94 protein-coding genes and 3 pseudogenes (1 of these 97 running past the window's edge) are annotated in these 115,343 nt (G+C 70.8%); 44 read left to right on the top strand and 53 right to left on the bottom strand.

What is annotated here, in order from left to right; all coding sequences use genetic code 11:
• The 3 genes from M8I34_RS23800 to M8I34_RS23790 form a co-directional block, all read right to left on the bottom strand.
• Positions 1-582 carry the 5' portion of a PAS domain-containing protein gene (locus M8I34_RS23800; protein WP_308372588.1) on the bottom strand. Its footprint begins 168 nt before the window's first position, so the window shows 582 of its 750 coding nt (coding positions 1-582); the start codon lies at positions 580-582; its stop codon lies beyond the left edge, outside the window.
• A gap of 141 nt (positions 583-723) precedes the next feature.
• Positions 724-3,276 carry an MFS transporter gene (locus M8I34_RS23795; RefSeq protein ID WP_374210975.1) on the bottom strand — a complete coding sequence of 851 codons (2,553 nt, stop codon included), beginning with the start codon at positions 3,274-3,276 and terminating at the stop codon, positions 724-726.
• Positions 3,277-3,528: 252 nt separating this feature from the next.
• Positions 3,529-3,972: an SRPBCC family protein gene (locus M8I34_RS23790; RefSeq protein WP_030984033.1), complete on the bottom strand. Its 444-nt coding sequence runs from the start codon at positions 3,970-3,972 to the stop codon at positions 3,529-3,531.
• A gap of 156 nt (positions 3,973-4,128) precedes the next feature.
• Between M8I34_RS23790 and M8I34_RS23785 the strand changes: the two genes are divergently transcribed.
• Positions 4,129-5,193 (top strand): Rv2578c family radical SAM protein, encoded by a 1,065-nt coding sequence (locus tag M8I34_RS23785; protein ID WP_250052177.1) that lies wholly within the window; start codon positions 4,129-4,131, stop codon positions 5,191-5,193.
• A gap of 38 nt (positions 5,194-5,231) precedes the next feature.
• Here the strand turns inward: M8I34_RS23785 and M8I34_RS23780 are convergent.
• Together M8I34_RS23780 and M8I34_RS23775 are read right to left on the bottom strand one after the other, a co-directional pair.
• Positions 5,232-5,628, bottom strand: a pseudogene (locus M8I34_RS23780) (MerR family DNA-binding transcriptional regulator).
• 91 nt (positions 5,629-5,719) lie between these two features.
• Positions 5,720-6,511 carry an SDR family NAD(P)-dependent oxidoreductase gene (locus M8I34_RS23775; protein ID WP_250052167.1) on the bottom strand — a complete coding sequence of 264 codons (792 nt, stop codon included), beginning with the start codon at positions 6,509-6,511 and terminating at the stop codon, positions 5,720-5,722.
• A gap of 170 nt (positions 6,512-6,681) precedes the next feature.
• Between M8I34_RS23775 and M8I34_RS23770 the strand changes: the two genes are divergently transcribed.
• Positions 6,682-7,266, top strand: coding sequence for a GNAT family N-acetyltransferase (locus tag M8I34_RS23770; protein WP_250052203.1), 585 nt, complete (start codon positions 6,682-6,684; stop codon positions 7,264-7,266).
• On the opposite strand, the gene M8I34_RS23765 is transcribed toward M8I34_RS23770, so the two are convergent.
• Entirely contained in the window at positions 7,188-7,973 is a 786-nt protein-coding gene (locus M8I34_RS23765; protein ID WP_250052165.1) for a HEAT repeat domain-containing protein, read from the bottom strand. The genes M8I34_RS23770 and M8I34_RS23765 overlap by 79 nt on opposite strands.
• Positions 7,974-8,357: 384 nt before the next feature.
• Between M8I34_RS23765 and M8I34_RS23760 the strand changes: the two genes are divergently transcribed.
• From M8I34_RS23760 to pssA, 9 genes are all read left to right on the top strand, one after another.
• Positions 8,358-10,178, top strand: coding sequence for a 3-hydroxyacyl-CoA dehydrogenase family protein (locus tag M8I34_RS23760; RefSeq protein WP_250052163.1), 1,821 nt, complete (start codon positions 8,358-8,360; stop codon positions 10,176-10,178).
• A 136-nt stretch (positions 10,179-10,314) separates the two neighbouring features.
• Positions 10,315-11,118 carry a TetR family transcriptional regulator gene (locus tag M8I34_RS23755; protein WP_030079432.1) on the top strand — a complete coding sequence of 268 codons (804 nt, stop codon included), beginning with the start codon at positions 10,315-10,317 and terminating at the stop codon, positions 11,116-11,118.
• Between the two features lie 515 nt (positions 11,119-11,633).
• Entirely contained in the window at positions 11,634-12,971 is a 1,338-nt protein-coding gene (gene ccrA, locus M8I34_RS23750; protein ID WP_250052161.1) for a crotonyl-CoA carboxylase/reductase, read from the top strand.
• Positions 12,972-13,011: 40 nt separating this feature from the next.
• Positions 13,012-15,048, top strand: coding sequence for a methylmalonyl-CoA mutase family protein (locus tag M8I34_RS23745; protein WP_250052159.1), 2,037 nt, complete (start codon positions 13,012-13,014; stop codon positions 15,046-15,048).
• On the top strand, positions 15,045-16,019 hold the full coding sequence (locus M8I34_RS23740; protein ID WP_030984043.1) for a CoA ester lyase: 975 nt from the start codon (positions 15,045-15,047) through the stop codon (positions 16,017-16,019). Before M8I34_RS23745 ends, M8I34_RS23740 begins: the two co-directional genes overlap by 4 nt.
• A gap of 5 nt (positions 16,020-16,024) precedes the next feature.
• A complete protein-coding gene (locus tag M8I34_RS23735; protein ID WP_238576183.1) occupies positions 16,025-16,549 on the top strand; it encodes a MaoC family dehydratase in 525 nt (174 codons plus the stop codon).
• A 2-nt stretch (positions 16,550-16,551) separates the two neighbouring features.
• Positions 16,552-17,757 (top strand): acyl-CoA dehydrogenase family protein, encoded by a 1,206-nt coding sequence (locus M8I34_RS23730; RefSeq protein WP_250052157.1) that lies wholly within the window; start codon positions 16,552-16,554, stop codon positions 17,755-17,757.
• 170 nt (positions 17,758-17,927) lie between these two features.
• Complete coding sequence (locus M8I34_RS23725) at positions 17,928-18,575, top strand: phosphatidylserine decarboxylase (RefSeq protein ID WP_030079423.1); 648 nt, start codon at positions 17,928-17,930, stop codon at positions 18,573-18,575.
• Positions 18,562-19,422 (top strand): CDP-diacylglycerol--serine O-phosphatidyltransferase, encoded by an 861-nt coding sequence (gene pssA, locus M8I34_RS23720; protein ID WP_244417941.1) that lies wholly within the window; start codon positions 18,562-18,564, stop codon positions 19,420-19,422. The genes M8I34_RS23725 and pssA overlap by 14 nt, the downstream gene beginning before the upstream one ends.
• A gap of 104 nt (positions 19,423-19,526) precedes the next feature.
• On the opposite strand, the gene M8I34_RS23715 is transcribed toward pssA, so the two are convergent.
• On the bottom strand, positions 19,527-20,648 hold the full coding sequence (locus M8I34_RS23715) for a glycerate kinase (protein ID WP_250052201.1): 1,122 nt from the start codon (positions 20,646-20,648) through the stop codon (positions 19,527-19,529).
• Positions 20,649-20,991: 343 nt separating this feature from the next.
• Between M8I34_RS23715 and M8I34_RS23710 the strand changes: the two genes are divergently transcribed.
• Together M8I34_RS23710 and M8I34_RS23705 are read left to right on the top strand one after the other, a co-directional pair.
• Entirely contained in the window at positions 20,992-21,504 is a 513-nt protein-coding gene (locus M8I34_RS23710; RefSeq protein WP_250052155.1) for an NUDIX domain-containing protein, read from the top strand.
• Between the two features lie 39 nt (positions 21,505-21,543).
• Positions 21,544-22,353 (top strand): nucleotidyltransferase domain-containing protein, encoded by an 810-nt coding sequence (locus tag M8I34_RS23705; protein WP_250052153.1) that lies wholly within the window; start codon positions 21,544-21,546, stop codon positions 22,351-22,353.
• 60 nt (positions 22,354-22,413) lie between these two features.
• Here the strand turns inward: M8I34_RS23705 and M8I34_RS23700 are convergent, their stop codons facing one another.
• On the bottom strand, positions 22,414-23,049 hold the full coding sequence (locus tag M8I34_RS23700; protein ID WP_250052151.1) for an NAD(P)-dependent oxidoreductase: 636 nt from the start codon (positions 23,047-23,049) through the stop codon (positions 22,414-22,416).
• 90 nt (positions 23,050-23,139) lie between these two features.
• Here M8I34_RS23700 and M8I34_RS23695 point away from each other — a divergent pair, with 90 nt between their 5' ends.
• Positions 23,140-23,799 (top strand): TetR/AcrR family transcriptional regulator, encoded by a 660-nt coding sequence (locus M8I34_RS23695; protein WP_250052149.1) that lies wholly within the window; start codon positions 23,140-23,142, stop codon positions 23,797-23,799.
• Between the two features lie 60 nt (positions 23,800-23,859).
• Here the strand turns inward: M8I34_RS23695 and M8I34_RS23690 are convergent, their stop codons facing one another.
• The 7 genes from M8I34_RS23690 to M8I34_RS23660 all read right to left on the bottom strand — a co-directional run bounded on the left by M8I34_RS23690 (position 23,860) and on the right by M8I34_RS23660 (position 32,289).
• Complete coding sequence (locus M8I34_RS23690) at positions 23,860-24,405, bottom strand: methylated-DNA--[protein]-cysteine S-methyltransferase (protein WP_250052147.1); 546 nt, start codon at positions 24,403-24,405, stop codon at positions 23,860-23,862.
• Positions 24,406-24,415: 10 nt separating this feature from the next.
• Positions 24,416-25,888: a DNA-3-methyladenine glycosylase 2 family protein gene (locus M8I34_RS23685; protein ID WP_250052145.1), complete on the bottom strand. Its 1,473-nt coding sequence runs from the start codon at positions 25,886-25,888 to the stop codon at positions 24,416-24,418.
• Positions 25,889-25,991: 103 nt separating this feature from the next.
• A complete protein-coding gene (gene pip / locus M8I34_RS23680; RefSeq protein WP_250052143.1) occupies positions 25,992-26,969 on the bottom strand; it encodes a prolyl aminopeptidase in 978 nt (325 codons plus the stop codon).
• Between the two features lie 252 nt (positions 26,970-27,221).
• On the bottom strand, positions 27,222-27,734 hold the full coding sequence (locus M8I34_RS23675) for an O-acetyl-ADP-ribose deacetylase (protein WP_250052141.1): 513 nt from the start codon (positions 27,732-27,734) through the stop codon (positions 27,222-27,224).
• A 90-nt stretch (positions 27,735-27,824) separates the two neighbouring features.
• A complete protein-coding gene (locus M8I34_RS23670) occupies positions 27,825-29,246 on the bottom strand; it encodes an NAD(P)/FAD-dependent oxidoreductase (protein ID WP_250052138.1) in 1,422 nt (473 codons plus the stop codon).
• 40 nt (positions 29,247-29,286) lie between these two features.
• Positions 29,287-30,087, bottom strand: a complete 801-nt coding sequence (locus M8I34_RS23665; RefSeq protein ID WP_051817848.1) for an inositol monophosphatase family protein — start codon at positions 30,085-30,087, stop codon at positions 29,287-29,289.
• A 309-nt stretch (positions 30,088-30,396) separates the two neighbouring features.
• Positions 30,397-32,289, bottom strand: coding sequence for a gamma-glutamyltransferase (locus M8I34_RS23660; protein WP_250052137.1), 1,893 nt, complete (start codon positions 32,287-32,289; stop codon positions 30,397-30,399).
• A gap of 203 nt (positions 32,290-32,492) precedes the next feature.
• On the opposite strand from M8I34_RS23660, the gene M8I34_RS23655 reads away from it, so the two are divergent.
• Positions 32,493-33,257 (top strand): Sir2 family NAD-dependent protein deacetylase, encoded by a 765-nt coding sequence (locus M8I34_RS23655; protein ID WP_250052136.1) that lies wholly within the window; start codon positions 32,493-32,495, stop codon positions 33,255-33,257.
• A 156-nt stretch (positions 33,258-33,413) separates the two neighbouring features.
• Here M8I34_RS23655 and M8I34_RS23650 read toward each other — a convergent pair whose 3' ends face one another.
• The 3 genes from M8I34_RS23650 to hydA all read right to left on the bottom strand — a co-directional run bounded on the left by M8I34_RS23650 (position 33,414) and on the right by hydA (position 37,553).
• Entirely contained in the window at positions 33,414-34,970 is a 1,557-nt protein-coding gene (locus tag M8I34_RS23650; protein WP_250052135.1) for an NCS1 family nucleobase:cation symporter-1, read from the bottom strand.
• Between the two features lie 160 nt (positions 34,971-35,130).
• Positions 35,131-36,132, bottom strand: a complete 1,002-nt coding sequence (locus tag M8I34_RS23645) for a TIGR03842 family LLM class F420-dependent oxidoreductase (RefSeq protein WP_250052134.1) — start codon at positions 36,130-36,132, stop codon at positions 35,131-35,133.
• A gap of 11 nt (positions 36,133-36,143) precedes the next feature.
• Complete coding sequence (gene hydA, locus M8I34_RS23640) at positions 36,144-37,553, bottom strand: dihydropyrimidinase (RefSeq protein WP_250052133.1); 1,410 nt, start codon at positions 37,551-37,553, stop codon at positions 36,144-36,146.
• 368 nt (positions 37,554-37,921) lie between these two features.
• Here hydA and M8I34_RS23635 point away from each other — a divergent pair, with 368 nt between their 5' ends.
• The gene (locus M8I34_RS23635) at positions 37,922-38,806 is read left to right on the top strand and encodes an ABC transporter substrate-binding protein (RefSeq protein ID WP_250052128.1); all 885 of its coding nucleotides are present in this window, start codon (positions 37,922-37,924) and stop codon (positions 38,804-38,806) included.
• A 75-nt stretch (positions 38,807-38,881) separates the two neighbouring features.
• Here the strand turns inward: M8I34_RS23635 and M8I34_RS23630 are convergent, their stop codons facing one another.
• Together M8I34_RS23630 and M8I34_RS23625 are read right to left on the bottom strand one after the other, a co-directional pair.
• Positions 38,882-40,204, bottom strand: a complete 1,323-nt coding sequence (locus tag M8I34_RS23630; protein ID WP_250052125.1) for an aspartate aminotransferase family protein — start codon at positions 40,202-40,204, stop codon at positions 38,882-38,884.
• Positions 40,201-41,043 carry a nitrilase-related carbon-nitrogen hydrolase gene (locus M8I34_RS23625; protein WP_250052107.1) on the bottom strand — a complete coding sequence of 281 codons (843 nt, stop codon included), beginning with the start codon at positions 41,041-41,043 and terminating at the stop codon, positions 40,201-40,203. The genes M8I34_RS23630 and M8I34_RS23625 overlap by 4 nt, the downstream gene beginning before the upstream one ends.
• Positions 41,044-41,226: 183 nt before the next feature.
• Between M8I34_RS23625 and M8I34_RS23620 the strand changes: the two genes are divergently transcribed.
• The 3 genes from M8I34_RS23620 to M8I34_RS23610 all read left to right on the top strand — a co-directional run bounded on the left by M8I34_RS23620 (position 41,227) and on the right by M8I34_RS23610 (position 44,019).
• Positions 41,227-41,658, top strand: a complete 432-nt coding sequence (locus M8I34_RS23620; RefSeq protein ID WP_244417958.1) for a MarR family winged helix-turn-helix transcriptional regulator — start codon at positions 41,227-41,229, stop codon at positions 41,656-41,658.
• Positions 41,655-43,337 (top strand): MFS transporter, encoded by a 1,683-nt coding sequence (locus M8I34_RS23615; RefSeq protein WP_250052105.1) that lies wholly within the window; start codon positions 41,655-41,657, stop codon positions 43,335-43,337. The genes M8I34_RS23620 and M8I34_RS23615 overlap by 4 nt, the downstream gene beginning before the upstream one ends.
• A gap of 127 nt (positions 43,338-43,464) precedes the next feature.
• On the top strand, positions 43,465-44,019 hold the full coding sequence (locus M8I34_RS23610) for an isochorismatase family protein (protein ID WP_250052103.1): 555 nt from the start codon (positions 43,465-43,467) through the stop codon (positions 44,017-44,019).
• A gap of 82 nt (positions 44,020-44,101) precedes the next feature.
• On the opposite strand, the gene M8I34_RS23605 is transcribed toward M8I34_RS23610, so the two are convergent.
• Complete coding sequence (locus M8I34_RS23605) at positions 44,102-45,589, bottom strand: amidase (RefSeq protein ID WP_374210974.1); 1,488 nt, start codon at positions 45,587-45,589, stop codon at positions 44,102-44,104.
• A 193-nt stretch (positions 45,590-45,782) separates the two neighbouring features.
• Positions 45,783-47,618: a gamma-glutamyltransferase gene (gene ggt, locus M8I34_RS23600; RefSeq protein WP_250052101.1), complete on the bottom strand. Its 1,836-nt coding sequence runs from the start codon at positions 47,616-47,618 to the stop codon at positions 45,783-45,785.
• 251 nt (positions 47,619-47,869) lie between these two features.
• Here ggt and M8I34_RS23595 point away from each other — a divergent pair, with 251 nt between their 5' ends.
• From M8I34_RS23595 to M8I34_RS23585, 3 genes are all read left to right on the top strand, one after another.
• Positions 47,870-48,613 carry a hypothetical protein gene (locus M8I34_RS23595; RefSeq protein ID WP_250052099.1) on the top strand — a complete coding sequence of 248 codons (744 nt, stop codon included), beginning with the start codon at positions 47,870-47,872 and terminating at the stop codon, positions 48,611-48,613.
• A 75-nt stretch (positions 48,614-48,688) separates the two neighbouring features.
• On the top strand, positions 48,689-49,789 hold the full coding sequence (locus tag M8I34_RS23590) for a calcium:proton antiporter (protein WP_250052098.1): 1,101 nt from the start codon (positions 48,689-48,691) through the stop codon (positions 49,787-49,789).
• A 144-nt stretch (positions 49,790-49,933) separates the two neighbouring features.
• Positions 49,934-50,809, top strand: coding sequence for a polysaccharide deacetylase family protein (locus tag M8I34_RS23585; protein WP_250052096.1), 876 nt, complete (start codon positions 49,934-49,936; stop codon positions 50,807-50,809).
• A gap of 272 nt (positions 50,810-51,081) precedes the next feature.
• Here M8I34_RS23585 and M8I34_RS23575 read toward each other — a convergent pair whose 3' ends face one another.
• On the bottom strand, positions 51,082-51,819 hold the full coding sequence (locus M8I34_RS23575) for an SDR family NAD(P)-dependent oxidoreductase (RefSeq protein ID WP_250052094.1): 738 nt from the start codon (positions 51,817-51,819) through the stop codon (positions 51,082-51,084).
• A 288-nt stretch (positions 51,820-52,107) separates the two neighbouring features.
• Between M8I34_RS23575 and M8I34_RS23570 the strand changes: the two genes are divergently transcribed.
• The 4 genes from M8I34_RS23570 (at position 52,108) to M8I34_RS23555 (ending at position 57,261) form a co-directional block, all read left to right on the top strand.
• Positions 52,108-54,384, top strand: a complete 2,277-nt coding sequence (locus M8I34_RS23570; protein ID WP_250052092.1) for an MMPL family transporter — start codon at positions 52,108-52,110, stop codon at positions 54,382-54,384.
• 52 nt (positions 54,385-54,436) lie between these two features.
• Positions 54,437-55,408: a non-homologous end-joining DNA ligase gene (ligD, locus tag M8I34_RS23565; protein ID WP_250052090.1), complete on the top strand. Its 972-nt coding sequence runs from the start codon at positions 54,437-54,439 to the stop codon at positions 55,406-55,408.
• A gap of 76 nt (positions 55,409-55,484) precedes the next feature.
• A complete protein-coding gene (locus M8I34_RS23560) occupies positions 55,485-56,621 on the top strand; it encodes a glutathione S-transferase family protein (RefSeq protein ID WP_250052088.1) in 1,137 nt (378 codons plus the stop codon).
• Between the two features lie 340 nt (positions 56,622-56,961).
• Complete coding sequence (locus tag M8I34_RS23555) at positions 56,962-57,261, top strand: hypothetical protein (protein ID WP_030079334.1); 300 nt, start codon at positions 56,962-56,964, stop codon at positions 57,259-57,261.
• Between the two features lie 22 nt (positions 57,262-57,283).
• On the opposite strand, the gene M8I34_RS23550 is transcribed toward M8I34_RS23555, so the two are convergent.
• Positions 57,284-58,612 (bottom strand): PLP-dependent aminotransferase family protein, encoded by a 1,329-nt coding sequence (locus tag M8I34_RS23550; RefSeq protein WP_250052086.1) that lies wholly within the window; start codon positions 58,610-58,612, stop codon positions 57,284-57,286.
• A gap of 103 nt (positions 58,613-58,715) precedes the next feature.
• On the opposite strand from M8I34_RS23550, the gene M8I34_RS23545 reads away from it, so the two are divergent.
• The gene (locus M8I34_RS23545; protein WP_250052084.1) at positions 58,716-59,543 is read left to right on the top strand and encodes an alpha/beta fold hydrolase; all 828 of its coding nucleotides are present in this window, start codon (positions 58,716-58,718) and stop codon (positions 59,541-59,543) included.
• A gap of 30 nt (positions 59,544-59,573) precedes the next feature.
• Here the strand turns inward: M8I34_RS23545 and M8I34_RS23540 are convergent, their stop codons facing one another.
• On the bottom strand, positions 59,574-60,440 hold the full coding sequence (locus tag M8I34_RS23540) for a class I SAM-dependent methyltransferase (RefSeq protein ID WP_250052082.1): 867 nt from the start codon (positions 60,438-60,440) through the stop codon (positions 59,574-59,576).
• A gap of 366 nt (positions 60,441-60,806) precedes the next feature.
• Here M8I34_RS23540 and M8I34_RS23535 point away from each other — a divergent pair, with 366 nt between their 5' ends.
• From M8I34_RS23535 to M8I34_RS23520, 4 genes are all read left to right on the top strand, one after another.
• Complete coding sequence (locus tag M8I34_RS23535) at positions 60,807-62,411, top strand: alpha/beta fold hydrolase (RefSeq protein WP_250052080.1); 1,605 nt, start codon at positions 60,807-60,809, stop codon at positions 62,409-62,411.
• 333 nt (positions 62,412-62,744) lie between these two features.
• The gene (locus M8I34_RS23530; RefSeq protein WP_250052078.1) at positions 62,745-63,245 is read left to right on the top strand and encodes a hypothetical protein; all 501 of its coding nucleotides are present in this window, start codon (positions 62,745-62,747) and stop codon (positions 63,243-63,245) included.
• Positions 63,246-63,249: 4 nt separating this feature from the next.
• Positions 63,250-64,482, top strand: coding sequence for an MAB_1171c family putative transporter (locus M8I34_RS23525; protein WP_250052076.1), 1,233 nt, complete (start codon positions 63,250-63,252; stop codon positions 64,480-64,482).
• A 6-nt stretch (positions 64,483-64,488) separates the two neighbouring features.
• On the top strand, positions 64,489-65,280 hold the full coding sequence (locus M8I34_RS23520; protein ID WP_250052074.1) for a trans-aconitate 2-methyltransferase: 792 nt from the start codon (positions 64,489-64,491) through the stop codon (positions 65,278-65,280).
• A gap of 64 nt (positions 65,281-65,344) precedes the next feature.
• Here M8I34_RS23520 and M8I34_RS23515 read toward each other — a convergent pair whose 3' ends face one another.
• The 5 genes from M8I34_RS23515 to M8I34_RS23495 all read right to left on the bottom strand — a co-directional run bounded on the left by M8I34_RS23515 (position 65,345) and on the right by M8I34_RS23495 (position 69,184).
• Positions 65,345-66,208 carry an amino acid ABC transporter permease gene (locus M8I34_RS23515; RefSeq protein ID WP_250052073.1) on the bottom strand — a complete coding sequence of 288 codons (864 nt, stop codon included), beginning with the start codon at positions 66,206-66,208 and terminating at the stop codon, positions 65,345-65,347.
• Positions 66,205-66,849: an amino acid ABC transporter permease gene (locus tag M8I34_RS23510; RefSeq protein ID WP_250052071.1), complete on the bottom strand. Its 645-nt coding sequence runs from the start codon at positions 66,847-66,849 to the stop codon at positions 66,205-66,207. The genes M8I34_RS23515 and M8I34_RS23510 overlap by 4 nt, the downstream gene beginning before the upstream one ends.
• Before the next feature lie 19 nt (positions 66,850-66,868).
• Positions 66,869-67,807, bottom strand: coding sequence for a glutamate ABC transporter substrate-binding protein (locus M8I34_RS23505; protein WP_250052069.1), 939 nt, complete (start codon positions 67,805-67,807; stop codon positions 66,869-66,871).
• A gap of 14 nt (positions 67,808-67,821) precedes the next feature.
• Complete coding sequence (locus M8I34_RS23500) at positions 67,822-68,550, bottom strand: amino acid ABC transporter ATP-binding protein (protein ID WP_250052190.1); 729 nt, start codon at positions 68,548-68,550, stop codon at positions 67,822-67,824.
• Positions 68,551-68,743: 193 nt separating this feature from the next.
• Positions 68,744-69,184, bottom strand: a complete 441-nt coding sequence (locus M8I34_RS23495; RefSeq protein WP_030984131.1) for a DUF6278 family protein — start codon at positions 69,182-69,184, stop codon at positions 68,744-68,746.
• A 215-nt stretch (positions 69,185-69,399) separates the two neighbouring features.
• Between M8I34_RS23495 and M8I34_RS23490 the strand changes: the two genes are divergently transcribed.
• Entirely contained in the window at positions 69,400-71,211 is a 1,812-nt protein-coding gene (locus M8I34_RS23490) for an SGNH/GDSL hydrolase family protein (RefSeq protein ID WP_250052067.1), read from the top strand.
• A gap of 87 nt (positions 71,212-71,298) precedes the next feature.
• Here the strand turns inward: M8I34_RS23490 and M8I34_RS23485 are convergent, their stop codons facing one another.
• The 6 genes from M8I34_RS23485 to M8I34_RS23460 form a co-directional block, all read right to left on the bottom strand.
• Positions 71,299-72,078: an exodeoxyribonuclease III gene (locus tag M8I34_RS23485; RefSeq protein ID WP_244417979.1), complete on the bottom strand. Its 780-nt coding sequence runs from the start codon at positions 72,076-72,078 to the stop codon at positions 71,299-71,301.
• 37 nt (positions 72,079-72,115) lie between these two features.
• Entirely contained in the window at positions 72,116-72,757 is a 642-nt protein-coding gene (locus tag M8I34_RS23480) for an MBL fold metallo-hydrolase (protein WP_244417980.1), read from the bottom strand.
• A gap of 330 nt (positions 72,758-73,087) precedes the next feature.
• Positions 73,088-74,371 carry a 4-carboxymuconolactone decarboxylase gene (pcaC, locus tag M8I34_RS23475; RefSeq protein ID WP_250052065.1) on the bottom strand — a complete coding sequence of 428 codons (1,284 nt, stop codon included), beginning with the start codon at positions 74,369-74,371 and terminating at the stop codon, positions 73,088-73,090.
• A gap of 468 nt (positions 74,372-74,839) precedes the next feature.
• Positions 74,840-75,943 (bottom strand): IS110 family transposase, encoded by a 1,104-nt coding sequence (locus M8I34_RS23470; protein WP_250052063.1) that lies wholly within the window; start codon positions 75,941-75,943, stop codon positions 74,840-74,842.
• Between the two features lie 270 nt (positions 75,944-76,213).
• Positions 76,214-76,405 carry a hypothetical protein gene (locus tag M8I34_RS23465; protein WP_250052061.1) on the bottom strand — a complete coding sequence of 64 codons (192 nt, stop codon included), beginning with the start codon at positions 76,403-76,405 and terminating at the stop codon, positions 76,214-76,216.
• 130 nt (positions 76,406-76,535) lie between these two features.
• Entirely contained in the window at positions 76,536-76,901 is a 366-nt protein-coding gene (locus M8I34_RS23460; RefSeq protein WP_250052059.1) for an SgcJ/EcaC family oxidoreductase, read from the bottom strand.
• 142 nt (positions 76,902-77,043) lie between these two features.
• Between M8I34_RS23460 and M8I34_RS23455 the strand changes: the two genes are divergently transcribed.
• Positions 77,044-77,664, top strand: a complete 621-nt coding sequence (locus tag M8I34_RS23455; protein WP_250052057.1) for a TetR/AcrR family transcriptional regulator — start codon at positions 77,044-77,046, stop codon at positions 77,662-77,664.
• 104 nt (positions 77,665-77,768) lie between these two features.
• Here M8I34_RS23455 and M8I34_RS23450 read toward each other — a convergent pair whose 3' ends face one another.
• The gene (locus M8I34_RS23450; RefSeq protein ID WP_250052055.1) at positions 77,769-78,800 is read right to left on the bottom strand and encodes a nitronate monooxygenase; all 1,032 of its coding nucleotides are present in this window, start codon (positions 78,798-78,800) and stop codon (positions 77,769-77,771) included.
• A 139-nt stretch (positions 78,801-78,939) separates the two neighbouring features.
• Positions 78,940-79,653: an SDR family NAD(P)-dependent oxidoreductase gene (locus tag M8I34_RS23445; RefSeq protein ID WP_250052053.1), complete on the bottom strand. Its 714-nt coding sequence runs from the start codon at positions 79,651-79,653 to the stop codon at positions 78,940-78,942.
• 214 nt (positions 79,654-79,867) lie between these two features.
• On the opposite strand from M8I34_RS23445, the gene M8I34_RS23440 reads away from it, so the two are divergent.
• The gene (locus M8I34_RS23440; RefSeq protein ID WP_250052051.1) at positions 79,868-80,170 is read left to right on the top strand and encodes a muconolactone Delta-isomerase family protein; all 303 of its coding nucleotides are present in this window, start codon (positions 79,868-79,870) and stop codon (positions 80,168-80,170) included.
• Positions 80,171-80,339: 169 nt separating this feature from the next.
• Positions 80,340-80,948, top strand: coding sequence for an NAD(P)H:quinone oxidoreductase (gene wrbA, locus M8I34_RS23435; protein ID WP_250052049.1), 609 nt, complete (start codon positions 80,340-80,342; stop codon positions 80,946-80,948).
• A gap of 273 nt (positions 80,949-81,221) precedes the next feature.
• On the opposite strand, the gene M8I34_RS23430 is transcribed toward wrbA, so the two are convergent.
• Positions 81,222-81,722, bottom strand: a complete 501-nt coding sequence (locus M8I34_RS23430; RefSeq protein ID WP_250052047.1) for an IS110 family transposase — start codon at positions 81,720-81,722, stop codon at positions 81,222-81,224.
• A 1,134-nt stretch (positions 81,723-82,856) separates the two neighbouring features.
• Between M8I34_RS23430 and M8I34_RS23425 the strand changes: the two genes are divergently transcribed.
• The 6 genes from M8I34_RS23425 (at position 82,857) to M8I34_RS23400 (ending at position 98,438) form a co-directional block, all read left to right on the top strand.
• A complete protein-coding gene (locus M8I34_RS23425) occupies positions 82,857-87,596 on the top strand; it encodes a DUF6603 domain-containing protein (protein ID WP_250052045.1) in 4,740 nt (1,579 codons plus the stop codon).
• 4 nt (positions 87,597-87,600) lie between these two features.
• Positions 87,601-90,318, top strand: a complete 2,718-nt coding sequence (locus M8I34_RS23420; protein ID WP_250052043.1) for a DNRLRE domain-containing protein — start codon at positions 87,601-87,603, stop codon at positions 90,316-90,318.
• Complete coding sequence (locus M8I34_RS23415) at positions 90,318-94,763, top strand: discoidin domain-containing protein (protein ID WP_250052041.1); 4,446 nt, start codon at positions 90,318-90,320, stop codon at positions 94,761-94,763. Before M8I34_RS23420 ends, M8I34_RS23415 begins: the two co-directional genes overlap by 1 nt.
• Positions 94,764-94,789: 26 nt before the next feature.
• Complete coding sequence (locus M8I34_RS23410) at positions 94,790-95,293, top strand: hypothetical protein (protein WP_250052039.1); 504 nt, start codon at positions 94,790-94,792, stop codon at positions 95,291-95,293.
• 101 nt (positions 95,294-95,394) lie between these two features.
• Positions 95,395-96,735, top strand: a complete 1,341-nt coding sequence (locus M8I34_RS23405; protein ID WP_250052037.1) for a discoidin domain-containing protein — start codon at positions 95,395-95,397, stop codon at positions 96,733-96,735.
• A gap of 35 nt (positions 96,736-96,770) precedes the next feature.
• Positions 96,771-98,438: a hypothetical protein gene (locus M8I34_RS23400; RefSeq protein ID WP_250052035.1), complete on the top strand. Its 1,668-nt coding sequence runs from the start codon at positions 96,771-96,773 to the stop codon at positions 98,436-98,438.
• A gap of 425 nt (positions 98,439-98,863) precedes the next feature.
• On the opposite strand, the gene M8I34_RS23395 is transcribed toward M8I34_RS23400, so the two are convergent.
• Entirely contained in the window at positions 98,864-99,835 is a 972-nt protein-coding gene (locus tag M8I34_RS23395) for an SDR family NAD(P)-dependent oxidoreductase (RefSeq protein ID WP_250052033.1), read from the bottom strand.
• Between the two features lie 63 nt (positions 99,836-99,898).
• Between M8I34_RS23395 and M8I34_RS23390 the strand changes: the two genes are divergently transcribed.
• Complete coding sequence (locus tag M8I34_RS23390; RefSeq protein ID WP_374210973.1) at positions 99,899-100,471, top strand: TetR/AcrR family transcriptional regulator; 573 nt, start codon at positions 99,899-99,901, stop codon at positions 100,469-100,471.
• 492 nt (positions 100,472-100,963) lie between these two features.
• Here M8I34_RS23390 and M8I34_RS41980 read toward each other — a convergent pair.
• From M8I34_RS41980 to M8I34_RS23375, 3 genes and pseudogenes are all read right to left on the bottom strand, one after another.
• Positions 100,964-101,116: pseudogene (locus M8I34_RS41980) on the bottom strand (nicotinamidase); the annotation flags it as partial.
• 616 nt (positions 101,117-101,732) lie between these two features.
• A complete protein-coding gene (locus M8I34_RS23380) occupies positions 101,733-102,131 on the bottom strand; it encodes a hypothetical protein (protein WP_250052031.1) in 399 nt (132 codons plus the stop codon).
• A 943-nt stretch (positions 102,132-103,074) separates the two neighbouring features.
• Positions 103,075-103,164 (bottom strand): annotated as a pseudogene (locus M8I34_RS23375) (3-oxoadipate enol-lactone hydrolase); the annotation flags it as partial.
• 456 nt (positions 103,165-103,620) lie between these two features.
• Here M8I34_RS23375 and M8I34_RS23370 point away from each other — a divergent pair.
• Positions 103,621-104,652 (top strand): hypothetical protein, encoded by a 1,032-nt coding sequence (locus M8I34_RS23370; RefSeq protein WP_250052029.1) that lies wholly within the window; start codon positions 103,621-103,623, stop codon positions 104,650-104,652.
• A gap of 279 nt (positions 104,653-104,931) precedes the next feature.
• Here M8I34_RS23370 and M8I34_RS23365 read toward each other — a convergent pair whose 3' ends face one another.
• The 7 genes from M8I34_RS23365 to M8I34_RS23335 form a co-directional block, all read right to left on the bottom strand.
• The gene (locus tag M8I34_RS23365) at positions 104,932-105,504 is read right to left on the bottom strand and encodes a hypothetical protein (RefSeq protein WP_250052027.1); all 573 of its coding nucleotides are present in this window, start codon (positions 105,502-105,504) and stop codon (positions 104,932-104,934) included.
• Positions 105,501-106,622 carry an ROK family glucokinase gene (locus M8I34_RS23360; RefSeq protein ID WP_244417984.1) on the bottom strand — a complete coding sequence of 374 codons (1,122 nt, stop codon included), beginning with the start codon at positions 106,620-106,622 and terminating at the stop codon, positions 105,501-105,503. Before M8I34_RS23360 ends, M8I34_RS23365 begins: the two co-directional genes overlap by 4 nt.
• A 229-nt stretch (positions 106,623-106,851) precedes the next feature.
• A complete protein-coding gene (locus M8I34_RS23355; protein ID WP_244417985.1) occupies positions 106,852-107,661 on the bottom strand; it encodes an ATP-binding cassette domain-containing protein in 810 nt (269 codons plus the stop codon).
• Positions 107,658-108,731 carry an ABC transporter permease gene (locus M8I34_RS23350; protein WP_250052025.1) on the bottom strand — a complete coding sequence of 358 codons (1,074 nt, stop codon included), beginning with the start codon at positions 108,729-108,731 and terminating at the stop codon, positions 107,658-107,660. The genes M8I34_RS23355 and M8I34_RS23350 overlap by 4 nt, the downstream gene beginning before the upstream one ends.
• A complete protein-coding gene (locus tag M8I34_RS23345; protein ID WP_250052186.1) occupies positions 108,728-109,702 on the bottom strand; it encodes a sugar ABC transporter substrate-binding protein in 975 nt (324 codons plus the stop codon). The genes M8I34_RS23350 and M8I34_RS23345 overlap by 4 nt, the downstream gene beginning before the upstream one ends.
• A gap of 227 nt (positions 109,703-109,929) precedes the next feature.
• A complete protein-coding gene (locus tag M8I34_RS23340) occupies positions 109,930-110,952 on the bottom strand; it encodes a sugar ABC transporter substrate-binding protein (protein ID WP_250052024.1) in 1,023 nt (340 codons plus the stop codon).
• A gap of 399 nt (positions 110,953-111,351) precedes the next feature.
• On the bottom strand, positions 111,352-112,071 hold the full coding sequence (locus M8I34_RS23335) for a GntR family transcriptional regulator (protein WP_308372591.1): 720 nt from the start codon (positions 112,069-112,071) through the stop codon (positions 111,352-111,354).
• 397 nt (positions 112,072-112,468) lie between these two features.
• Here M8I34_RS23335 and M8I34_RS23330 point away from each other — a divergent pair, with 397 nt between their 5' ends.
• The gene (locus M8I34_RS23330) at positions 112,469-112,864 is read left to right on the top strand and encodes a VOC family protein (RefSeq protein ID WP_250052022.1); all 396 of its coding nucleotides are present in this window, start codon (positions 112,469-112,471) and stop codon (positions 112,862-112,864) included.
• Positions 112,865-112,880: 16 nt separating this feature from the next.
• Here the strand turns inward: M8I34_RS23330 and M8I34_RS23325 are convergent, their stop codons facing one another.
• The 3 genes from M8I34_RS23325 to M8I34_RS23315 all read right to left on the bottom strand — a co-directional run bounded on the left by M8I34_RS23325 (position 112,881) and on the right by M8I34_RS23315 (position 115,106).
• Complete coding sequence (locus M8I34_RS23325) at positions 112,881-113,366, bottom strand: PaaI family thioesterase (RefSeq protein WP_250052020.1); 486 nt, start codon at positions 113,364-113,366, stop codon at positions 112,881-112,883.
• 86 nt (positions 113,367-113,452) lie between these two features.
• Positions 113,453-114,280: a transporter substrate-binding domain-containing protein gene (locus M8I34_RS23320; RefSeq protein ID WP_250052018.1), complete on the bottom strand. Its 828-nt coding sequence runs from the start codon at positions 114,278-114,280 to the stop codon at positions 113,453-113,455.
• Positions 114,281-114,437: 157 nt separating this feature from the next.
• Positions 114,438-115,106: a bifunctional 4-hydroxy-2-oxoglutarate aldolase/2-dehydro-3-deoxy-phosphogluconate aldolase gene (locus M8I34_RS23315; RefSeq protein WP_244417991.1), complete on the bottom strand. Its 669-nt coding sequence runs from the start codon at positions 115,104-115,106 to the stop codon at positions 114,438-114,440.
• Positions 115,107-115,343: the final 237 nt, after the last annotated feature.

The raw sequence follows: 115,343 nt of genomic DNA, 5'->3' as shown, positions 1-115,343 counted from the left end.
CCCGAAGGCGGGCGCGAAGCGTTCGCGTCCCGCGCCGCTCTCCCCGTCGTCCCCGCCGGGCAACCGCTCGGCGTCCGCCGCAAGGACGAGGATCTGTCCGACGCCCGGCCCTGCCAGGGGGTACGCCCACCACAGCAGGTCCACCGCGCCCGTCCCGGCGGTGGTCATCCGGGCCCGTCCGGCCGTGGGGTAGGACGCACCACCGGCCGACGAGGTCTCCAGGACAGGGAAGTCGGCCCCCTCCGCGCCCTTGCTCATCTCCCCGCCGCTGCTCGCCGCCGAGCCGGGGCGCTCCGCCAAGCCGTGGCGCTCTTCCGCGCCATCGCACTCCGCCGAGCCGTTCGTGCGCCGGGCGCCCCACTCCTCGTCGCCGAGCGCACCGGTGACCGGCATCAGATCGACGGCGGGGGCGCCCACCGCCTCCTCACGGGTGGGCCCGAAGAGCCGGTGCGCACCGCCGCTCCAGTGGGAGATCCGGCCGTCCGCGCCCACCACCACGACCGCAAGCGGAATCCGTCCGGGCGCCGCGTCCCGGGGCGCCCCGAGGGTCAGGTCGTCGCCGCGCAACGGGCCACGCTCCATGGGTGGTTGCTCCTTCGTACACCGACCGTGCACCACCCCCATCACGGTACGACCGCGGCACGGTGCGGCGGGCGGCATTCCCCGAAGAGGGAGCGCGTCCGCGCACCGTGCGCACCGTCCGCCGCAGGCGTCGCGGAGCCCTCAGTCCTCGTGCCCGAGCTGGAGGTCGCGCTCGGTGCGTCCGCCGCCCGCCATCCGCAGGACGGTGGCGACCGGCGGGTATCCGGCGGCGATGACGGTGTACTCACCGGCCGACAGATCCACGAAGCGGAACAGCCCGTCGGCTCCGGTGGTCGCGGTGTCGACGACATTGCCGGCGGCGTCCAGGAGGGTGACCCTGGCGTCCTCGACGGGCCGTCCGCCGCCGGCCCGTACGGTCCCGCGCAGCACCGCGCCGCCGGCGAGCTCGATGTCCTGGCGGGTCTCCCGCGAGGCCTGGACGGTCACCGGCAGCGCGGCGGGGCGGAACGCGGGGGCACTGGAGGCGAGCGTGTACTCGCCGGCCACCAACTCCCCGATGACATAGCCGCCTTCGCGCCCGCTGCGGGTGGTGGCGACGACCTCGCCGCGGACATCGGTGAGGGTGACCATGGCATCGCGTACGGGCGTGCCGTCGGCGGTGGTGACGGTGCCCGCGAGGCGCCCGGCGCCGCCGAGCACGACGTCCAGCTCGACCGGCCGCTCGCCGACGGTGACGCTGACGGCCTGCGGCTGGTGCCCGCCCGCCGCGGCGATCAGCACATACGAGCCGGCGCCCGGGGTGCTCAGCGCATACCGCCCGTCGTCGCCGGTGGCGCCGCGGCCGACCTGGCGGCCGGCGACGTCGATGAGGGTGAGCGCGGCGCGCGGCACGATGCTGCCGTCATGGTGCTGGACGGTGCCGCACACCGGGACGCCGGCCATGACGGTGGGCTGTCCGGTGCCGGCGTGGCTGTGCATACGGGAGTAAGCGGCCCGGGAATCACCGGAGTTGGGGGCGGTGGGGTCCGGGATCGACCGGGCCGGGGGCACGGCGGCGGGGTCGGCCGGATCGCCGTACGGCGCCTGCGGGGTCGGGGAGGCCTGCGGAGCGTGAGAGGCGTGGGACACCAGGGGTTTCTCTTTCAGGAAGAAGGCGAGCACAAGGCCCAGGACGAGCACCGGCACGAGATAGAAGAAGATCCCCGGCATGGCGTGCGCATACGCGGCGACGTAGCTGTCGCGCAGCGAGGCGGGCAAGGCGTGCACCAGTTGCGGGGTGATCGACTCCGGGTCGGGCAGCCGCGCCGACTTCGGCAGCCGGTCGCCGAGCTGGCGGGCCAGCCGGTCGGCGAAGAGGGTGCCGAAGATGGCCGCACCGACGCTGCCGCCGATCTGCCGGAAGTAGTTGGAGGCGCTGGTCGCGGTGCCGAGGTCGGCGGTGCGTACGGAGTTCTGCACGGCGAGCACCAGCACCGGCATCACGAAGCCGATGCCGAGGCCGAGGATGCCCATCCAGAGGCTGTAGACCTCGCGCGCGGTGTCCTGCTGCATCCCGGACAGCAGCCACATCCCCACCGCGGCCAGCGCGCAGCCCACGACGGGGAACACCTTGTAGTGCCCGGTGCGGCTGATGAGCTGTCCGGAGACGATGGAGGCGAGGACGATGCCGCCCATCATCGGCAGCATCAGCAGCCCGGACTCGGTGGCCGTGGCGCCGTCGACCATTTGCAGGAAGGTCGGCAGATAGCTGGCGGCGCCGAAGAGCGCGATGCCGACGACGGCGCCGATCAGACCGGTGACATTGAAGACCGAGTCGCGGAACAGCCGCAGCGGGATCAGCGGTTCGGCGGCGAAGTGCTCGACGGCGAGGAACAGCAGGGCACAGCCGAGCGCACCGGCGCCGAGGCCGAGGACGACCCGCGAGTTCCAGGCGTACTCGGTGCCGCCCCAACTGGTCAGCAGGACCAGGCAGGTGGAGAACGCGGCGAGCAGCAGCGCGCCGGCGACATCCAGCCGGGCACGGCGCGCCGGCCGGGGCAGCTTCAGCACGAAGGCGATGACCAGGAGCGTCAGTGCGCCGAACGGGACGTTGAGGTAGAAGCACCAGCGCCAGGAGGCGCGATCGGTGCAGAAGCCGCCGATCAGCGGGCCGGCCACGGAGGCGAGGCCGAAGGCGGCACCGATCAGGCCCATGTAGCGGCCGCGGGCCCGTGGCGGTACGACATCGGCGATGATCGCCTGGACCCCGATGATGAGCCCGCCACCGCCGACGCCCTGGACGGCCCGGAAGGCGATCAGTTCGTCCATGGTCCGCGACCAGCCGGCCAGCGCCGAGCCGACGGTGAAGACGAGGATGGCGAAGAGGAAGACGGGCTTACGGCCGAAGAGGTCGCCGAGCTTGCCGTAGAGGGGCAGCCCGATGGTGGAGGCGAGGAGGTAGGACGTCACCGCCCAGGACATCTGGCCCAGGCCGTGCAGCTCCCCGACGATCTTCGGGAGCGCGGTGGCGACGATGGTCTGATCGAGGGCCGCGAGCAGCAGCGTCAGCATCAGACCGAGGAAGACCATGCGGACACGGCGGGGGCCGAGCGGCACCGCCGTACCGGGGGCGGGGTCCTGGGGGCTGTCGTGCGCGGCCGGGGCCGGTGTCGCGCCGGATACGGGCGGACCGGATACGGGCGGACCGGTCCGCTCGACCCGCTCGACCCGCTCGCTCAGGGTGGTCCCGCCCACGTGCTGCTCCCCTCGTCACGCCTGTTGCCGCCCAATTTCTCGCATTGGGCGACAACACCGAACAACCGCGGCGAAAGGGTGCGTGCGGGGTGGGAAGGGACGTCAAGTACGTTGCCCCGGGCGCCTATTGGGCTCCCATCAGGGCTTTCCGTACGGAGGCGTTCCGGCGGGCCGGACACTTCGGCTCACCGGAAACCACCCGAACCGGTGAGTGTGACGTCATGCGCTCAGGGTGACGGCTGTGACCGCCGATCACTTCGCCACGTGGGCGGCGAGGTTGTCGAGCAGCGCATCGTAGATCCGGCCGAGCCCCTTGGGGGCGAAGGTCCGCTCGAAGAAGCCGCCGATACCGCCGGCGCCCTCCCAGGTGGTGGTGACGACGACCTTGGCGCGCTTCTCGCCGGCCGGGGTGACGACCCAGGTGGTGACCATCGAGGAGTTGCGGTCCTTCTCGACGAGCTGGCCGTCGGTCGGCTCGTCGACCTCCAGCAGGCAGTCGCGCACCCGCTTGCTCGTGGCCTGGAGCTTCCAGTGGACGAGGGTGCCCTTGCCGTCGCCGCCCTCACGGACCTCGTACTCGCTGAAGTGCTCGGGCAGCAGCTGGCGGCGCGTGCCGGAGTAGTCGGCGAGCGCGTCGAACACGTCCTCCGGGTCCGCCGCGATCTCGCGCTGCGTGATGGCCTCGACCTGCCCCATGTGTGTCTTCCTCCAGTACTCGGCTGCCGGTCCTGCGATCCGCGCCAAGCCAACCACCCCACGGCGGCGCGCCCAAATTCAGGGCCACCGAACCGCAAGGGAACACTTGTTCTATTATGGATGCGGGGGGCCCTGCTGGATCCAGAAGGAGGCCCGATGCGCTGGGACAACCTCGGCGAAAGCCCGGCCGCGCTGTTCGGTACGGACGTCGTCAGCCGGACGTTCGACACCCCCGAATTCCGCGGGATCACCTTCCACGAAGTACGCGCCCGCTCGATCGTGAACCGGGTCCCCGGCGCCTCCCGGATGCCGTTCGAATGGACCGTGAACCCTTACCGCGGCTGTAGCCACGCCTGTGTGTACTGCTTCGCGCGCAAGACGCACAGCTACCTCGACCTGGACACCGGACAGGACTTCGACTCGCAGATCGTGGTGAAGGTCAACGCCCCCGAGCTGCTGCGCCGCGAGCTGGCCGGGCGGCGCTGGCGCGGTGACCACATAGCGATGGGCACCAATGTCGACTGTTACCAGCGCGCGGAAGGCCGCTACGGCCTGATGCCCGGCATCATCACGGCGCTGCGCGACCACGCCAACCCCTTCTCGATCCTCACCAAGGGCACGCTCATCCTGCGGGATCTGGCGCTGCTCCAGCAGGCCTCCGAGGTCACCGACGTCGGCATCTCCGTCTCCGTCGGCTTCCTTGACCGCGAGCTGTGGCGCACGGTCGAGCCCGGCACCCCCGCCCCGGAGCGCCGGCTGGACGTGGTGCGCACGCTCACCGCACACGGCATTCCGTGCGGGGTGCTGATGGCGCCGGTGATCCCGTTCCTCGGGGACTCGCCGGACCAGCTGCGAGCCACGGTCCGCGCCATCGCCGAGGCCGGCGCCGGCTCCGTCACCCCGCTCGTGCTGCATCTGCGGCCCGGCGCCCGGGAATGGTTCATGGCGTGGCTGGGGCAGCACCACCCGCATCTGGTGCGGCGTTACGAGACGATGTACGGGGACGGCGCCTACGCCCCGAAGTGGTACCAGCGCCGGATCACCCGCCAGGTCCACGAATTCGCCGCGGAATACGGCATCGGCCCCTCCCGGCCCGGCCTGGCCCGCCGGATTCCGCCGACGGACGCCGGCCCGGAGGCGACCGGTCCCGGTTCACCCGGCGCACCCCGCGGCGAGGGCCCAGACTCCCCGGCGGAGCCGACCCAGTTGACCTTGCTATGACCCGGCCGGAGCGGTCAGGCCTACTGCCACCGAATCCCTTACTCAGGTCGCCATGGGACCGGAGCCGCCTCCAGGGTCCGCGCCAGGCGGTTGCGCGCCTCCGTCTGGGCCCGGATCCGCTCATCGATGACGGCGAGCCGCTCACGGGCGATGCGCAGGCCCTCGGCGGACGGCGGCGCGGTGGACATGTCGCCGTCCAGGCAGGGGGTGAAGCAGTGGACGTCGGCGAGGGTGAGGCCCGCCGCGAGGAGAAGGGGGTACCTCCCATGCCCTTAAGGCATGGGGGAGGATGTTGCGGACCCTGACGACCGCGGGCTCGCCGTAGACGCGATACCCGTTCGCCGCCCGCTCCGAGGCGATCAGCCCCTCGCGTTCGTAGTGCCGCAGCGCGCGCGGCGACGCCCCCGTGACCTGCGCCAGCTCCCCGATCCGCACCGGATCACCTCCCTGTCCGGCACCGTTTCTACCAGGGCGGGGACGGGCGGCCCCGGCCTGCACCGCACGGGCCGCCCCGTGGCCGTGCCCGTCAGCCGACCACCGCTCCCCCATCGACCGGGAGAATCACCCCGGTCACGAACGACGCGGACGGCGCCGCGAGCCGGGTGACGGCCCAGGCCACCTCCTCGGGTCGGCCCACCCGCCCCATGGGGGTGTGCTCGATCTGCCACTTCCGTAGGGCCGCCCGCTGCTCCGGGGACCAGCCTTGGTGCCGCGCGATCGGGGTCTCGATCGCACCGGGGGCGACGGCGACGACCCGTACGCCGCGTGGTGCCAGCTCCACCGCCCAGCTGCGGGTGAGGAGTTCGAGCCCGGTCTTCGTCGCGGCGTAGACCGAGTTGCCCGGCCGGCCCCGCTGCCCGACCGAGGTGCTGATGTTGACCACCACACCGCCGGTCCGCTCCAGGTGGGGCACCGCCGCCTGGGTGAGCAGTACCGGCGCGACGAGGTTCGTCGCCAGCAGCGGCTCCATCCCCTCCTTGGTGAAGCTGCCCAGCGCCCCACTGCCCACCACCGCGGCGTTGTTGACCAGCACGTCCAGCCGGCCGTACGCCTCGACGGCCTGGCGTACGAGATCCTCGGGTCCGCCGTCCGCGGTGATGTCGGCGGCGCAGGGGACCACCTCGCCGGGCCCGCCGGCGGCCCCCGCCGCCGTCTCCGCCAGCGGTGCGGGCCGGCGGCCCACCGCCAGGACGCGCGCCCCCTCCGCCGCGAAGGCATGGGCGGTGGCGCGCCCGATCCCGGTGCCGGCCCCGGTGACGATCACAACTCTGCGGTCCGTTCCGGGCGCGTCCGGCCCGGTGTACGTGGTGCGTTCCATGCCGGGAGTCTCGAACCCTGACACCAGGGGCAAGGTCAAGCGGCCCGCCCCCGGACCGTGCGGACGGACGGCCGGGAAACTCTTAGGGGGACACCCCTAGCCTCTCCGGCATGGATGGGTCTCTTGAACGGAGCCGGGCGCGGCCCCCGCACCCGGTCCGCATACGGGAAATGACCGAGGCCGATATCGACGCGGTCTCGGCGGTGCGGGTCCGCGGCTGGCAGGCGGCGTATCGCGGACTGATGCCGCAGGCGTACCTGGACGCGATGAGCGTGGCGGTGGATGCCGAGCGGCGGCGGTCGTGGTTCGCGCGGCGGTCGCCGGAGGTGTCGGACCTGGTGGCGGAACGGGACGGGGACGTCGTGGGCTGGGCGTGCGTCGGACCGGCCCGGGACCCCGATATCGCCCCGGGGGCCGAGGAGTTGCCCGCGCCCGCGCCGACCGCGGGTGAGCTGCTCGCCCTCTACGTCGCGCCCGGTCTGATCGGCACCGGCGTCGGCCGCGCCCTGATGGCCGCCGGCACCGCCCGCGCACGGGCGCACGGCTACCGCGCGCTGTATCTGTGGGTGGTACGCGGCAACACCCGTGCCCAGCGGTTCTACGAGCGGGCCGGTTTTGCGCCGGACGGGGCCGAGGAGGCGTACGAGGTCGGCGGCCGGAGCGTCCCCGAGCTGCGTTACCGGCGCCCGCTGACGCCGGAATCGGAATCGGAATCGGAGCCGCCGCCGGGGCCCTCGCCCCGCTCCGGCCCCTGACCCCGCCCGCCGTCTCCGCGGCCGTCTCCCGCGCCGTCCGGCGCGGCCTCCTTTTCCTGAGGCCCGGCGTTCGCCTTCACCTGGGGCCCGGCGTCCGCCCTCACCTCCTCGTGCACCCCCAGCCGCGCCAGTGACGCCGCCGCGGCGGCCGCCAGCCGGGGATGCCCGACGGCGGCGGTGAGCGAGGGGACCGCGCGCCGGTCGCCCAGCGCGCCCAGGCCCTCGACACAGGCGAGCGCCACCCGCCAGTAGGGGTTGTGCGGGGTGAGCAGTCGCTCCAGGGTCGCGATCAGCGCCGGTACGGACTGCGGTGCGCGGAGTTCGGCCAGCAGCCGGACCGGGTGCAGGGCGTAGGCGGTGCGCAGCGGGTTGGTGGCGAGCGCGGCGGCGGCGCGGGCGGTGCGGGGGTCGCCGAGGCGGCCCAGGGCGTGCGCGGCGGTGGCGCAGCGCACCGGGTCGCGGTAGTTCAGCAACAGCACGAGCGTCTCGAAGGCGCGCTTGTCGCCGGCGCAGCCGAGGATGAAGGCGGCGATCTCCCTGGCCCACAGCGGACGTTCGACGGCGACCAGCATCCGGGCCAGTTCCTCCCGCCCGGCCGGCGTCTTCTTGCGGGCCAGCCCCAGCAACCGTTCGTAAGCGACCAGATCCTGTGGGGAGCGGAGTTCGGCCCGCACCCGGTCCGTCAACTCGTGGAATTCCTCTTCCATTTGCCGCTCCCCTCCCGCCGGCCGCCCCGGTTCCCGCGACGTGGCCCGCACCACAGCCTAATGACCCCGCCTACCCCTGGCGCTCTGGTTACTCACCGGTTAACCTGCTGGAACGAGCAGCACCACTGCTCGGGCGGCCTGGTGACGCAGCCGCCACAGTGTGAAGTCGGTTCGGCACAGCACGACAGCAGTACGGAGAACACGGCACGGCCCCGGGACAGGGCTCGCCGCTTCTCCCGCACCGCCGGCGCTCCCGCAGCGCTGCGGCTCCCGCGGCCCACCGCCGCTTTCCGGCCGCTGCGCAGGGCAGACAGCACGCCGCGCGGTACCCCTCAGTCGTCACTTCTCCCCTGCCTTCAGGGGAACACCCTCAGGAGTCTCGCGATGGGCCCTCAGTCCACCCCTGATCTCTCAACTGCCCCCTCCCCCCTGTCCCTTTCCACCGTCGCCGTCGTCGGCCTGGGCACCATGGGCACCGGCATCGCCGAGGTGCTGGCCCGAGCGGGCCGCGAGGTCATCGGTATCGACACCGACGAAGCCGCGGCCCGGCACGCCGTCACCACCCTCGAAGCCGCCACCGCCCGTGCCGTGCAGCGCGAGCGGATCACGGAGCGGGAGCGGCAGGACATCCTGGCCCGGTTCCGTACCTTCACCGACCTCCAGGCCGCCGCGGACGCCGATCTCGTCATCGAGGTGGTGCCCGAGGACTACGAGCTCAAGCGGCAGGTCTTCGCCGGGCTGGACGCCGTGGTGCGCCCGGACACCATCCTGGCCACCGGCACCAACGCACTGTCCGTGACCCGGCTGGCCGCCGACTCGCAGCGCCCCGAGCGGGTGCTCGGCGTGCACTTCTTCAACCCGGCACCGGCCATGAAGCTGATCGAGGTGGTGTCCTCGGTGCTCACCGCGCCCGCCGCGGTCGCGGCCGTCACGGACCTGGCGCACGACCTGGGCAAGGACCCGATCGCGGTGGGTGACCGCCCCGGCTTCGTCGCCGACGGCCTGCTGTTCGGCTACCTGAACCAGGCCGCGGCGATGTACGAGTCCAAGTACGCCACCCGCGAGGACATCGACGCCGCGATGCGGCTCGGCTGCGGGCTGCCGATGGGCCCGCTGGCCCTGCTCGACCTGATCGGCGTGGACACCGCGCGTACGGTCCTGGAGGCGATGTACGCCGAGTCCCAGGACCGGCTGCACGCCCCCGCGCCGATCCTCGGCCAGCTCGCCGAGGCGGGGCTGACCGGCCGCAAGGCGGGCCGCGGCTTCTACACGTACGACGCCCCGGGCAGCGGCACGGCCGTGCCGGACGCGGAGAGCCCGGCGGCCGCCGATGAGCTCGCCGGCGGGCGTACGGTCACCGGCGTCGGCGTGGCCGGTTCCGGGACGATGGCCAGCGGTATCGCCGAGGTCTTCGCCAAGGCGGGCTTCAAGGTCGTGCTGGCCGCCCGCAGCCTGGAGAAGGCGGAGAAGGCCAAGGCCAGGATCGCCAAGTCGCTGGGCCGCTCCGTGGACAAGGGCCGGATGAGCGCCGAGGCCCGGGACACCGCGCTGGCGGCGATCACCCCGGCCGGGTCGCTGGACGCGTTCGCGGACGTGGACCTCGCGGTCGAGGCGGTGGCCGAGGACCTGGCGGTCAAGCAGGAGCTGTTCACGACCCTGGACAAGGTCTGCAAGCCGGGCGCCGTCCTGGCCACCACGACCTCGTCGCTGCCGGTCGTGGCCTGCGCCCGCGCCACCTCGCGCCCCGAGGACGTCGTCGGGATGCACTTCTTCAACCCGGCGCCGGCCATGAAGCTGGTGGAGGTGGTCCGTACGGTCCTGACGGCCGACGACGTCCACGCCACCGTGCGGGCGGTCTGCGCCAAGGTCCGCAAGCACCCGGTGGACTGCGGCGACCGGGCCGGATTCATCGTGAACGCGCTGCTGTTCCCGTACTTGAACAACGCGATCAAGATGGTCGAGGAGCACTACGCGACCCTGGACGACATCGACGCCGCCATGAAGCTCGGCGGCGGGTACCCGATGGGCCCGTTCGAACTCCTCGACGTGGTCGGCCTGGACGTGTCCCTGGCCATCGAGAAGGTGCTGCACGCCGAGTTCCGCGACCCCGGGCTGGCCCCGGCGCCGCTGCTGGAGCACCTCGTCGCCGCGGGCTGCCTCGGCCGTAAGACCGGCCGCGGCTTTCGTGAGTACGCCCGGCGCTGACGCGTCGCGGCACCCCGGCCCGGCCGGGGGAGGGTGGGGTGGACTGCTGGAACCCGACGGCGGTCCACCCCCGCTCACAGGGGCAAAGGCTGCACCTCATGCCGCAGGTCGCGTAAATATGCAGTACCGTCCCCACATGTCCCAGCCCGCTCGTACACAGCCCTCCGACACCGCAGACACCACCACTCCCGGCACCCGCCGGGCGGCTGCGCAACGGCTCAAAATGCGCCGTGAATTGTCGGCGGCGGCGATGGAGCTGTTTGCGACCAAGGGCTATGAGGCGACGACGGTCGATGAGATCGCGGCCGCCGCGGGCGTCGCCCGGCGTACCTTCTTCCGCCACTTCCGCTCCAAGGAAGAGGCGATCTTCCCCGACCACGACGACACCCTCGTCCGCGCGGAAGCCGTCCTGGACGCCGCCCCGCCGCACGAGAATCCGCTGGACACGGTCTGCCGCGGCATCAAGGAGGTCATGCGGATGTACGCGGCCTCCCCGGCCGTCTCGGTGGCCCGCTACCGCCTGACCCGCGAGGTCCCCACCCTGCGTGAGGCCGAGATCGCCTCGGTGGCCCGCTACGAGCGGCTGTTCACCCGCTATCTCCTGGGCCACTTCGACGAGGGCGCACACCGCGAGGGCGACGACGATCCGCTGCTCGCCGAGGTCGCGGCGTCCGCCGTGGTCACCGCGCACAACCACGTACTGCGGCGCTGGCTGCGGGCCGACGCCCAGGGCGATGTCGAGGCACAGCTCGACCACGCCTTCGCGATCGTCCGGGAGACCTTCGGCGCCGGCATCGGCGCGGGCCGCACCGGCAGCGGGGAGACCCCTCCGGCGGCCGTCTCGCGGGAGGGCGAGGTCCTGGTCGCGGTGGCCCGCACCGACGCCCCGCTGGACGAGGTCATGCGCACCATCCGCAAGGCGATCACCGAGCGCAAGTAACGGCCTTCCGGCCGGAACCGGAGACGAGCGCGGCCCGGTGCCCTTGGGCAGACCGGGCCGCGACCCGGATGGCGTAACGCCCTCCCTGCGCACGCTGCGCACATATCCCCTTCCTCTGCGTCATCCGCACGCCTCCCATCGGCCCTCTTTCGCTCATGCGTGCCGCCCGGATGACATCTGAGAGAAATTCTTGGCACTCAGTGTCTTGTCGCCTGGCACGCGGTGTCATACGTTGAAGGTGTCCGGGCGGCCGGCGTGCTGCGAACCCACGCACGCCGGCTGTCCCACCAGCCCTATGCGGCTGTCCGCCCGGATGCCTGCGTCACAGGCACTTCCCAGCTGCTGCTGGGCACCGCGCTCACCAAGCGCTGCCAGGCACCGCGGCCGACGGCTCTGCGACCCCCGCAGAGGCGACGGCAACGGGGCCACCCCGGCCGAACCGACGGCACCACCTCTGCACCACCCCCGACGTTCCCTCAAAGCCGTTCCCCAACGAGCTTCGCCGGAGGCACCCCGTGAACGAAATCCTGGACGCAATCCTCGCGCCTGACACCACCAGCGCCGACTTCGCCGGCCTGACCATCCCCGAGTCCTACCGCGCGGTGACCGTGCACAAGGACGAGGCCGAGATGTTCGCCGGCCTCGAAAGCAAGGTGAAGGACCCCCGCAAGTCGCTGCACGTCGATGAGGTGCCGGTGCCCGAGCTGGGCCCGGGCGAGGCGCTGGTGGCCGTCATGGCCTCCTCCGTGAACTACAACTCCGTGTGGACCTCGATCTTCGAGCCGGTGTCGACGTTCGGGTTCCTGGAGCGCTACGGCAGGCTCTCCCCGCTCACCAAGCGGCACGACCTGCCGTACCACGTCATCGGCTCCGACCTGGCCGGCGTGGTCCTGCGCACCGGCCCCGGTGTCAACGCCTGGGGCCCCGGCGACGAGGTCGTCGCGCACTGCCTGTCCGTCGAGCTGGAGTCCTCCGACGGCCACAACGACACCATGCTCGACCCCGAGCAGCGGATCTGGGGCTTCGAGACCAACTTCGGCGGCCTGGCCGAGATCGCACTGGTCAAGTCCAACCAGCTGATGCCCAAGCCGAAGCACCTGAGCTGGGAGGAGGCGGCGTCGCCCGGTCTGGTCAACTCGACCGCCTACCGCCAGCTCGTCTCGCAGAACGGCGCCGGGATGAAGCAGGGCGACAACGTCCTGATCTGGGGCGCCAGCGGCGGGCTCGGCAGCTACGCCACCCAGTTCGCGCTGGCCGGCGGCGCCAACCCGATCTGTGTGGTCTCCTCCGACCAGAAGGCGGAGATCTGCCGGAAGATGGGCGCCGAGGCGATCATCGACCGCAACGCCGAGGGCTACAAGTTCTGGAAGGACGAGCACAACCAGGACCCCAAGGAGTGGAAGCGCTTCGGCAAGCGCATCCGCGAGCTGACCGGCGGCGAGGACGTGGACATCGTCTTCGAGCACCCCGGCCGGGAGACCTTCGGCGCGTCCGTGTACGTCACGCGCAAGGGCGGCACCATCGTCACCTGCGCCTCGACCTCGGGCTACAACCACGAGTACGACAACCGCTACCTGTGGATGTCGCTGAAGCGGATCGTCGGCTCGCACTTCGCCAACTACCGCGAGGCGTGGGAGGCCAACCGCCTGATCGCCAAGGGCAAGATCCACCCGACCCTGTCGCGGACCTACACCCTCGAAGAGACCGGCCAGGCGGCGTACGACGTGCACCGCAACCTCCACCAGGGCAAGGTCGGCGTGCTTGCGCTGGCCCCCGAGGAGGGCATGGGCGTGCGTGACGAAGAAATGCGCGCCAAGCACCTCGACGCCATCAACCGGTTCCGGAACGTCTGAGGCGACTCGGACTTCCGGACCACGAAGATACGGGCCTGATATGACTGAGCGTCAGAAGGATCGTCCGTGGCTGATGCGGACCTACGCCGGCCACTCCACCGCCGAGGCGTCCAACGAGCTGTACCGGCGTAACCTCGCCAAGGGCCAGACCGGCCTGTCGGTCGCGTTCGACCTCCCGACGCAGACCGGCTACGACCCCGACCACATCCTCGCCCGCGGCGAGGTCGGCCGGGTCGGGGTCCCGGTGTCCCACCTCGGCGACATGCGACGGCTGTTCCAGGACATACCCCTGGACCAGATGAACACCTCGATGACCATCAACGCGACGGCCATGTGGCTGCTGGCGCTGTACGAGGTGGTCGCCGAGGAGCAGGGCGCCGACATCTCCAAGCTCTCGGGGACGACGCAGAACGACATCGTCAAGGAGTACCTGTCGCGCGGGACGCACGTCTTCCCGCCGGGCCCCTCGCTCCGGCTGACCACCGACATGATCACGTACACGGTGGCGCACATCCCCAAGTGGAACCCGATCAACATCTGTAGCTACCACCTACAGGAGGCGGGAGCCACGCCGGTCCAGGAGATCGCGTATGCGATGTCCACCGCGATCGCGGTACTGGACGCGGTGCGGGACTCGGGGCAGGTGCCGCCGGAGAAGTTCGGTGATGTCGTGGCCCGTATCTCGTTCTTCGTGAACGCCGGTGTCCGGTTCGTCGAGGAGATGTGCAAGATGCGCGCCTTCGGCCGCATCTGGGACAAGATCACCCGTGAGCGCTACGGCATCGAGAACGAGAAGCAGCGCCGGTTCCGCTACGGCGTCCAGGTCAACTCGCTCGGCCTGACCGAGGCGCAGCCGGAGAACAACGTCCAGCGGATCGTCCTGGAGATGCTGGCCGTCACGCTCTCCAAGGACGCCCGCGCCCGCGCCGTGCAACTCCCCGCCTGGAACGAGGCGTTGGGGCTGCCGCGCCCGTGGGACCAGCAGTGGTCGCTGCGTATCCAGCAGGTCCTCGCCCACGAGAGCGACCTGCTGGAGTACGAGGACATCTTCGCCGGCTCGCATGTCATCGAGGCCAAGGTGGACACCCTGGTCACCGAATGCCTCGCCGAGATCGAGCGGATCCAGGAGATGGGCGGCGCGATGGCCGCGGTGGAGTCCGGCTATCTCAAGTCGCAGCTGGTCTCCGCGCACGCCGAACGGCGGGCCCGGATCGAGGCCGGCGAGGAGAAGATCGTCGGCGTCAACTGCTTCGAGGGCACCGAGCCCAACCCGCTCACCGCGGATCTCGACACGGCCATCATGACCGTCGACCCGGCCAACGAGGCACGGGTGGTCCAGGCGCTGCACGACTGGCGGGACAACCGCGACGAGACGCGCGCCCAGGAAGCGCTGTCGGTCCTGAAGAAGACCGCGGCGGGCGACGGCAACCTCTTCGCGGCCACCGTGGAGTGCGCACGCGCCGGCGTGACGACCGGCGAGTGGGCCTGGGCGCTGCGGGACGTCTTTGGTGAGTTCCGAGCCCCCACGGGCGTCTCCAGCGCTCCCCTGGCAGTCGCCGCCGAGGAGGGCAGCCCGCTCGCCGCGGTCCGCGAGAAGGTCGCCAAGACGGCGGCCGAGCTCGGCAGCGGCAAGCTGCGCCTGCTGGTCGGCAAGCCCGGCCTGGACGGGCACAGCAACGGCGCCGAGCAGATCGCCGTACGGGCCAGGGACGCCGGCTTCGAGGTGATCTACCAGGGCATCCGGCTGACCCCGGAGCAGATCGTCTCGGCCGCGGTCGCCGAGGACGTGCACTGTGTGGGCCTGTCGATCCTGTCCGGCTCGCACGCCGAGCTGGTCCCGGACGTGCTGGCCCGGCTGCGCCGCACCGGCGTCGACACCACTCCCGGGCCTGGCGGCCCTCCCATACCGGTCATCGTCGGCGGCATCATCCCCTCCGCCGACGCCGCCGCACTCCGGGAAGCCGGAGTGGCGGCCGTGTTCACCCCCAAGGATTTCGGTATTACGGAGATCATCGGCCGTATCGTCGACGAAATCCGGAAAGCGAACCAGCTCGACCCCCTGGAGGTCCCCGCATGACCCAGGCTCACCCCCGGGTAAACCGCCTGCGACCGCGCCGCTCCTGTCTCGCGGTCCCCGGCAGTAATCCCCGCTTTCTGGAGAAGGCCCAGGGCCTCCCGGCCGACCAGGTCTTCCTGGACCTGGAGGACGCCTGCGCGCCGCTCGCCAAGGAGGGCGCCCGGCACCACATCGTCGAGGCGCTGAACGAGGGCGACTGGACGGGCAAGACCCGGGTCGTGCGGGTCAACGACTGGACGACGCACTGGACGTACCGGGACGTCATCACGGTCGTCGAGGGCGCCGGCCCCAACCTCGACTGCATCATGCTGCCGAAGGTCCAGGACGCCCAGCAGATCGTGGCGCTGGACCTGCTGCTGACGCAGATCGAGAAGACCATGGGCTTCGAGGTCGGCAGGATCGGCATCGAGGCGCAGATCGAGAACGCCAAGGGCCTGGTGAACGTCGACGAGATCGCCGGGGCCTCGCCGCGCCTGGAGACCATCATCTTCGGCCCGGCCGACTTCATGGCGTCCATCAACATGAAGTCCCTGGTGGTCGGCGAGCAGCCGCCCGGCTATGGGGCGGATGCCTATCACTACATTCTGATGCGCATTCTGATGGCGGCTCGTACCTACGATCTACAGGCGATCGACGGTCCATACCTTCAGATCAAGAATGTTGACGGCTATCGCGAGGTCGCCGGCCGCGCCGCCGCCCTCGGCTTCGACGGCAAGTGGGTACTGCACCCGGGTCAGGTCGAGGCCGCCAATGAGGTGTTCTCCCCCTCCCAGGAGGACTACGACCACGCCGAGCTGATCCTGGACGCCTACGAGTGGCACACCTCGGAGGCGGGCGGAGCCAAGGGTTCCGCGATGCTCGGCGACGAGATGATCGACGAGGCGAGCCGGAAGATGGCACTGGTCGTCGCCGGCAAGGGCCGGGCCGCCGGCATGACCCGCACGTCCAAGTTCGAGGCCCCGGAGGCATAAGCACCATGCAGTTCGGCCGTACCTATGAAGAGTTCACCGTCGGCGATGTCTACAAGCACTGGCCCGGCAAAACCGTCACGGAATACGACGACCACCTCTTCTGTCTGCTCACGATGAACCATCACCCGCTGCACATGGACAGCAACTACGCGGAGCAGACCACCGATTTCGGCAAGAACGTCGTCGTCGGCAACTACATCTATTCGCTGCTGCTGGGCATGTCGGTGCCCGACGTCTCCGGAAAGGCCATCGCCAATCTGGAGATCGAGTCGCTGAAGCATGTGGCGCCCACCTTCCACGGCGACACGCTCTACGGCGAGACGACCGTGCTGGACAAGACGCCGTCCCGCTCCAAGACGGACCGCGGCATCGTGTACGTCGAGACCAAGGGCTACAAGCAGGACGGCACCCTGGTCTGCGTCTTCCGGCGCAAGGTCATGGTCCCGACGGCCACCTACATCAAGGAGCGCGGCGGCGAGCAGCCCGGCCGCCCGGAGCTTCAGGCCCCTCCGGCCAAGAAGGAGAAGTAGCCATGACCCGTCTCGCGCAGACCGAGGGCCTGACCGACATCCAGCGGGAAATCCTCTCCACCGTCCGCGACTTCGTGGACAAGGAGATCCTGCCGGTCGCCACCGAGCTGGAACACCGCGACGAATACCCGTCGCAGATCGTCGAGGGCCTGAAGGAACTCGGCGTGTTCGGCCTGATGATTCCGGAGGAGTACGGCGGTCTGGGTGAGTCCCTTCTCACCTACGCGCTGACCGTCGAGGAGATCGCCCGCGGCTGGATGAGCGTCTCGGGCATCATCAACACCCACTTCATCGTGGCCTACATGCTCAAGCAGCACGGCACCCAGGAGCAGAAGGACTATTTCCTGCCGAAGATGGCGGCCGGTGAAATCCGCGGCGCCTTCTCGATGTCGGAGCCGGCGCTCGGCTCGGACGTGTCGGCCATCTCCTCCAAGGGCGTACGGGACGGCAACGATTACGTCCTGAACGGCCAGAAGATGTGGCTCACCAACGGTGGCTCGTCGACACTGGTCGCCGTGCTGTGCCGGACCGACGAGGGGCACCCGGAGGGCACCGCCCCGCACAAGTCGATGACGACCTTCCTCGTGGAGAAGGAGGCCGGCTTCGGTGAGGTGCGGCCCGGCCTGACCATTCCGGGCAAGATCGACAAGATGGGCTACAAGGGTGTCGACACCACCGAACTGATCATGGACGGGCTGCGGATCCCGGCCGATCGGGTGCTCGGCGGCGAGACCGGACGTGGCTTCTATCACATGATGGACGGCGTCGAGGTCGGCCGGGTCAACGTGGCCGCACGCGGCTGCGGTGTCGCCCAGCGCGCGTTCGAGCTGGGTGTTTCGTACGCGCAGCAGCGGCACACCTTCGGCAAGCCGATCGCGCAGCACCAGGCCATCCAGTTCAAATTGGCGGAAATGGCGACAAAGGTCGAAGCCGCGCATGCGATGATGGTTAATGCCGCTCGCAAAAAGGACTCGGGTCAGCGAAACGACCTCGAGGCGGGCATGGCGAAGTACCTGGCCTCCGAGTACTGCAAGGAGGTAGTGGAAGACGCTTTCCGGATCCACGGCGGCTACGGCTTCTCCAAGGAGTACGAGATCGAGCGCCTCTACCGCGAGGCCCCGATGCTCCTGATCGGCGAAGGCACCGCAGAGATCCAGAAAATGATCATTGGTCGACGGCTACTCGAGGAGTACCGGATCCAGGGGTGAACATCCTGTTTGGGGTGCTTTGATCTAGACGAAGATCACACCCCGTCATCGTTCTTCGGCCACGGATTGGCTCTGGCTCTTGGCCAGTTGCCGCTCGCAACCGATACCATCCCCGGAAAGCCGCCGTCCCCCGTATCCATACGCGGCATCCTCCGCTACGAAGGTCATCCATGCCCCACAGCCAATCCTCTGCACAACGCGGTCGTGTCCGCCTCGCGCGCGGAGCGTCGCCGTGGCTCCTGCCGACCGTTGCCACGGCAGCGGTCAGCCTCGCCCGGTCCCGCCGGTCGGGTCGCTGGGCCGCTGTTGCCGTGCCCACCACCGCGCTGGCGGCGGGCATGCTGTGGTTTTTCCGCGACCCCGAGCGGGAGATCGCTCAGGGACGCGTCATCTCCCCGGCCGACGGTGTGGTGCAGAGCATCATGCCGTGGAAGGACGGACGCACCCGCGTCGCGATCTTCATGAGCCCGCTGAACGTCCACGTCAACCGCGCGCCGCTGGCCGGCACGGTGACGTCCGTGGAGCACATCCCCGGCGGGTTCGTCCCGGCGTTCAACAAGGAGAGCGAGAACAACGAGCGGGTGGTCTGGCACTTCGACACCGAGCTCGGTGACATCGAGATGGTGCAGATCGCCGGCGCGGTGGCCCGCCGTATCGTCCCGTACGTGCCCGAGGGCACCAAGGTCGAGCAGGGTGAGCGGATCGGACTGATCCGCTTCGGCTCGCGCGTCGACGTCTACCTCCCGGAGGGCGTCGAGGTGGCGGTCGAGGTCGGCCAGGCGACCACCGCGGGGGTGACTCGTCTTGACCGTGATTGATCCCGAGACACAGGCGGGCTGGGCGCCCGAGACCGACGAGGACGAGGACGACATGCCGCTGTCCACGCGGCTGTCAATAGCGGACACCCTCACCCTCGGCAACGCGATCTGCGGCTTCATGGCCGTGTACTTCACGACCACCGGGGTCCTCATCCCGCATCTGACGGGCAACGAGGACGGCGGGATGGCCCGCCACAGCGCGGCGATGGCCGTGATCCTGATGCTGCTGGCGTCGGTCTTCGACCTCTTCGACGGGCTGGTGGCGCGCAAGCTGCGGGCCTCGGCGATGGGGGCCGAGCTCGACAACCTCTCCGACCTGATCAGCTTCGGCCTGGCGCCCGCGTACTTCGTGGTGACCTGGGGCATGGTCACCCAGGACGCGAACCAGCGGGTGTCCGTGGTCGCGGCCGTCGTGGTGCTGCTGGCGGTGGTGCTCCGGCTTGCCCGGTTCTCCTGCGTACCGATGCGCGACGGCATGTTCCAGGGCATGCCGGGCCCGTTCGGCGCACTGACCGTCGTGGCCATCGTGCTGCTGGAGCTGCCCTTCGTGCCGACGCTGCTGGCGATCATCGGGGTGGCCTGGCTGATGGTGAGCCGGGTCGAGTACCCCAAGCCGCGGGGCCGGCTCGCGGTGGCGATGCTCAGCTGGATCGTGCTCAGCATGGGCATGCTCACGGCCTGGGCGCTGGACGCCCCCGGCGGTCAGCTGCTGCTCCAGACCGGCTGTGCCCTCCAGGTGGTCCTGGGCGCGATGATCCCGCTGTTCGCGACGGCCCGGAGGGTCAACACCTTCCGCGACAACCGCCGCGAGTCGCGGGAGGAGTCCCGCGCCGCACAGCTTCCCTAGCGGAACGCAGAACGACGCCGCGGGCCCCCACCGAGTTTCTCGCTCGGGGCCCGCGGCGTTGTGGTGTGCGCGTGTGTGCGGCCCGCGGCGGGCCGCACACCGCCTCAGACCAGGAAGTCCCGCGCCAGCTGCTCCGCCGCCCGCTCCAGCAGCGGGCCCGCCTCGGCCATACAGCGGGCCGGATCGGGCTCCAGATCCGTCAGGGCGTAGGCCCGCCGGATGCCCGCAGCGCCGAGCGCTTCCTGCGTCAGCTGGAGGCGGCCGCAGACCGCGACCACGTCCAGACCGGCCGCACGGGCCGCGGCGGCGACCCCCGCCGGGGCCTTGCCGTGCAGCGTCTGGGTGTCGAGCGAGCCCTCGCCGGTGATGACGAAGGTGGCCTTGGCCAGCGCCGGGGCGAAGCCCAGGACGTCGAGCATCACGTCGATGCCCGGCCGGAACGCCGCGTCCAGGCCGACCAGCGCGCCGTAACCGATCCCGCCCGCGGCGCCCGCGCCGGGTGCCAGGGCGTGTTCCGCGGCCTTCGGGCCCACCGCGCGCTCCAGCACCTCGGCGTAGTGCGCCAGCGCGGCGTCCAGCGTGGCCACGTCCGCCTCGGTCGCGCCCTTCTGCGGGCCGTAGACCGCCGGGGCGCCCTTCGGGCCCGTGAGCGGGTTGTCCACATCGCTGGCGAGCACGATCGAGATCTTCGCCAGCCGGGGGTCCAGCCCCGACAGATCGGCGGTGGCCAGGTCGCGCAGCGGGCCGCCGCCAGGGGCGACCGGCTCGCCGTCCGCGTCCAGGAAGCGCGCGCCCAGCGCCGCGAGCATGCCCGCGCCGCCGTCGGTCGTGGCGCTGCCGCCGACACCGAAGACGATCGAGGCCGCGCCCGCGTCGAGGGCCGCGAGCAGCAGCTCGCCGGTGCCGTACGTGGTCGCGGTCAGGGGCGCGAAGACGCCCGCCGGGAGGTGCTGGAGCCCGGAGGCCTCCGCCATCTCCACCACCGCAATGCCTCCGCGCAGCGCGAAGGTGGCCGTCACCGGCGTGCCGGTGGGGCCGGTGACCTGTGCCTCGTGCCGGGTGAAGCCGGCCGCGAGTGCCGCCGCGACCGTGCCGTCGCCGCCGTCCGCGACCGGGACGGCCGCCACGTCGAGACCGGGGACCGCACGCCGGAGACCGGCCGTGACATGCTCGGCGACCTCGACGGCCGTGAGCGAACCCTTGAATTTGTCCGCGGCGATCAGCACATGTGCTGTGGATGTCCTTGCTGCGTCCGCCACCGTGTTTCCCCTTGCTTTCGAACTGGCAGTCGCGCCGCTGTGACCTTATCCGGCGCATGGCCCGGCGAACAGGGCACTTGGGACGTGCCTTGCCGATCACGGCGGGCTCGCGGGGCCCGGTACGCGCTCCCCCAAGGGCTTCGGCCCCGCTCCCTGATCCGCCCCTGATCCGCTCCCAGATCCGCCCTGGCCCGTCCTGGTCGGAAAGACACGCCCGGGGTCGGACGGTGCTGCCGAGCGCCCCCGGGGTGCGCCGGCAAGATCCCCGTGACCGGCGTGGCCCCGGACCCGTACCGTCTAGGCTCGCGCCGTGACCACCTTGGACTACGCCACGTACATCGCCGGCCTGCCCCGCGTGCTCGCGGGCGCGGGCGTCATCTTCCGTGACGCGGAAGGCCGCCTTCTGCTCGTGGAGCCCAACTACCGCGACACCTGGATCCTGCCGGGCGGCACGGTCGAGTCGGACCACGGCGAGTCGCCCCGTCAGGCCGCCCGCCGCGAGGCCGCCGAGGAGATCGGCCTGGACGTGGAGCCGGGCGCGCTGCTCGTCGTCGACTGGGTACGCGGAAAGGACCGGCCGCCGCTGGTGTCGTACCTCTACGACGGCGGGGTGCTGGACGCCGCGCAGCTGGCCGCGATCCGTGTGCAGGAGGACGAGCTGCTCTCCTGGCGCATGGTGCACTGGGACGAGGCCCAGACGCTGGTGAACCGGGAGATGGCCCTGCGCCTCGGCGCCGCCCTGAAGGCCCTCGCGGACGGCCGTGGACCGGCGGAACTGGAGGACGGCGTGCCGCCGGCCGGGGCTGACGGTACGTCGGAATAAGGCGGGCGGCGGTCATCCCGCCGGTACTAGCGTGGTCGGATGGATGAGATCGCCGCGAAGGTCGCGCAGGTGCCGGGAGTTGTCGGGGTGATGCTCGGCGGAAGCCGGGCACGGGGTACCCATCGGCCGGACTCCGACTGGGATCTGGGCGTCTACTACCGGGGCGAGCCGGATCTCGCGGCGCTGGAGGCGCTGGCCGTGGAGGTGACCGGCGGCCCCGTCGAGGTGTACGGGCCGGGCGCCTGGGGCGCGTGGGTCAACGGCGGGGCCTGGCTCGTCCTGCCCGACGGGCGCCATGTGGACTGGATCCTGCGGGACGTCGACCGGGTGCGGCGGGTGTGGGAGGAGTGCCGCGAGGGCCGCTTCGAGATCGGCGCACAGGCCGGTCACCCCCTGGGCTTCTGGTCCCCCGCCTACCCGGGCGAGGCGGCGCTGGGCCGGGTGCTCGCGGACACCGACGGGGAACTGGCCCGCCTGAGGAACGAGACCCGCACCTATCCCGAGGCCCTGCGCAAGGCGCTGACCGAGGGTGCGGTCTGGGACGCGGGGTTCTCGGTGGCGATGGCGGGCAAGTCGTACGCGGCCCTGGACGTGCTGCATGCGGCCCTGTGTCTGTCCCGGGCCGTCGGCGACCTCGTCCAGGCGCTGCACGCCCATCACCGCGTCTGGTGTCTCAATGAGAAGGGCGCGCTCGCGGCGGCCACGGCGATGCCGGAGACACCGCCCGGCTTCGGGGACCGTGCCACCGCCCTGCTCGGCGGCCTCGGGCGCGGGGAAACGGAGTTGCGGCGCTCGGTGGCGACGGCGACGGAGCTGGTGGACGAGGTGCGCGGGGTCGTCGCGGGCTGAGGCCGGCGATGATTGCGGGGCTGGGTGGCGGCTGGTGGCCCGGCATCCGTGCAGGCCTCCTCAGCGGCTGATGCCGACCGCATGGCCGTAGGTCTGCGGGTCGTCGACGAAGTCGAGCATGGCGCGGGCCACGTCGGCGCGGCTGATGACATCGCCGGACGGGCCGGCTTCGACGGTGTGGCGGTAGCTGCCCTCGCCCGGCTTGTCGGTCAGGCGGGGCGGGCGGACCGCCGTCCAGTCGAGAGCGCTGTCGCGCAGTACGGACTCCATCCGCTCCAGGTCGGTGTAGAGCTCCTTGAGGGCCGCCCACAGCAAGGGCCCGAACAGCCGGCGGGTGAGGAACGACTGCCCCGTGCCGGCGCGGTTCAGCGGGGCCGCGCTGACCACGAGGAGCCGCCGTACGCCTGTTGAGGTCAGCGCTTCGACGAGCGCGCGGGCCGAGGTGGACGCGGGCCGCAGCGGGTCGTGCCGGCCGGCCTGGCCGATGCCGGAGAGCACCGCGTCGGCGCCGTCGACCACCGCCTTGACGGACGCCGGGTCGAGCGCGTCCGCGCGGACCACCGTCAGACGCTCATGCCGCTCGGTCAGCTTCTCCGGGCTGCGCAGGGCCGCGGTCACCTCGTGGCCGTCGGCCAGGGCGTGGGTGACGAGCTGTCGGCCGACGCCGCCCGACGCGCCGAGAACGGTGAGTTTCATGGTCTCTCCTGGGACAGCAGGAAGGTGAGTGAGCACTCACCCACGAGTGTGGGTGAGTGCTCACTCACCTGTCAACGTAGACTCGGCGCCATGACCCGAGACGCCGCCGCTCCGCTGACCGGAGGCGCCCTGACGCGCTCCCGCATCCTCGACGCCGCCGCCGCGCTGATGACGACCGTGGGCCTGACCCGTACGACGACGAAGCAGATCGCGCGGGAGGCGGGCTGTTCCGAGGCGGCGCTGTACAAGCACTTCCACAACAAGGAAGAGATCTTCGTGCGGGTGCTGCACGAGCGGGTACCGCAGTTCTCGGACGTGCTGGAGCAGCTGCCGGGCCGCGCGGGCGACACGCGCGGCCCGGCCGGGCACCTCACGGCGGTGGCGCTGGCCGCCGTCCGGTTCTACCGCCGGGCCTTCCCGATGGCCGCGTCGCTGTTCGCCAGTCCCGAGCTGCTGGCGACACACCGCCGCAAGCTGCACGAGCTGGGCACCGCCGGGCCGCAGAACGCCACCCAGCACCTGGCCGGATATCTGGCGGCCGAGCAGGCGCTGGGCCGGGTCGCGTCCGGCATCGACCCGCACGCGGCGGCCACGCTGCTCATCGGGGCCTGTTTCCACCGCGCCTTCCTCGACCTGTTCTTCGACGCCGAGGCACCGCCCGGTGTGCTTCTCCCGGCAGGCGACGAGGAGTTCGCGGCGGAGACCGTACGGGCGCTGCTGGACGGCCTCACTCCCCCGGGCCGGGCCTGAGGGCGCAGGCCCCGTTCCGTGTACGGCTTCGCTCGGGCCCCGCAGGGGCGAGCGGACCCCTCACCCGCACGCCTCCGCCGGGAAGAGGGCGTCCTCCGTCCGTTCGAAGGCGAGCAGCCGGCGCTTGCGGTCGAGCCCGCCGCCGTAGCCCGTGAGGCTGCCGTTGGCGCCGACGACGCGATGGCAGGGGACGATGATGCCGACCGGGTTGCGCCCGTTGGCCAGACCGACCGCGCGGGCCGCCGTCGGGACGCCGAGCCGTTCGGCGAGCTGCCCGTACGAGAGGGTCTCGCCGTACGGGATCGTGCACAGCGCCGCCCAGACGCGGCGCTGGAAGGGCGTGCCGTGCAGGGCGAGCGGCAGGTCGAAGGTGGTCAACTCGCCGCGGAAATAGGCCCGGAGCTGGGTGATGGCCGGGGCGAACGGCGGCTCGTCGGGGTCCGCCGGGTCGCCGAAGGTCTCCTGGGGCGGGCGGTGGCGCTGATCGGTCATGTAGAGGCCGGTGAGGGCCTCGCCGGCGGCTACCAGGGTGAGCGGCCCCACCGGGGTGTCGTCGAGGACGGTGTGGGTGCGGGGCGCTTCGGGCGCGGGCGCGTGAACGGTCATGGCTTCGGGCTCAGTTCGTCGGGAGGTGGTTGATGGGGTGGTCGTCGGTCGCCCAGAGGTACTGGACGGCGTAGGCGCGCCAGGGGCGCCAGTGCGCGGAGTGGCGGGTGAGGGCCGCCGGGGTGTGCGGCAGCCCGAGCCCGGCGGCCGCGCGGCGCAGGCCTAGGTCGGTCGGTGTGAAGGCGTCCGGGTCGCCGAGCGCGCGCATGGCGATGCATTCGACGGTCCAGGGGCCGATGCCCGGCAGCGCCGTGAGCTGTGCGCGGGCCTCGTCCCGGTCGCTGCCGACGCCCAGTTGGAGCGCGCCGGAACCGAGCGCGGCGACGACGCCGGTGAGGGTGGCCCGGCGGGCCCGGGGCATCGCCAGCGACTCCGGGTCCAGCCCGGCGAGCGCGGTGGCGGGCGGGAAGAGATGGCTGAGGCCGCCGCCCGGGTCGTCGACCCGTTCGCCGTGCGCGCGGACCAGCCGTCCGGCGTGGGTGCGGGCCGCCGCGGTGGAGACCTGCTGGCCGAGGACGGCGCGGACGGCGAACTCCTCGGCGTCGACCGTGCGCGGGACCCGGCGGCCCGGCGCCTTGTCGACGAGGGGTGCCAGCAGCGGGTCCTCACGGAGCAGCCCGTCGACGGCCTCCGGGTCCGCGTCGAGGTCGAGCATCCGGCGGCAGCGGGCGATGGCGCCGGCCAGATCGCGCAGGTCGGTGAGGGAGAGGCGGCAGTCGATGTGGTCGGGGCGGGGCGAGAGGGCGACGATGCCGTGCCCGTAGGGGAGGCTCAGGGTCCGGCGGTAGGCGCCGTCCCGCCACTCCTCGACCCCGGGGACCGCGGTGGCGGCGAGGTGCCCGAAGAGGTTGTCGGGGTTCAGCGGCCGGCGGAAGGGCAGCCGCAGCGCGAGCGAGCCGGGCACCGCCGCACGGGGGCCGGGCCTGGCGCGCTGCCGCAGCTCCGTCGGGGACAGCGCGAAGACCTCCCGTACCGTCTCGTTGAAGGTACGGATGCTGGCGAATCCGGCGGCGAACGCGACATCGGCCATCGGCAGTGCGGTGGTCTCCACCAGCAGCCGGGCGGTCTGTGCGCGCTGCGCGCGGGCCAGGGCGAGCGGCCCCGCCCCCAGCTCCGCCAGCAGCTGGCGCTCTATCTGGCGGGGGCTGTAGCCGAGCCGGGCGGCGAGTCCGGGAACGCCCTCACGGTCGACGGTGCCGTCGGCGATCAGCCGCATGGCGCGGGCGACGAGGTCGGCCCGCTCGTTCCACTCGGGAGACCCCGGGCTGGCGTCCGGACGGCACCGCTTGCAGGCCCGGAAGCCCGCCTGCTGAGCGGCGGCCGCGCTCGGGTAGAAGCGCATGTTCTCCGGCTTGGGCGGCACCACGGGGCAGCTGGGACGGCAGTAGATACGGGTCGTGAGCACGGCGGTGTAGAACCAGCCGTCGAAGCGGGCATCCTTGGACTGCACGGCGCGCAGACAACGCTCGGTGTCGGTGTGCATGACCTCAGGATTGCTCAGTCGCCGGCATCCGGCTGGCGAGAATCCGACATCTACGTCGGGTCGCCTGGGGCGGGACGGGTCGCCCGGGGCCGCCCTTCGGGCCTCACTTCCCGGCGAACCGGTCGAGCGCGCCGATCACCTCCGCGCGCATCGCCTCGCTCCCCTTGTGCCCCGCGTCAGGGAGGACGGTCAGGTGGGCGTCGGGCCAGGCGCGGGCGAGCTCCCACGCCGTGTGGGGCGGCCCTCCCATGTCCTGACGGCCGTGGAGGAGCACTCCCGGGATGCCTGCCAGCCGGCCGGCGTCCCGCAGCAGCGCGCCCTCCTCCAGCCATACGCCGTGCGAGAAGTAGTGCGAGCAGATCCGGACCAGGGCCACCTTGGCCTTCGAGGGCCGGTCGCCGTAGGGGCGGGGCGCGCCGTACGGCTCCAGGGAGAGCACCGTGTCCTCCCAGGCGCACCAGTCGGCGGTGGCCCGCTCGCGCACCGCGGGGTCGGGGTCCGCCATCAGGCGGGCGTAGGCCCCGACGATGTCGCCGTCCCGTCCCACCCCCGGAGCACCCGCGAGGAAGCGCTCCCACGCCTCCGGGAAGAACCGGCCGACACCCCGGTAGAGCCAGTCGGTCTCCGAACGCCGGGTCGTGGTGACGTGGGGGATGACGATCTCCGACACCCGCTCCGGGTGCCGCTCCGCGTACGCCAGGATCAGCGTCGAGCCCCACGATCCGCCGAACAGCAGCCAGCGGTCGATGCCCAGGTGCACGCGCAGCCGCTCCATGTCGGCGAGCAGATGGCCGGTGGTGTTGTGCCGCATGTCGGTGGCCGGGTCACTGGCGTGCGGGGTGCTGCGTCCGCAGCCGCGCTGGTCGAAGAGGACGACGCGATAGCGGTCCGGGTCGAAGTTCCGGCGCGCGCCCGTGCCGCACCCCGACCCCGGCCCGCCGTGGACGACCAGCGCGGGCTTCCCTTCCGGGTTTCCGCAGACTTCCCAGTACACGAGGTTGCCGTCGCCGACGTCGAGCATGCCGGTGTCGTAGGGCTCGATCGGGGGATAGGGCTCGATCGGGGCGTGGGGCTGGGTCATCTTCCGCTCTCCTCCTGGTACTTCGTCCAGTCCACTCGACGTGGCGCTTGCGGTCGAGCGGACGGCCGTACCCAACGGATCGAACCATGCCCCGCCCCCGTCCCCGGTACGAACAGGCCACGGGTCAAGGCGAGTTCGATGATTCCCAGTTGCGTCGTCCCGTCCGTACCCGGGCTGCACGGTGCCCGGCCCCTCGACCGGTCGCGTGCCGCACCAGATCACGCCGGGCCGTGCCGTAGTGCCGGGCCGCGGTCAGCGCACGTGTGCAGCGAAGGTCGCGTGCGCCTGCTCGTCGAAGAGGACGAACCGCACCTCTTCGACCGCCGTCTCGGCGTCCCGCACCGTCGCCACGGCGATACGAGCGGCGTCCTCCATCGGCCACCTGTAGACGCCCGTGGAGATGGCCGGGAAGGCGACCGTCCGGGCGCCCAGTTCGTCGGCGATCCGCAGTGATTCGCGGTAGCAGGAGGCCAGCAGGCCGCTGCGGTCCGCACTGTCGGAGTGGACGGGGCCGACGGTGTGGATGACCCAGCGGGCCGGCAGGCGGCCGGCGGTCGTGGCGACGGCCTGGCCGGTGGGCAGACCGCGGCCGTAGTGCGCGGCGCGCAGGGCACGGCACTCGGCGAGGATCTCCGGGCCGCCGCGCCGGTGGATCGCGCCGTCCACTCCCCCGCCGCCGAGCAGCGAGGAGTTGGCGGCGTTGACCACGGCGTCCACGGCTTGTTCGGTGATGTCGCCCTGGATGAGGGTGAGAGTGGGGCTCATGGTGTCCGAGCCTACGGAGGGTCGTACGGCGCGGCCACCCGGTTCAGCGGCTGCGCGGCCACTCGGTTCAGGGGTGAATGGCCAGTCGGTTCAGCGGCGGTTTGCGCGCAGCCGGCGCCAGACCGCTTTGGCGGCGTAATGGCCGGACATGCCGTGGACGCCGGGGCCGGGCGGGGTGGCCTGGGAGCAGAGGAAGACGGCGGGGTGGGCGGTTTCGTAGGGGACGCGGGTCAGCTTGGGACGGATGAGCAGGCGCAGACCGGCCGCGGAGCCGGTGGCGGTGTCGCCGCCGACGTAGTTGGCGTTGCGCGCGGCGATCTGGGGCGGACCGGCGACCGCGCGGGCCAGGACCAGGTCCCGGAAGCCGGGGGCGAAGCGCTCGATCTGCCGCTCGACGACGTCCGTGGCGTCGCCCTCCCAGCCGTGGGGGACATGGCCGTACGCCCAGAAGGTGTGCTTGCCCTCGGGGGCGCGGGTGGGGTCGATCAGGCTGGGCTGAGCGGTGATCAGGAAGGGTACGGAGGGGTCCTGGCCGTGGGTGGCGGCGTTCAGCGCGGCGGAGATCTCGCCGCTGGTGGGGCCGATGTGGACGGTGCCGGCGCGGTGGGCCTCCTTGGCCGTCCACGGCACCGGGGCCGACAGGGCGTAATCGACCTTGAAGACGCTGGGGCCGTACTTCACGTCGCGGTAGGCGTTGCCCAGGCCCGCGATCCGGGCGAGCGCGGTCGGTGAGGTGTCGAAGACATAGGCGCGGGCCGGCGGCAGGTCGTCCAGGCGTTTGACCTCGAAGTCGGTGTGGACCACGCCGCCGTGGGCGCGCAGCAGACCGGCGAGCGCGTCGGAGATGGCCTGGGAGCCGCCGCGCGGCACCGGCCAGCCCTTGGCGTGCGCGGCGAGCGCGAACATCAGGGCCATGCCGGAGGTCCCGAAGCCGCCGAGCGGGGCGTTGGCATGCGCCGCGAGCCCGGCCATCAGGGCGCGCGCCTTCTCGTCCTGGAAGCGGCGGTTGAGGAGGGTGACCGGCTGCGCCGCGACCAGGCCGAAGCGGGCGTAGGTCAGCGGGTCCTGCGGCAGGCCGAGCCACTGGGTACGCAGGAAGTCATGGGCCATCGCCTCCCACTTGCCGGTGAAGGGCTCGACGAGCCTGCGGTAGGTGCCGGCGTCGCGCGGTCCGAAGGACATGGCGGTCTCGCCGACGGAGTGGCCGAGCACGGCGGCCGTGCCGTCGGGGAACGGGTGCGCCATGGGGAGGTCGGCGTGCAGCCATTCGAGGCCGTAGCGGTCCAGCGGCATGGCGGAGAAGGCGGGTGAGCCGATGCCGGTGGGGTGCACCGCCGAGCAGGGGTCGTGGCGGAAGCCGGGGAGGGTCAGCTCCTCGGTGCGGGCGCCGCCGCCGATGGTGTCGCGGGCTTCGAAGACCTCCACGGACATGCCACGGCGGGCGAGTTCGACCGCCGCCGTCAGGCCGTTGGGCCCCGCCCCGATCACCACGGCATCGAGCATCCTCGGCACCTGCGCCACTCCCCTCAAGTCCGACCCTCGTCGGTGAGGGTCAGTTGGCGGCTGCCAGCAGTCCGAGGATACGCCGCGCGGTTGCGGTGTCCCGCGCCGCGGTGAAGGGCAGCGCATTGCCGCCTTCGATCCGGAACGGCTGCCCGGCGACCGTGCCGCTCGCGCCGCCCGCCTCATGGACGAGCAGCAGTCCGGCCGCGTGGTCCCAGGAGTTTTCCCAGCTGAAGGCCGTGGCATCGAGGTCGCCGCGGGCTATGTGCAGATACTCCAGGCCCGCCGAACCACAGGGGCGCGGGGCGATACCGCCGGTCTCCAGGGCGGCGAGCACCCGCTTCTGGTCGTCGGTGGTGAAGTCGTAGTGGGAGGTGGCGACATCGAGGACCGCAGCGGAGGAGGGGCTGCCGGCCCGGAGCGGTACGCCGTTCAGCCAGGCGCCGGCGCCGCGGCGGGCGACGGCCATCAGGCCGAGGGCGGGGGCGTACGTCCAGGAGGCGAGCACCTCGCCGTGGTGGGCGAGCGCGACGAGCGTGGCGAAGCCGGGGTCGCCGTGGACGAACTGGCGGGTGCCGTCGACCGGGTCGACGATCCAGACGGGGGCGTCGCCGTGCAGCGCGTCGAGCACGCTCGGGTCGGCGTGCACCGCCTCTTCGCCGACCACCCGGGAGCCGGGCAGCAGGTCCGTGAGCGCGGCGGTGAGGTGCTCCTCGGCGAGCCGGTCGGCGACCGTGACGAGGTCGTGCGGCCCGTTCTTCTCGACGATGTCCTCGGCGGCGAGCTGCCGGAAGCGAGGCATGATCTCGTCGGCCGCGGCACGGCGGACGGCGACCTCGACGGCGGCCATGTCCAGCGTCGACACGTCGAAGGACGGAGCCTCGGGAGCGCCGGGCGCGGTCGCGGCGGCGGCTGTGGGAGCAGGTGTGGGGGCAATCGGGGTAATCGCGGTATCTCCCGAATCTTGGGTACGAAGTGCTTCGATCATGTGTCCATCGAACCACGAGCCACTGACACGAGGACTGGACTCCAGGTGAACTCCGGATGCCGCGGAAGGCACGGGGCGGGGGGCCGGGGGCCGGGGGCCGGGCGGAGGCCCCCGCCGGCCGGGCAGGCCCCAGCAGGCCCCCTCAGCGCCCTCAGGCGCCCGGCAGCGCCTTCAGCGCCCGACCGCGTACCCCTGCATCCCCCGCGGATTCGCCGCGGCGGACAGCACCCCGGTCTCCGGGTCCCGCGCCACCGCGCACAGGCGCCCCTCGGACCAGGCGTCACCCACCGTGACGTGGTGCCCACGCCGGCGCAGCTCGTCGATGACGCCGTCGCCGATGCGGGATTCCACGGTCACGCTCCCCGGCCGCATCCCGCGCGGGAAGAAGGAGCCGGGGAAGGAGTCGTTGTGCCAGTTCGGGGCGTCGACGGCGCCCTGTAGGTCGAGACCGCCGCGGACCGCCCCGCGCAGCGCCACGGCCAGGAAGAAGTGGACCTGCCACTGGTCCTGCTGGTCGCCGCCCGGCGTACCGAAGGCCATCACGGGAACCCCGTCGCGCGGGGCGAGGGACGGGCTGAGAGTGGTGCGGGGGCGGCGTCCCGGGGTGAGGGAATTGGGCAGGCCCTCCTCCAGCCAGGCCATCTGGAGCCGGGTCCCGAGCGGGAAGCCGAGCGCCGGGACGACGGGGTTGGACTGGAGCCAGCCGCCCGAGGGGGTGGCGGAGACCAGGTTGCCCCAGCGGTCGACGACATCGATATGGCAGGTGTCGCCCCGGGTGGCACCGTTCCGGTCGATCTCCGGCGCGACATCCGCCGGCACCCTGCCCGACGCGGCATCCGCCGGTCCCCCGCCCGGCGCGGCCTGCGCCGTCGCACCGCGCGCGACGGTCGGTTCGCCGGCACCGCTGCCGGACAGGCCCCTCGCCTCAAAACCGTCCTCCCCCGCCGCTGCCGCCACCGCATGCTTGCTCAGCCGCGGGGTGCGGCCGTCCGGGCTGCCGGGCCGCAGCGCGTACGAGGCCCGCTCGCCGATGAGGGTCCGGCGGGCGGCGTTGTACCCGTCGCCGAGCAGGGTGCCGAGCGGTACCTCGTCGGCGTCGCCGTACCAGGCCTCCCGGTCGGCCATCGCCAGCTTGCAGCCCTCGATGAGCAGATGGACGTAGTCGGGGCTGCCGTACGCGGGCAACTCGTCCGGCAGCAGGGCGAGTTGCTGGAGGAAGGCGGGGCCCTGGGACCAGCCGCCGGCCTTGGCGACGGTCCAGCCGTTCCAGTCGTGGGTGACAGGTGCCTCGTAGGTGGCGGAGAAGGCGGCCAGGTCGTCGCCGGTGAGGGTGCCCGCGTGGCGTTCGCCGGAGGTGTCCATGGCCGGGCGGGCCGCGAAGTCGGCGAGCGCCGCGCCGATGAAGCCTTCGCGCCAGATGCGGCGGGCGGCGTCGATCTGCGCCTCACGGCTCGCCGACGCGGCCTCCGCCTCCGCGAGCAGCCGCCGCCAGGTGGCCGCCAGCGGCCGGTTCCTGAGCAGCCCGCCGGGCGCGACGGATTTGCCGTCCGGGAGGTAGATCTCCGCCGACGAGATCCACTCCGTCTCGAAGAGTTCGCGGACCGTCCCGACGGTCTCACCGATCCGCTCGACGGCGGGATGGCCGTGCTCGGCGTAGCCGATGGCGTACCGCAGCACCTCGGCGAGGGACTTGCTGCCGTGGTCGCGCAGCAGCAGCATCCAGGCGTCGAAGGCGCCGGGGACCGCGGCGGCGAGCGGCCCGGTGCCGGGCACCAGGTCGAGGCCGAGCGAGGTGTAGTGCGCCACGCTCGCGCCGGCCGGCGCCGGGCCCTGCCCGCACAGCACCTGAACGGGACCGTCGGCGGGTGCCAGGATGATCGGCACTTCGCCCGCCGGACCGTTCAGATGCGGCTCCACCACATGCAGCACGAACCCGGCGGCCACGGCCGCGTCATAGGCGTTGCCGTCGTCCTCCAGGACGGCCATCGCGGACTGGGACGCGAGCCAGTGCGTGGTGGAGGCCATCCCGAAGGTGCCTTGGAGGGTCGGGCGGGTGGTGAACACGGAGGCTCCTGCGTCTGTGCGGAGGTATCTGGGCGGAGGTACAGCTGTGTCTGTGCGGAGGTACGGCCGAGGGGGCGGCCGGCGGGGCCTCGCCGGGATGCGCCGCCCCCGAGGTTGCTGCCCCGGAAGCCGCCGCCGCATCCGTATGCCGCCCGGCCCAAATCCCTTCGCTCCCGTCGGCCCCCTCTGCGTACCCTCGCGTCATGACCGGCACCGATGTGTCCCCCGACCAGCCGACCAGCCGCCCGCTCGTCGCGATCCTCACCGGCGCGGGCATTTCCACCGACTCCGGCATCCCCGACTACCGGGGGCCGAACGGGCTGTGGCGACGGGACCCGGAGGCGGAGAAGCTCGTCACGTACGACGCGTACATGGGCGATCCGGAGATCCGGCGGCGGTCGTGGCGGATGCGGCAGGAGAGCCCGGCGTTCCGGGCCGAGCCGAATGCCGCGCATGAGGCGGTGGCCCGGCTGGAGCGGTCCGGGACGCCGGTACGGGTGATCACGCAGAACGTGGACGGGCTGCATCAGCGCGCCGGGATGCCCGAGCGCAAGGTGCTCGAACTGCACGGCACCGTACGGGCCGTGACCTGCACCCGCTGTCATGCACGGTCGTCGATGCAGGAGGCGCTGGCGCGGGTGGCCGCGGGCGAGCCCGATCCGCCGTGTCTGGTGTGCGGGGGAATCCTGAAGTCGGCGACGGTGATGTTCGGGGAGCGGCTGGACCCGCAGGTGCTCGGTTCGGCGCTGGGGGTGGCGAAGGCGGCAGAGGTCTTCTTCGCGGTCGGGAGCACGTTGCAGGTGCAGCCGGCCGCCTCGCTCGCCGGGGTGGCCGCGGAGCACGGCGCGCGGCTGGTCATCGTGAACGCCGAGCCGACGCCGTACGACGAGCTCGCCACCGAGGTGATCCGCGAACCGATCGGCAGTGCGCTGCCGAGACTGCTGGCGGGGCTGGCGGAGCACGCGTAGACACGGGCGGCACGGGGGCGCGCGCCGGCCCCGGCTTGGTGAGCCGCCGAGGCCGGAACGGTCGCCGGCGCGCGCAGAAGCGCGTAGTCGGACCGGGCGGCCGACCCGACGCGGACGGCCGACCCGACGCGAGCGCGGGAGCCCACGGCCGACACCTCAGTGCGGCCGGGTGGCCCGCCCGCGTGCCGTGATCATCAGCAGCGGGTAGAGCGTCAGCGCGGTGCCCAGGCCCACCGCCCAGCCGTAGTCGGCCAGGGGCTTGAGGAACGGGATCAGACCGTCGGCGGGGAACGGGCCCTTCCCGGGCTGTGAGTACGAGCCGCCCACTGCCAGCAGGCCGCCGACGGCGAAGGCGAGGACGGCCCGCCAGTTCCAGCCGGCCGTGTACCAGTAGCGGCCGCCGGGACGGTAGAGGTCGGCCAGGTCGAGGACGGTACGGCGGATGATCCAGTAGTCGGCGATGAGGATGCCGGCGACCGTACCGAGCAGCCCGCCGACCACCCCGAGCCAGGTGAAGATGTAGAGCTCCGGGGTGGCGGTGAGCTTCCACGGCAGGATGATCACGCCGATCACGCCCGTGATCAGCGCGCCCCTACGGAAGTTGATGAGCTTCGGTGCCAGATGGGCCAGGTCGTAGGCGGGCGAGACGACATTGGCGGCGATGTTCACGGAGATCGTCGCGACCAGGACCGTGACCAGGGCGAAGAGCAGGCCGAAGACGCTGTCGGACTTCCCGGCCAGCGCGACCGGGTCCCAGACCGGCGCCCCGTACACCGCCTGTGAGCCGGAGGTGACCAGTACGGAGAGCAGGGCGAACGCCGTCATCGTGGTCGGCAGCCCCAGGGACTGCCCCCAGACCTGGGCCCGCTGCCCGGCGCCGAAGCGGGTGAAGTCGGGGATGTTCAGGGACAGGGTGGCCCAGAAACCGATCATCCCCATGAGGGACGGGAAGAAGACCTTCCAGAAGTGTTCGCCCCAGCCCAGTGCGCTCGGCTGGTCCAGCAGCGGGCCGAACCCGCCCGCCTTGGCCGCCATCCACCCGAGCAGCACCAGCGCGCCGACGAGGACGAAGGGCGCGGCCCAGTTCTCGAAGCGGCGCAGAGTCTCCATGCCCCGGTGGATGATGGCGAGTTCGATGACCCAGAAGACCAGGAAGCAGAGCCAGAGGGTCCAGGGGTAGCCGCCGATGGACGCCGCTTCGGCCCAGTCACCGCCGAAGATCTTGCCCAGCAGGATGTAGATGCCCTGGCCGCCGATCCAGGTCTGGATGCCGAACCAGCAGCAGGCCACGGCGGCCCGCACCAGCGCGGGCAGATTGGCGCCGCGCAGCCCGAAGGACGCCCGCGCCAGAACGGGGAAGGGGATGCCGTATTTGGGGCCCGCATGCCCGGTGAGCAGCATCGGGACGAGGACGATGACATTCGCCAGCGCGATGGTCAGGACCGCCTGCTTCCAGTCCATGCCGAGCGCGACCAGGCCGGAGGCGAGCGTCCAGGAGGGGATGTTGTGGGCCATCCCGATCCACAGGGCGGTGAAGTTGTAGGTGGTCCAGCGGCGTTCGGACAGCGGTACCGGGCGCAGGTCGGCGTTGACGTACCGGCCGTGCGCCGCGATGGCGCCCGGTGCCGGTTCGACCCGGCCGTCCGGGGCGGTGATCTGGCCCGCGGGCGCTATGGGGAGTTCCGGCGGCACGGAGGAGGAGGGCGCGGACATGTGCGGGGCCTTTCGTCCGGGTGCGGGCCGCCCGGTGGCCGGGGCGGCGCAGCGGGGCATCGGTCGTGGCGCCCGGCCTGTCTGCCGGCCGCCACGACCGCTGGGGCCGTTCGGGCCGCAACGCCGGAGGCGGTGTGCACCGCCCCGTATGAACGCCCGTTCAGTCGGCGAACGCGGGAAGGATCTCTGCTCCGTAGGCGTCGAGGGTGGATTCCTTGGCGTCGTGCATGGCGTAGAGCGCGAACTGGTCCACGCCCAGCGCCTTGAGCTGTTGCAGCTTGTCGAGGTGCGCGGCGACCGGGCCGAGCAGGCAGAAGCGCTCGATGACGGTGTCCGACACAAAGCCCGCGTCCGGGTTGCCCGACCGGCCGTGGTGGGCGTAGTCGTAGCTCTCCCGGGACTTGATGTAGTCGGTCAGCTCGTCCGGCACCATGCCGGAGTGCTCGCCGTAGCGGGTGACGAGGTCGGCGACGTGGTTGCCGACCATGCCGCCGAACCAGCGGCACTGCTCGCGGGCGTGCTCCAGGTCGTCGCCCACATAGGCCGGTGCGGCGACACAGATGGTGATCTCGTCCGGATCGCGTCCGGCGTCCGTGGCGGCCTTCCGTACGGCCTTGATCATCCACTCGGTGAGGAAGGGGTCGGCGAGCTGGAGGATGAAGCCGTCGGCCAGCTGGCCGGCCATGGCGAGGGCCTTGGGCCCGTAGGCGGCCATCCAGACCGGCAGCTTGCCGTCCTTGATCCAGGGGATCTTGATCCGGTGGTCGCCGACATACGCCTCCCGCCCCTCGGCCAGATCGCGGATGACACCGATCGCCTCGCCCAGCCGGGCCAGGGTGTTCGGCGGCCGCCCGGCCACCCGCATCGCGGAGTCGCCGCGGCCGATGCCGCAGACGGTGCGGTTGCCGTACATCTCGTTGAGGGTGGCGAAGGTGGAGGCGGTGACTTCGGGGGCGCGGGTGGAGGGGTTGGTGACCATCGGACCGACGATCAGCCGCTCGGTGTGTTCCAGGATGCGGCTGTAGAGGACGAACGGTTCCTGCCACAGCACGGTCGAGTCGAAGGTCCAGCCGTAGCGGAAGCCGTTGCGCTCGGCCCGGCGCATCAGGGACACGACGGCGGCGGAGGGCGGGTCGGCCTGTAGGACAACTCCGAAGTCCACAGCGGCGCTCCTTAAGTGAGGTACTGACATGTGCCACGCGGGATGTACTGACCGTGTCCCGCGTGTCCGGTGAACTCCCTGCGGTCGATGACGAGTTCACCCCGGGAGAGGACCGTCTCGACCTGTCCGGTGAGCTGTTTGCCCTCGTACGCCGAGTAGTCGACGTTCATGTGGTGGGTCTCGGCGGAGACGGTCTGCTGCGCGGTGGGGTCGTAGATGACGAGGTCGGCATCGGCGCCGGGGGCGATGGTGCCCTTCTTCGGGTAGAGGCCGAACATCCGGGCCGGGGCGGCGCAGGCGATCTCGATCCAGCGCCGACGGCTGATCCGGCCCTCCACGACGGCCTGGTGGAGGAGGTCCATCCGGTTCTCCACGCCGGGCATCCCGTTGGGGATCTTGGAGAAGTCGCCGCGGCCGAGCTCCTTCTGCCCCTGGAAGCAGAAGGGGCAGTGGTCGGTGGAGACCACCTGGAGGTCGTTGGTGCGCAGCCCGCGCCACAGCGCCGCCTGATGCTCCCGGGGCCGCAACGGGGTGGAGCACACGTATTTGGCGCCCGCGAAGTCCGGCTCGGCGAGGTTGTCGGTGGACAGGAACAGATACTGCGGGCAGGTCTCACCGAAGACGTTCAGCCCCTTGTCCCGGGCCTGGGCGATCTCGGCCAGGGCTTCCTCGGCGGAGACATGGACGATATAGAGCGGCGCACCGGCCACCCGCGCCAGCTGGATGGTGCGGTGGGTGGCCTCGGCCTCCAGAAGGACGTGGCGGACCTCGCCGTGGTAGCGCGGGTCGGTGCGGCCAGCGGCCAGCGCCTGTTCGACGAGGACGTCGATGGCGATGCCGTTCTCGGCGTGCATCATGATCAGGCCGCCGTTGTCGGCGGACTGCTGCATGGCGCGCAGGATCTGTCCGTCGTCGCTGTAGAAGACGCCGGGGTAGGCGGTGAACAGCTTGAAGGAGGTGACGCCCTCCGCCACCAGGAGGTCCATCTCCTTGAGGGTGTGCTCGTTCACATCCGAGAGGATCATGTGGAACGCGTAGTCGATGGCGCACTGGGCGTCGGACTTGGCGTGCCAGGTGTCCAGGCCGGCGCGGAGCGACTTGCCGCGGGACTGGACGGCGAAGTCGATGATGGTGGTGGTGCCGCCCCAGGCCGCGGCGCGGGTCCCGGTCTCGAAGTTGTCGGAGGAGAAGGTTCCACCGAACGGGAAGTCCAGGTGGGTGTGTGCGTCGACGCCTCCCGGGATGACATATCTGCCGGTGGCGTCGAGGATGCGGTCCGCCGACTCCCCCCAGCTGCCCGCGGTGGGGCTGCCGTGCGCGGCGAGGGCGGCGATCCGGCCGTCCTCCACCAGGACATCGGCGTGGATCTCATCGGCGGCTGTGATGACCAGTCCGCCCCGGACGACCGTACGGCTCACCATCCTTGCTCCTTCCACACCAGCGACATCGGCGGCACGGGAAGGCGGAGCTCGACGCGCACCATCCCCTCGGCAGGTCTGCTCCGCTGACGCCACGCCACCACCGGTCTACACCCGTAGATCGCGGTCGAGAAGGAGACCGTAGAAGCATGTCACCCACGGTGGCAATACCGTGACCGTTAATCAGCGGAGACGTTCGTGTTGCCCCGACGATCAGCTGGACGGTTCAACGCGGCGCCCGGACGCCATGGGCCCGGCACCCGGCGGAGGGGTGCGGGAGTGACGCGATGGGCAGATATCCGCCGACGCCGGCGGGCCATCCGGGCGAACGCCACAGCATCCTGACGGACGACGCAGAGGGGCGAGGGGTCATGGAGCACAGCGCACCGTGGGAGTTCTCCGACGACCGGGGGCGCCTTGCGGTGGCCGGGGACCGGCCGTTGCGGATCGTGGCGTACATACAGGCGGGGGCGACGCTGTGGGACCACGGCATACGTCCCGTGGGGCTCTTCGGGTCCCAGCACGACGGCGCCGCCCCCGACCCCGCCAAGAGCGGTGAGCTGCCGCTCGCGGAGATCCCCTACCTGGGTTCGGGCGGCGCGCTGCACCCGGACACCCTGCTGGAGGCGGAACCGGACCTCGTCGTGGCCGTGACCTACGACGGCGAGCAGGTCTACGGGCTGGAGCAGAAGACCGCGCTGGAGCTGGAGACCCATGTCCCCCTCGCCACGGTAGCGGTGGGCCCCGGCCGGAGCCTGGCCGAGGTGCGCGAACGGTTCGCGGCGCTCGCCGGCTCGCTCGGCCGGGGCGAACCCCCCTCCGCCGCCCGCGAGTTGGACGCCGCGGAGGATGCCCTGCGGCAGGCGACCGGCGGCGCCGTACGGCCTCGGGTGCTGGCGCTGTCGCCCGCGGGCCCGGAGCGGGTGCATCTGGCCCGGCCCAGCTCCTGGCCCGACCTGCGGGCGCTGACCGAACACGGCGTCGGGCTGCTGGAGCCGGCCGCGGGCGCCGGGGTGAACTGGTCCACGGTCGGCTGGGCGGAGGCCGCGGCGATGGACCCGGACATCGTGCTCATGGACGTACGGGTCAATGCCACCCGGCCCCAGGAGCTCCGGGCCGACGAGCACTGGCGCGCGATCGAGGCGCGGGCCCGGCTGCTGCCGTGGAACCCGGAGGCCCCGTGCAGCCGGCGCGCGCACACCCGTTTCTTCACCCTGCTGGCCGACACGGTGCGCGCGTCCGCCGGGACGGAGTGAGCCGTGCCGGGGCCCGCCGCGGGTGAGCGGGGGCCTCGCGCCTCGTGAAGCCCCCGCCGGCCGCGGTGGTGTCCGCTACGAGGCGGCCGCCATGCTGTGCGCCGCCCGTAGCGCGTCCGCGAGCAGATCCGCGCCCTCCTCGGCCTCGGCGACGGTCAGCGTCATCGGCGGGGCGATCCGCAGCGAGGCGCCGCCCTGGCCGCCCTTGCCGACCAGCAGACCGCGTTCCCTGGCGGCCTCCACGACCAGCGAAGCGGCCTCGGGCGAGCGCTCGTCGGTGCCGGGGCGGACCAGTTCGATGCCGATCATCAGGCCGCGGCCGCGCACTTCCCGGACGAATTCCAGGCCGGCCGCGACCGCCCGCAGCCGCTCGATGAGCAGGCCGCCGACCCGCCGGGCGTTGCCCTGGAGGTCGTGTTCGAGGAGGTAGTTGAGGTTGGCCAGGCCCGCGGCCATGGTGACGGGGCTGCCGCCGAAGGTGGAGATGGAGTTCGCGGAGAGCGAGTTCATCACCTCGGCGCGGGCCACCACCCCGCCGATGGACATGCCGTTGCCGATGCCCTTGGCGAAGGTGAGCATGTCGGGCGGGCCGTGGCCGGCGTGCGCCTGCCAGCCCCAGAAGTGGTCGCCGGTGCGGCCCCAGCCGGTCTGCACCTCGTCGCTGATCCAGAGGATGCCGTGCCGCGCGAGCACCTCGCGGAACGCGGCGTAGAGGCCGTCGGGCGGCATGGTGAACCCGCCGACGCCCTGGACCGGTTCGGCGATCAGCGCGGCGACACCGCCCGCGGTCTGCTGGAGCATGTCCTCCAGGTCGGCGACACAGGCGGCGGTGTACTCGGCGTCGCTCAGCTCCGCGTACGGGCCGCGGCTGCGTACCCCGCCGTGCACATAGAGCGTCTGGAGCGGCGAGAGGCTGGTCGGCGACCAGCTCTGGTTGCCGGTGATGCCGACGGTGGAGAACGAGCGGCCGTGGTAGCTGTTGCGCATCGCCAGGATCTGGTTGGAGCGGCGGTGCGTGGTGGCCAGCAGCAGGGCCGCGTCATTGGCCTCCGTACCGGAGGTGGTGAAGAAGACCCGGGCGTCGGGGATGCCGGAGAGCGCCACGATCCGCTCGGCCAGATCGACCATGGGGCGGGAGAGGTAGAGCGTCGAGGTGTGGATGATGCGGCCGGCCTGCTCGCTGACGGCCTTGGTCACCTCGGGCAGCGCGTGCGCCGTCATGGTGGTGAGGATGCCGCCGAAGAAGTCGAGGTAGCGGTTGCCCTCGGCGTCCCAGACATGGCGGCCCTCGCCGTGGGTGAGTTCGAGCGGCCGCTCGTAGTAGAGGCTAAGCCAGGAGGGCAGGACGGCCTGGTGGCGGGCGTGCAGGGCCGCCGTGTCCTGGGGTGTCTGGGTCATGGCTGCACCAGCCCGTCGTACGCGTCGGGGCGGCGGTCGCGGTAGAACGCCCACTGCTGCCGGACCTCGTCGATCAGGGCGAAGTCGAGGTCGCGGATGACCAGTTCCTCCTTGGAGTCGCTGGCGAGGTCGCCGACGAACTGGCCTCGGGGGTCGACGAAGTAGCTGGTGCCGTAGAAGTCGTTGTCGCCGTACTCCTCGACGCCGACCCGGTTGATCGCCGCGATGAAGTACTCGTTGGCGACGGCGGCCGCGGGCTGTTCCAGCTGCCAGAGGTAGGCGGACAGGCCGCGGGAGGTGGCGGAGGGGTTGTAGACCAGTTGGGCGCCGTTGAGGCCCAGCTGCCGCCAGCCCTCGGGGAAGTGGCGGTCGTAGCAGATGTAGACGCCGACCTTGCCGACGGCGGTGTCGAAGACCGGCCAGCCGGCGTTCCCCGGTTTGAAGTAGTACTTCTCCCAGAAGCCCTTGACCTGCGGGATGTGGTGCTTGCGGTAGGTGCCCAGCACCGTGCCGTCGGCGTCGATGACGGCCGCGGTGTTGTAGTAGAAGCCGGCCTGTTCGACCTCGAAGACGGGGACGACGATGACCATGCCGGTCTCGCGGGCCAGGTCCTGCATCCGCCGGACGGTCGGGCCGTCGGGCACCGGCTCGGCCCAGCGGTAGTGCTCGGGCTCCTGGACCTGGCAGAAGTACGGGGCGTTGAAGACCTCTTGGAAGCCGATCACTTTCGCGCCCTGCGCGGCCGCCGCCCGGGCGTACTCCTCATGCTTCGCGATCATCGATTCGGTGTCGCCGGTCCAGGTCGCCTGGACCAGTGCGGCACGCACAACATCGGCCATGAGCTGCTCCTTTGTCGATGCGTCAGCCATGCAGCCCGCGCGGGATCTACGCGTGTGGAGGTGACCGTAGGCCCCCGTCACACACGGTGGCAAGACCATCTCTCCCATGGCGCGTCCGGCCGCCCTCGGCAGATATGACAGGAAAACTTGCAAGTTTTCCTGTCGATCTCCTACGCTGGACGTATGCCGGAAAACGACCAGGAACGCCTGGCGACAGATCTGGGCGCCGCGGTGTCACAGCTCATGCGTCATCTGCGTGCCGCCTCGCCCCAGGGCGAGCTCACCCCGACCCAGCGGGCGGTGATCTCCCGGATCGACACCGACGGGCCGGCCACCATCGCGGCGCTGGCCCGCGCCGAGCTGGTCCGGCCGCAGTCCATGCGGCTGACCGTCGGCGCGCTGGAGGAGCGCGGCGTGCTCGCCCGCAGCCCGCATCCGACGGACGGGCGCCAGGTCGTCTTCTCCCTCACCGAGGAGGGGGGCCGGATGCTCGCCGCCGTACGGCAGGCCAAACAGAACTGGCTGGCGGTGGCCATCGCCGACCGGCTGACCACGCAGGAGCAGCAGACCCTGGCGACGGCCACCGAGCTGATGCGGCGGCTGATGCCGGAATGACCGGCATAGGCGGCTCCAGCCCGACCCGCCCGGACGGCGCCGCGACGGCCCACGCCCCAGCCCCGTCGGTCCTCGCCGCAGCCCCGTCGGCCGTCGCCGCCCCGGAAGCGGCTGCCGTGGCCGCCGGCCGCACCGGCCCCGGCCGGCCCGCCGACCCGAGCGGCTCCGGCGTCCCGAGCGGCTCCGGCGTCCCGAGCGGCTCCGGCGAACCAGGCGGCTCCGGTGACTCCGGTGACTCCAGCGGCTCCAGCGGCTCCGACCGCGCCTTCGGCGCCCGGCTGATGACGCCGCTGCTGCTGGGCTCGCTGCTGAACCCCATCAACTCGACGATGATCGCCACCGCCCTGGTGGCCATCGGCCAGGACTTCCACGTCGGCGCCGCCGAGACCGCCTGGCTCATCTCCGCGATGTACCTGTCCAGCGCGGTGGGCCAGCCCTCGATGGGGCGGCTCGCCGACCGCGTCGGCCCCCGCCGGGTGTTCGCCGCCGGGGCCCTGACCGTCTGTGCGGCGGGCCTCATCGGGGCGCTCGCCCCCACCTTCGGGCTGCTGATCGTCTCCCGGGTCGTGCTCGGGATCGGCACCGCGGCGGCCTACCCCGCCGCGATGGCGATCCTGCGCGCCGAATCGCGCCGGGTGGGCCGTCCCGCGCCCCGGTACGTCCTCGGCCGGCTCTCGCTCGCCGCGCTGGGCAGCGCCGCCATCGGCCCCACTCTCGGCGGGCTGCTCGCCGCGACCGCGGGCTGGCGCGCGGTGTTCGCCGTCAACATCCCGCTCGCGCTGCTCGCCCTGCTCGGCGCGCTCGCCTGGCTCCCGGCCGACCGGAAGAACGCGGGGGCCGGGCGCTCCGACTCCGACAGCGGCCCCGCCCCCGGTTCATCGGGCCGCGCCGGCGCCTCCGGCTCGCTCGACCCGCTGGGCATCGCCCTGTTCGCCGCGACTCTGACCTGCGCGATGTTCTTCCTGCTGCGGCTCGAAGACCCGCAGTGGCTGCTGCTGGCACCTACGGGCGTGCTCGCGGGCGTCCTGGTGTGGTGGCAGCTGCGCCATCCGGCGGCCTTCCTCGACCTGCGGATGCTCGCCCGCAACGGCGCCCTGGTCCGCACCTACCTCCGGCACGGCCTGGCCTATCTCGTCATCTACTGCGTGCTCTACGGCTTCAGCCAGTGGCTGGAGGAGGCGCACGGCTTCTCGTCCTTCCACGCCGGCCTGGTCATGCTGCCGATGTCCGGCGCGGCGGCGTTCTGCTCGATCGCGGGCGCCCGTACGAAGGGCATCCGCGCCCCGCTGACCGTCGCCGCGGCCTGTCTCGCCGTCGGCAGCGCGGTCTTCCTCCTGCTCCAGGGCACCAGCCCGCTGGTCGCGCTGCTGTGTGCCGGGGCACTCTTCGGTATTCCGCAGGGCCTGGCGGCCACCGGCAATCAGGCCGCCGTCTACGCCCAGGCCCCGGCCGACGGGGTGGGCTCGGCCGCCGGGCTCCAGCGCACCGCCCAGTACCTCGGCGCCATCACCGCGTCGGGCCTCATCGGGCTGCTGTACGGGGAGCGCGCCTCGGACTCCGGACTGCATGCGATCGCCCTGATCGGCGTCGTACTCGGCCTGCTGCTGCTCGCCCTGACCCTCGCCGACCGCAGCCTGCGGGCCGGCGCCACCGGGACCGGGACCGGGACCAGCGACTGAAAACGGCCACATCCCCTCCGGGCCACACCGGTCACAGCGCCTGCACCCGCCACACCGAAAAAAGACCGCAACACCCCGACCCCACCCCCGCCCCGCACCTCTGCCCTCACCTCACAAGGAGCACCCCATGCCCGCCACCGCCCTCGACGCCACGACCGCCCTGGTGCTGATCGACCTTCAGAAAGGCATCGCCGGGCTGCCCTGCGCCCCGGTGCCCCCGGCCGAGGTCATCGAGCGAGGCGCGCGGCTGGCCGCCGCGTTCCGTGCGCGCGGGCTGCCGGTCGTCCTGGTGAACGTCACGGGCGGCGCCCCGGGCCGTACGGAGGCCGCGCGGCACACCGGCAACCCGCCCGCCGACTGGGCGGAGCTGGTGCCCGAACTCGACCGGCAGCCCGGCGACATCGGCGTCACCAAGCAGCAGTGGGGCGCCTTCCACGGCACGAACCTGGATCTGGAGCTGCGCCGCCGTGGCGTGACCCAGGTCGTCCTCGGCGGCATCGCCACCAGCATCGGGGTGGAGTCCACCGCCCGCGCCGCGCACGAGCACGGCTACCACGTCACCCTCGCCACCGACGCGATGACCGACCTGGATGCCGAGGCGCACCGCAACAGCCTGGAGAAGATCTTCCCGCGGCTGGGCGAGACCGGCACGACCGAGGCGATCCTCGCGCTGCTCGGCTGAGGCCCGACGGCCCGACGGCCCGGCTGAGCCCGACGGCTCGGCTAAGGCCCGGCGGCCCGGCCGGGGCCCGGCGGCGTACGCCTCACAGACGCACGCCGTCGGGCGACGCCGGGTGGGCGGCCGGCCGCCGCTCGTGCCAGCGCAGATCGTCCTGGAGCTGGGCGGCCAGCGAGATCAGCCGCGGTTCACCATGGGCCGGGCCGAGCAGCTGGGCGCCCAGCGGCAGGCCGTCACTGCTGAACCCGGCGGGGACGCTCACGCCCGGCCAGCCCAGGACATTCCACGGCCAGGCGTACGGGCAGGCGGCGATCATGGCCTGATCCGTACGCCAGCCGCTGAGCTTGGCCAGGGTGCCGATGCGCGGCGGCGGGGTGGCGGTGGTCGGTGTCAGCAGGACGTCATAGGGGCCGAACAGCGCGCCGATCCGGCGCTGTTGACGCTTCTCGACGGCGCGCGCCCGGCGCAGTAAGGGGCCGCCGAGCAGCCGGCCCATCCGTGCCGCCTCCCGCGTACGGCGGTCCAGGAGGGAGCGGTCGGGCACCCGGTCCGCCCACTCCCCCACCCCGGCCGTGGCGCGCGGCACGAAGGCCAGCCCGACCAGCCCGTAGTCCGGCTCCGCCTCCTCGACGAAGTGCCCCAGCCGGGCGAGGGTACGGGCCACGCCGGTCACCGCGGCCCGGACGTCGGGGTGCAGCGGCTTGGGGGTGAAGGTGAAAGCGGCCTTCCACGACAGGGCGATGCGCAGCCGGCCCGGGTCGCGGCCGGCCGCCTCGCGCGCCGCGATGGCGGGCGGCCGGTGCAGATCGCCGTCGTGGTTTCCGCTGGCCACGTCCAGCAGCAGCGCCGCGTCCTCGACCGTACGGGCCAGCGGGCCGATGCCGGTGATCCCCTGGAAGGCCTCCGGGTCGGGCCAGGTGGAGATCCGGCCGCGCTGGGGTTTGATGCCGACGAGATGGGACCAGGCGGCGGGGATCCGGACGGAACCGGCGCCGTCGGTGCCGAGGGCGGCGGGGACCAGCCCGGCCGCGACCGCGGCGGCCGAGCCGCCGGAGGAGCCGCCCGGGGTGTGCGCGAGGTTCCAGGGGTTGCAGGTGTTGCCGAAGGCCGGGCCCTCGGTGAACGGCCACTGGCCCAGTTCGCAGGCGTTGGTCTTGCCGACGATGACCGCCCCGGCCGCGCGCAGCCGCCGGACGACCTCGGCATCGCGCTCCTTGGGCAGGAACTCGCCGGCACAGCCGAACGCGGTGGGCTCGCCCGCCACATCGGTGTCGTCCTTGACCGCGACCGGCACTCCGAGCAGCGGCAGCCGCTCCCCGGCCGCCAGCCTGCGGTCGGCCTCCGCCGCCTCCGCGATGGCCGCCTCGGCCCGTACCCGCCGGAAGGCGTTGACGCTGCTCTGGGTGGCCTCGATGCGCTCCAGTGACCGCCGTACCAGCGCGGTCGAGGTCACCTGTCCCTCGGCGAGCGCCCGTGCCTGCTCGGCGAGGCCTTCCAACTCCCCCGCCGTGGCACCGATGTGCCGGGCCGGGGCAGGCCCGGTTCCGCTGTCCTGGCTCTCGTCAACGCTCACGCTGCGTGCCCTCCCTGGAACCGCTCATTCGAACGAACGGTCCCAGGAGGCTAATCGTCCCGGCGAGGGCCATCAATGACGCCGCGCGGTGCGCCACATCGACGACACACGGACGGCACACAGCGGCCCGTCGTGTTCCGGCACTGTCACGCGCGGTGCACGAACCGGCGGCGCGAGGGCCGGTGGACGACCGTCACGACCGGTGGACGACCATGGCCGAGCCGCCGCCGCGCCGTACCTTCTCGGCCGCCGCCAGCCAGCGGCCGTCCGGCAGCCGCTGGACGCCGGTCGCCGCTCCGATCTCCGGGTTCTGCTTGAACGCGTGTCCGATCGCTTCGAGTTGCCCCCGGACCGGGCTGTTCCACAGGCCGGGTTCGAGTTCGGTCGTCGCCGCGTTGCGCTGGCTGGCCCGCGGCGCGGCGATGGCGTCGACCAGCGGCATACCGCGGTCGAGGTGGTTGACCAGGGTCTGGAGCACGGTGGTGATGATGGTCGCGCCGCCGGGCGAGCCGAGCGCCACCACCGGCCGGCCGTGCCGCAGCACGATCGTCGGCGAGATCGACGAGCGCGGCCGCTTGCCGGGGCCCGGGAGGTTGGGGTCATGGACGGCCGGGTCCGCGGGCGCGAAGGAGAAGTCGGTGAGCTCGTTGTTGAGCAGGAAGCCACGGTGCGGGACGACGATGCCGCTGCCGCCGGTCTGCTCGATGGTCAGGGTGTAGGCGACGACATTGCCCCACTTGTCGGCGACCGTCAGATGGGTGGTGTTCTCCCCCTCGTACGTCGTCGGCGTGGCCTTGCCGCCACTGGCGCAGCGCTTCGGATGGCGCGGGTCACCGGGCGCGAGCGGGCTGGTCAGCGCCTTGCCGTCGTGGATGAGGCAGGCGCGGGCGTCGGCGAACCGCTGCGAGGTGAGGCCCTTGACCGGTACGTCCTCCTGCGCCGGGTCGCCGACCCAGCGGCCGCGGTCGGCGAAGGCGATCCGGCTGGCCTCCAGGTAGCGGTGGAGGTACTGCCGCTCGCTCAGCCGGGAGACGTCGCTCTTCTCCAGGATGTTGAGCGCCTCGGCGACGCTGGTGCCGCCGGAGGAGGACGGCCCGATGCCGTAGACGTCGAGGCCGCGGTAGCGGGTGTGGGTCGGCGCCTGTCCGAGGGCCCGGTAGGCGCGCAGATCGCCCGCGGTCAGCTCGCCGGGCCGCACCTTGCGCGTCGATCCGGTGCGCACCGGTGGCTTCTGGACGGTGCGGACGATGTCCCGGCCCAGTGCGCCGTCGTAGAGCGCCCGGACGCCCTTCGTCGCCAACTCCCCGTACGTACGGGCCAGATCGGGGTTCTTCATCGTCGAGCCGACGACCGGCAGCTTGCCGCCGGGCAGGAAGAGGCCGGCGGTCGCCGGGAAGTCCCGGAAGCGCGCCTCGTTGTCCGCGGTCTGCTGACGGAAGGTGGGGTCGACCGTGAAGCCGCCCGCCGCCAGCTTCCGGGCGGGCCGCAGCACCTGGCCCAGGGACCGGCTGCCCCACTTGCGCAGGGCGGTGTCCCAGGTGGCGGGGGTGCCCGGGGTGCCGACGCTCAGCCCGCTGGTGACCGCGTCGGCGAACGGGATCGGTGTGCCGTTCTCCAGGAAGAGGTCCTTGCCGGCGGAGCGCGGGGCGGTCTCCCGGCCGTCGAGGGTGCGTACGGTCCGGGACTTGGCGTCGTAGGAGACGAAGTAGCCGCCGCCACCGATGCCCGCGGAGTAGGGCTCGGTGACGCCGAGGGCGGCGGCGGTGGCGACCGCCGCGTCCACGGCGTTACCGCCCTTCGCGAGCACCGCGATACCGGCGGCCGAGGCATCCGGGTCGACGCTGGAGACGGCCCCGCCGTGGCCGACGGCGACCGGGGTCTTCTCCGGTGTGGCGGTGCGGGCGCTGTCCTGGGCCGCGGGGGCCGGCCGCGCGGACGCGGCGGAGCCGGCCGCGGCCGGGACCGTCACCAGGGAGCCGGCCAGCGCGGCGGCCGCTCCCAGGACGGTGAGACGTCGGGCTGTGGTCATACCGGGGATTCCTCCAAGGGCGGGCGGGGGGCGGCAGGGGCCGGAGCCTACTCGGCGCAACAGCGCGCCGACAGAGGGCATTTCGCCCGCGGCCGCGATGCCTGCGAAGTCGGCGATCACCCTGCGGACGGCAGGGATCAGCTGCCCGTTTCCGTACGGATCAGGTATGCCCGCACGGACCGGGACAAGCCGCCCCGGCGCCCCGCCCCGCCCTCGAACACACACCCGGTGAGCCGCTACGCTCCCCGGCCATGGACGACACCCTGCTGCTTCCGACCGTGGCGGCCGTGGCCCTGATCCTGGGGCTGGTGGCCGGCTGGGCCGTGCAATCGGCGACGGTCCGCCGGCGGCTGACCCGCGAACAAGGCTTCTTCGGGCTGCCGGCCGGTTCGGAGTGCGTGCTGGTCACCCACCGGGACAGCACCTCGGCGCACTGGAGCATCCCCCGTCATGACGCGCTGGCGCTGCTGGGGCTGGCCGCGGTGATCGAGAACTGCGGTGCGCACCCCGAGGTCGCCCCGCACGACACCGGCCTCCAGGGCTTCGGGGCGCGTACCGAGTTCTGTGTCGGCGACCCGACCGCGCACCGCCGGCTGGCGGCCCATCTGGCCAATCTGCTGCCGGGGGTCGCGGTGCATCCGGGGGACGAGTCCGGCGCGGGCCGCGGCACCTTCACGATCGGCGGCTCGGCGTACCGGATGGAGCCCGGTGCGGTCGAATACGTCCTGCTGGCCCGGCTGACCGCCGGGGAGGGCGGCCGCCCGGTGTTCCTCGCGGCCGGCCAGCGCCCGGTCACCCACCGGGCCGCGGTCCGTCATCTGGTGCGCAACCGGGCCCGGCTGGCCCGTAAGCACGGCGTCGACGGCCAGTTCTGTCTGCTGCTGAAGGTGGTCAACTCACAGGCGTACGGGCCCGATGTCGTCGAGCTGGTCGCCGATGTCACCAAGTCCGCGCTCACGGCCGCGGAGCCGAAGGGGCCCCGGGCGGCGGCCTGATACCGGCGCCGGGCGCCGGACTCCGGCCCGCGCACCGACAGGCAGCCGTCCCGCCGGTCTGCCAAGCTCAAAGGCATGATCGCCGGTCTCCGCTCACCCGTCCTGCACTGGACCGGTGCGCTGCCGGTGCTGGCGGTGGTGCTGCTGGCCCTGACGTGGGGGCGGTCACTGCCGCTCGCGCTGATCGTGCTGGTGTCGTGCTTTCTGGCCGGGGCGGTGCTGGCCGCGGTGCATCACGCGGAGGTGATCGCGCACCGGGTGGGCGAGCCGTTCGGGTCACTGGTGCTGGCCGTCGCGGTGACCATCATCGAGGTGGCCCTGATCGTCACCTTGATGGCCGACGGGGGCGAGAAGAGTGCCGCGCTGGCCCGGGACACCGTCTTCGCGGCGGTGATGATCACCTGCAACGGCATCGTGGGGCTCTGTCTGCTGGTCGGCTCGCTCCAGCGCAAGGTGGCCGTCTTCAACGCCGAGGGCACCGGCGCCGCGCTGGCGGCGGTCACCACGGTGGCGGGGCTGAGCCTGGTCCTGCCGACGTTCACGACGAGCACGCCGGGGCCGCGGTTCTCCACTCCGCAGCTGATCTTCGCGGCGCTGGCCGCGCTGGTCCTCTACGGCCTGTTCGTGACCACCCAGACGGTCCGGCACCGGGACTACTTCCTGCCGGTGACCACGTCGGGAGAGGTGATCCGCGGCACGGACCATGCGGACCCGCCGTCGGCGCGGACCGCGCTGGCCAGTCTCGGGCTGCTGGCGCTGGCACTGGTCGCGGTGGTGGGCCTGGCCAAGGCGGTGTCTCCGGCCATCGAGGCCGGTGTGATCGCGGCGGGTCTGCCGTCGTCCGTCGTGGGCATCGTGATCGCGCTGCTGGTCCTGCTGCCCGAGACCATCGCGGCGGTCCGCGCGGCCCGCCGTGACCGGGTGCAGACGAGTCTGAACCTGGGCCTCGGCTCGGCGATGGCCAGCATCGGCCTGACCATCCCGGCGGTCGCGCTGGCCACCGTCTGGCTGCCGGTCCCGCTGGTCCTGGGCCTCGGGGCCAGCCATATGGTGCTGCTCGCGCTGACCGTGATCGTCGGCACCCTGACGGTGATCCCCGGCCGCGCCACCCCGCTCCAGGGCGGCGTCCATCTGGCCCTGCTGGCCGCGTACATCGTGCTGGCGGTCAGCCCGTGAGGCGAACGGCCCCCGGATGCCGGGCCGGTCCTCCTCGACGCCCCTCCCGGACGGCCCGCCGGTGCGAGGCCGATCGGGTGCCGAACTCTCCCGCCCCGGTGTCGTTCCCGCCTCCGCGGCGGAGCGCGTGAGAGCACGTGGAGGATGGCATCCGACCAGCACACGAACACCCGGCGGAGGTTCCTGAAGGCCGCGGTCGTGGTCGGCATGCTCTCCGCGGGCCGTGTCCTGTTCCTGCCCGACAGCGGTCCCCCGGAGACCGGCACGCCGCCACGGCCCCGGCCCCGCCCGCCGCAACCGCCCGCCGCCGCCACCGGACCGGTGGCTGCCGGCGGCCCCGGCGGCCCGGCGGACGCCCCGCAGCCGTACCGGCTCCGCCCGATGGCCGGCGAAACCTCCCGCTCCGGCGCGGGTGCCTCACCACCGCACCCGGACGTCGCCTTCCGCCTCGCCACGGACCGCCGCGAAATCTTCCTCACCTTCGACGACGGCCCCCACCCCGTGCACACCCCCGGCATCCTGCGGATCCTGCGCCGCCACGAGGCCCGGGCCACGTTCTTCGTCATCGGCGAGAACGCCGCCGAATTCCCCGGTCTGCTGCACGACATCGCCGACGAGGGCCATGCCGTCGCCAACCACACCTGGTCCCATCCGCAGCTCACCACGCTGCCGCCGGGCGCCGTCCGCGACGAGCTCGGCCGCACCAGCGGCCTGATCGAGGACGTCCTGGGCACCGCCCCCGGCATGGCCCGCGCCCCGTACGGCGACTGGGACGATCCCTCGCTGGACATCTGCAACGACCTGGGCATGTCCCCGGTCGGCTGGGCGGTCGACTCGCAGGACTGGACCCTCCCGGGAGCCGGGGTCATCGCGTACACCGTCCTGGACGAGCTGCGCCCCGGCGCGATCGTCCTGTCCCACGACGGGGGCGGTGAGCGGGCGCAGACCGTCGAGGCGCTGGAGTGGTATCTGCCGCGTCTGCTGGACGAGGGCTACCGTCCGATCCGCATCCAGCCCTGACGGGGAGCCCGCCGATGACCGTCGCGGCGGGCGGCCTCGGGTGAGAGCGGTCACCCGATGCCCCGGAAACCGACTCAATGGTTTATCGTTCAATTGGAAGCGGGTGCCGCTACGACGGCGTCCGAGGGCCCTCCCCCAGGGGAAGCCGGCCCGCCGCCGCACGGCAGCAGGCCTTCGGGGCCACCGCCGTCACCGCCCGCGCCACCCGAGCCGCCCCGGCCGAATTCCCCCGTTCGGCCGGGGCTTCCCCCTTTCCGGGCATCTGCGCCGGCTCAGCGCAGATGCGACGCCCCGTTGACGTCGAGCACCGTCCCGGAGGACCAGACCGCCTCGGGCGAGGCCAGATAGTGGACGGCGGACGCCACCTCCTGTGGCGAAGCGACCCGGCCGAACGGACTCTGCTGCCGTACGTCCTCCGTGAGGCGGTCCGCGACCCGCTCGGTCGCCACGAATCCGGGAGCCACCGACGCCACGCCGATGCCGTACGGCGCGAGATGGACGGCCAGCGACTGCCCCATCGCATGCAACGCCGCCTTGGACGCGCCATAGGCCGGGTGGTCCGGCTCACCGCGGAAGGCCCCGCGCGAGCCGATATGGACGATCCGCCCCTCCACCTCGCGCTCGATCATGTTCCGCGCCGCGTGGTAGGTGACATGGGCCGCCCCCAGCAGATTCACGTCCACGACCTGCTGCCAGGCCCGCTGCCAGTCCTCGAACGACGTACGGTCCAGTGGATGCGCCACATTCGCGGCCGCATTGTTGACCAGCACATCGACGCCGCCCAGCCCGTCCACGGCCGCCTCGACGAGCGCCGCCGCCCCCTCCGGTGTGCTCACATCCCCCTGCACCAGTACATGCCCGCGCCCCGCCAGAGCCTCGAACGCCTCCTGAGCCGCCGCCCGCCGCGACGAGTAATGCAGCGCGACCCGGTCCCCGTGCGCGGCGAAGATCTCGGCGACCGCGCGGCCGATACCCCGCGAGGCCCCGGTCACCAGCACCGCCCGGCTCATCGGACCCCCTCCGCCCCGGCGCGCGGACGGCTCGCCCAGCCGGGACCGCTACGGGACAACAACCGCTCAGCAAACGACCAGGGATGGTTCATCAACAGATCAATCCTTACCTCGTGCCGTACCACGAACGTGCGTAAGGAATCGTAGGGAGCCGGACGGGAGGCAGGGCGTCCGCACCCGTTCGGGCGGCACCCGTCTCCCCCAGTGGGCATGCCGCGACGGCCCAACCACCGTTGAATGCTGCATGTCCGCACGTGCCAGGAGCGCCGGCCCGCATCGGGAGCACGCATGCCGTTGCCGAAGACCCCCAGTGCCCCGGCCGCGCCCCGCGCCCGCCGCCCCCAGGGCGTGCTGCGCCGCATCGGGGAGTGGTGCGCCCGCCGCTGCGTCCTCGTCATCGTGCTGTGGCTGGTCGCTCTGGTAGGGCTCCAGGTTCTTCAGCGCACCTACGGCGGTGACTACTCCGACGACTTCGCACTGCCCGGCGTCCAGTCGAGCCAGGGCCGCGAGGTGCTCAAGGAGCACGAGCCGAAGGCCGGCGGCTACAGCAGCCAGGTCGTGCTGCACGACACGGCCGGGCCGCTGACCGGATTCCGCAGCCAGATCGACGGCGCCGTCACCGCCCTGGGCAAGCTGCCAGAGGTGCTCTCCGCACAGAACCCGCTGCCGCCGCCCGGCGCCCCGCCCGCCGAGCCGCCGCCCGGGACGCCGGACGTCGGCCCGCTGTCCGCCGACGGCCGCACCGCGTACATCACGGTGCGGTTCGCCGTGCAGCCCTCCACCCTCGACCCGGACTATCTGAACGGTGTCGACGCGGCGGTGCGGCCGCTGCGATCCGCGGGTGTGGAGGTGGAGTACGGCGGGCCGCTGGGCGAACTGGCCCGGCCCGAACCCAATGACGTGATCAGCGAAGTGATCGGCTTCGCGGTGGCGATCCTGGTGCTGCTGGTCGGCTTCGGGAGCGTGCTGGCGGCCGGGGTGCCGCTGCTCACCGCGCTGATCAGCGCCTTCTGCGGACTGGCCTGCCTGGGACTGCTCGCCGCCGCCTTCGTCTTCGCCACCGTCTCCCCCACGCTGGCCACGATGATCGGCCTCGGCGTCGGCATCGACTACGCGCTGTTCCTGATCACCCGGCACCGGCAGAACCTGATGGACGGGGCGGACCCGGTCACCGGAGCGGGCAAGGCCGTGGCGACCAGCGGCCGGGCGGTGCTGGTGTCCGGCTGCACGGTCATCATCGCGCTGATGGGGCTCTGGGTCTCGGGCCTCTCCTTCATCGGCAAACTGGGGGTGGCGGCCGCCATCACCGTGGTCTCCGCGGTGCTCGGCGCGCTCACCCTCGTACCGGCGCTGCTCGGGCTGATCGGCCGCCGCATCGACCGGCTCCACGTCCGCAAGCCGATCGCCGAGACGGATGCCGCACCGGGCGAGCAGGCACGCGGCACCTGGCACCGGTATGCGCAGCGGGTGGAGCGCCGCCCGTGGTGGTACCTGGCGGGCGGGGTGCTCGTCATCGTGGTGCTGGCGCTCCCGGTCTTCTCGATCCAGCTGGGCCACATCGGCGACGGCGCCGACCCGACGTCCTTCACCGACCGGCGCGCCTACGACCTGATGTCCTCGGCGTTCGGTCCGGGCTCCAACGGCCCGCTGACCCTCGTGATCGACGAGTCCGCCGTCCCGCAGGCGGACCGGCCGATGCTGGCGGCGCAGGCGCAGAAGACGCTCACGGATGTGCCGGGCGCGGCCTACCTCACCCCGTTGAAGGCCACCCCGGACGGCGAGGTGCTGACCGGCACCGCGTACTCCGCCCGGGCCCCGCAGAACGCGGACACCACGGACCTGGTCAACCGCCTCAAGCACGACCTGCTGCCGCAGGCGGTGAAGGGAACCGGCGCGCACGGCTATGTGACCGGCACGACCGCCGGCCAGGTGGACTTCCTGGACATCGTCGCCAGCAGGCTCCCGCTGATCATCGCCGTGGTCGTCGCCCTCGCCTTCGTCATCATCCTGATCGTCTTCCGCGGCGTGCTGGTCGCCGTGAAGGCGGCGGTGCTCAACGTGCTGTCCATCGCCGCCTCGTACGGGGTGGTGGTGGCGGTCTTCCAGTGGGGCTGGGGCGGTCCGGCGCTCGGGGTCTCGGGCACGGTGCCGATCGAGAGCTATGTGCCGATGATGATGTTCGCGATCGTCTTCGGGCTGAGCATGGACTACGAGATCTTCCTGCTGTCACGGGTGCACGAGGCATGGCTGCGCACCGCCGATGCCAAGGCGAGCGTGGCGCATGCGCTGGAGATCACCGCGCGGGTGATCACCTGCGCCGCACTGATCATGGTGAGCGTGTTCGCCGCGTTCATCATCAGCGACAACATCGTGGTGAAGATGCTGGGCCTCGGCCTGGCCGTGAGCGTACTGATCGACGCCACCGTGGTCCGGCTGCTGCTGGTCCCCGCGGTGATGACGCTGCTGGGCCCGAAGGCCTGGTGGACGCCCCGGTGGCTGGACCGGACCCTGCCGCATGTGCGTACGGAGGGCGACGAGCAGCTCTCCACGGCCCGTCCGGCCTGACCGCCCCCGCGTCCGATCTGCGGGCGCCCCCGGATCCGACGACCATCGAATCATGGCCCCGTCCGCCGAGGTTGGCTCGGCCTCGTACCCCGTGATCCGGCCGATGCTGGCCACGGTCGGCCCGCTGCCTGCCGAGTACGAGGAGACGGCCTGGGCCTTCGAGGCCAAATGGGACGGCGCGCGCTGCATCGTCAACACTCCCGGCGACGGCACGATCCGGCTGATCACCCGGGCGGGCAACGACGCGACCGCGACCTACCCGGAACTGGGGCCGCTGGGCGAACAGCTGCGGGGCCGGCCCGCCGTGCTCGACGGCGAAGTGGTGGTCCTGGACGCACGCGGACGGCCCGACTTCGGGCTGTTGCAGCGCCGGATGGGCGTGGTCAACCCGCGCCGTACGGCCCGGCTGGCCATGGAGCACCCCGTCCACCTCGTCCTGTTCGACCTCATGTACCTGGGCGGATCGCTGCTCGGGTCGCCGTATTACGAGCGCCGCAGCCTGCTGTCCGGGCTGCGGCTGCGCGGCCCGAACTGGTCGGCGCCCGGCTATGTGGAGGGCCATGCGCAGCAGGCGTGGGAGGCGTCGTTGCAGGGCGGTCTCGAAGGCGTGGTGGCCAAGCGGCTGACCTCCGCGTATCTGCCGGGCGTCCGCTCACCCGAGTGGCGCAAGACGAAGCATCTGATGACCCTCGACGTGATCATCGGGGGCTGGACCGAGGGCCATGGCGGGCTGGCCGGCCTGCCCGGGTCCGTGCTGGCGGGCCTCGCCGAACCCGGGGGACTGCGCTATGTCGGCTCCGTCGGCTCGGGGCTGTCCGACCGGGAACGCCAGGAACTGGCGCACTACCTGGGAGTGATCCCGCTCGACCACTCCCCGTTCATCAACCCCGTGGACGCTCCGGGGGTCCACTGGGCCGAGCCCCGGCTCGTCGCCGAGATCACGCTCAGCGGCTGGACCTCGGCCGGCCGGCTGCGGCACCCGATCTGGCACCGGCTGCGCCCCGATCTCACCCACCTCGGCTGAGACGGGGGATAGCCGCGCCGCACCGGGAAGGCTCGCCATGAGGACTCCGGGCAACCGCAGACGGAAGGAGCCGGTGATGCCGCACCCCACCGACAGCAACACCGACGGCCACACCTACGGCCACACCGACAGCACGGCCGACGGCACCACGGACGGCGCATCGGCCGGCACGCCGCACGCCACCCCCGACGGCAACGAGGCCTACGGAAAGAAGCCCTTCAAGCGCTCCAAGAGCCACTTCGCGGACCGCGTCACGGCGGACGGCCGCGACGGCTGGCCGGTCGAGGCCGGCCGCTACCGCCTGGTCGTCAGCCGCGCCTGCCCCTGGGCGAGCCGCGCCGTCATCTCCCGACGGCTGCTCGGCCTGGAGGACGCGATCTCGCTCGCCCTCACCGATCCGCTCCAGGACGACCGCAGCTGGCGCTTCACCCTGGACCCGGACGGCCGCGACCCCGTCCTCGGCATCCGCTTCCTCAGCGAGGCCTACGACGCCCGCGAGAAGGACTACCCGGGCGGCGTCAGCGTCCCCGCCCTCGTCGACATCCCCAGCGGGCAGCTCGTCACCAACGACTACCAGCAGCTCACCCTGGACTTCGCGACGGAGTGGACGGCGCTGCACCGGCCCGGCGCACCCGATCTCTACCCCGAGCCGCTGCGCGAGGAGATCGATGTCGTCATGGCGGGCGTCTACCGGGACGTCAACAACGGCGTGTACCGGGCCGGTTTCGCCACCGGGCAGAGCGACTACGAGGCCGCCTTCCACGACCTGTTCCGGCGCCTGGACCTGCTGTCCGAGCGGCTGTCCGACCAGCGCTACCTCGTGGGCGACACCCTCACGGAGGCCGACATCCGGCTGTTCACCACGCTGGTCCGCTTCGACTCCGTCTACCACGGACACTTCAAGTGCAACCAGTTCAAGCTGGCCGAGGACCCGGTGCTGTGGGCCTACGCCAAGGACCTCTTCCAGACGCCCGGCTTCGGCGACACCGTCGACTTCCACCACATCAAGCAGCACTACTACCAGGTGCACACCGGCATCAACCCGACCGGCATCGTGCCGATCGGGCCGGATCTCTCCGGCTGGCTGACCCCGCACTACCGCGAGGAGTTGGGCGGCCGGCCGTTCGGCGACGGCACCCCGCCCGGCCCGGTACCGCGGGCCGAGGAGGTCCCGCCCAGCGGACGCCCGGAATCTCTAATGACCGGCTACTGACCCGACCGCTGACCGACTGCTGACCGACCGCTGACCCGCCGCTGACCGACCCCTCGGCCGCCCCCGGCCCTGGACCTGGCCGGCCGGGATCCGACCGCCGCTCCCGGACCGTGAGATCCTGAGAACAGACAGGGACAGACAGGGATAGACAGGGGCAGGCAGGGACAGGCGAGGTCGAGCCCGGCGGCCGGGCTGTGCGCGTACCTGCCGAGCGCGCGGGTGCCCGGGGCCGCCACGGCACCCCACCCGCCCCACCACTCCCCCACCCCGAACGATCCAGCCGCCCCACACCACTCACCCACCCCACACGACCCACGCACTCCAGCGAGGAGTCAGCCCGATGAGGATGGTCCTGAAGGCCCGTATACCTACCGAGCCAGGCAATGAACTGATCCAGAACGGCGAGCTACCGAAGATCATGGAGACGGCCATCGCCGCCCTCCAGCCGGAGGCGGCCTACTTCACTCTCGACGACGGTGAGCGCACCGCCTTCTTCTACTTCGACATGACGGAGTCGTCGCAGATGCCGACCCTCCTCGAAGCGTTCTTCATGGACCTGCACGCCAAGGTCTCGCTCCAGCCGGTGATGAACGTGCAGGACCTGCGCACCGGACTCTCGGAGCTGATGAGCGGCACCTGAACCGGCGCCCCCGGCACGGCGCTCACTCCGGCGCCGTGTCCTCCGGTGCGCCGTGCGCCAGCCCGGCCAGAACATCGAGCGCGTCGGCCAGGACATCGAGGGGCGGCGAGGCGAGAGCCAGACGTACGGCGTTGGGCGCATGGCCCGGACCGACGGCGAACGCCCCGGACGGTGTGACGGCGATCCCGCGCCGGGCAGCGGCAGCGACAAAGGTGTCGGCCCGCCACGGCTCCGGCAGTTCCCACCAGCAGTGATACGCCTGCGGATCGGCGCGGACCCGGAAGCCGGCGAGTCTGTCGGTGACGATCCGCCGACGCGCCGCGGCATCGCTGCGCTTCGCCTCCTCGATGGCCGCCGCGGTGCCGTCGGCCATCCAGCGGGTCGCCGCATCGAGCGCGAAGCGGGAGGCCGTCCAGGTCCCCGAGCGAAGGGCCGTCGCAAAATCCTGGGTGGCCCCGGCCGGCACCGTCAGAAATCCCAGCGACAGTCCGGGCGCGAGCCGCTTGGACAGGCTGTCGACGACCACCGTGCGCTCCGGAGCGAGGGCCGCGAGGGGCGGCAGGTCGTTGCGGAGGAATCCGTAGATGGCGTCCTCGATGGCCGGGATGTCCAACTCGCGCAGCGTTGCGGCGAGTTCGGCGCGCCGGTGGCCCGGCATGGTGATGCCCAGCGGGTTGTGCAGGGCCGGCTGGAGGTAGACGGCGCGCAGCGGGGCGGCGGCCCGCAGCGCCTCGGGGGTCAGGCCGTGCTCGTCCATGGCGAGGGGGACGAGCGTGACTCCGAGGCGGGCCGCGATGCCCTTCACGACGGGGAAGGTGAGCGCTTCGACGCCGAGGCGCTCACCGGCCGGGACCAGCGCGGCGACCGCCGCGGCGATCGCCTGCCGGCCGTTGCCCGCGAAGAGCAGCTGCCGGGGGTCCGGTGCCCACTCGGCGCGGGCGAGGTGGGCGGCCGCCGCGCGGCGGGCAGCGGCCGTGCCGACGGCGCCCACCGGGCGGAGCGCGGCGCCCAGGGCGTCGGGGCGCAGCAGCTGTCCGAGGCTCTTGGCCAGGAGCGCCGGGTGGTCCGGCAGAACGGGGAAGTTCATCTCCAGGTCGACCCGGGCCTCCCCCGGCTCGGCGAGGGCCGGCTCGTCCGAGGGGGCGGCGGAGCGGACGAATGTACCGCGGCCGACCTCGCCCACCGTCAGACCACGTCGGCTCAATTCGCGGTACACCCGGGCCGCCGTCGAACTTGCGATACGCCGGTTACGGGCGAACCGGCGCAGCGGCAGCAGCCGGTCACCGGGGCCGAGCCGGCCCGCAGCGATGTCGGCCGCGAGCTCATCGGCGATCGCGCGATAGTCGTCCATCGGTCACTTCCCACATTGTACCGAGTGCATTTTCAGCATTGTGCCGAGAGATTGCTCCTCTATAGCATCGAGGCGTCAAGTCGCAGCGGAGGGGATGTCTGCCATGGGATCGGTCTTTTGCCGGGAGATCAGCGTGGGGTACGACGAGGAGGGCAGCGGCGAGCCGCTGGTGCTCATCCATGGGCACCCCTTCAACCGGTCGATGTGGCGCCCGCAGACCGAGCACTTCAGCCGGGCCGGATGGCGGGTGATCGCCCCGGACCTGCGGGGCTACGGGGACAGCGCGGTGGTCCCCGGCACCACCCCGCTGACGACGTTCGCCCGGGACATCATCGGCCTGCTCGACCGTCTCGGGGTCGAGCGCTGTGTCCTCGGGGGCCTGTCCATGGGCGGCCAGATCGTCATGGAGTGCTACCGGCTCTTCCCGGAGCGGGTGCGGGGTCTCGTCTTCGCCGACACGTTCGCCGCGGCGGAGACCGAGGACGGCAGGACCGCGCGTTACGACATGGCGGAGCGGCTGCTCCGCGAGGGCATGGACGGCTATGCCCACGAGGTGCTGGCCAAAATGATCTCCCCGCACACCATCGCCTCCCAGCCGGAGGTCGCCGCACACGTCCTGGGGATGATGACCTCCACGGCACCCGAAGGCGCGGCTGCCGCACTGCGCGGCCGTGCCGAACGCCCCGACTATGCGGAGCTGCTGACCCGGGTTTCGGTGCCGGCCCTGGTGGTGGTCGGTACGGAGGATGCCTACACCCCCGTGAGCGACGCCCGCGACATCCACGAGCGCATCCCGGATTCCCGGCTGGCGGTCATCGAGCACGCGGCTCATATGCCGAACCTGGAACGGCCGGACGAATTCAACGCGGCACTGGACGCCTTCCTCGCCTCCCTGCCGCAGACCACGGCAACGCCCGCACCGCAAGGCTGAGCGCCAGCGCCACCCCTCGCCGGTCGGTGGTCATGGCCGAGCCCCGGGAACCCGCGGTTCATCGCGGGACGACGGGCCGGGCCCGACAACCCGCCCGGACGCCAGCAGCGCCGTGTGCGGCAGCACCAGCCGGCCGTCTTCGTCGGTGAACTCCTCGGCCAGCACGGTGAATTGCTTCCGGATGCGCTCGGCCACGGCCGCCCCCTGGCTGCGTACGATCCGGCCGACGGTCGCCACCCCTGCCGCCGGACCGCTCCACCACTCCTGCGGGGTGGTGCGGTGGTCCCAGGACAGCGTCCGGCAGCCCGCATCCGTCAGGCCCGCGCCCCGCAGCAGGCCGACGAGGCCGTCTTCGGTGCGCGGGAAGTCGTCCTCGGGGGCGAGCGCGGGCAGAGACGGCGGACGGCTCACACCGGCCGCCTGTACCGCGCGACCGAGCAGCGCCTGCCCCGGCGCCGCGGGCGCCGCCCAGAGCGTCAGCGCGATCCGGCCGCCCGACCGGGTCACCCGGCGCAGTTCATCGAGGGCCACCCGTGGCCGCCCCACGTGATTGAGCACGAAGTTGCCGACCACCGCGTCGAATTGCCCGTCGGCATAGGGGAGTTGCGGGAGCGCGGCGATATGGACGGACGCGTCGGGTACGGCGCGGGCCGCACGCCGGGCCATATCGGGCTCGGCGTCCACGGCGACCACCCGCGCACCGCGCGCACCGGCCGCCGCGGCGGCCGAGCCGGTACCCGTACCGACATCCAGCACCCGCACGCCGTCGGTCACCCCCGCGGCATCCAGCAACTGCGGCACGGTGTAGGCACAGAGCCTGCCGAACCCGGCTTCGTACGCGGCCGCACTCCCCGCCCAGGCCCGGCGCTCATTCTCATCGAACGACGTCTGAAGCACCGCTCCCCCTCCCCCGGCCGACAACACGACCGGCAACTCGGCAACTCACCACTCGGCACCTGCGCCGACGAGCGACCAGCACTCAGCACTCAGCACTCAGCACTCAGCACTCAGCACTCAGCACTCAGCACTCAGCACTCAGCACTCAGCACCATCCTCGCCGACATCCGCGCCCGCCCCCATCCACCCCACCCGCCTCCCCACCTCCGACTCCCCCTGGACCCAACGGCGTTACTCAGCCGTAACCTACCGATGGGTTACCTAAGGTAAGGCGCGGACTTTACTCTCCAGTCAACTCGGGTCACGTACGCCCCTCCTGTCCTCGGACAGCGTGCGGTCGGCCCGCATCGAGATCTGGAGCAGAAGATGAGGCCCTCCCGTACGACACTGCGCGCCGCGACCAGTACCGTCTCCGCGGCAGTACTCGCCACCACGGTTCTGGCCGGCGCGCCCGCCACCGCCGAGGCGGCGACGCCGGAATCCGCCCCCACGGCAGCAGTATCGGGCGCCTCCCCCTCCGTACGGTTCGTCGACATCAAGGGCGACGGCGGCATCACGCTCAAGGCGAATGTCTTCACCCCGGCCGGCGCCGACGGCACCCGGCGCTACCCGGTCATCGTGCTGCCCACCAGTTGGTCGATGCCGCAGATCGAGTACATGGCGCAGGCCAAGAAGCTGGCCGAAGCGGGGTATGTCGTCGTCGGATACAACTCCCGCGGCTTCTGGCAGTCCGGCGGGGAGATCGAAACGGCCGGCCCGAAGGACGTCGCCGACGCGTCGAAGGTCATCGACTGGGCGCTGGCCCACACACCGGCCGACCCGCAGAAGGTCGGCATGGGCGGGGTCTCCTACGGTGCCGGAATCTGCCTGCTGGCGTCCGCATTCGACAAGCGGATCAAGGCAGTTGCGGCGCTCAGCGGCTGGGCCGACCTCATCGACTCGATCTACAGCGGCCGTACCCAGCATCTCCAGGCGGTGGGGTTCCTCAACGGTACGGGCGAGCTGACGGGGCGCCCCAGCCCCGAACTCCGGACGATCCTCAAGAACTTCCTCACCTCCGATCTCGCCACCGAAAAGGACATGATCGAGTGGGGGAGGAAGCGCTCCCCCAGCACCTACCTCGACAAGATCAACGCCAATGGCGCCGCGATCATGCTGGGCAACGCATGGGGCGATTCCGTCTTCCCGCCCAACCAGTACGCCCACTTCTACGAGAAGCTGAAGGGCCCCAAGCGGCTGGAATTCCGCCCGGGTGACCATGCGACGGCCGAAGGGCTCGGGCTGTTCGGACTGCCCAACGACACCTGGACCAACACCCAGCGGTGGTTCGACCACTACCTCAAGGGCGCGGACAACGGCATCGACCGCGAGTCGCCGGTGCTGCTCAAGTCCCGCTCCACCGGCGCGTACGAGGGCTACAAGAGCTGGCAGGACGTGGCGTCCACGCAGCGGAAGATCGAGCTGGGCGACAGCCGGCAGATCCACACCAACTGGGACTCCGGCGCCAACGGCGGTCTGATCTTCCTCTCCAGCATGCTGGACCAGTTCCTCCGGCTGCCGCCGATGGCCTCCATCCCGCTGCTGCCGCGCTCCCTGGCCGCCGTCTGGCAGTCCGAGCGCTATGAGACCGGGCAGCGGATCAGGGGAACCACTCGGCTGCACACCACCATGACCAGCACGGCGGAGAGCGGCACCGCCGTCGCCTACCTCTACGACGTGGGCCCGCTCGGCATCGGCAAGCTGGTCACCCACGCGCCGTACACCTTCCACGACAAGACGCCCAACCAGCCCTTCGGCGTGGATCTGGACCTGTTCTCCACGGCCTACGACGTCCCGGCCGGCCACCGTCTCGCGGTGGTCGTGGACACCGTCGACCCGCTGTACAGCGAGTACAACCCGAGCGGCGCCCGCCTGACATTCTCCTCCCCGGCGAGCGATCCGTCGTACATGTCGGTACCGGTGCGCGACTAGGGCCTGTTGCCTGGATCAGGCCGGGCTCGCGGGGTCCGGCGTGGTCCAGACGACAGGCCGTAGGACGCGCCTTTCAACGGGTTTAACGGCTCGGTGGCCCATCGCCCAGGTCTCCGCCATGTCGTGGTGTCGAGGCAGGCCGGGGGAGGGAGCGCAGACGACGAGTCGACAGCCTGCTCCTCGGTCCCCCCTTGAGATCGCCTCGCGTAACGGCGACGATGGCTGCCGTCACAGTCCTTGGCAGCGTGCGGCCTCAGTGTGTGCATTGCGCTGCGCCAGACTGGTGGGGAGCGATGTACAGCCGACCCGAGGCGCCGGAAACAAGGTGACACCATGACCACACGGCAGGTCCGCAAGCGGTGCCAGGCGCTCGTCAGCGCGCTCGACTTGCCCAGTCCCTTCTCCGTCGAGGCCCTCGTCCGCGAGCTGTCGGTCCGGCGGGGCCGGCCCATCCGGATCCACACCCTGGCGATCGGCTCCGCCGTGAACGCCTGCGGCATGTGGATCGCCACCGAATCCTGCGACCACATCTTCGTCGAGGAGAAGACCACCAGGTTCCACCAGGAGCACATCGTTCTCCACGAGATCGGTCACATCCTGTGGGATCACGGCACCAGCGAGGACGAGGACCACAGCGCGCTGGCCACGCTGCTGCCCGACCTCCGCCCCGACGTGGTCAGGCGACTGCTGGGCCGCACCAGCTACACCTCCGAGCAGGAACAGGAGGCCGAACTCGTCGCCAGCCTCATCCACTCGGCCGCGGGTATGCTGCCCCCTTCGTCGTCCCCAGGGGTGCGCGGCACGCTCGAAGTCGCCCTAGGAATCCGCAGGTAGGTGCGTGGACATCAACTCCCTCTACGAACTGGGCACCCGCGTCGAGCTCACCGGCGCACTGGCCCTGTGGCTGGTGATCGCCCTCCGGCTGCCCACCGCCCGACGCTCCCGGCAGCAGAAGATGCTGCTGATGTCCGCGATCGGTCTCGCCGGGTCGATCACCGTCTATCTCGACCCCGTCACCGCGGCACTGAACCATGCCTTCCGGTTCGCCGAGAGCTGCGGCCTGTTCATGAACGGCTGGGGCGTCCTCAGTTCGGCGCTCATCCTCGACTTCGTTCTCGCCGCGATGTCCCGGCGCCGCCCCTGGCTCGTCTACGGCCCGATGGTCCTCACCATCACCGCGCTGATCGCGCTCAACTACACCATCTCGCCGGATGCGGGCTGCGTCACCAGTCAGGCCGTCCCCTGGTACAGCCCGTTCTGGTGGCTGCTCATCGCGGCCCACCTCATCGGCACCATTCCGTGCGCCGTGCTGTGCGTGCGCTACGGGCGCCGGGCCGGCGACGACCGGCCCGTGCGCACCGGGCTCCTGCTGCTCGCCGCCGGGTTCACCTCGTCCGCCACGTTCTGGTGTGTCGTCCTGGCCTTCCTCCTCGCCCGGCCGGACTGGCTGGGGGCGTTGTTCCCGCTCAACATCGGGGTCACGGCCTGGCTGATGACCGCGGGGGTCGGTCTGCCCCTGGTCCTCACCATCCAAAGGGCCGCCCGCGACATGAGCGCCCTCTGGCGTCTGCATCCCCTGTGGCGCGAGGTCACCGCCGCCGTTCCTTACGTCACTCTGGACAAGCCGGTCCCTCGCGTCCGTGCGGTGCTCGGCGGACCCCGCACGATCCGCCTCCGGCTCTACCGCCAGGTCATCGAGATCCGCGACGCCCTGCTCGTGCTGCACGACTATGTGACGTCCGAGGCGATGGAAGCGGCTCGGCACCACATCGGGGCACAACACCTGCCCGGGGAACAGATCGAGCCTGCGGTCACCGCCTGCTGGCTGTGCACCGCCCTCGACGCCCAGCAGGCCGCGGCCACCCCCCGGCCGAACCAACTCGCTCCCGGAGGGCCCGCCCACGACGGCCTCCGCAGTGAGGCCGACTTCCTGCTGGCCGTCCTTCGGGCCCGCGCGCTGCCCGCCGTACGCTCGTTCGCCGTGCCGCCCGCACCGGCCGGTCCCGCACAGGCCAGTCCCGCGGTGCCGGACCCGCGTGCCCCCCAGTCGTCGCCTTCCCGCACCAGTTAGGAATCCATGACCCAGCAGTCCGCCCGCACCCCCTACACCAGCGGCATGTTGAGCAATGACGCCGGGCGTGAGCGGGACCGCCTGACGTCCATCCAAGGCAGCGTCGACACGTTCACCACCGGAGTCCTGGACCGCCTCCCCGTCGAAGCCTCCTGGAACTGCCTGGAGCTGGGCGCCGGTGCGGGCTCCATCGCCTACTGGCTCGCGGGACGGTGCCCGGACGGACGCGTGGTCGGCGTCGATCTCGACACGCGCCACCTCGACGCCGGCCGTGCGGCGAACCTGGAGATCCAGGAAGCCGACATCACGGACGAGGGCTACGCCCCCGGCAGCTTCGACCTCATCCACGCGCGCTACCTGTTCTGCCATCTCGCCGCACGCGACGACATGGTCGCGCGGGTCAGCCGCTGGCTCTCCCCCGGTGGCTGGCTCGTCATCGAAGAGCCCTACCAGCTGCCCGGTGCCACCTCCCCCTTCCCCGTGATGCGGCGCATCCTCGACGCCTACCAGCGCATGTACCACGAGCACGGCGCCGACCTCACCTGGGTCCGGGGCCTGCCCGCCCTCCTGGCCGGCAGCGGTCTGTCCGACGTCGCCTTCGCCGCGAACCCCGGCTACATGGGCGGACTCGACAAGGACCGCTGGCTCCCGCTCATCAGCCAGGCCGCACCCACCCTCCTCGCCGACGGTCTGGTCACGGAAGCCGACCTGGCGGAGTTCCACACCCTCCTCAAGGACCCGGCCTTCATCGACATCCCCCAGATGACCCTCTCCGCCTGGGCCCGCCGCCCGGCGTAGGCACCGTCCGCGGGCGGGCCGGGCCGAAGCCTCCCGTGCGGTGCCCGGCTCCCGCCCTCGGCCCTCACGCCGGCGGCTTGTGGCTCCCCGGCAGCAAGGTGCCCGGTTCCGGGGCGGCCACCTCGACGGCCTCGACCTTGGGGTTGCGCCGCTGGCGCTTGGACACCCAGTTGGCCAGCCAGGAGAGCAGCATGCACATCCCGATGTAGATCGGCGAGATGATCATGACGACGGGGATGAACGGCAGGTCGTAGTCGAGGTTGGAGGCGATCAGCTTGCCGGCGTGCAGGAACTCCTCGTAGGTGATGAGGAAGCCGAGCGAGGTGTCCTTCAGGGCGACCACCAGCTGGCTGATGATCGCCGGGAGCATCGCCCGGACCGCCTGCGGCACCAGGACATGCGTCATCACCTGGGTCTTGCCCATGCCCAGGGCGTAGGCGGCCTCCCGCTGGCCCCGGTCCACGGAGTTGACGCCGGTACGGAAGACCTCGGCGAGCACCGAGCCGTTGTAGAGGGTCAGCCCGGCGACCAGCGCGACCAGGGGTTCCGCCTTGAGCGCCACATAGATGAAGAAGATCATGACCAGTACGGGCATGGCCCGGAAGAACTCCACGAGCAGCGTGGACACCCAGCGCACGACCCGGTGCTCGGAGAGCCGGCCGGTCGCCAGCACCCCGCCCAGCGCCAGTGACAGCACCGCGGCGAGACCGAAGGCCTTCAGGGTGTTGCCGAGGCCCCGCAGCAGGAGCTCCTGAATTCCCTTGTAGGCGAAGGGAGTCCACTTCGCCGCGCTGAACTGGCCGCTGACGAGGAGGAGGTAGATGATCCAGCCGATCAGAGCGAGGATCACCACCGTCGAGCCCACACCGTAGAGCCGGTGCCGCTGCCTGCTCCGCGGGCCCGGGACGTCGTAGAGGGCGGTGGTCATCGGGCGACTCCGAAGCGCTTCTCCAGCACGTTGAAGATCGCGCTGATGGTCAGGGTCACGAGCAGATAGCCGACGGCGATCCAGACGAAGGTCCAGACGATGCTGTAGCCCATCTCGTTGAGCGGCTTGTAGACCCCGAGCAGTTCGACGACGCTGAAGGCGCCGGCGATCGCGGAGTTCTTGGCGAGCGCGATCAGCGTGGAGCCGATGGGCGGGATGACGGACCGGAAGGCCTGCGGGAGCACGATGTCACCGAGGGTCTGCGGGAAGGTCATGCCCAGACTCCGGGCCGCCTCGCCCTGCCCGACCGGCACGGTGTTGATGCCGGAGCGCACCGCCTCGCAGATGAAGGCGGAGGTGTAGCAGCCGAGCGCGAGGATGGCGAACAGCTTGAAGGGCAGGACGACGCCGAAGCGCGGCAGGCCCAGCACCACGGCGAAGAACAGCAGCGTCAGCGGCGTGTTGCGCAGCACCGTCACCCAGACCGTGCCGAAGGCCCGCAGTGAGCCGACCGGCGCCACCCGGAACGCGGCCATCAGGAAACCGAGGACGAGCGCGAGCAGCGAGGCGTAGACGGTGAGTTCGACGGTGCCCAGCAGGCCCTCCCCGTAGAGGGAGAGGTTGTCGAGGAGAACGTTCATCGGTCCGTTCCTTGGCGGCTCAGGTCGCCGGGTAGCGGTCGATCGGGGGCGGCTTGGGGGCGGGCACTCCGGACAGGCCGAGCGTCGCGTCGTACGCCTTCTGCCAGTTGCCGTTCTTCTCGTTCGCGGCAAGGGCGTCGTCGAGCGCGAGCCGCAGCGCGTTGTCGCCGCGGGGGACTCCGATGCCGTACGGCTCCTCGGAGAAGGGCTTGCCGACCACCTTCAGCTCGTCGGGCACCTTGGCGGCGTAGCCCAGCAGGATCGCGTCGTCGGTGGTGACCGCGTCGACCTGGTAGGTGAGCAGGTTGTCGACACATACCGAGTAGGTGTCGTAGGCGACCAGCACGGCCTTGGGGTACTCGGCCTGGATGCGCTGGTAGGGGGTCGAACCGGCCGCCGAGCAGACCCGTTTGCCGGCCAGGTCCTGTGGTCCCTTGATGTTGTTCTCGTCGGTGCGCACCAGCAGCGACTGCCCGGCCATGTAGTAGGGGCCGGCGAAGCCCACCAGCTTCTTGCGCTTGTCGTTGATGGTGTAGGTGCCGACGTAGAGGTCGATCTGGCCGTTCTGGAGGGCCGTCTCGCGGTTGGCGGAGGCGATCGTCTTGAACTCGATCGTGTGGGGCGGGAAGCCGAGGGCGGCGGACATCATCTTGGCGATCTCGATGTCGAAGCCGGTGTACAGGCCGCTGGCCGGGTCCTTCTCGCCGAGGTAGGGCTGGTCCTCCTTGACGCCGATGACGAGATGGCCGCGGCGCTCGGCCTTCACCCAGGTCGGGGATTCGGGCAGCGAGAAGTTCTTCGCGACCGGGTAGTGGGGCAGTTTGCTGCCCTCGGGGCCCTTGACGGGCGGGCTCCCTTCCCGGCCGCAGCCGGCGAGGGCCGGCGCGAGCACGGCGAGCACCAGGGCCACGAGGACCAGCAGGGCGCGGCGCAGGGGCGAGGAGTGGCTGTGCGGCATCACGACGCCCCCGTTCAGTGCTTGAGGATCTTGGAGAGGAAGTCCTTCGCCCGTTCGCTGCGCGGCGCGGTGAAGAATTCCTCGGGGGTGCGGTCCTCGACGATGCGGCCGTCGTCCATGAACACCACACGGTTGGCTGCGGAGCGGGCGAAGCCCATCTCGTGGGTGACCACGACCATCGTCATCCCGTCCCGGGCGAGCTGCCGCATGACTTCCAGCACCTCGTTGATCATCTCCGGGTCGAGGGCGGAGGTCGGCTCGTCGAAGAGCAGCGCCTTGGGGTCCATGGCGAGTGCGCGGGCGATGGCGACGCGCTGCTGCTGGCCGCCGGAGAGCTGCGCCGGATATTTGTCCGCCTGGTCGGCGAGCCCTACCCGCTCCAGGAGTTCGCGGGCGCGCCGCGCGGCCTCGTCCTTCTTCGTCTTCCGGACCTTCATCGGCGCCAGCATCAGATTGTCCAGCACGGTCTTGTGCGCGAAGAGATTGAAGGACTGGAAGACCATGCCGACATCGGCCCGCAACTGGGCCAGCGCACGGCCCTCTTCGGGCAGCGGCTTGCCGTCCAGCTCGATGGTGCCCGACTCGACGGTTTCCAGGCGGTTGATGGCCCGGCACAGGGTGGACTTCCCGGACCCGGAGGGCCCGATGACCACCACCACCTCCCCGCGGCCCACGGTGAGCTCGATGTCCTGGAGGACATGCAGCTTTCCGTAGTGCTTGTTGACCCCGCGCAGTTCAATCAGCGCCTCACCGGCCATATGCAGACCTGCCCACTCTCATCCGTACAGCGCAGAGCTCGCAACCTACCGGGGCAAATAGGGCGCTTCTTCGCTGACACGCACGTATGCATAGAGATGGGCGGATAAATCAGAGTTACCGACGAACCTGCCGCGAGGCCGCCGCGGAGCCCTCGCCCCGCGCTCCCCGCGGGCGGAGTCAGGTCTCGGAGACCTCGGCATAGACCTGTGACAGCTCGGGCGCTCCGGTATCGGCCCACTCATGGCCCATGGCGACCACATCGATCTCCCGTCCGGACTCCAGCCGGACCACCGGCTGCCCGTCCGGCCAGACGTGCCAGACGGCGCCGCGCACCGTGCGGACCAGCACCGTGCCGAGGTAGAGACCGGCGTCGTTGCCGAGCCAGGGCAGCACCTCCGGGTCGTCCCGCCATACGGGCTGAAGCTGGTCCAGCGCCTCCAACGACCGCTCCGAGTCGTCCAGTTCCACACCCGCAGTGGCCGCCTGGGCCCGCAGCAGCGCGCACTCGGACAGCAGCTCGACGACGCTTTCGGGGTCGGCGCGCACCGACTCCGCCAGCGGCACGGACCGGTGTGCATGCTGACGCTTGCGCCACTTGTCCAGAAAAGACATGTTCATGGTGTGCAGGGTCCCACCCGACCTGTGGTCGCGGCCACAGGCGCGCGGCTCAAGCGTGCCCCGTTCGTCACCTTGACGCCTCCTCAACCTCTCCCTACCTTCATGGCGCTCGGATCGGATCTGCTGGATCCCCAGGAACCTCTCGCCCCTCGCGGGACCGGCCTGGAACGCAGTTCACACCTGCCCGTTGACGCCACCCGGAGGGATACGGACCGATGCGTGTACGACGATGGGGCACCGCCCTGACACTGCTGCTCTCCGCGACCGCACTGCCGACCACCGGAGCCGGGACCGCGACCGCCGTCGCGGCACGCGCGCCGCACCGCCCGCTGCCCTTGGCGCGGCTCTTCGACAACCGGGCGGTGAGTGACAACTCCCGTCCCGGGGCGGCCGACTTCGACGGTGCGGGCCATTCGCTGTCCGCGCAGGACCTGGCGGCGGCCGGCTGGTCGCCCGGGAGCGTACTGACCCTCGAAGGCACCCGGCTCGGCCTGCCGCGCACGACACCCGGGACCCCGGACAATGTGGTGGCGGACGGCCAGCCGGTGGCGGTGCGCGGCCGGGGCGAGGCCCTCACCTTCCTGGTCGCCGGGACGGGCGGCGCGGCCTCCGGCACCGGGACGGTGCACTACCGCGACGGCTCGCACAGCACCTACGAACTCACCGCGCCCGACTGGCGGTCGGGGCCGCTGAGCACCAAAGCCGTGGCGCTGCCCCATATCAACGGTCCGGAAGGTCAGTCGTCCGGGGCGGCGCGGCTGTACGCGGTGACCGTGACGCTGCGAGCGGGGCGGGAAGTGAGCTCGGTGGTGCTGCCCAAGGCGTCCGCGGCGTCCGGCGCACTGCATGTGTTCGCGGTGTCCGTACGGGACACCGGGCGCGGCAGGACCGGGAGTTGGGCGGCGAGCACGGCGGGCTACCGGGCCGTCGGGCCCTGGACCGACCGTACGCTGCGGCTGGTCGTGCACAGCGGCGCGGGCGGCCCCCGGGCACGGATCCGGATCGCCAACACCTTCGCCGCCACACCGGTGGAGGTCGGGGCGGCCAGCATCGCGGTGCGCGGCGCGGGGGCGGCGGCGGACGGCGTCCCGGTCCCCCTGACCTTCGGGAAGGGGCGCACCGGGACCCGTATAGCGGCCGGGGCCGAGGCGTTCAGCGATCCCGTCGGCTTCACCGTCCCCGCCGACGCCGATCTGCTGGTGAGCATCCATCTGCCGGGGACGGTGACGGCGGCGCCGGTGCATCAGGAGGCGGCCCAGCTGTCGTATCTGAGCGCCGCGGGCAGCGGGGACCGCACCGCGGACGCCGGGGACGCGGCCTACCCGGAGACGATATCCAGCTGGCCGTTCCTGACGGGTGTCGATGTCGAGGGCGGTCCCGGCTCGGTCGTGGCCCTGGGCGACTCGATCACCGACGGGGTGAAGTCGACGAGCGGCACCAACCGGCGCTGGCCCGATGTGCTGGCCCGCCGCTTCCAGGCGCAGCACGCGCTGCCGCGCTACGGCGTGCTCAACCAGGGCATCTCGGCCAACCGCATCGTCACCGACCGCTATCAGGGCGACGGGGTCAGCACCGACACCGGCGGGGTGAGCGCCCAGCACCGGCTGGAGCGGGATGTGCTGGCCCAGCCCTCGGCACGGACGGTGGTGGTGTTCGAGGGCATCAACGATGTGCGCTGGGGGACCTCGGCCGATGAGGTCATCGCCGGGCTGCGGGCCCTCGCGCGGCGGGCGCACGAGCGGGGGCTGCGGGTCGTGGTGGCCACCGTCGCGCCCTGCGAGGGCTACCCCGACTGCACCGCGGCCGTGGAGGCCCGCCGGCAGGCCGTCAACGCCTTCCTACGCGACCACGCCCGCACCGTCTTCGATGCGAGCCTGGACTTCGACGCCGTACTCCGTGATCCGCAGCGGCCCCAACGGCTGCTGCCCGCCTACGACAGCGGCGACCACCTCCACCCCGGCGACACGGGCCTGAAGGCGCTCGGCGACGCGGTGGACCTCAGCGCGCTGGTACCGGTGCGGAGCTGAGGCCCGCGCCGGTGCCCGCCCCGCGGGCCGGCCGCCGGCAGACCCACGGGGTTCCCTCGCAGGGCACGCCCTGGCAGAGGGTGTCTCCTAGACGTCGAGGTCCACCACGACCGGGGCGTGGTCCGAGGCGCCCTTGCCCTTGCGCTCCTCGCGGTCCACATAGGCGTCCGAGACGGCCTTGGCGAACGGCTCGTTGCCGTAGACCAGGTCGATGCGCATACCGCGGTTCTTGGGGAAGGCCAGCTGGCGGTAGTCCCAGTAGGTGTACGGACGGTCGTACTTGAGGGGGCGCGGCACGACGTCCGACAGGCCCGCCTCGCGCAGGGCCGTCAGGGCGGCGCGTTCGGCGGGCGTGACGTGGGTGGCGCCCTCGAAGACGGACGGGTCCCAGACGTCCTCGTCGGCCGGTGCGACGTTGTAGTCGCCGAGGACCGCGAACGGGCGGGGGCCCGCCGCGTCCTCGGCGACCGCGGTCTTCAACGCCTCGAACCAGCCGAGCTTGTAGGTGTAGTGCGCATGCCCGACCTCGCGGCCGTTGGGGACGTACACCGACCAGACCCGGGCCGGGCCGCAGGTCGCCGACACGGCCCGCGGCTCCTGCACGCCGTCGTAGTCCGGACCGCCGGGCAGGCCCATGACGACATCGTCGAGCCCCACCTTGGACAGCAGCGCCACGCCGTTCCACCTGCCGTCGGCGTTGACCGCGGCTTCGTAGCCGAGCGCGCGCAGCTCGTCGTACGGGAACTGCTCGGCGGTGCACTTGGTCTCCTGGATGCACAGCACGTCCGTGCCGGTGCTCTCCAGCCAGGCCAGCAGCCTCGGGAGACGGGCGGTGATCGAATTGACGTTCCAGGTCGCGATGCGCATGTCTGTAAACCTACAGCCCGGCACTGACAGTCAGGCCTCAGCCGAGTGCGGTGCCGTGGCCCGGGGCGAGCCGGCCGTGATCGGTACCGCCCAGCTTGTCGATCATGGAGTCGTAGAGCGGGCGGGCGTGGTCCTGGAGCAGACTGTCGTGGATGTCGATGGCGCGTTGCGGCGCGACCTCGCGCACATAGTCGATGATCTCGGCGACCTTGTTCCACGGCGCGTGGACGGGCAGCAGCAGGGTGTCGACCGTACGGCCCTCCGGGACGGTGAGGGCGTCGCCCGGGTGGAAGACCGTGCCGCCGTCGATGAGATAGCCGACATTGGTGATGCGCGGGATGTCCGGGTGGATGACGGCGTGCAGCTGACCGTGCACCTCCACATCGAAGCCGGCCGCGGTGAAGGTGTCTCCCTCGCCGACGGTGTGCACCCGGCCGGGGAACGCGCCCGAGAGCTGCTCGGCGACGCTGGCCAGCGTCCAGATCTCGGCCCCCGGGTTGGCTTCCATGCCCGCCCGCAGCCGGTCCACGTTGAAGTGGTCCATGTGCTCATGGGTGACCAGAATCGCGTCCGCGCCGACAGCCGCGTCCTCCTCGCTGAAGACTCCGGGGTCGATGACGAGCGTCTGCCCGTCCTTCTCCAGCCGGACACAGGCGTGGGTCTTCTTGGTGAGTTCCATGGGCCCATCTTGCCGTGGCACGCCCGCGCCGTCCCGCTGCCGGCTCCTTCCCCGCTTCCTCCCCGCCGCCGCCTCCCCACCGCCTCCCCCGCCCCGTCAGGGGTGGGCACCCGCGTCACTACACCCGCCCACCCCCCGAAGGGGGGTGGGCGGCGGGGAAAAAACCAAAGGGGTACGCGCCAAAGCCCCCAGGAGACGCGTCACAGGCCCACAACGGCAACGGCGGCACCGGCGGCAAGCGGCAAGCGGCAAGCGGCAAGCGGCAAGCGGCAACGACACGAGAAACCCGGGCGAACCGCCCACAAACACGGCCCGCAGCCGCCCCGGCCCTCACGCCTCCGGCGTCGTCTCCTCCCGGATCACCCGTTGGGCGACCGCGAAGGCGGAGTTCGCTGCCGGGACACCGCAGTAGACGGCGGTGTGCAGCAGTACTTCCTTGATCTCCGTGGGGGTGAGTCCGTTGCGCAGGGCCGCGCGGGTGTGCAGCGCCAGCTCGTCCTGGTGGCCGCGGGCGACCAGCGCGGTGAGCGTGATGATGCTGCGGGTGCGGCGGTCGAGGCCCGGACGGGTCCAGGTCTCGCCCCAGGCATAGCGGGTGAGGAAGTCGTGGAAATCGCCGGTGAAGTCATCGGCGGCGGCCTCGACGCGGTCGACATGGGCGTCGCCGAGGACCTCACGGCGGACCTTGATGCCCGCTTCGTAGGTGGCTCCGCGGTCCGGCTCCGGCTGGGCGAGGCCGGACTCTATGGCGGCCGGGGGTGCCAACGGGGGCGGCGAAGGCGCGATCTGCGGCTTGGGGACGGCGGCACCGATGGCGGTCTGGCCGCCTGGACCGGGCTTGTCGTGCCAGGCCGAGGAGAAGTGCCGGATGAGGAGTTCGGTGACGGCCGAGGGCTGCTCGACAGGTGCGAGGTGCGAGGTTCCGGGCACCAGCGCCAGACTCGCGTCCGGTATCCCGGCGACGAGGGTGCGCGCGTCCGTGGTCGGGGTGACCTGGTCCTCGGAGCCGACGACGACGAGCGTGGGCACGCCGACCCGGCCGAGCGAGGACCGCACGTCGAAGGCCGCCAGCGCCTCACAGGCGGCGATGTAGCAGCCGGGGTCGGTGGTCCGCACCATCTGGACGGCCCATTCGACGATCGCGGGCTGGGCGCCGGCGAAGCCCTGGGTGAACCAGTGCTCGGGCGCGGTGCGGGCGATCGGGTCGAGTCCGTTCGTACGGATGACCACGCCGCGCTGGCGCCAGGCGTCGGCGGTGCCGTAGCGCGCCGAGGTGGACACCAGGGCCAGCGAGGTGACCTGGCGCGGGCGGGTGAGCGCCAGCTGAATGCCGATGGCTCCGCCGATGTTGCAGCCGGCGTAGCCGAAGCGGTCCACGCCCAGGGCGTCGAGGGTCGCGACCAGCCGGTCGGCCAGCTCGGCGATGGAGGCCGCCGCGTGGGCGGGCGAACCGCCGTGTCCGGGCAGGTCGAAACGGATGACGCGCCAGTGGCGGGTCAGCTCGGGGATCTGCCGGTCCCACATGTGCCATGTGGTACCCAGAGCGGCGCCCAGGACGAGTACGGGGGCGTCGTCGGGGCCGTCAATCCGGTGCTGCAGGGTCTTCTCACTCACCCGGCCACGCTACCGACTCTTTGACGCGATCCTTACACCCGGGTCAGGAAGAGCCGTCGGATCGTGACCGCCGACCGTGCCCGAAGCAGGGTTTGCGCAGGTCAGAGCCTCAGCGTGGAGCGACATCGACGATCGCGTGCCCCGGCTTGCCGTAGCTCACCGTGATCTGCTGGTACGGATGCGGTGCCTTGCTCGTGATCAAGGCCGGGGTCTTCTGGCCCGGAGAAGCGGCGTTGCGGGGTGGGCGCGGACAGCTCACTCACGCCTTGCACGCTCTCAGATCTCACAGAAGCCCCTATAGCGGGGGCCTGCGGGGAGGTAGACCGTGTCGCGCCACGAGGGCCGTAACAGCGCAGGTCACGCTCCGGTTGAGGGCAGCGTTCGGCACCGAGCGACGTGGAGCGCCACGCTCAGCTCGGAAGGTGTGGCACCGCCTTCGGGGCCGGAGCCTGAGCCCCTGGCGGGGTCCTATACCACTTCGCGGAAGGTGCTCTCGGGCCGGACCAGGTGGAAGAACTCACGGGCCACGTAGCGTTTGAGGCAGCGGACGATCTCACGTCGGGTCTTGCCTTCCGCGATGCGCCGTTCGTAGTAGGCCCGGGTACGGGGGTCGTACCGGAGGCGGGCGTGCACAATGCGGTGGAGCGCTGAATTGGCCTGCCGGTCTCCCCCACGGTTGAGCCGCCAGCACCGCTCGCGCCCCGAGGAGTACTCGATGGGGCTGACCCCGCACAGCGCAGCGAACGACGCCTCGCTGTGGAGGCGTCCCGGATTGTCTCCCATCGCAATCATCAAAGTCGCAGCGCTGTCCGGCCCAATGCCCACCGGTGCCAGCAACTGCGGGAAGTGGTGTTCCACGAGCCGGGACAGGCGCTGGTCGAGTGCGCGGATCTGTTCGGTCAGCTGCTCGATGCGCTGCGCCAGCAGACACAGTGTGATGCGGGTGGCCTGGAGCACGTCCTGCCCCGGGCCACCGTCCTCCTCGATGCCACCGAATCGCGCGCAGGTGCGGAACAGCGCGGAGTTGCTCAGCCCTGCCAACTCGTCCCGCAGCACGGGATCTGCGGTGACCACGATGGCCTTGAGCTGGTTGATCGCCTGGGTGCGGGCCTTGACCGCGGAGTCCTTGGCAAGTTTGAACATCCGGGCGCTCTGCACCGGCCCGTCGCCGGTTTCGGCCTGCACGCGGGCCCGGCCGTTTAGCACCGCGCGCGCCGCCTCCTGCGCATCCAGCGGGTCCGTTTTCCCGTTCCTGCGGCGGGCCGCACGGTCGGGCCGGTTCACGTCGATCACCTCGATGCGCTGGGCCAGGAGGTAGCGGCACAGGCCCGCACCATAGCTGCCGGTCCCCTCCACCCCGGCCCGGGACACTTTGCCGAACTGGCAGGCCCATTCAAGGAGCTGGCGGTAGCCGGCCGCGGTGGTGGGAAAGGCCGCGGTGCCGAGCACCGCTCCGAGCGAGGAGAGTACGGCGGCAACATGCAGATCCCGGTGGGTGTCCACACCGAGGGCAATCTCCCCCGCCCTCGACGGGAGCGGGCGCGTTGCTGGGGCGGTGAGCGTGCTGGTCATGGGCAGTCGTCTCCCGGCTGAACGGCGTGGCAAGGGGCCTGTACCAGACCGGGCGGGCGGTCGGAACTGTGACTGCGCTGGTGGACGGCAGAGCCCCTATCGAGACACGTCCCACCGGCCTGGTGCCGGCAACGCGCCGCCCCTCGCCGAAGACCGACACATCTGTGACAAGACACCGTTGGTCCGCTCTCACGCGAGTCAGATCCCAGCCCGGGACAGCACCCGTCGATTCTCCCAACCCGGCAGCCACTTCACGGGCGTACTGTCCCATCACGTCCAGATCAGCAGATGAAGGCGGGCGAAACGCCGTATCCTCGCCGGCCTGTGGCACGCGCCCGCCGGCACCGACGGAGCCGAGAACACCGTGGGCTGCTCCAGCACCGGCTCCAGCGAGGCCGCGCCGATCGGCAGGTAGGGCTCGATGAACTTCCACTGATCGTCGGTGAGTTGCCTACGCGTCACGCCCGGCGTCCTACCGGTTTCTGTCCCCGTACGGGGACAGAAACCGAAGATTGATCACAGCTCACACGGGCCCTGGGCCTGGGCGAAGGTCGGTGCACGTCCGGTACTCCGCCTGGCCCGGCCGTGTTCGCTAGTGTTCGGCCTCGACGCGGGAGACGTGGTACTGGCGGATTCGCCAGCCGGCGTCGTCGAGTTGGAGCACCAGCGACAGATGTACATGGGCCTCCCAGTCGTGCGCGTCGCCGAACGTGACGTCCGCGAAGCCTCCGGCGGCCTGCTCGCCGATCGTGTAGGTGTGCAGGACCGTCACCTCGGCCCTTCGGTCGGGCGGTACGGCTTCGTAGTAGCCCCGTACCGCCTCCCGGGCTGTGAGGACGGCAGGTCCGAAGCCCTGGAAAAGGGCGTCCGGGGTGAACAAATCGGCCATGGCGTCGGGCTGATGGCCGTCGAAAGCGGCCTTCCAGCGCCGAAGAACGTCATGCAGCGGATGGCTCATTTGCTTCAGCTCTCATCTGTGCGTGGGCCTGTGGGCAGCGGCTCCCCCGCAGGCGGTTGCGGACTGCGGCCGAGCGGCCCCGGAGAGCTACTAGTCGACCGGTCTAGTAGCAAAGTAGTCGAGCGGTCGTATACTTGCAACCATGGGACGGACCAGTGATGCCAGGGAGAAGATCATCAGTGCCACGCAGTCGCTCATCGAGCTGCGTGGTTACTCGGCGCTGGGCGTGGCCGAGATCTGCAAGACGGCCGGGGTGCCCAAGGGGAGCTTCTACTACTTCTTCGAGTCCAAGGAGGCTCTGGCGCTGACCGTGCTCGACGAGCACTGGGCCGGCCAGCGTCGCGAGTGGACCCGCGTTCTGCGCGGCGACGCCGATCCTCTACAGCGGCTGCGGCAGCTCTTCGAGGAGACCGAGGCGAGCCAGCGCGCGGGGCAGAAGAGCTGTGGCACCGTCTCCGGCTGCTTGTTCGGGAACCTCTCGCTGGAGCTGAGCAACCAGACCGAAGTGATCCGCCGGCGCCTGCAAGAGATCTTCGACGCCCAGGTCGGCATGGTGGAGTCGGTCGTCGCCGAGGCGCGTGAGCGTGGCGAGGTCACTGTCGCCGACACTCATGAGGCGGCGCGATCGGTCGTCGCGCAGCTCGAAGGGCAGGTGCTGCTGGCCAAGCTCTACAACAACACGTCCCAGTTGAGCGTTCTCTGGGCGAATTGCCTGGCCCTGCTGGGGGCTCGGGCGCCGCAGGAGGCAGCGGCCGAGGCATGAGCCCTGGTCCGCTGCCGACAGGTCGATGCGTGGGGCGCCGGAGGGCGTCCGCCCGGAGGTGACGGACCGCCGGCGCCGTGGCGTGCGTCGGGCGCGGAGGGCGTTCAGACGTGGGAGGCCAGTCTCCGCAGGATCTGGGCGGCGGGCTCGGCGGTGGCCTGGCGGTACCCGGTCCCGGCCCACAGATTGATCCGCTCGGGGTCGCCGGCTGCGGCGGCGGCTTGGCGCATCGGCCTGGTCAGATGGTGCACGGCGGGATAGCCGGAGGGGGCGAGGTCGCTGTAGTGGTCGGTGAACCGGTTGGCCAGAGCCCGCGCGGGCCGGCCCGTGAACGCCCTGGTCATCACGGTCCGGTGGCGCTTCGGGTCGGCCAGGGCGGCCTTGTGGGGAAGCGACGTACCGGCTTCGTCCGCCCGCAGCAGGACCGTGCCGACCATGACCGCCTCGGCCCCGGCGCGCAGTGCCTCGGCCACGTCGGCCGGGGTGGCCAGCCCGCCCGCGGCGACGAGCGGCAGCGACACCTCCTCCCGTATCCGCCCCAGCAGATCGGTCAGCGGCACGGAGGCCGGAACGTGCTCGGGGGTGAACGTGCCGGAGTGCCCTCCCGCGGCCGACGCCTGTACGGCCAGTGCATCGGCGCCCGCGTCCGCGGCCAGGCGGGCCTCCGCCGGTGACGTGACCGTCTGGACGACCAGGGTTCCGGCGGCGCGCAGCGCGGCGATGACGGCTGCGTCCGGGATGGCGAAGGTGAAGCTGACGACCGGTACCGGTGCGGACAGCAGCAAGTCGATCTTGTCCGACCAGTGGTCGTTGTCCTCGGTGATTCCCGCCGCCTGGACGTCGAGTTCGTAGGCCCGGGCTTCGGGGGCGATCGCGGCGGCATAGCGCCGGAAGGCCTCCGGATCGACCGGCAGGGGGTGGGGAGCGAAGAGGTTGACCCCGAAGGCGATGTCGTGGCGTCGGGCCTCGGCGATCTGCTCGGCCAGCACGTCGGCGGTCTTGTATCCGCCCGCGAGGAACCCCAGTCCGTTCGCCCGGGCCGCCGCCACGACCAGTGCGGGGGTGCTGGGACCGCCGGCCATCGGCGCGGCCAGAACCGGGTTGTCCACGGCGAGGCCGTTGAGTGGCGAAGTCATGGAGTGTCCTCTCCTCGTGAGACGGGGACGTACGTGGTCCGGGACGAGGCAGTAGCCCGCCCGGGCCGCCGGACCGGTCCCGGGGGTGCCGGTCGGTTCGTCGTCAGTGCCGGGCGGGCCGGCGACGAGTGCCCGCCGCTCAGGATCCGGCGCTCTTGCCGCCGTCGACGTGGAGGATCTCGCCCGTGACGAACGGGGCGTTCTCCAGGTAGACGACCGCGTCGACGATGTCGCTCACCTCGCCCATGCGGCCGACCGGATGCAGTGCCGCGAGTGCCGCGTGATGCTCCTCGGAGTGCATGGGTGTCTTGATGGTGCCCAGCGCCACGGCGTTGCTGCGGATGCCGCGGCCGGCGTACTCGATGGCCAGCGCCTTGGTGGCCGACTGCAGTCCGCCCTTGGTCAGAGAGGCGAGTACGGAGGTCACCCTGGAGTCGGCCTGGTCGGCGAGTGTGCTCGTGATCTGCACCACGTGACCGCCGCCCTGCTCGAGCATGCGCTCCACCGCGAGCTGGGTGATGCGGAAGAAACCGTCCAGGTTCACGCCGAGCACCGCGTCGTAGTCACCCTTGGTGTAGTCGGTGAAGGGCTTCGCGACGAAGATCCCCGCGTTGTTGACCAGCGTGTCGATACGGCCGAAACGCTCGACGCCGGCGGCGATAACGCGCTCCGCGGTCGAGCGGTCGGCGATGTCGCCCTGGACGGTGACGACGTCGGGATCGTCGGACGCGGGGATGCGGCGCGAGGTGGCGACGACGCCGTAGCCCAGCTTGCGATAGGCGGTGACAATCCCGGCCCCGATGCCCTGCGATGCACCGGTGACAACCGCGACCTTCTGAACCTGCGTGCTCATGGTGACCTGACCTTCTTCAAGGGAGAGGGGGACTGCCTGACTAGTAGCCGGGCGGTCGTCTATGTAAAGTAGACGACCGGTCGAGTTATTTCAAAAGACGTGCGTACCGCCGGGCACAGGGTGTGCGCCCGCGGAATCCATGGGCGGCGAAGCCGCCTCCTGCACGACGTCGCGAGGGGGCCGGCGGGCCCCGCAGAGAGAAGGAGAAGCTGTCATGAAGGAGTTCCTGGTCGAGCTCACCACCACCGTCCCCGAGGGCATCGGCCCTGCGGAGGTTGACCGTCGCCGCGCCGAGGAATCCGTCAGGGCCGGGGAGCTGGCCGCGGCGGGGCACCTCGTTCGGCTGTGGCGCCCGGCGGGCGAACTGCGCAGCATCGGTCTGTGGCGGGCCGCCGACGAGGGCGAACTGTACGAGAAGGTGCTCGGCACGCTGCCGCTCTGGCCGTGGATGACCTCGGCGGCGAGGGCCCTGGAACCTCACCCCAATGACCCGGGCAGGACTGCCGTCGCCACCTGAGCCCCACCCGGGTGCGGCTCGTCGTCCGACGGGCTTCATCGCTCCCGCCGTCATCGCGGGCACCCGGCCTTGACGCAACTCGACCGGTCGTCTAGCTTGATTTAGACGACCGGTCGTCTAGTTCTTCCCATTCCATTCAGAATCCCTGAAACCGAACGGAGCCATCGCCGTGGCCACTCCCGTCAAGCTTTCGATCGTCTACTACTCCTCCACCGGCACCATCACCGAGATCGCCAAAGAACTGCGCGATGCCGGCGTGAAGGCGGGTGCCGAGGTCCGCCTGGTGAAGGCCGCCGAGCTGGCCCCGCGGGCAGCCATCGAGGCCAATCCGGCGTGGGCGGCCAACCACGCCGCCACCGCGGACATCCCCGAGGCGACACCCGAGGACATCGAGTGGGCCGACGCCGTACTGTTCGGATCCGCCACCCGGTTCGGGAACCTCTCCTCGCAGCTCAAGCAGTTCATCGACACCCTCGGCGGGCTGTGGGGGCAGGGGAAGCTGGCCGACAAGGTCTACAGCGGCTTCACCTCGTCCGCGACCGCCCACGCCGGCCAGGAGACGACGCTCCAGGCGCTCTACACCAGCGTCCACCACTTCGGCGGCATCGTGGTCGCCCCGGGCTTCACGGACCCGGTCAAGTTCGCCGACGGCAACCCTTACGGCACCTCGCACGTGGACGGGCAGGGCACGAACCCGGTGGACGACACCACCCGCGCCGCCGCCCGTCACCAGGCCCAGCGCGTGGTGAGGATAGCCGCGCAGCTCAAGGCAGCCTGACCCGCCCACCGGCCACGGCCAGGTAGCCCGGCGCCGCCACACCGGCGGCGCCGGCCGAAGCGTCACCATGCCGGCGCCGGGCGCGGAACCGACCGGCGCCGGCAGCGACTCCGGTCGATCGCCGTCCGACGACAGGACGGTGTCAGCGGCGGCCTCGGCCGCGCCTTCGCCGAGGAGGCGCCGGGCACCGGGTCGTCGGCACCGTGCGCAAGCCGGAACTTCCGGCCCCTGGCCTTCCACCTCACTGCCGACCAGGCCGCGATGCGCCCGCTATCACCCGGGGGATGGCCCCGGGTTGCCCAGCCGGGCCAGTTCTTCCCGCAGGTCCGGGTCAGCGGTGACGAGGACGGCCTTGAGCTGGTTGATCGCCTGGGTGCGCGCTTTGACTGCCGACCCTTTGGTGAGTTTGTACATCCGGGCGATCTGCACGGGTCCGTCGCCGGACTTGGCCCGGGCGCGTGCCCGCCCGCTCAGCACCGCCCGGGCCGCGTTCTGGGCATCGAGCGGGTCCGATTTGCCGCGCCGGCGGCGGTCGGTCCGGTCGGGCCGGTTCACGTCGAGCACTTCCACGCCCTGGGCCAGCAGGTAGCGGGAGAGGGCTGCTCCGAAGGAGCCGGTGCCCTCCACCCCGGCCCGCCGTACCGTGCCCAAGCCGCTGGTCCGCTGAAGCGGTTCGCGGTATCCGGCCGCGGTGGCCGGGAACTCTTCGGTACCGATCACCGCCCCCACCGGGGAGAGCACGGCCGCCACATGAGCATCCCGGTGCGTGTCCACTCCGAGGTCCACCTCCCCCGTAGGCCGGCGTCGGCGAGTACGCGGGGTTAAGGACGTAGCGGTCATGTTCGTTCACCCTCCGACCCGATGGCGCATCGCGTGGCCGGCACCGGCCCGCGCGGGCGGTCAGAACTGTGAATAGACCTGATGGGTCGGCAGGCCCCTATCGGGACACACCCGGCCGAGCCCGGTGCCAGCAACGCACCATCCCCGGTCAGCGGTCGACACAGCGTGAGTAAGACACCGCGGTCAGAGTTCTCATGAGTCAGACCCCGGCCCGGGACAGCACCCACCCATGCTCCCAGCACAGCAGCCGCAGCGCGGGGGCGCACGGAAGCGAACAGGGAACTCGCAGCGCTGAAGCTATCTTTGTGTGCAGGTCGGGACACCCGCGCCCGGTCTCATCGCCCCAGCGACGACCTGCGCAGCCGCCTGCGATCAGCAACGACGAAGCCTTCGGGCTCCGGCGCGGACATCAGGGCCCCCGGAGACGCAGGTACAGCACTGACCAGAAGTCCAACGTCATCCAACGGCGCCTGCTCGCCGTCGGCATGTCGGCCTGAGGGTCTAGGGGTTGATGACCGTCAGGGCGCCCGCCCCCGGGTCAGTGGCGTAGACCGCGCCGGAGGTGGCAGTCGCGTTGAATGGGTCGGTACCCCGAAGGAACCACGGCGGCGGTGGCCGTGGGGGTCGATCACGGACACCTGGCCCGGGGCGAGCACAGCGACATAGGCAGGCGATCCGTCCGGTGCCAGCGCCATGTCGAAGGAGCCTTGACATGCCGCACCGTTCGGCCAGCCGGACGCACCGCCGCATCCCACGTGCCCGGGCAGAGCCTTCGACGATCAGGGGTAACGGTGCCCTCTCCCGACTCAGGGCACCTGAGGCGGCGGTAGCCGACAAGGGGCGCAACGATGACGGTGAGTGAGTACCCATAGCACGGCGCAACCGCCATGGTGGGCTTTGGGGCGATTGGCGGTATCTGTTCGCTCCCTTGAACGTGACATTGCCACGCGACATGAGGCCGTGGTCCTATCTCGCCGTGCCTCGGGCATCGGGCGGTGTGCGGCCCTCGTTGCGTCGGCACGGAGTTCCTGCATATCTCCTGCCGTCGCCTATGAGAGGGCGTCCTCCATGCCCGTTTCCGTCGACGATCTCCTGGAACACTTCCCGGCCGAGGGCGGCTCCTTCGCCCTGGATCCCGAGCCGTGGGAATGGAAGCTCTCGGAGCTGCTGGCGTTGCTGAAGGCCGGTACCCGGCTGGTGGTCGAGCAGGCTCGGGAGGTGAACGACGAAGCCCTGTCATTCGCCGGTACGGTGCGGGTGGCCGGGGAAGCGGTGGCGGTTCAGCTGAAGTTCGCCCGTGATCAGGCACACGGGTGGGTGACTGGGCTGTCGGTGCGGGTGGTGATGGACACCACGGTCGCCGCGCTGGCCGAGCTGTGGGGTGTGGAACTGGCGGATGCGCCACAGGTGTTCCTGGCCGGCGTTCAAGAGCTGTCGTTTGTCCATGACTTCGACACGGGCTCGGTGGTCGCCGCCGTGGAGACCGAGCACCTCCGTCTGGTCTTCGCCGCGCCCAGCGCGGGAGAGGCGCTGGTGGCGCTGATCGGGCTGAAGGACGTGCATGCCTCATCGGCTGACCTTCCCTACCTCGGCGAGGAGTTCCCGGAGGACGCCCGGCTGGGTGTGCGTGGCCTGGAGCTGATCGCGGTGGCACCCGGAGGGATGAGCGCGGGAGATGGCGTCCGGGTCAATGCCGCCGTTGCCGCCGCGGTGGCAGACCCCGGCCAGTGGTGGCCCGCCCTGCCGGGCCGCGACCTGGAGGCAGGTCTGTGGGCGGGTGCCGCCTGCCTGCTGCCCGGCGAAGAGACTCGGTTGTGGGTGGTGCGCCTGGAGGCACCGCCGTCCTGGATGCCGGATTTCGGCCCGGTCACCTTCCCGTTCGGCCCGCTGCGGCTGCGACTGACGGGGTTCGGTCTGTCGTTCTCGGCCACCGGGCTGCATGTCGACTTCGAGGCGGGCTTCGACCTCGGTTGGCTCACCCTGGAACTGCCCGGCCTGGGCTTTGAGTTCAGCTTTCCCGAGGTGGGGGACGTGGAGGTGGCGGGCCGCCTCCCCAAGCTGTCGCTGGGCCGGCCGGGCGGCACGGTGCACTTCGACATCGGTGACCTGCCCGGCTTCCCGGGCCTGCCCGGGGCCGGGCTGCTGACCGGCTGGTCCCCCCAGGCGAACATCCCGGTACCGGACCTGCTCGGCGTCTTCGGCATCGACATGCCACCGCTGCCGGACCGGTTCACCCCGCAACTTCCCTCGCTGGGCTTCCGGTTGGACCTCACACTGGGAGACTTCGCGCTCATCGGCGAGTCCCCGTGGCTACGGGTGGTCTTCGGCGGACTGCCCGCCCTGCCCGAGTGGGGCACCCCATGGGGCAAGGTCGCCCTGCTCGGCGTCAACGGGCTCGACGCCCTGCTGCCGGACCTCCCGTTCATCGGCAAACTGCTGGAAGGGATCCAGGACTTCCTCCTCAACGGGATCAGCCTCGCGGCGATCGGCACCGGGCTGAGCCTGCCGCAGGCCGACCGGCTGAACGGCTGGATCGGTTCCCTGGGGTCCGGCTCATGGTGGCCCGGTCTGACCCCGGTATCCGGCGGCGGCAGCTGGCAGCCGGGGCTCTCTTTGGATCTGGACTGGCGGATCCCCGGCACCTCATCAGTGCGTTGGGGTCTGCCCTGGCCGCCGCAGGGCCGCCCGGACCTCTCCTGGCTGCCGGGCATCCCGGATCTGGCGCTGGGGCCACTGCACCTGTCCGGGATCGGACTGTCCTGGCCGGACCCGGAGGACCTCGACTGGACGGTCAGCGCGGACTGGGTGCTGCGCCTGGTGTTCGACGCCACGATCGACCTCGGCGGGGGCTTCTCGCTGGGTCTGCCCGGGCTGGGCTTCGACTTCGACCTGAAGAACTTCGGGGTGCATCCAAGGTTCCCTGGCATCTCCCTCCTCCTGCCCGGCGGCTTCACCATGGACTTCGCCGTCCCGACCGAGAACTTCCCGTGGCCGGAGAGCGTCACCGGCCGCTGGCATGCTGAGCAGGGGGGAGTGCCGGCAACGGACATCGCCCGGTTCCTGGGCGTGGACGTGTCCGAGGCCATCCCCGAGTCGCTGAACCCGCAGCTGACCTCCGCCGGTTTCTCCTACAACTTCAGGAGCCACCTCCTGGTGGTCACCGCCACCACCGAGAAATACGGGTGGGCGGTCGCGACCGTGCCGGCCAACACACGCCAGCGCCGCAACCTCATCGCGCTGCGCGCTTCCGCCCAGGTCAGGGCCTCCGACCTGCCGGTCGCCGTCGAGACACCGGAGGACGCCGACATCATCCTGGGCGAGATCCACCTCGCCTACGCCGAGCATCCGTGGGACAGGACCGAGATCTACACGCTCAACCGGTTGCTGGCCGAGCTCAGCGTCTCCGCGCCGTGCCCGCTGCCCGAGTTCCTGCCCGGAGACCTGGAGAAGGGCCCTCAGCTGTGGGCAGTACTCCGTTGCGGAAACGCCCAGGCGACGCTGGCGCATCCGGAGCGGGCGGTGCCGATCACCGGTCAGGTCATCGTGCCGCGGGATAACCCGGCCGGTTCCTCCCACGACCTGCTGGGCCATGTCATCGGCGCGGTGCGGTTCAGCAATGCCCGGCTCGGCTTCGGCTACGGGCTGCTGTATCTGGCCTTCGACGCCTCGATGACCGTCGGCCCGCTGGTCGTGGAACTGATCGGCCTCGGGGTCGGGCTCGACAAGGACTTCGACGCCCGTCCCGTGCTGCAGGGCGCGGCCGTGGCGATGGAGTACCCGGGCCCGCCCAAGGTCGAGATCTCCGGCGCGCTGGTGAACCTGGACCTCGGCCCGGACTTCGACCTGGCGCTGGCCGGGGCGGGACGCCTGGACATCCAGGACCTGTTCGCCCTCCAGGTCTTCGGGAGCTGGGTCCGCAACAAGACGGACGGCTGGACCTCGCTGTTCGCCTACGCCGAACTCGTGGCGGGCAGGTCCCGGGCCAACGGGCTCTTCACCATCGGCCCGGTGACGGTGACCGGAATCGCGCTCGGTTTCGGCATCAACAGCACCGTACGAGTCCCCACCACCGCGGAGATCAGCAGGTTCCCTCTGGTCAAACGGCTGGGCGCGGCACCGGCGACGCCGGGGGGCGAGGTGGAGCCGCGCACCCCCGGCCAGGCGCTGAACGAACTTGCGGCACCGCCTGGCTGGATCACGCCGGCACAGGGCCAGTACTGGATCGCGGGCGGAGTCGAGTTCACCGTCTACAAGTTCATCAACGCCCGCGTCCTGGCCCTGGTGGAGTGGGGCCAGGCGGGCTGGAAGGCCATGCTCGCGGGCAGCACCACCCTGTCCCTGCCGCCCACCGTGCCCAACGAGAGCGACGCGCGGAGCTCCTCGCCCCAGCGACTGAAGATCGGCCCCGCGCTGGGCAAAGTGGTCGTCGACTTCGTGTTCGTCTACGACTCCTCGCTTAGCCGCTTCTCCATGGACTCGGTGATCGCCAAGGGCTCGTACATCATCGACCCGGCCGCAGAGCTGACCGGCGGCATCTCCCTTTATGTGTGGGGCAAGGACATCCCCGGGCGCGGCATCACCAAGGGCTTCGTGCTCTCGGCGGGCGGCTACCACCCCCAGTTCCCGCGCCCCGCCCACTACCCCACGCCGCCCCGGGTGGGCATGATCTGGGCCCGGGGCCCGGTGACCCTCAAGGCCCAGGCGTACGCGGCGCTCACCGATGGGGCCTTCATGGTCGGCGGAGCGTTCGCCGCCATCTACGACGGGCACCACGGCATCCACGTCCAGGCGTGGTTCACCGCCCACCTCGACGCGCTCGTCCAGTGGAAGCCCTTCTACGCCGACATCGCGCTGGGGGTGAGCATCGGGGTCGCGGCCACCGTCAAGGTGCTCTTCGTGCGGATCCGCGTCTCCCTGGAGATCGGGGTGAGCCTGCAACTGTGGCTGCCGCCGGTCGGCGGCCGGGCCAAGGTCAAGGTGTGGTTCATCTCCTTCAGCCTCGGCTTCGGCGCCGACCGGGTGGGAGCACCCCCCGTCCCGTGGGAGGACTTCCGGATCCAGCTGCCCGCACCCCTGCGCACCGCGCCGAAGAGGGGCTGCGAACTGCCGGATGTGACAACGGGCGAGTCCGAAGCGCGGGCCGCTGCCGGTGCCCCGCTCCTGGTGCGCATCGACGGCTTCACCGTCGCGGTCGAGTCCGCGGTACCGGCCTCGAAGATCACCGTGAACGGGACGACCGTCGCGGGCAGTGACGCGGCCCGCGTCGAAATCCGGCCGATGCGGCTGAGCGGCGTGGTGAGCGAGCAGGCCGTCGGCATCCTGGACGGAAGCGGGCAGCCCTACGACTGGAAGGAGGCGAAGTGGCAGGTCACCCCCACCACCGAGGGCGTGCCCCAGGCCCTGTGGGGCAAACCGCTCGCCAACCCCCACGAGGCCCTGAAGCAGCAGGGACTGGTCCCGGGCCGCCTGACCGGCCTGACCGTCAAGGTGCCGTCGCCGACCCTGGGCCCGTGCGTCGGTCCCGTACCCACCGAGGCCCTGGACGTGGACGGCCTGCCGCCCGGGAACATGCCCCTGCACGACACGGCGGTTGCCGGCCCGCCTCCCGAGCCCGGTGAGGACGGCAACAGCGTCGGGGTGATCGCCGACACCCTCGTGCCGACCACGGCCACCCGCACCAAGGTGCACCAGGCCCTGGCCGCGTTCGGTGTGGCGCCGGACAGCGACGGTCCGCTGACCCGCTACGCCGGCCTCGCCGGCAATTCCCTGACCGACTTCCCGATGCTCACCGCCACCGGCACGAGGTGACCGCATGACCGACAGCCCCGACCTGAACGTCACCTTCTACAACTCTCTGCAACCCGCGGCCACCGCCGGCGTCTACACCGTCACCGTGGAGCAGCACCTGGTCCGCGACGGGGTCCGGATCGATCCGCAGGACGACCCCCTGCCCGAGGTCGCGGACCGGTACGAGATCCTCGCGGCCCAGTTCTTCCTGGACCCCACCACCGTCCACGCCACCTATCCGGCCGCCGGTGCGTCGGGCCTCTACACGCATGTGCTGCCGCACATCACCTTGAACCGGGCGCTGCTGCCCTGGGAACGGGAGCTCATCAGCCGTTCCGAGGAGCGGGAGCCGTGGCTGGCGCTGCTCGTCTTCGCCGAGGGCGAGGTCGACGACGACCCCGAGGCGGAGGGGGGCTTCACCCAGCGCACCGTGCGGGAGTTGCGTAACCCCGGAGCGGGCACGCTCGGCCCGGCCCTCAACGACCGGGTCGACCAGGACCTTGAGTGCCGCACCATCGACGTTCCGGCGCGCGTGTTCACCGCAAACGTGCCGCGCGAGGACGAACTGCGTTTCCTGACCCACATGCGCGACGTGGCCACCGCCCCGCAACGCCGCGATGACGGCGAGGTCATGACCGAAGGCCAGTACGCGGTCGTCGCCGCCAACCGTTTCCCCCGCGCCCCGGGCAGCTACGCGGTGCACCTGGTCTCCCTGGAGGGCTGGACCGGCCGCCTGGCCGAGGGCTCTCTGCCCGGCGACACCGAACGCGTACGGCTGTGCAGCCTGTGGTCCTGGTCCTTCACGAACGACCCCGACGGCAGTCTCAACCCGGGCAAACTGCTGCGCAACCTGGTGGCCCCCGGCGAGGACGACCGCGAGAACCTTGCCCTGCGCCTGGTGCCGTCCGGTGCCACAGCGTCCTCCCAGGAAGCGGAGTACGCGCTCCAACGGTTACGCCACGGCTACACCGCCGTGGCCTACCGCACCCCGTCCGGGGAGAACACCTACGCCTGGTACCGCGGCCCCTGCACCCCGCTGACCGCCCCGCAACTGCCCCTGAACGAGACCGACGGTCCCTACACCACGGCCGACCACGCCCTGATCTACGACCGGCAGCACGGCCTGTTCGACGTCAGCTACGCCGCCGCCTGGACACTGGGCCGCACCATCGCCCTCGCCGACCCCGACTACAGCGCCGAAGTCACCGCGGCACGCCGGGAAATGGCCAACCGCGACGCCACCTTGAGCACCCTGAGCGCCGATCCCGAGCGTGCCCGTCATGACCCCGATGCCCCGCCCGGCACCGCCGCCCTTCGCGAGCTGAGCACCGCGGACTTCGGCCCCGGGCTGGTCCGGGCCCTGCAAGCTCCCCTTGTCCGCGAGCCCAGCCCGCGGCGCGCCGCCCGCACCGCCCAGATCGGCACGCGCGCCCTGCTCGCCGACGCACGGGCGCGACAGTCACTCACGGCCGCCGCGGACGCGCGCACCCCCACCACGTCGCCCTGGCTCGAACGTCTGGGCCTGCTGCGCGGAGTGCCCTTCAACCACCTGGTCCCCGACCCGCGGATGCTGCCGCCGGAAAGCCTGCGAGCCTTCCGGATCGACCCCGGCTGGATCCAGGCCCTGGTGGCCGGCGCGACCGATGTGGGCGCCCACACCTCCGTCGACCGCGACCTGGAGCCGCTGCTGCGTCAACGCCTGCTCCGCGACCGCGGCACCGGGGAACCAGCCGCCGGCCTGCTGATCCATTCCGAACTCGTGCGTGCCTGGCCGGAGTTCGACATCCTGGCGACGGTCGAAGGCGACCCGGTCGAAGAGCTCCGCCGCGACCACCTCGCACACAACGTCCTGTTGCTGCTGTGGGACGCCGTCCCGGATCTCGTCGTCATCCGCGAGCCCGGGCAGGGCATCCATTTCGGCATCAACGACGCCGAGCGCATCAGCCTGCGGCATCTGACGGAGGGCCGGCTCGGATACCCCACCGGGGAGGAATTCCCGACAGCCGACACCCAGAAGACGGTCTTCGACTATCTGCGCCCCGGCCGTGCCGACGGCGGACGGGATGTGCTGCACCTGCGTGGCGATGACGGCCTGGTCTCCGCCCTGTCCACGGCCTGTGGTCTCACGGGCAACGACCGGCTGGAGCCGGGGCAGTTCGCCCTGGAACTCGTCAATGCGCCTGTCGAACAAGTTCTGTTGCCCCGGATGCTCCGGTGCAAGTGCGTCGCGGACACCTTCGTCAAGTACGACTCCGGGCCGGACTTCGGCTCCACCGACCCACTGCTCGTCAAGAACAATGGCCCCACCAGCAACGTCACCCGCATCGCCTATCTGCGCTTCGACACCTCCCGGCTCCCTCCCGCCGACCGCGTCGACCGGGCCGTGCTACGCGTCCATGCCTCGGCCATGGACACCGGCGACTTCGACCTGAAGGCGCACGGCACGGGCAGCGACTGGGAAGAGGCCGGCCTCGACTGGGCCGGCAAACCGGACCTCTCCGAGAGTCCCCTCGGCGTCGCGCACCTTGGACCGGTCGGCGTATGGGCATGGCTCGAATTCGACATCACCGAGTATGTCCGCCGCCAGGCCGGAAGCCGCCAGTTGTCCGTGGCGCTCACCAAGGACGAGTCACCCGTCCAGGCGGCCCACCTCACGTCCAGGGAAGCCGCCGATACCAGGCTCCGCCCCCATCTCGCCGTCACCATCAAGCAGTCGACACCGACCTCGGGGGAAGCGCGCTGATGAACGCCACCGACCTGATCGTGCCGGTCGAAGTCCACGCCCTCCTGGTCAACGACAAGGTGCGCAGCCAGCCCGTCCATCGCTACAAGCCCAGCTTCGACGGCATGCTGGGCACCATCGAGGGGACCGGCCGGGGCGCCGCCGAACCCGAGCCGTTCAGCGGCGGGAACGTCCAGATGGACGAAGGGGTCCATATCCAGTGGCAGCTTCCCGAGGCACTGACCGAAGGCGTCGTGGACGAGGCCACCGGGCAGACCGCCTACCCGCTGGTGCCCAATCGCTGGCTGGTCGTCCGCTACGCCCAGGTGCGCGGCGCCGCCAAGCCGGCCAGGGGCTGGGTCGTGCACAGCGACTACCTCTACAGCGACGATCCCGACGGCTGGGACGGCCATACGGCGATCAACAGCTTCCTCAACCCCCGCGCCCGGACGCCGGAGGTCGACTGGCTCGGCAATATCCACTCACTCGCCGACGGCCCCTGGCGGGAGCCCGAAGGGCGTGAGCTGTTCCTGACCGCGGTCGGTGCGGGCCTGCCGTCCTTCGCCGCCTACCAGGCGTACCACGAGAACGTCTTCTCGATGCACGACGATCTCGAAGACCTCAAAGACCGTAGCGAGGGCGACAGTTATCCGCCCGACGCCAGGCTGAGCTATCTGGTCGTCGGCTGGTACAGCGACACCACCGAGGACATCCTCGAACAGGCTGCCCGAATCCCGGGCCTGCTGCCCCCGGACAGCGAGGGCACCCGTGCCGAGGTGATGCAGGCCCTGGGCTGGACGATGGCCGGCCGAAGCGCCACCACCACCCTGGGCACCACCGAACCCCACGCACTCGACCACGTACTCGACCGCCGCCCGGACACCTACTACCTCAGCGCCCAACCCCCTGCCGACTCCAGCTGGATCACCATCGACCTGGGCAGCGAGCAGCAGATCAGCACCATCCGGGTGCACGCGGGCGATCTCGACGGCGGACACCTGCTGCCCGCCGTGCGCCTGCGGGCATCCCTGGACAACGCCGACTGGCCCGAAGCCCACCACCAGGACTTCGCGGCCGCAAGCCCCGTCATCGAGTACGTTCCCGCCGGCCCCTTCGCGGCCCGCTACGTTCAGCTGTGCCTCCTGGAAGCCGGCGACGAACCGGTCGCCGTACGCGATGTCGAGATCACCGCGGCACCCGCGGGCGAGCTCCGCACCGTCTACAGCGGCACCGCGCTGGGCCTGGAATGGCAGCGCGGCCAGGCCCCCGAGGATCCCGACCGCCCCGTCAACGGGGCACAACTCAAGATCGCCCTGGGGCACAGCACCGGTGAGGCCGCCGCGGCACTGGTCGGCCGACAGTCCCGCTCCTCCCACACCGGCCAGCTGTTCAGCGCCCTCTACCACGGCACCCTGGACACCTTCGACGGCGCCGACGGGGACCTCGACCTGGAAGAGATCACCCACAGCAGCTGGTTCTCCGGCCGGGACGGCGGCTCCAGCTGGCAGATCGCTCCGCGCCCCGTAGAGGACCCCGATGCCCAGCCGACGCGTCGCGGCGCCGACCTCAACCCCGCATGGCTGACAACGCTCAACTCCGACCAGAGCCGTTACGACGCCGCCCTGCGCCAACTGACCGCGAGCCAGTGGCGGGTGTGGTCCCTGTACTGGCTGAACGAGGTGCTACGCAACGTGCCCGCCCATCTGCGTCCGGACGACGCGCCCGCCGACTTCGAGGCCACCTGCGCCTGGCAACTCAACCCCGCCAACGACGGTGCCGCCAAGGCGGTCCAGACTCAGCTCGCCGAGCTCGACGCCCTCCGCAGCGAGCTTCCGCCCCCGGGCGACGACCAGGACGCCATCGACGCCTGGGCCACCGGCAAGGGACTGTCCGAGCACCTTCGGCTCAAGCGCCTGCCCAAGGCCGGCTTCCACAAGCCGGCCGATCCGGTCCTTCTCATCGAGGGCACCGGCGGCGGCACCGTGCCACTGACCCGCGACAGCGACAACCCGCTGCCCTGCCGCCTGCCCGCCACCCTGCTCAAGGCCGTCAAGCTGGACGGCGTCATGACGCCCGTACCCGAGAACCCGGATGACCCGGGCATTCCCGCGCTGCCGGCCTCCGCCACCGCCCTTCTCAAGGAGTTCGCGCTCCTGGAACGGGCCGCTCGCACCGGCGCGCCGGACAGCACGGCCCTGCACGACCTCCTCGAAAACCCCCAAGCCAACGCACAGGGAGTGCCGGCCGAGTTCACGGCACCGTGGCGCCAGCCCTGGCTGCCGATGTTCCTGATGTGGGAGCTCAACTTCTTCCCCACTCCCTACCGCACCGGCGAGGACTGCCACTGGACCTTCCAGGCTCCGGAAAAAGACACCGGCCTGAACTCCTACGGCTACCGCTGGAACGGCACCGGCACCCTCCCGGCCGACTCCGAGAGCGAAGGCAACGTACTGCACAGGCAGTTCCGCGGCCGCTCCTACCTCGCCCCCACCACGGTCTATGTCGCCCGCGCCCAACTGGCCCGGTACATGACCACCTATCCCGATGCCGACACGCGCTCGCTCGCCGCGCTGCGCGAGGAGCTGGAGAAGCTCGACATCCTCTCCCAGACCCTCGACGGCTTCAACGACTGGCTGTTGCAGCTCGACGGCGGAGCACAGGTACCGACCGAAGGGGAGGCGGCCCGCCTGACCGGGGACCAGAATCATGTACCCGACGGGGCGGGCCCCGGACAGCGGCGCTTCCAGCCCATTAGGGCCGGACAGTTTTTCTTCACCGGCCTGCGCGTAATGGACCGCTTCGGACGCACCCTGGACCTGGTCACCTCCGACGACGAGGACGGCAACTCGTACGACCAGTACCCGGTGCCCAGCCCCACGGTGACCCCCAGCAAGGAGCTGTACACCGAACCCGAGTTGATCAACCCTCAACGCTTCTTCCAGCTTCCGCCCCGGATCCTCCAGGACACCCGCCTCACGTTCAGTCCCGTCCCCGCCGCCCCGGCCGCGGTGGGCCAGGGCTCACCGGTCGCGGGCTGGCTTCTGGCCAACTACCTCGACCAGACACTCGGCGTCTACGGGCCCACCGGGCAGGCCCTGGGCGAAGTGCGCGTCCTCACCACCGTCGACGGGACCAAGGCCGCCGACTACAACCCACTCCCCCACTCCCCCTATCTCCGGCTCGACGATCAGCGGTTCGAGGACGACCACCCACAACTGCACGGATTCTTGGCGGCGTTGACCGGCCGCGAGAGCTCCGCGGACGCGTTCAAGGCCCTGCTCACCACCATCGACACCAGCCTCAGGACCACCGTCGACCCGGCTCCGGAAGACGACCACCTCCCCCTCCGCCTCATCGGCCGGCCGGTCGCCCTGATCCGCGCCGATCTCGAATTCGAGCTCGACGGCCCCCCGCTCACCGACCCCTCATGGGCAACCGTCCTCGACCCTCCCACGGCGGACTACCCCCAGGACACCTGGGCGATCCGGCTGGGCGACCCGTACAAGCTGGCCGACGGACTCATCGGCTACTACAGCGCCGAGCCCAACCGGGCCGTCGACTACGACCTGTTGCACGCCCATCAGCCGGCCGGGAACAGTGCGGGCTACATCGGGACCGTCAGCGGGGAAGACCTTGCCCTGCCCGCCCGCGCCTTTGGCCGCGTCACCCGTCATGTGACGCTCCTCGCCCACCCCCACCTGCCCGTCCACGCCACCACGGACATCCTCCCCGTCCACAGCCTCAGGCTCGACGCCGACCAGGTCCACCAGGCCCTCGCCTCCGTCCGCGCATCCTTCCGGCTCAACCCCCTGCTGGCCACCACCCGCAGCATGCGCACGGCCGCCACCACGATTCCGGCCGGCCACGGCAGCAGCACACCGGAAGCCGGGCCCATCGGCCTCATCCTCGACGGCAAGCCGGACACCTGGTACGAGAGCGGCTCGGCCCCCCGGAACGGAGACACCGTCACCGTCGACCTGGGTACCGTCCAGCCGGTCACCGGCGTCCAGGTCCTCCTTGGCGAGCCCGACGGAGCGCGCCTCCCCTCCGTCCGGCAGCTGAGGGCATCGGCCGACGGCGAGGAGTGGACCGACCTCACCGCCGACACCGCCAACCCGGCAGAACTGCACTGGCCCGCGGACGGCACCGTTGTGCCGCCCCTGACCGCGCGCTTCGTACGAATGGAACTGAAAGCCTCCCAGAGCACGGTGGTCATCCGCGGCCTTCAGGTCACCCCCGACGTCGACGCACTGGTCATCCCCCCGCTCTCGGTCCGCTACGGCACCTGGTCCTGGGCCCAGCCCGACGCCACCGAGGGCGACGCCGCCGGCTGGGACGAACGCGCGCTGATCCCCGCCGATCACCTCACCCACCCCGACGACCCAAACCCCACCGCGCGCGCGGGATACCTCCAACTCCGCCCGGCCACCCCGGGCTCCGGCCCCGAGCCGACCCCGCAGCCCTGACCCGCGCCCGCCGGAAGGAAAGCCCCTTGACCGAACCCGTCACCACCGCGCACCTCAGCTACGCCCTGGCCACCACCCCGACCGCGCTGACCCGCGCGAGCGCCCACCACCCCCGCCAGGGCCGCCTGGACATCACCGTCACCCGCACCGGCGCCGCCCAGGCACCCGCCACCTGCCGTGGCATCACCGTCGAGGTGCCCACCGGCACCCACCCCAGGGCCCTCACCACCCGGCCGGAACGCATCAACACCGCCTACCGCGCGCCGGGCTCCCGAGCCTGGCTAATCAGGAAGATGTTGACCCGGCCAGACCGCACCGTCTTCACCTGCACCCCCGAAAACCCACGGCACGAAGCCGTCTTCGACGCCACCTGGGCCTTCACCCTCATCCTGGACAACATCCCCCTGGACGCCCAGGACGGCACCACCACCATCCGCGTCACCGATGACACCGCCACCGAGTCCGCCGCCCGGGCCCGCCACTCGGCGGAACTCCGGGTCACCGTCATTGCCATGGATGACGTCGCCTGAGACGCCCAGCCGCGCTCCGCCGTCCAGTCGCTTTCCGCCGTCCCACCCGCGAACCCACCATCCCGGAGCGGTCGTTGTCACCGCGCCGACGGAGGCCCTCCGTGTACCTGACCGCCACCCAGGCCGGCTCCCTGCTCCAGGCCGTCGGCGAATCCGTTCCCGTCCAGTTCTCCATCTCCACGGCCACGGAGACCAAGAAGGGCACCCTCTTCCTCACCTTCCGCAAACCCGGCTCCGGTCCCGATGTGCGGTGCCGGGCGCTCACCATCACCCTTCCCGTCGGCCCGAACAGGACCGATCTGGTGGCCGCTACCGATGCGGCCAACGCCGACGACATCGATGACTACCCGCGCGACAGCGCGGGCGTCGAGTGGACCATCGAGCGGAAGACGACCCCACCCGAGCCGACCTCCCCTTCCGAGGTCACCGCCCTCACCTTCACCTGCACACCGGATACGCCGTCGGCCGACACCACCTTCGGCGCCGGCCGCGAGTTCACCCTCATCCTCTCCAGCATCCCCATCAACCGCGCCGAGGGCCCGGCGCGCCTCACCCTGACCGAGACCACGGCGACCGGCACCGGCGAAGTCCCGGCGCGCACCTTCAGCACGACCATGACCGCCAACCCCTCCTACCCCTTGAGCAACCTGGCGGGAGACGGGTCATCGGAATTCCGCACCCAGGGCACCCCGGCGATCAACAGCACCCTCACCCTCGATCTCGGGTCCGTCCAGCCGGTCACCGGCTACTACCTGCTCACCGGCACTGCCGGCGGCGGCAACCGATCCGGGACACCCGTCCTGGAATCGTCCACCACCGGCGCCACCAACAGCTGGCAACGACGGACCTTCAACTCCTCGCAATCGGTCAACAACCACACCCTCACCACACCCGTGGAGGCCCGGTACCTGCGGGTGCGGCTCAGCACCACACCCACCGGCTTCTTCGGCATGCGCCACTTCTCCGTCAGTACGACCACGACCTGGGCGGACCGGCCCATTGCCCTGCCCCCCGTCGAAAAGGCCGGCAACGAGTTCTACTTCCGCCGCTTCTCGTGCCAGAGGCCAAGGGTCGCGCACGGCACGGCCACGGTTCTTCAGTGGGAGGGCACGCCCCGCAACACCGAGTACTACCTCTCCTGGGACGACCACGCGCCCAAGAAACTCAACCCACCCCAGGTGTCGGGCCTGCACACCGAACCCACCCACGAACTCACCCGCACCACCACCTTCGTACTCAATGCCCAGACCAAGAACGCGGCCAATGAGACGGTGCATCACTACCTGTCCACGACCGTCACCGTGAACGGCCCCGACATCACGGCGAAGACGCTGGACGTGACCGACAAGCTGGAGGTGGACGCGACCTTCGCCGCCAACGGCAGGACGAAGAAGACAACGGCGAACACGACCACATTCGACGGCAACGTCACCCTCAACTAGCGCAAGCCCGTGAATTCCCCGATACAGAGGTATTGATGGAGCCGACCGCCAGCACTTCCACACCGTTACTCCATGTCGAACCGGACCCCGCATCCCAGCGGTTTCCCGTCTCCACCGCCAGCAAGACCAAGAACGGAGTCCTCAAGCTCACCTTCTCCAAACCCGAGGGCAGCGCCCCCGTCAGGTGCCGACGGATCACGGTCACCCTGCCCGTAGGCTCCGCCGCCACCGACCTCGCCAGCAGGGGCGACGCCATCCACTACAACTACAGCCGCCCGGGCCAGGCCTGGCGGATCGTCCCCCAACTCACTGCGGGTGCTGCCACCTTCGTCTGCACACCCGAAGTCCCCGGCGGTCAGATCACCTTCGGCGCCGGGCAGCGATTCACACTCATCCTCTCCTCCATTCCCGTCACCCGCGCTCCCGGCCATGCCCAGATCACTGTCTCGGCGTACACGGCTTTCACCAGTGACGATGACTGGGACGACCGCCCCCTCTCCGTCGACCCCGTGGAGAAAGTGATGGAAATTCCCGACTCCTTCTTCCTCCGTAGCTTCTCCTGCGAGAAGCCGCAGGTGAACAACCGCCTCAAGACGGTACTGCGTTGGGAGGGGAGCGAGGCGGGCACCGAGTACTACCTGTGGGACGGCCGCTCGGAAACCCCGACCAAGGTCACCGGCCGAAGCTGCGACACCCATGCCCTGACCGACACGACGACCTTCGTCCTTGAGGCCCGCGGCAAGGACGCGAACAACCGGCCGGTGAGCCTTTATCTGTCCACCACCGTCACGGTGAAGGACCCCGACATCGCCGCCAAAACCGTCACTGCCACCGACAAGATCAGTGTCACCGACACGTTCACCGCCGACAACAAGGACGGCAAGAAGACCTGGGCCCGCGCCACCACGTTCGAGGGAGACGTCACCATCACCGGCACCCACAAACTCACCGTCGGAGGCAAACTCGCCGTCAACGGCGAAACCGACCTCAACGCTGATGTCCGGATCAGTGCGCACGCCACGGTGACCGGCGGCAACGTTCTCCGCGTCAGGGACATCCGTGGTCTTGTCAACGAAGCGCTGACCATCGATAAGGACGAGAAGGGCGTCACGATCAAAGGCGCACTCACCGCCGACGGAACCGTCACCGGAAACAAGGGCATCACTGTCCCCACCGGCCAGACTCTGACCGCAGCCGCCATCACGGCCAGTGGTCTCATCTCCGCCAATAACGGTCTCACGGTGAAGGCCGACAAGACTCTGACCGCGGGTGCCATCACGGCCGGCGGACGCATCACGGCCAATGGAGACATCTCTTTCGCGAGGCCTTTGTTCGCCACCCCCACGGTGACGGAATACGGGGTGACGCAAAGGAAGCCGCGGGAGAACAGCAGATGGAGAATGACGGCCGCCAAGAACGGCATGCTCGCCATTGAGGCGGCGAGTTTCGAGTGGTTCAGTGACGACGAGAAGCACGGGCGTAAGCACCGGGTACAGGTCGCCGTGCCTGGCAAGACCTACTACCTTGACCTCGTGGCCCACGGGAAGAAGACGCGACAGAGCACCCAGGGGGTTTACGACCACATGTCGATTCCCGTCGCCAAAGACACCGAAGTGTCCTTGTGGGTCCTGGACATCGACGATGTGGCCAGTGCGGACGGCAACGTGGTACTGCGCATCTGCTGGTACCCGCTCGGTGCGTGACCATGGCGCCATGCGCGGCCCGGCCGGGCGCGGCGCGGTCAGCACGGGAGAAGCCTGAACCGGTGCCAGAACTATTCCGGGCCCGGTGCCTCGCCGGATACCGCGACACCTGCCCGGCGGAAGTCGTCCAGGGCGGCCACGGTTGTGTGCGGAGCAACCCCGACCGAGTAGTCGAGGCGTACGGTCGCGTCTCTCGTTGCCGAACCGGGTGAACCGACCACGCCTGCGCCTACTCCTCTGTCAAGTTCAGCGTGTTGAGCCGCGCTGGCCAGCATCTCGGTCGCGCCGAAGTCGGGGTCCCGCACCGGGCCCTCGGAGAGGGACCGACCGGGTTTTGACGTTGGATCGGCGATCTTGGGGATACCGGTTCAGTTACTCCTACTGGACCACCTGGTCAAGGGACCGCTTGCTGTGGCGCCGAGAGGTCAGACGCGGAGCAGGTCGGTCGAGACCGTCCAGAGGCGCTTGGCGGTGGCGGGATCGAGCGCCCATTCCTTGACACCGTGCGGGTGCTGCGCGAGGTCGGCGTCGTTCGGCACGGTGTATGCCTCTTGTGAATCGTCGAGGTAATGGCCTCCTGAGTGAGCGAACTCCGGGGCGACGGCCGCGACGATGCTGGTGGCGGCCCCCTGCTCGACCGTTTTGTACGTGAAGACTCCGGCGGCTTCGGCCGCATCGAGCGACTCCTTCTGTTGCGTTGTGAAGTTCCGCTGCAGTCCGGTCGCGACACCGCCGGGGTTCACCACATTGGCGACGATGCCCTCGGACGCCCAGAGGCGAGTCGCCTCGACGGCGAAGAGAGAGTTCGCCGTCTTCGACTGGGCGTAGGCAATCTGCGGGTCGTAGCTGCGACGCTCGAAGTGGAGGTCGTCGAAGTCGATGCCAGAACGCATGTGCGCCGTCGAACTGACCGAGACGATCCGTGCTCCGTCGCGGTCGGCCGCTCCCAGGGCCAGCGCATCATGAAGGCCGGCAGCCAGGGCGAAGTGACCGAGATGGTTCGTCGCGAATTGCAGCTCCCAGCCCTCACGTGTTCGTTCGAGGCCACCAGTGACCACGCCCGCGTTGTTGATCAGCAGGTGAAGCGGGCCGCCCCACGCGTCAACAAAGCGCGTGACGGCGGTCCTGTCGGCAAGGTCGAGCCGGACGACTCGGGGCCGGATCCCTCCGGTCGACTTCGTGATCGTCTCAGCGACGGCGTCACCCGCAGTCGTGTTCCGGACGGCGAGCGTTACCTCCGCCCCGGCAGCGGTCAGCACACGAGCCGTCTCGATCCCGATTCCGGAGGAAGCTCCCGTCACGATCGCGCGGACGCCGGTGAGGTCGATGTCCCGCAATACCTCGTCCGCGGTACTGGAGGCGGTGAAGGGCGTGGAGATGGGTTCGCGAGTAGTCATGGCGGCGACTATACGTACTAGACTTGATTTGTATAGTATGCTTCTTGCTCGTATGCTCGTGTCATGAGCAGTCCCGATGTTGGCCACCCGCCGTCGGCAGTCGCCGATACCGACCGTCGGACCATGGTTCTGGACTCCGCCATGGTCACGTTCGCGCGATTCGGTTATCGGAAGACCTCGATGGAGGAGGTGGCTCGGGCGGCGCACATCTCCCGGCCCGGGCTCTACTTCCTCTTCTCCTCGAAGGAGACTCTGTTCCGTGCCGCGGTCACCCAGGCCCTGGAGCGGGACATCACAGCGGCCGAACACGTCTTGACCGACACCGGCCGACCCCTTCCAGAGCGTCTCGCCGAAGCGTTCGACCAGTGGGCGGGCCGATATATCGGCCCGCTGACGCGCGATGTCTCAGTGGTCATTGAGGACAACCCCGACCTCCTCGGAGAGATCGCCGAGACCACGCCGCGACGTTTCGAGGAACTGATCACACAAGCGATCGCCGTCGAGTCAGGACGAGAGGCGGCCCCCCCTGTCGCCCAGACGATGATCAGCGCATCGATCGGCCTCAAGCATCAGGCAGCATCACGGGAGTTCTACCTCGAACGACTGAAGGTCGCCATCGATCTCCTGGTGCGCTGAAGACGCTTACCGAAGCCGCGGGAGAGAGCCCGGCCGCCTCGTAGGCCCGCGGTCCCTCGGACGGCGACGGCAGAGCCGCCCGTGGAGGCCGAATCGGCCGACTCGGCAGGTCCGCCCACCCGGCCAGAACTGGCACCGATCCCCCGTCACCCGACGATCCGCGATGGCGTCCCGCCGGGTGGTGTAGCCGATCAAGGAGCCGGAATCCGCAGGTCGGGGACAGTGGCTCCGCCGGACCGGGTGTGCAACTCGCCTCAACAGGGTGCCTCGTGGGCTGCCGCCTCTCCGAAGATCGTCAGGGGCCTCGTACCGGAACGCGTAACGCTTGATCCCCGACACCACGACGCGGGACACGACCCGATCCTCCGGCACCCAGAACGTACGCCAACCCGGCACGCTTCCACCCCTGTTCGATCCGCTTCAACACGTCGACGCAACAGGGAAGACGACGCAGGCGATCAGCTCGTCTCGCTGACTGAGAACGCATCAGCCCTGGGTGGCCACCACGTACTCGTAGTCACGCCCCGAACTCCGCTCAACCAGTTCCGCGATCGCCGAGGCGATCCGCGCGCCTCCCGCGACGGGAACGCTGCCTCCTTCGCAGAAGTCGTTCTGCACATCCACGACGATCAAGCCATGGCTCATCACGCACACCTTTCAGAACTGTGGAACACAGAAAGGACCACGGCGGAAACCTGAACCGGCCCGAGGCGCGGGCTCCGCTCGCCCTACGCCACCGGGGTGCAGGAGACGACGGTGTCCGCGCCCAAAGTCCATTCCCTTGGTCATTGCCCAGGTTCACAGGCCACCACCTGCCCAGTGCGGTTGACGCGGCCTGCGCCAGCCACCCGGACCAGCAGGTTCAGCAGGATCGATGCACGACGCCGACGGTGTCGGGACTCCATCGACAAAGGGGCGAGAAGGTCGAGGTGCCCATCGCGCGCAAGGCGATTGGGTGATGGCAGAGCCAGGGCTGGGTCGCATGCGATCCGACGATCGGCATCGAGCGGCGGCCGGCCCCGCCGGACCGCACCAAGGCCCTCGCGGAGAACCAGACCGCCGCCCTGTGGCGTCTGGACGTCGCACTGCGGGAAAAGACGTTCTGGCGGGGCGATTGAGTGGATTCGCTGTCAGTCAGGCACCGCCAGTTGCTGCCCGCCGCACCCATGGCCCGCTGTTCCTCACCGGCCGCCAGGCCCCGGCCGGGACGGCAACGCTCGACGTACAGCACGCCCCTGGCAGGGGCCGTGCTGGGTATGGGTCAGGGGGTGGTGCAGGTGCCGCTGATGTACCGCCACTTCTGGTCCAGTGCACTGTCCTTGAGCGCCTGCTTGAGCGTGTCCTCCACAGCCTTTTGACACGTGGGAGACATCTTCTGGTCGCTCAGAGTGTTTGCCAGGCCGACCGCGGCGATGGAGACGGTGCCGGTCTGGGCCTGGATGTTCTGACCGGCGAACGGTGTGGTCAGAACACCCTGGTTGTCGATACGCATAGCCGGCTTGTTGCTGTCCGACACGATCGTTCCGCGGCCCCACAGCTGAGCGTACTTACCCGTCAGCTTGTCGCAGAGTTCGTCCAATTGCTTTCGCTGCTTACTGCTGGCCGGCGTGAGCTTGGGATCCGGCTGCGGTGCTACATCCACCGTGATGTTGTTCGGCATTTCAGGCTCCTCCCACCTGTCGCGGACGGCCGTTCAGCGTCGTGCCGCCGTCCGACGTATAGCTGCTCTCAGCGCAGCACGCTTACGCCGGAGAGCAGGTCCTCGATCGTGTGAAGCTATGCAGGGCCGCAGCGCTGGCCAGCCCGACATTTGCATGAGGAGGGTGAACGTGCGCGCCCGACACCCGTGATTTTCGCGGGGCCGAAGCCGGCGGGGGCTCGGGGTGCGTCCACCGCCCCCACCAGCGTTGCCGTGCAAGCGCCTGGGCCGACTCCGACATGGGCTTGCCTCCCGGGCGATGAGGAGTTCCTTAACCAAAGTCCTGAGAAGGCACCGCTGGCCTACCGTCCATCGACCGCCACCCCCTATTCGCCGATACCACCACACCTGTCGCACCGCGTACCCTCGGCCAGACCACGCTGAGCTGCACCAAAGCCCAGTCCCTCACTCATGCGACGGTTCCACCCCCAGAGAAACCGCCGTGCCCCAGGTGCCGCGCTCACGCCGAAGCCCGGCGAACCAAGCCACGAGACGCCACGACGCTGAGGTTGCTGGGGACAGGCCAACAGCGGCTGTGGGGCCTCGACGCTCTGTCCTGCGCTGGGGTGCCATGTCGTTTGAGGGCGCTGGCCCACACGGCCCTCGTCTGCTGCGTAACGCCCCCGCCCTCTGCTGCACTTCGGCCACCGCGCCCGCAACGTCACCGCTGCCCTCCCTACACCGTCGAGAACGGCGAGCCGGCAAAGCAAGACCGCATCGAACACCACGCACCGGGCCCATCCCCGGACGCAGAAACCCCCGCCGGAGCCAGCCGACGGGGGGTCCTCACCTCTCACCTGCTATCACACGCGTCTCACCATCAGCATCGACGCTCCTGGACCACAAGGGCCTGACCTGCGCCTACGCTCCTGACCTGGACCGCACGAGACGCGATCTACAACCTGTGCCATGTGGTACCCAACGCGGCGCCCAGTACGAGTACGGGGGCGTCGTCGGGTCCGTCGATCCGGTGTTGCAGGGTCTTCTCGCTCACCCGCCCACGCTACCGACTCTCTGACGCGGTCCTGACGCCCGGGTCAGGAAGAGCCCTCGGAGTGCGGCCGCCGACCACGCCCGAAGCGGGGTACGCGCAGGTCAGAGCCTCACCGTGGAGAGGACGCAGACGACCGCGTGGCCCGGCTCGGCGTAGCTCACCAAGATCCGCTGGTACGGACGCGGGTGCCTTGCTCGTGATCAGGACCGGCGCCTTCCGGCCCGGAGAAAGCGGCATTGCATGGTGCGCGCCGGCGCTGCCGCCTCGGCAGCGAAAGCCGATAACACTCTGTCCGCCGCCGTAAGGCATCGCCGACACAGGTAAGCAAGTGCGTAGTTCTACGGTTCAGGCTTCCCCGGGACAGAGGTTCACTCGTCGAGAGAGCACATTGCACTCGTCGTCTCCCCCACCTGTCCCGGAGGTGCCCTGGGTGAATTCCGCGGATGGCGTGCTGCGGTGGTGACCTGTCTGTACCGCGAGTGGATACCGAACCTTGAGCGACAACAGGACTGGAAATCAAGGATGCTGACTGCTGGTTCGAGATTGCGCACCGGCGCTGGAGTACTCATGGCCTCTATAGGGGCAATAGGACTCACGGCGCTCCCCCCGGCGACAATTGCCCACGCCGACAGCTACGAGAGCATCGGGCTGTACTGGGGTGGTAGCTACTCCCTCGTACCCGACGCTGATGGCGGAACCTTTCGCCTGATGAGCAAATCAAAAGCGAACCAGTGCCTCACTGCGGACGACGGTGACTTCCTCGCCGACACTCCTTGTGACAGCACAAGCCACTGGAATCTCCAGCCCAACGCGGCAGGCGATAAATGGCTGGTCCGGCACACCGGCGACAACAAGTGCATGATCGGGAGCGGTTTCGCCCTCACCGACTGCAACAACAGCGAAGTGGACGCCTTCAATTTCACGAGTTCCACCCTCCCGAAGCAGCTGACGCTGAGCAGGAAAGCGGCAAGAGGCCTGGGCGAAAATCACGTCACGATCTGCAATCACGGGGGCTACGTGGCGCGAGCAGTGATCGACTACAAGGTGCAAACCGATCCCGACAGTGACAGCGGGACGAGCGGCCGCAGAGTCATTCCTTCCTTCCCGGCCGGCCAATGCCGGACCGAGACCCTTCCCGCCGGCCGGGTTTTCGGAAACGTGGAGCTTCGCAGGTTCACCTTCTGGTACACGGGAAACTACGCGTTCTACGACGGCGACGCCGGTTCCTACGGCGGCAGCTCCAACGACCAGCTCACCGCCAACTGGGCCTTCACAGGTGACCACATCGACGGTACGTACAACACGACCGGAACAACCTGCACCTCGGATTCCGACTTCGCGCCGACCAGCAGCAATCAGGCAGCCACGCAGAAGAAGGATGGTGCGACAGCCTGCACAGGCGTCAATCCTGCCAAGTTCACTTCCGACATCCTCGCCCAGGTCTTCAGCAAGGTCTTCCCCATGCTCCTGAACTTGGTCTTCAGCTGAGCAACGCGCGCTCAGCAGCCGGCGGCGTCCGCTGCTCCCCGTCGACGGGGCCGGGTCAGCTTGTCGCGACCCGGCCCTGGCGGCAGGAACGGGCGGCAGCCTACGGACCGGAGGAGGAGCGGCGACCATCGCGGTCGGACGCTCGTGCCGGAACCAGAACCGGCTCCGGTACCGAACCGCAACCGGAACCCCGTCCCGAGGCCCTCACCCTCACCCGGACAAACCGGGAGCAATCCGATCCGGCACCGGCCACGGTACCGACCCCGGCACCGGCCCCGGTCAGAACTTCACGGTCGAGACGGTGTGGACGACGGGATGCCCCGGCTCGTCGTAGTTGACCATGATCCGCTGGTACGGGTGCGGGTCCCGGCCCGTGGTCGTCGTACCGGCCCACGGCACGTCGATGCTGAAGTCCCAGCCGACCTTCGACGCCTGGTCGGGCGAGATCGTCTTCTGGTTCTTCTTGAGGGCGGCGGTGCTGGTGCCGACGGCGTTGAGGTAGTGCTCGAGGCCCCACTTGTTGGTCCTGAACTGCACGAACAGTGAGCTGGTCTGCCAGGAGTTGGTCTCGTAGTAGTAGACCGGGGTGGAGCCGATCGGCACCGGGACGTTGTAGATCCGCTGCTGGACCTTGGAGGGGAAGGCGTTGGTCAGGCCGGTGGCGGCGGCCTCGGCCTCCTTGCCCTCGCCGCTGTCCCGGCTCTGCTCGGCGGAGATGACGATATAGCCGGCCGGGATCGCGATCAGCAGGAAGACGATCAGCGCCATCAGCACGGGGCGGCGGCGCTTGACGCGGGGCGGCGTAGCGGGGTGCGGATCGTCGTGCACGGTGTGCAGGTCGGTGTCGGTCATCGTCGGCCCGCCCGTTCGTAGCGTTCGTAGCGCTCCACGCGGCGCCGGTTGGCGCGCCGGAAGCGGCGGGCCACCAGGCGGGCGAGGTCGGCGGCGCCGACCATACCGGCCTCCGGGCCCAGCTGGGCCTTGGTGATGGTGGCTTCGGGGCGGTAGCCGCGGCCGGTGAGATGGCGCCGGAAGGCGTCCCTGGCCGGGCCGATCAGCAGGTCGTCGGCGGCGCTGACACCGCCGCCGATGACGAAGCAGGACGGGTCGAGGGCGGCGGCGAGGTTGGCGATACCGACGCCGAGCCACTGGCCGATGTCCTGGAGGAGCTCGACGCACATTGCGTCGCCCTCCCGGGCCAGCTCGGTGATCAGCGGTCCGGTGATGTCGCCGATGCGCCCGCCGACCCGCTCGATGATGTTGTACGCGACCGGCGAGTCGGCCACGGCCAGCTCGCGGGCCTCGCGCACCAGGGCGTTGCCGGAGCTGTACTGCTCCCAGCAGCCGCGGTTGCCGCACGGGCAGCGGTGGCCGCCGGGGACGACCTGCATATGGCCGAATTCACCGGCCACGCCGTACTTGCCGCGCTTGACCGCGCCGTCCTCCAGGATCGCGCCGCCGATGCCGGTGCCGAGGGTGATCATGACGAGGTGGTCCTCGCCGCGGCCGGCGCCGAAGCGCCACTCCGCCCACGCGGCGGTGTTGGCGTCGTTGTCGACCATGACCGGGACCGCGAGACGGCCGGCGAGGCGGTCGCGCAGCGGTTCGTTGCGCCAGTTCAGATGCGGCGCGAACAGCACCTTGCTGCGGTCCGCGTCGACCCAGCCGGCCGCGCCGATGCCGACCGCATGGACGTCGTGCCGGTCGGAGAGGTCGAGCACCAGCTCGGTGATGGTGTCCTCGACGACCCTGGGGCTCTTGGACTTGTCCGGCGTCTCGGTGCGGACCTTCTCCAGGATGGTGCCGTCGGCGTCGACGACACCCGCCATGACCTTGGTGCCGCCGATGTCGATACCGACGGTGGGCACCCGTGGGGCGGTCAGATGCGAGCGCCGCTCACGGGTGCCGACCGTGCGCAGCACGGTGGCTCTGGCGGATCCCCGGTGCACCCGGTCCCGGTACATGCTCATCGACCCACCTCTTCGCCGTTGCTCCCCCATTGCCTGAGGGGCGCGGGTGGTACCCCCATGCGGCGGCTGCGTGCTCGCAAGAGTCGTCTCGTCCCTGCGGGTCTCGGGAGGCCGGGGCCTCGATGTGCGGGTTCGGTGCGATTGTGCATCACCGACGGCGTCCGGCGCACCGCGACGGGGAGTAACGCACCCCGCGCGGCCCGTGGGCCTGCGCGGGGTGCGGGGATGATCACTCGGGCCGGTGACCGCCGGGGAATTCCGGGGTCGCGGTCCGGGCCAGCTCATGGCTGAGCTGTTCCAGCTCGCTGCCGCCCGCCATTTGACGGGTCAGCTCCTCCAGCGCGATCTCCGATTTGGCGTGGCTGCCGGCCATCGTGCCGCGTTTGAGGAGGACGAAGCGGTCGCCGACGAGATAGGCGTGGTGCGGGTTGTGGGTGATCAACACCACGCCGAGCCCGGCGTCCCGCGCGGCCGCGACGTACTTGAGGACGACGCCGGACTGCTTGACACCCAGTGCCGCCGTCGGCTCGTCCAGGACGAGGACCTTGGCCCCGAAGTAGACGGCGCGGGCGATGGCGACACACTGCCGTTCGCCGCCCGACAGGGTGCCGATGGGCTGGTCGACGTCGCGCAGGTCGATGCCCATCCGCAGCAGCTCGCTGCGGGTGGTCTCGCGCATCGTCTTGACGTCGAGCCGCTTGAAGGGGCCCACGCCGGTGGTGGGCTCGGAGCCGAGGAAGAAGTTCCGCCACACCGGCATGAGGGGGACGACAGCCAGGTCCTGGTAGACGGTGGCGATGCCGCGGTCCAGGGCCTCGCGCGGGGAGGAGAGGGAGGCTTCCTCGCCGTCGATGGTGAAGGATCCCGCGTCGTGCCGGTGCAGCCCTGCGATGATCTTGATGAGGGTGGATTTGCCGGCGCCGTTGTCGCCGAGCACACAGGAGATCTCCCCGGCGTGCACCTCCAGGGACACGCCTTCCAGTGCCCGGACATTGCCGTAGTACTTGCTGACGTCTCTCAGCTCGACCAGCGCTGTCATGCCTTTTCCTCCGCCCGCTTGCGGACCCATGCGTTCAGGAGTGTGGCGAGCAGCAGCATCGCGCCGAGGAAGAACTTGTACCAGTCCGGATTCCACTGCGCGTAGACGATGCCCTTGCTGGCCATGCCGAAGATGAAGGCGCCGACGGCGGCACCGATCGCCGAGCCGAAGCCGCCGGTCATCAGACAGCCGCCGACCGCCGCGGCGATGATGTAGAGGAATTCGTTGCCCACGCCGTCGCCGGACTGGATCGCGTCGTACGAGAACAGCAGGTGCTGGCCGGAGACCCAGGCGGCGAAGGCGACGCCCATGTAGAGGCCGATCTTGGTCTTGGCGACCGGGACGCCGACCGCCCGCGCGGCGTCGGCGTTGCCGCCGACCGCGAAGATCCAGTTGCCGACGCGGGTGCGCAGCAGGATCCAGGTGGCGACGGCGACCAGCACGATCCACCACAGGATGGTGACCTGGATGTCGACGCTGCCGAGGGTCAGATGCGAGGCGAAGAGCGTATGGGCCGATTCGAAGCCCTCCATGTCGGCGATGGATTTCGTCGAGACGGTGCCGCTGATCAGTTTGGTGAAGCCGAGGTTGAGGCCGGTCAGCATGAAGAAGGTGCCCAGCGTGATGATGAAGCTGGGCAGTTTGGTACGGGTCAGCAGCAGCCCGTTGAAGGCCCCGATGGCCAGGGTGACCAGCAAGGACACCCCGACCCCCACCCAGGTGTTAGCCGTCATCTGGTAGCTGAACATCGAGGAGATCAGCGCCGAGCTGACGACCATGACGCCGGCCGAGAGATCGAATTCCCCGCCGATCATCAGCAGCGCCACCGGCACGGCCATGATCCCGATCGTCGAGGACGCGTAGAGCACGGTGGAGAGGCTGGAGGCCCGCAGGAACGGTTCGGCGACGATCGAGAAGAACACGAAGACCGCGGCGGCGCCGACGACCGACCCCAGTTCGGGGCGGCCCATCAGCCGGCGCCCCAGGGAGCGGTGCAGCAGCCGTTCGTCGCCGTTGCTCTTGGCCGGCGGTCCCGCGGGCTCCCGCGGCGCCGCGTCGGTGTGGCTCATCGGGTCCCCCGCTTCGTGTAGTCCTCCAGCGCGGCGGCGTCCTTCTTGGTGATCACCTGGGGTCCGGTGAGCACCGGCTTTCCGCCGCCGAGGACATCGGAGTTGTACTTGTAGAGCCACAGCAGGTCGACCGCCTCGTAACCCTGGAGGTAGGGCTGCTGGTCGACGGCGAAGCCGAGGGTGCCGTCCTTGAGACCGGTCGCGACCTGGGCGTTGAGGTCGAAGGTGTCGATCTCGGCCTTGCTGCCTGCCTGCTCCTTGGCCTTGACGGCGGTGGGGGCGAACGGGGCGCCGAGCGTGACGACGGCGTCGATGGAGCTGTCCGCCTGGAGCTTGGACTCGATGGACGACTGCACATCGGGCATGTTGGTGCCCTCGACATACAGCTTTTGCAGATCGCCCTTGAAGGTCTTCTTCGCGCCGTCGCAGCGCTGCTCATGGCCGACGTTGCCCTGCTCGTGCAGGATGCACAGGGCCTTCTTGCGGCCGCGCTTGTTCAGCTCCTCGCCGACCGCCTCGCCGGCCACCGTCTCGTCCTGCCCGATGTGACTGAGCGCCCCGAAGGCCTTGGACTCCTCGGCGCCGGAGTTCACCGTGATCACCGGGATACCGGCCTTCTCGGCCTTGGCGACCACGTCCTTCATGGCATTGGGCTTGGCGAGCGAGACGATCAGCCCGTCGACCTTCTGGTCGATATAGGACTGCACCAGCTGGCTCTGCCGCTGGGCCTCCTTGTCGTGCCCGTAGACGAACTTGATGTTGTCCTTGACGGCGGCCTGCTGGGCGCCGTTCTGGACGATGTCCCAGAAGGTGTCGCCGTCTCCCGAGTGGGTGACCATCGCGAACGTCCACCTGGGGGTGTTCACCGCGGCCTTGCCGCCGGCGGCCTTGGCGGCGCGCTCCTGCTCGGCGCGCAGACCTCCGGTGCTGCTGCACCCCGCCAGGGAGGCGCCGAGCGCCGCCGCCAGCACGGCGCTGACGACGCGTCCCCTTCTTCGAACCCGTGCCACGAGGACTCGCCCTTCCCGCTGATGTTGCCGTGTCGGCTGCGTTGGTTGTATTCGCTGTCCGGACCGGCCGGTCCGTGCGCGGGCGGTGTCCTGCACCGCCTCCGGCGCCGGTCGGCCGGGCCCAACCGGCCAAGTATCCGTTACCGGTGATCTGTCCCGGTTCATCGGGTCCCGTCTTCCCTGTGGCTTCACCGGGTGCCTCGCCCGGTGTATTCGGTCAGCTTCGGTACGTCCTTCTCGGTGACCAGCGCGGGCCCGGTGAGCACCGGCTTTCCGCCACCGAGCACATCGGCGTTGGCCTTGTGGAGCCAGAGCAGATCCACCGCCTCGTAACCCTGGAGGTAGGGCTGCTGGTCGACGGCGAAGGTGACGTCCTTGGCCTTGAGCAGCTTGACGACGGCGGAGTTCAGATCGAAGGTCGCGATCCGGGCCCCGCTGCCCGCCTCCTCCTTGGCCTTGACGGAGATCGCCGCCATCGGCGCGCCGAGCGTGACGATCGCGTCGAGGGACTTGTCCGACTGGAGCTTGGCCTCGACCGAGGACTGCGAGGCCGGTGCGTTGGTGCCGTCGACATCGAGGTTCTCGACGGGCCCGTGGAAGGCCTTGCGGACGCCGGCGCAGCGGTCCTCCAGCGACACATTGCCCTGCTCGTGGACGACGCAGAGGACCTTCTTCGCATGCCGGTGATTGAGCTCCTCGCCGACCGCGCGCCCGGCCACCGACTCGTCCTGCCCGATATGCGTCAGCGCCCCGTATGCACGGGAGAACTCGCCGCCGGAGTTCACGGTGATGACCGGGATGCCCTGCGCCACGGCCTTGCGGACGGCCGCCTTGACGGCCTGCGGCTTGGCGAGGGTGACGATCAGCCCGTCCACCTTCTGGTCGATGTACGACTGGATCAGCGCGGCCTGCTGGGCGCCCTCCTTGTCATGGGCGTACAGGAACTTCACGTTGTCCTTGGCGGCCGCCTGCTCGGCACCGTTCTGCACGATGTCCCAGAAGGTGTCGCCGTCGCCGGAGTGGCTGACCATGCCGATGGTCATGCGCGGGGTGCCGGCGCCCTTGCCGGATCCACCGCCCGCACCGTCGGCGTCCTCACCGCCGGTGGCACTGCATCCACCGGCCAGCGCGACGGTCGCCAGTAAAGCGGCGGCGCGGCGCACCGCGACGCTGCGGACAGTGAGGGGACCAGCCGTACGCACGCCGATCATCGTGGGACCGCCTTTTCTCCCGGCCGCCGGAATGCGGCTGGAGGAGTTTGTAACGGCGCGCGCGGAGCCACGTCAATGGTTTGTCAGAACATTCTGACGAGGAGGCGCCGCGCCGGTATGTCATAACCGGGCATTGAGGGTGATACCGCTCCGCCCGCTCGGGCCCGGGGCGGCGAATCGACCGGTCCGGGGGCGGCATCAGGGACGTGCGGGGGCATGCACGGGCACGCATGGACGGGCACGGGCAGGCAGGCGCAGGAGGGCCGGGGCCCGGCGTTGCGCACTCGGGGCGCTACGGGGCCCATGCCGCGCTCAGGGCCGGCGGGCAGGCAGTCCGGCCGCCCCCTCCCCGCTCAGGCCAGGGGATGGGAGTCCGGCCGCCCCTCCCCGCTCAGGGGCTCAGGGCCGTACCAGCAGCTGGAACTCGAAGGCGTAACGGGAAGCGCGATAGACGTGCGAGCCGAACTCGACCGCGCGCCCGGTGTCATCGAATGTCGTCCGCTGCATCGTGAGCAGCGGAGCGCCCTCGGGCTCGTCGAGGCGCTCGCCCTCCTCAGCGGTCGCGGCGCGCGCACCGACGGCCTGACGGGCGCTGTGCAGGGTGATGCCGGCCGACCGCATCAGGCGGTACAGACCGGTCTCCTCCAGCGCGGCGGTCTCCAGCTTCAGCAGCCCCACGGGGAGGTGATTGCGCAGATGGGCGACGGGCTCGCCGTGCGTCAGCCGCAGCCGCTCGACCAGCGCGACCTCGTCCCCCTCGGCGATTCCCAGCGCGGCGGCGACCTCGGCGTCGGCCGTGGTGGTGGTGTTGAGCAGCACGCGGGTGGCCGGCTTCTGTCCGGCCGCCTCCAGGTCGTCGTAGAGGCTGCTCAGCTCCAGCGGGCGCTTGACCTGGCTGTGGACGACCTGGGTGCCGATGCCGCGACGGCGCACCAGCAGCCCCTTGTCGACCAGCGACTGGATCGCCTGCCGCACCGTCGGCCGGGACAGGCCGAGCCGGCCGGCGAGCTCGATCTCGTTGCCGAGCAGGCTGCCGGGAGCCAGCTTGCCGTGCTCGATCGCGGCCTCCAGCTGCTGGGACAGCTGGAAATACAGCGGGACCGGACTGCTCCGGTCCACGCTGAACTGGACGGGGCTCTCGGCGCCCAGGGCATCTTCTGTTTCGCGTTTCCCCACGCTCGCGAGCGTATCCGTCCGGGCAGATGACGGGAAGTCCGGAGGTCACATTGTCCGGACAAGGGCAGGTGGAGGGGGCGGCCTCCTGGCTCGTAGCGGGGCCGGGGCGGCCCCGGGGGAGCTCAGGTGCCCCGGGGCAGGAGCCAGGTGGCCCCGGGGCGGAAGCCCAGGTGGCTCCGGAACGGCCACTTCCGGCGCCGCGGCTGGCACACTGCCCTCGTCGGTCACATCCACCGGAGCGGGTGCACCTCCGCCGGTTCGCCCCGACAGCGGGAGGACGGGATGCGGGTGAAGCCGTTCCAGCGCGAACCACCGCCCCCTCCCCGAGGAGTCACCCGTCATGCGCGTACGCCGTGTCGTTCCCGACATCCAGTCCGACGACCTGGAGGAAACCCGCACGTTCTACGGTCTGCTGGGGCTCGAGGAAGTCATGAACCTGGGCTGGATCATGACTCTGGCGTCCCCCAGCAACCCCACCGCGCAGCTCATTTTCATGACGCATGACAAAACCGCCCCGGTCACCCCCGACATGAGCATCGAGGTCGACGACGTGGACGCGGCCTACGCAGCCGTACTGGCCGGCGGCGCGCAGATCGTCCGGCCGCTCCAGGACGAGGAGTGGGGCGTCCGCCGCTTCTTCGTCAAGGACCCGAACGGCCGGATCGTCAATGTCGTCGGGCATCAGGCGTCACACCGCGAGACCGGCACCGAGACCGGCGCGAGCAGCGACGGCTGAAGCGCCCGGGTCCCGACTACCCGTCACCGTTGCCGCCCGCCGGCCCGTTGAGGGGCAGTACCGTCCCCTGCGCCACCGCGCACACGCTCTCCTCCCCCTCCGCGCCGATCACCGTCAGATCGCAGCGGCACACGGCCTGCCGGCGCCCGGCCTGGACGACCTCGGCGCGGGCGCGCAGCGTACGGCCGACGGCCGGGCGCAGGTACTGGATGGAGAAGCCGCCGGTGACGATGGCCGGGCCCAGGGCCGTGGCCGCGGCGAAGGTAAGGGTGTTGTCGGCGGCGTACGACAACACTCCGCCGTGCACGAAACCGTGCTGTTGCAGGAGTTCCTCGCGGATATCGATCTCCAGGGTCGCCGCACCGTGCCCGAACTCGGTGATCCGCGCCTGCACCAGCCTGCTGAACGGCTGTGCGTCCAGCGCCTTTTGCGCCGACGCAAGATCGAGCACCGCGCTCACCGCACCCTCCCGCACCGCGCTCTCCCGCACCGTCCCGGCCATCTCGCCACCCGCCTCTCGCCCGTACCTCCGAAGCCTGACCGATAGGAGAGCCAGCTCTCCAAAACGACACGGCTCCAAACGGTCCGCTACTTCATCCAGGCGTCCTCGTACGTGCGGTACGTCCCGTCATGGGTGGCCAGGTGCACCCACTGGTCCACATACGCCTTGAACTCGTTGTCGCCGCGGGGCAGGGCGTAGGCCTTCTCGGAGAAGGAGAAGGGCTTGTCCGGGTGGAGTGCGCAGAGTTCGGGGTGGATCTTGGCCTGGTAGCGGGTCTCACTGGCATCGGTCATCATCACGTCCGCCCGGCCCGCGATGATCTCGTCGAAGATCGTCGTGTTGTCCGGGTGGACCGTGATGGTGGCCTGCTTGAGGTGGGCGCGGGCGAATTCCTCGTTGGTCCCGCCGGGGTTGACGATGACCTTCGTTCCGGGCCGGTCGATCTGCCGCAGGGTCTGGTACGTGTCCTTGTCCGCACAGCGCACGATGGGCGTCTTGCCGTCGGTGCGGGTGGGCTCGCTGAAGTAGACGGAACGGGCGCGCGGGAGGGTGACCGAGACGCCGCCCATGGCGATGTCGCAGCGGCCGGCCGAGAGGTCGCCGACGAGCCCGGCCCAGGTCGTGGCCACGTAACGGGGTGTGGCATCGAGGCTCTTGGCGAGATTCTCGGCCATCTTGATGTCCACACCGCTGTAGGTGCCGGTCTTGGGGTCGCGGTGGCTGAAGGGGCGGTAGTCGCCGGTGGTGCAGACCCGCAGCACCCCGCGCCGGGGGACGGTGTCGAGGGCCGACGCTTTCCCGCGGGCCGTGGGCGTGGCGCCCCCTCTCGCGGCGGGTGCGTCCGACGCCGCCGGGGCGGCGGCGGTGACGGCGAGCAGACAGGCAAGGGCGGAGAGGGTGGCGACGCGCTTCATGACGGCTCCTGTGACTCCGGTACGCGGCAGCGTGATCACATGATCGAAGCGCTCAGAGTGGCAGAGCCCGTGGTTCAGGTGAACCCCTTGACCGGCCAGTGGGACGGTGGAGGGGCGGAGGGCTGCGGCAGCGGCGCGCCGACGAGCCGGCGAACCGTCAGTCCTCGTACAGGTCCGCGGTGCCCCTGGTCGTCGGGCGGTGGGGAGCGGCTTCGTCGAGTCGGCTGAGGAGGTCGGCGGCGCGCTTGGCAACGGTGTCACGGTCGCCCTCGGAAAGCGCCGCCCCCATGCCCACGGCAACGGCCCCCGCTGCGATCCATTCCGGCGCGCTGTCGACCGTCACCCCGCCCGTCGGCAGCAGCGGCGCCTGCGGAAGCGAGGCACGGACCTCCGCCAGCCAGGACGGATCGTGCGCCGAGGCGGGGAACAGCTTGAGCGCGTCCGCACCGAGTTCGAGCGCACGGACCATCTCGGTGGGCGTCGACACCCCGGGGAAGACCGGGATGCCATAGCGGTGGCCGGTACGGATGACCTCGGCGTCAAGGCTCGGCGAGACGAGGTAGCGGGCGCCCGCGTCGACCGCCATGCGCGCCGATACCGCGTCAAGGACTGTGCCCGCACCGATGATGGCGTCGTCACCCAGCTCACGGGTGAGAGTCGTGACCGCCTCCAGGGCGAAGGGGGTGGTGAGGGATATCTCCAGGCTGGTGATGCCGGCTGACAGCAGGGTGTCGGCCGTGGCGCTCGCCTCGTCATAGGTTCTGCTACGGACGATGGCGAAAACCCGCTGCGCCAGAGCGGCCCGGGTGATCTCCCAGCGATACACGGCAGTTCGCCGTCCTTCCTTGTCTCCAACGCTCCATGCCGGCTCGCCGTGCCCCACGGCGGATACGGCACTTTCCGGGGCGGGCCGCAGCAGCTGACCGCAGATGGTCTTTTTCCGCTGATGCCCGCCCGCTCCTCGTTTCTGTCGAAACGCTACCGGCAGCCACTGACAATCCTCTCGCGGGGGTGCGCCCTGTGCGCCCCTTCTGCCAAGAATGGGGAGAAGAGGGAGGTGGGA

Origin of the sequence: Streptomyces sp. MCA2 (assembly GCF_023544705.1) — a bacterium.
Classification (GTDB): Bacteria; Actinomycetota; Actinomycetes; order Streptomycetales; family Streptomycetaceae; genus Streptomyces; species Streptomyces decoyicus.
The sequence above is the reverse complement of the archived record's forward strand: the minus strand, read 5'-3'. Positions and strand labels throughout refer to the sequence as shown.

Coding starts and splice junctions, on each gene's coding strand:
- M8I34_RS23790 (WP_030984033.1), bottom strand. CDS start 3,972: ATGGGGCAGGTCGAGGCCATCACGCAGCGCGAGATCGCGGCGGACCCG.
- M8I34_RS23785 (WP_250052177.1), top strand. CDS start 4,129: ATGCGCTGGGACAACCTCGGCGAAAGCCCGGCCGCGCTGTTCGGTACG.
- M8I34_RS23775 (WP_250052167.1), bottom strand. CDS start 6,511: ATGGAACGCACCACGTACACCGGGCCGGACGCGCCCGGAACGGACCGC.
- M8I34_RS23770 (WP_250052203.1), top strand. CDS start 6,682: ATGACCGAGGCCGATATCGACGCGGTCTCGGCGGTGCGGGTCCGCGGC.
- M8I34_RS23765 (WP_250052165.1), bottom strand. CDS start 7,973: ATGGAAGAGGAATTCCACGAGTTGACGGACCGGGTGCGGGCCGAACTC.
- M8I34_RS23760 (WP_250052163.1), top strand. CDS start 8,358: ATGGGCCCTCAGTCCACCCCTGATCTCTCAACTGCCCCCTCCCCCCTG.
- M8I34_RS23755 (WP_030079432.1), top strand. CDS start 10,315: ATGTCCCAGCCCGCTCGTACACAGCCCTCCGACACCGCAGACACCACC.
- M8I34_RS23745 (WP_250052159.1), top strand. CDS start 13,012: ATGACTGAGCGTCAGAAGGATCGTCCGTGGCTGATGCGGACCTACGCC.
- M8I34_RS23740 (WP_030984043.1), top strand. CDS start 15,045: ATGACCCAGGCTCACCCCCGGGTAAACCGCCTGCGACCGCGCCGCTCC.
- M8I34_RS23735 (WP_238576183.1), top strand. CDS start 16,025: ATGCAGTTCGGCCGTACCTATGAAGAGTTCACCGTCGGCGATGTCTAC.
- M8I34_RS23730 (WP_250052157.1), top strand. CDS start 16,552: ATGACCCGTCTCGCGCAGACCGAGGGCCTGACCGACATCCAGCGGGAA.
- M8I34_RS23725 (WP_030079423.1), top strand. CDS start 17,928: ATGCCCCACAGCCAATCCTCTGCACAACGCGGTCGTGTCCGCCTCGCG.
- M8I34_RS23705 (WP_250052153.1), top strand. CDS start 21,544: ATGGATGAGATCGCCGCGAAGGTCGCGCAGGTGCCGGGAGTTGTCGGG.
- M8I34_RS23700 (WP_250052151.1), bottom strand. CDS start 23,049: ATGAAACTCACCGTTCTCGGCGCGTCGGGCGGCGTCGGCCGACAGCTC.
- M8I34_RS23695 (WP_250052149.1), top strand. CDS start 23,140: ATGACCCGAGACGCCGCCGCTCCGCTGACCGGAGGCGCCCTGACGCGC.
- M8I34_RS23690 (WP_250052147.1), bottom strand. CDS start 24,405: ATGACCGTTCACGCGCCCGCGCCCGAAGCGCCCCGCACCCACACCGTC.
- M8I34_RS23685 (WP_250052145.1), bottom strand. CDS start 25,888: ATGCACACCGACACCGAGCGTTGTCTGCGCGCCGTGCAGTCCAAGGAT.
- pip (WP_250052143.1), bottom strand. CDS start 26,969: ATGACCCAGCCCCACGCCCCGATCGAGCCCTATCCCCCGATCGAGCCC.
- M8I34_RS23675 (WP_250052141.1), bottom strand. CDS start 27,734: ATGAGCCCCACTCTCACCCTCATCCAGGGCGACATCACCGAACAAGCC.
- M8I34_RS23665 (WP_051817848.1), bottom strand. CDS start 30,087: ATGGCCGCCGTCGAGGTCGCCGTCCGCCGTGCCGCGGCCGACGAGATC.
- M8I34_RS23655 (WP_250052136.1), top strand. CDS start 32,493: ATGACCGGCACCGATGTGTCCCCCGACCAGCCGACCAGCCGCCCGCTC.
- M8I34_RS23650 (WP_250052135.1), bottom strand. CDS start 34,970: ATGTCCGCGCCCTCCTCCTCCGTGCCGCCGGAACTCCCCATAGCGCCC.
- hydA (WP_250052133.1), bottom strand. CDS start 37,553: ATGGTGAGCCGTACGGTCGTCCGGGGCGGACTGGTCATCACAGCCGCC.
- M8I34_RS23635 (WP_250052128.1), top strand. CDS start 37,922: ATGGAGCACAGCGCACCGTGGGAGTTCTCCGACGACCGGGGGCGCCTT.
- M8I34_RS23630 (WP_250052125.1), bottom strand. CDS start 40,204: ATGACCCAGACACCCCAGGACACGGCGGCCCTGCACGCCCGCCACCAG.
- M8I34_RS23625 (WP_250052107.1), bottom strand. CDS start 41,043: ATGGCCGATGTTGTGCGTGCCGCACTGGTCCAGGCGACCTGGACCGGC.
- M8I34_RS23620 (WP_244417958.1), top strand. CDS start 41,227: ATGCCGGAAAACGACCAGGAACGCCTGGCGACAGATCTGGGCGCCGCG.
- M8I34_RS23615 (WP_250052105.1), top strand. CDS start 41,655: ATGACCGGCATAGGCGGCTCCAGCCCGACCCGCCCGGACGGCGCCGCG.
- M8I34_RS23610 (WP_250052103.1), top strand. CDS start 43,465: ATGCCCGCCACCGCCCTCGACGCCACGACCGCCCTGGTGCTGATCGAC.
- ggt (WP_250052101.1), bottom strand. CDS start 47,618: ATGACCACAGCCCGACGTCTCACCGTCCTGGGAGCGGCCGCCGCGCTG.
- M8I34_RS23595 (WP_250052099.1), top strand. CDS start 47,870: ATGGACGACACCCTGCTGCTTCCGACCGTGGCGGCCGTGGCCCTGATC.
- M8I34_RS23590 (WP_250052098.1), top strand. CDS start 48,689: ATGATCGCCGGTCTCCGCTCACCCGTCCTGCACTGGACCGGTGCGCTG.
- M8I34_RS23585 (WP_250052096.1), top strand. CDS start 49,934: ATGGCATCCGACCAGCACACGAACACCCGGCGGAGGTTCCTGAAGGCC.
- M8I34_RS23575 (WP_250052094.1), bottom strand. CDS start 51,819: ATGAGCCGGGCGGTGCTGGTGACCGGGGCCTCGCGGGGTATCGGCCGC.
- M8I34_RS23570 (WP_250052092.1), top strand. CDS start 52,108: ATGCCGTTGCCGAAGACCCCCAGTGCCCCGGCCGCGCCCCGCGCCCGC.
- ligD (WP_250052090.1), top strand. CDS start 54,437: ATGGCCCCGTCCGCCGAGGTTGGCTCGGCCTCGTACCCCGTGATCCGG.
- M8I34_RS23560 (WP_250052088.1), top strand. CDS start 55,485: ATGCCGCACCCCACCGACAGCAACACCGACGGCCACACCTACGGCCAC.
- M8I34_RS23555 (WP_030079334.1), top strand. CDS start 56,962: ATGAGGATGGTCCTGAAGGCCCGTATACCTACCGAGCCAGGCAATGAA.
- M8I34_RS23550 (WP_250052086.1), bottom strand. CDS start 58,612: ATGGACGACTATCGCGCGATCGCCGATGAGCTCGCGGCCGACATCGCT.
- M8I34_RS23545 (WP_250052084.1), top strand. CDS start 58,716: ATGGGATCGGTCTTTTGCCGGGAGATCAGCGTGGGGTACGACGAGGAG.
- M8I34_RS23535 (WP_250052080.1), top strand. CDS start 60,807: ATGAGGCCCTCCCGTACGACACTGCGCGCCGCGACCAGTACCGTCTCC.
- M8I34_RS23530 (WP_250052078.1), top strand. CDS start 62,745: ATGACCACACGGCAGGTCCGCAAGCGGTGCCAGGCGCTCGTCAGCGCG.
- M8I34_RS23520 (WP_250052074.1), top strand. CDS start 64,489: ATGACCCAGCAGTCCGCCCGCACCCCCTACACCAGCGGCATGTTGAGC.
- M8I34_RS23515 (WP_250052073.1), bottom strand. CDS start 66,208: ATGACCACCGCCCTCTACGACGTCCCGGGCCCGCGGAGCAGGCAGCGG.
- M8I34_RS23510 (WP_250052071.1), bottom strand. CDS start 66,849: ATGAACGTTCTCCTCGACAACCTCTCCCTCTACGGGGAGGGCCTGCTG.
- M8I34_RS23505 (WP_250052069.1), bottom strand. CDS start 67,807: ATGCCGCACAGCCACTCCTCGCCCCTGCGCCGCGCCCTGCTGGTCCTC.
- M8I34_RS23495 (WP_030984131.1), bottom strand. CDS start 69,184: ATGAACATGTCTTTTCTGGACAAGTGGCGCAAGCGTCAGCATGCACAC.
- M8I34_RS23490 (WP_250052067.1), top strand. CDS start 69,400: ATGCGTGTACGACGATGGGGCACCGCCCTGACACTGCTGCTCTCCGCG.
- M8I34_RS23485 (WP_244417979.1), bottom strand. CDS start 72,078: ATGCGCATCGCGACCTGGAACGTCAATTCGATCACCGCCCGTCTCCCG.
- M8I34_RS23480 (WP_244417980.1), bottom strand. CDS start 72,757: ATGGAACTCACCAAGAAGACCCACGCCTGTGTCCGGCTGGAGAAGGAC.
- M8I34_RS23470 (WP_250052063.1), bottom strand. CDS start 75,943: ATGACCAGCACGCTCACCGCCCCAGCAACGCGCCCGCTCCCGTCGAGG.
- M8I34_RS23460 (WP_250052059.1), bottom strand. CDS start 76,901: ATGAGCCATCCGCTGCATGACGTTCTTCGGCGCTGGAAGGCCGCTTTC.
- M8I34_RS23455 (WP_250052057.1), top strand. CDS start 77,044: ATGGGACGGACCAGTGATGCCAGGGAGAAGATCATCAGTGCCACGCAG.
- M8I34_RS23450 (WP_250052055.1), bottom strand. CDS start 78,800: ATGACTTCGCCACTCAACGGCCTCGCCGTGGACAACCCGGTTCTGGCC.
- M8I34_RS23445 (WP_250052053.1), bottom strand. CDS start 79,653: ATGAGCACGCAGGTTCAGAAGGTCGCGGTTGTCACCGGTGCATCGCAG.
- M8I34_RS23440 (WP_250052051.1), top strand. CDS start 79,868: ATGAAGGAGTTCCTGGTCGAGCTCACCACCACCGTCCCCGAGGGCATC.
- M8I34_RS23425 (WP_250052045.1), top strand. CDS start 82,857: ATGCCCGTTTCCGTCGACGATCTCCTGGAACACTTCCCGGCCGAGGGC.
- M8I34_RS23420 (WP_250052043.1), top strand. CDS start 87,601: ATGACCGACAGCCCCGACCTGAACGTCACCTTCTACAACTCTCTGCAA.
- M8I34_RS23415 (WP_250052041.1), top strand. CDS start 90,318: ATGAACGCCACCGACCTGATCGTGCCGGTCGAAGTCCACGCCCTCCTG.
- M8I34_RS23400 (WP_250052035.1), top strand. CDS start 96,771: ATGGAGCCGACCGCCAGCACTTCCACACCGTTACTCCATGTCGAACCG.
- M8I34_RS23395 (WP_250052033.1), bottom strand. CDS start 99,835: ATGACTACTCGCGAACCCATCTCCACGCCCTTCACCGCCTCCAGTACC.
- M8I34_RS23390 (WP_374210973.1), top strand. CDS start 99,899: ATGAGCAGTCCCGATGTTGGCCACCCGCCGTCGGCAGTCGCCGATACC.
- M8I34_RS23380 (WP_250052031.1), bottom strand. CDS start 102,131: ATGCCGAACAACATCACGGTGGATGTAGCACCGCAGCCGGATCCCAAG.
- M8I34_RS23365 (WP_250052027.1), bottom strand. CDS start 105,504: ATGACCGACACCGACCTGCACACCGTGCACGACGATCCGCACCCCGCT.
- M8I34_RS23360 (WP_244417984.1), bottom strand. CDS start 106,622: ATGAGCATGTACCGGGACCGGGTGCACCGGGGATCCGCCAGAGCCACC.
- M8I34_RS23355 (WP_244417985.1), bottom strand. CDS start 107,661: ATGACAGCGCTGGTCGAGCTGAGAGACGTCAGCAAGTACTACGGCAAT.
- M8I34_RS23350 (WP_250052025.1), bottom strand. CDS start 108,731: ATGAGCCACACCGACGCGGCGCCGCGGGAGCCCGCGGGACCGCCGGCC.
- M8I34_RS23340 (WP_250052024.1), bottom strand. CDS start 110,952: ATGATCGGCGTGCGTACGGCTGGTCCCCTCACTGTCCGCAGCGTCGCG.
- M8I34_RS23330 (WP_250052022.1), top strand. CDS start 112,469: ATGCGCGTACGCCGTGTCGTTCCCGACATCCAGTCCGACGACCTGGAG.
- M8I34_RS23325 (WP_250052020.1), bottom strand. CDS start 113,366: ATGGCCGGGACGGTGCGGGAGAGCGCGGTGCGGGAGGGTGCGGTGAGC.
- M8I34_RS23320 (WP_250052018.1), bottom strand. CDS start 114,280: ATGAAGCGCGTCGCCACCCTCTCCGCCCTTGCCTGTCTGCTCGCCGTC.